Here is a 112,045-nt window from a genome sequence, read left to right on the forward strand (position 1 = left end):
AAATGTCGGCGTCGCGGTCGTAGTAGACGCGCATGATTGTTCTCCTAGGACAAAGAAAGATGCGGCGCCTGCGCAACGGCGCCGCGGTAAAGCCGGGGGTGTGAAGCGGTTTTTTGCTCGTAGGTCAAGGGAAGGCCCACGGTCAGAGGCTCAGGCGCGCCATGCTGATCGAGTCGACATAGGCGCCGTCCCGCCAGGCGTAGGCGCGGTGCAGGCCTTCGCGCTCGAATCCGAAGCGTTCGTAGAGGGCGATGGCGCGCTGGTTGTCGGCATAGACGCTGAGTTCCAGGCGCTTGATGTTCCACCAGCGTTCGGCGAGGTCGACGACGGCGGCCATCAGGGCCGTCCCCACGCCGCGGCCGGCGTAGGCGTCGTGCACCGCCATCCCGAGGCTCGCCGTGTGGATCCGGCGATGCCAGGGCTCGCGGTGCAGGCCGATCGAGCCGACCACGCGGCCATCGGTCTCCGCCACGAGGGCGCGGTTGTTGTGATCGGTCGCGTCGAAGCGCTTCTGGCGCATCTCCACCGAGGTGAGCGGGGTCTGCAGCGTGCCCCAGACGGCGCGCGGCTGGTTCATCACCTCGGTCATCTGCGGGACGTCGCCGGGCTCCATGGCGCGAATGACGATCTCGGGCGGCTGGCTCATGATCCTCTCCAAGGCGGGGAGGACGGGGCCAGAAAAAAGCCCCGTCCGGATCCCGGCGGGGCTGGTGTTCGGTTCTTCCGCGGCTTCGCTCGCTAGCGCACGACATCCCCTACCGGCCCGCCGGAGGCGGTCGGAATAAGGCGTACGTTCATGGCGAAGGCGCCGCGCATGAGAAGGTGAATACCCCCGCCGCGCCCGAATGGCAAAGCCTCAGCCCGTGCGCGCCGGCGCGAACCGTGGCATCTGCAGCGCATGATCCTGCGGACCGCCACTTGCGCCTGCGGGCAGGTGCGCGCCGCCTGCCGGGGCGAGCCCTCGAAGGTCTCGCTCTGCCACTGCCTAGAGTGCCAGCGGCGCACCGGAGGGCCGTTCGGCGTGGCCGCGTTCTTCCCGCGCGCGGCGGTCGAAGTCAGCGGCGAGACGCGCGAGTTCCGCCGGCCGGCCGACAGCGGCTTCGACGTGGTGTTCCGCTTCTGCCCGCACTGCGGAGCCACGGTCTGGTGGGAGGCGCTGCGTAAGGCCGACATGATCGCGGTGGCGGCGGGCGCCTTCGCGGACCCGGACTTCCCGGCCCCGAGCCAGGCGGTCTACGGCGAACATCGCCACGCCTGGGTGCCGGAGGACCTGGTCTGATGCCGATCGAGGTCACCTCGGCCATCACGCTCGCCGACGACGAAGTGCAGGTCCGCGCCGTCCGCGCCTCGGGCCCTGGCGGCCAGCACGTGAACAAGGTCTCCACAGCCATCGAGCTGCGATTCGACGTGGCGGGATCGCCCAGCCTGACCGAGCGGGTGCGGACCAACCTGTCGAAGCTCGCGGGTTCGCGGCTGACCCAGGATGGCGTTCTGGTGCTGGTCTCCCAGGAGCATCGCTCCCAGGAACTGAACCGTCAGGCGGCGCTGGAGCGGCTGTTCGAACTGATTCGGGAGGCGGCCAAGCCGCCGCCCCCGCCACGCAAGAAGACCCGGCCCACCTACGCCTCGAAGCTGAAGCGCCTCGATGGCAAGGCCCGGCGCGGCGCCGTGAAGGCGAAGCGGGGGCGCGTGCGCGGCGACGACTAGCTGTTGTCGACGACCTCGGCCGCCGGGCCGTTCTTCTTGATGCTGTCGATGGCGTTCTGCGCGCTGGCCTTGGACGCGTAGCCCTCGGTCGAGAACATGACTTCGCTGTTGTATTTGAAGCGGACCCGGAACTCGCCCGCCTTGTCCTTGTAGATCTCGAACGTGTGAGCCATGCGCGGCCTCCTCATGATTTGATCGGGAGACGATAGGAGAGCCACGACGACGGGAGTGTGGCAACCACTAGCCGCAATCGCCTATAAGGTCCCCGCCATGGTCCGGATTCCCCTGCTCGGCGTACTCGCCGCCACCGCCCTCGTTTCCGCCTGCGCGCCGACGCTCGGCCCCCCGCCGCCCAGCGCGCCGCCGCCGCCGCCGATCTCGACGACGGCCGAGTTCAACGCTCAGGACTTCGCCTGGTCTCAGAAGGCCGGCGCCAACGTCATCGCCGGCCGGGTGATGTACCGGGAAGGCGCCGTGCGGTTCACCTGCGCCGGCTCCACCGTGGTGCTGACGCCGGAGACCCCCTGGTCGCGGCGGCGGATGGCCGCGCTCTACGGCTCGGGCGACCACGCCGCCCTGCCCGTGGCCGACGTGCGGGCCCGCACCGCCAGCGCCCCGCCCGGCGACGCCAATCCCTATGTGAAGCGCACCACCTGCGACGCGGCCGACCAGTTCGCCTTCGGCGGCCTGCCCGATGGGGCCTGGTACGCGATCACCGTGGCGCGGCCGGCCGGCTCCAGCGGCGGCGACACCCTGGCCCTGATGCGCCGCGTCGTCACGCGCGGCGGCAAGATCGTTCCGCTGACGCTCTGACCGCGCGGGTCAGACGAGGCCCGTGAGCCGGGCCGTCTGGTAGCCCGCCAGGATCAGGACCAGCACGCCGACGGCGATCGTCAGGACCCGCACGGGCGCCAGCTTGACCACATGGCCGGCCAGGGGCGCGGCCGCCAGCCCGCCCAGGATCAGTCCGCCGATCGCGGCGGCATGGGCTCCGACCCCGCCGCCGTCGCGCCAATGGCCGGACAGCAGCGCCGCCAGGAACGTCGCCGAGATGGTGGCCGTCACGAAGAACTCGGCGGTGTTGGTGGTCCCGATGCTCTGGCGCGGATCGGCGCCGGAGCCCACCAGGGCGCTTGTGACGGTGGGCCCCCACCCGCCTCCGCCGATGGCGTCCATCATCCCGCCGACCGCGCCGAGCGGCGCGCTCCACCGCAGGGGGAACGGCCGCGCCTGGGCGCCGCGCCAGGCCCGGTAGAGGATCAGCACGCCCATCAGCGCCAGATAGCCGGTGATGAAGGGCTTCAGCACCGTCCCGTCGATCGAGGTCAGAAGGAAGGCGCCGGCCGCCCCGCCGACGCAGCCCCCCAGCGCCAGGGGCGCGAACAGCTTCCAGTTCACGTTGCGCGCGACAGCGTGAGAGCCGGCCGAGGCCGCCGTCGTGAAAACTTCCGCCGCATGCACGCTGGCCGACGCCGTGGCCGGCGGCACGCCGAACGCCAGCAGCACGGTCGAGGAGATCACCCCATAGGCCATGCCCAGGGCGCCATCGACGATCTGGGCCAGGAAGCCCACGAAGACGAAGATCAGGAAGTCGTGCATCAGGGTCCGTCTCCCGTTCGGGAAACGGACCCTTCGCCTTTAATCCTAGTTAGTCGATAGAAATAATCTGATTACGGCTGCAGATCGGCTCAGTGCACCTGCGCCTTGCCGATCTCCAGGCCGTCGGCGCCGGGCTTCACGCTGATGACCGAGCCGTCCTCGAGCTCCCCGGCCAGCAGCTTGCGGGCGATCGGGTCGATCAGGTCCTTCTGGATCACCCGCTTCAGCGGCCGCGCGCCGTAGACCGGATCGTACCCGCGGTCGCCCAGCCAGTGCAGCGCTGACGGATCGAGCGCCAGCGTCATGCGACGGTCGGCCAGCAGCTTCTCCACCCGCTGGAGCTGGATGCCGACGATGTCGTCCATCTCGGCGCGGCCCAGCCGCTTGAACAGGATGATCTCGTCGATCCGGTTCAGGAATTCGGGCCGGAAGTGATGGCGCACCACCTCCATGACCTGCGGCCGCGCCGTCTCGACGTCGTCGCCGTCGGCGAGCTCGGCCAGGAACTGCGAACCCAGGTTCGAGGTCATGATGATCAGCGTGTTGCGGAAGTCGATCGTACGGCCCTGGCCGTCGGTCAGGCGGCCGTCGTCCAGCACCTGCAGCAGCACGTTGAAGACGTCCGGGTGGGCCTTCTCCACCTCGTCGAACAGCACGACCTGGTAGGGCCGGCGGCGCACCGCCTCGGTCAGCGCCCCGCCTTCATCGTAGCCGACGTAGCCGGGGGGCGCGCCGATCATGCGGCTCACCGAGTGCTTCTCCATGTATTCGCTCATGTCGAGCCGCGTGACCGCCGATTCGTCGGCGAACAGGTACTCGGCCAGCGCCTTGGTGAGCTCGGTCTTGCCCACGCCCGTCGGGCCCAGGAACAGGAACGAGCCGATCGGCCGGTTCGGATCCTTCAGCCCGGCGCGCGCCCGGCGCACGGCGTCGGAGACGGCGACCAGCGCCTCCTCCTGGCCGACGACGCGCTTGCGCAGGCCGTCCTCCATGGAGAGCAGCTTCTCGCGCTCGCCTTCCAGCATCTTCTCGACCGGCACCCCGGTCCAGCGGCTGACGACGGCGGCGATCTGCTCCTCGTCGACCACCTCCGGCGCCATGGCGTCTTCCTGGCCCTCGGCGGCCTCGGCCTCGGCCAGCCGCCTCTCGAGCTGCGGGATTTCGCCGTAGGCGATCTCCGAGGCGCGCTGCAGATCCCCGCGGCGCTGGGCGTTGGTCAGCTCGATCTTGAGCCGGTCCATCGCCTCGCGCGCCTGGGCGGCGGAGCTGACCTTCTCCTTCTCGGCCTTCCAGCGGGCGCTCATCTCGGCCGACTCGGCTTCGAGCTCGGCGAGTTCCTCCTCCAGCTTCTCCAGCCGCGCCTTCGAGGCCGCGTCGGGCTCCTTGGCCAGGGCCTCGCGCTCGATCTTCAGCTGCACGACGCGCCGGTCGATCTCGTCCAGTTCCTCGGGCTTGCTGTCGACCGCCATGCGCACGCGGCTCGCCGCCTCGTCGACGAGGTCGATGGCCTTGTCGGGCAGGAAGCGGTCGGTGATGTAGCGGTTCGAGAGCGTCGCGGCCGCCACGATGGCGCTGTCGGAGATGCGCACGCCGTGGTGCACCTCGTACTTCTCCTTCAGGCCCCGCAGGATCGAGATGGTGTCCTCGACCGTGGGCTCCTCCACCATCACCGGCTGGAAGCGGCGGGCGAGCGCGGCGTCCTTCTCGACGTGCTTGCGATACTCGTCGAGCGTGGTCGCGCCCACGCAGTGCAGCTCGCCGCGCGCCAGCGCCGGCTTCAGCAGGTTGGACGCGTCCATCGCCCCGTCGGTCTTCCCGGCGCCGACCAGGGTGTGCATCTCGTCGATGAACAGGATGATCGAGCCCTCGGCGGCGGTCACCTCGTTGAGCACCGCCTTGAGCCGCTCCTCGAACTCGCCGCGGTACTTCGCCCCGGCGATCAGCGCGCCCATGTCGAGCGACAGCAGCTTCTTGTCCTTCAGGCTCTCGGGCACGTCGCCGTTGACGATGCGCAGCGCCAGGCCCTCGACGATGGCGGTCTTGCCGACGCCGGGCTCGCCGATGAGGACGGGATTGTTCTTGGTGCGGCGGCTCAGCACCTGGATCGTGCGCCGGATCTCCTCGTCGCGGCCGATCACCGGGTCCAGCTTGCCGTCGCGGGCGGCCTGGGTCAGGTCGCGCGCGTAGCGCTTGAGCGCGTCGTAGCCTTCCTCGGCCGAGGCCGAGTCGGCCGTGCGGCCCTTGCGCATCGCCGTGGCGGCCTCTTCCAGGCCCTTGGGCGTCACACCCGCGGCCTTCAGCAGGTTGGCCGCCTCGCCGCCTTCCTTGGCCAGAGCGATCAGCAGCCGTTCCGTGGTCACGAAGGCGTCGCCCGCCTTCTTCGCGCCATCCTCGGCCTCGGCGAACACCCGGGCCGTTTCGGGCTTCATGTAGAGCTGGCCCGAGCCGCCCTCGACCTTGGGCAGCTTGGCCAGCGCCGCCTCGGCGGCGTTGTCCACCTCATCCGGCCGGCCGCCGGCGCTCTGGATCAGGGCGCGCGACAGACCATCGCGCTCCTCAAGGAGGACTTTCAGGATGTGCTCGGGCGCGAGCTGCTGGTGGCGTCGGGCCAGAGCCAAGCTCTGCGCCGACTGGACGGCTTGCTTGGCGCGGTCGGAATAGATGTCGATGTTCATAGGATCCCCAACTCAGGCGGATTGCCGCCGGCCGCCTTGATCAAGCGCAGCCCGCTGACCCTCCCGATGTAGTGTGGCAATTGCGCCACACAAGCCCCCGCGACGCCCCGCGCGCGATGTCTTTTGGAAGAACTTTGAAATGCGAACGCTGCGCGGCGAAATCGCCGCTCCAGCGACCCTATCCGGCCAAACCCGTGACCATGGCGCCACAGCCGCCGCCTCCCGCGTCGGATAACGCGGATTCCCTTTGTGTGTAAGGGAATCCGCTGCTTAGCCGACCGCCCCTTGCAGGTCCGCCCTCCCATAAACCCGGACCGCAGGAGGGGAGAACGAAAATAATGAGAGTAGCAATGCTGTACCGCACGACGGCGCTGGCCGGCGTGCTCGCGGGGCTGTTTGCGCCCGCCGCCTTCGCGCAGGAAGACACCTCGGCCCGGGCGATCCAGGAGATCGTCGTCACCGCCCAGAAGCGCGAGCAGAGCCTGCAGGACGTGCCGATCGTGGTGACCTCGGTCAGCGGCGCCCTGCTGAAGAACGCCGGCGTGCACGACATCCGCGACCTGACCGTCCTGACGCCCGGCCTGACCGTCACCTCGACCTCGAGCGAGGCGAGCGTCACCGCGCGCATCCGCGGCATCGGCACGGTGGGCGACAACCCCGGCCTGGAATCGTCCGTCGGCGTCGTGATCGACGGCGTCTATCGCCCGCGCAACGCCGTCTCGTTCGGCGACCTCGGCCCGGTCAGCCGCATCGAGGTGCTGAAGGGCCCGCAGGGCACCCTGTTCGGCAAGAGCACCTCGGCCGGCGTGATCAATGTCGTCACCGACGCGCCGTCGCAGGACTTCCGCGCCGAGGGCGAGGCCACCTATGGCAACTACAACCAGTACGGCCTGACCGCCTCGGTCAGCGGCCCCATCAACGACCGCGTCGCCGCGAGCCTGTTCGCCGGCACGCGTGCGCGTGATGGCTACCTGCACGTCGTCACCGGTCCCGGCCCGCGCACCAAGACGCGCGACAACGACCAGAACTTCTACACCTTCCGCGGCCAGCTCGCCGGCGAGCTGACCGACGACATCGATTTCCGCATCATCGCCGACTACACCAAGCGCGACGAAAACTGCTGCGCCGCCACCCAGCTCTTCGTGGGCCAGGCCGCCAACAGCCGCGCCAACATCATCAACGGTCTGCATCCCGGGTCGCTCGACGCGACCTCGACGCCGTTTGACCGCGTCGCCTACTCGAACCGCTCGACGAGCCAGGACATCGAGGACAAGGGCGTCTCGGCCGAGCTGAACTGGAATCTCGGCGACGGGATGAAGCTGACCTCGATCACCGCGATCCGCGACTGGCGCGCCGAGACGGGCCAGGACAGCGACTTCACGGCGGCCGACATCGCCTACCGTCCGTCCGACGGCTCCAACTTCGTCGACTTCGCCCAGTTCAGCCAGGAAATCCGCCTGGCGGGCGACGCCGCCGACGGCCGGCTGAACTGGCTCGTGGGCGGCTTCTACGCCAACGAAGACCTGAAGAGCCGCTCGATCCTCCGCTACGGCGCCGACTACTACAACTACCTGGCCGGCAAGGTGCTGGGCGGCGTCCCGGCGCTGATCGGCCTGACTCCCGGCACGGTGCTGCAGCAGGGCGCGGGCTCGGACGACCGCTACAAGCAGAGCGACGAGACCTTCGCGCTGTTCACGAACGACTCGTACAAGATCACCGACGAGCTCGAACTCACCGTCGGCCTGCGCTGGACCCGCGACCAGAAGAAGCTGGACGCGCGCTACGCGACCACCGGCGGATCGTGCACCAAGGCGGAGGCGGCCTACCCGACCCTGGCCGGCCTGCTCGGCCCGGCCACGGCCGGCGCGATCACCGGCGGCCTGTGCATCAACTTCGAGAACCCGGACTTCGACAACCTGGGCCTGCTGACCCAGAAGCGCACCGAGAACGAGTTCTCCGGCACGGCCAAGCTGTCGTACCGCTGGAACCCGGACATCATGACCTACGCGTCGTATTCCCGGGGCTACAAGGCGGGCGGCTTCAACCTCGACCGCGAGCAGAACACCGTGGTCACCGCCGCGGGCCTCGACTTCGCGGCCGACCCGGACACCCACTTCGCGGGCGAGTTCGTCGACAGCTACGAGCTGGGCGCCAAGACCAGCTGGTTCGACCGCAGCCTGCTGCTCAACGTGGCGGCCTTCTACCAGAAGTTCACCAACTTCCAGCTCAACACCTTCATCGGCACCTCCTTCGTGGTGGAAAGCCTGCCGGAGGTGGTGTCGCAGGGCGTGGACCTCGACTTCATCTACCAGCCGCCGATCGACGGGCTGAGCTTCCAGGGCGGCGTCACCTACGCCGACACCGAGATCCAGCCCTTCACGGCCGCCGACCTGAACAACCCGTCGCGCTTCTCGAGCCTGCGCCGCCTGCCCGGCGCGCAGCTGTCGTTCGCGCCGCTCTGGTCGGCCTCGCTGGCCACGAGCTACGAGCGCGAACTGGCCAACGGCCTGAAGTTCAAGGCCAACCTGACGGGCAAGTACACGTCCCGCTACAACACTGGCTCGGACCTGCACCCCTCCAAGGTCCAGGGCGAGATGGTGCTGGTGAACGGCCGCATCGGGCTCGGCGCCGCCGACGACCGCTGGACCGTCGAGCTGTGGGGCAACAACCTGTTCGACAAGGACTACATCCAGGTCGGCTTCAACGGCCCGTTCCAGACCGACGAGAACAACGATGCGGTCAGCGTCTACGACGCCTTCCTGGGCGCCCCGCGCACCTACGGCGTGACCCTGCGCCTGAAGTACTGAGACTTTCGGACCCGTCGAGGTTCGAGGCGGCGGCCCGGCGGAAGCCGGGCCGTTCGCGTTTGGGGGCGCTTCAGTTCGGCGGGTTGTGCTTCTCGAGGAAGCCGACGACGGCGTTGAGCATGTCGCGCCGCGCATCGGCGCGGCTGAACCGCCAGTCGCCGTCCTCCAGCGCCACGAATTCGAAGGGCTTGCCGGCCTTCTTAAGAGCCTCGGCCATCGCCTTGCTGTTGTCGAACGGGTACCGGACGTCGTTCTTTCCGTGGACCAGCAGCACGGGGATATGGGCCTTCGCCGCCTGCTTCAGGGGCGAGTAGCGGGCCAGGCGCGGGTCGTCGGGCCCATCCACGCCGAGCTGCTGCTTCAGTGTCTGCTCGGCCTCGCTGCCGCGTTTGACGCCGGTCTTCGGCCAGCGCAGCTCGAAACCTCCGTCGATCGAAGCGGCGCAGCGATAGGGCTGGTTGTCGAAGGTCGCGCCGCCCATGGCGGCGTAGCCGCCATAGCCCTGACCGACGATGCACACCCGGCTCGGATCGATGAGCCCGCTGGACGCCAGGGCCCCGACGCCGTCGGCCAGGTCGGACTGCATCCCTCGCCCCAGTTGGCCTTCGCCGGCCTTGCGCAGCTCCGCGCCCAGCCCGGCCGTGCCGCGAGTGTTCACCTGAAGGACCGCATATCCCCGTGAGGCCAGCGCCTGCACGAACCAGTTGAAGCCGGGGAGGTCGCGCTCGCTCGGCAGATCATGGGGCACCACGATCAGCGGCAGGTTGCGCGCCTGAGCCCGCCCCGGCGGCCGCGTCAGATAGCCGGAAAGGTCGAGGCCGTCGGCGGCCTTGAACCGGATGCGGCTCTGCGCGCCGACGTCGGCCTCGGAGAGACCGGGGTATTCGCGGCCGATCCAGTGGCCGTGATGCTGGTCCAGGTCGATGTAGGCGAAGCCGGGGCTGCTGCCCGGCGCATCGACCCAGGCGACCAGCTTCCGGCGATCGTCCGACCAGGACCCCACGCTCGCCTCGATCGCCGGATAGGCCTCCGAGACCTTCTTCATCGCCGCATCGTCGGCCGGGTCGAGATAGGTCTGCACGAAGGCGTCCCCGTCCCACCCATAGTGGCCGAGGACCCTTCCGGTCTGCGGGTCCGTGAGAAGCCTGTGCGAACCAGGCAGGACAATGTCCGGCGCGGCCGTCCCGCCATCGACCCGAACCTGCTTCAGCACGCGTCGATCGCCCTCTCGAACGGTGTAGTCGACCGCCCGCCCATCGGCGCCCAGCCCCGCGATCGTCGCCGCCTCGCTGGCTTTGGACGCCGTTAGGATCGCCCGCCAAGCCTTTCCGTCCCGGATCTCCAGCGACCAGGTCCGCGCCTTGTCGTCATACATCTCCCGGGCGATGGCGCGTCCATCAGCGTCCACGAGCCATCGGCGACTGCCTTCGACCGCCGGCTCGGCGACCTTGCTGTGGCCCGTCTCGAGGTCGACTTCGTAGAGCGCCACATAGCCACGGTGGTCGACCCACTGGAGGCCCGACAGGAGAACCACCGTGCGGCCATCGACGGTGCGCACGATCGGCGCGCCCTGGACGTTGTTGAGATCGGTCTCGGTGTCGCCGAGCAGCGGTCGCAGCTTCTGCGTCGCGATGTCCAAGTCATGCACGCGGCGCCAGTCCCACAGGCCGCCCGTCGCGTTCGGCGGATTGAACTGCACCGCCGTCGTGATGAGCACATGTCCCTCGCCGGCCCATCGGACGGCCTGGACCGGAATCTCGCCGAACACCACCTTCGCCTTGAAGGCCCTTGTCGCCACGTCCTGGATCGTCAGCGTGACCTGCTGCCCGTCGGTCACGACGATCGCCAGTTGGTCGCCGCTGGGCGACACAGTGACGACCTGGATGGCGGGCAGTCGCGAGTAGGCCTCCAGCGGGGCCGCGGCGGCGCCTGTCAAGCTCAGGAGCGCCGTGGCCAGACCGGCGAGCGCATTGCGAACAGCCCGCATGGCGGAAGACCTCTTCATCTTGGGGACGCGCGACATGCCTCAGCTCGGCGGGTTGTGCTTTTCGAGGAAGGCCATGGCGGCCTTCAGCATGTCCAGCCGCGTCTCGCCGCGCGAGAGCCAGTGGTCCTCGCCCTTCTCCACGACCAGTTCGTACGGCTTGCCTGCGCGATCCAGCGCGTCGGCCATGATCTGGCTCTGCTCCAGGGGCACCACCGTGTCGTCGCGGCCGTGAATCATCATGACCGGAATTCCGACGCGGTCGGCGTGCAGGGCGGGCGAGATGTCGCCCAGCACACCGTCCGCGGCGTCCTCGGCGCCCATGAACCGGGCCCAGTAGCGCAGCGCCGGCGCGCCGTTGTGGCTCCGCGCCCACTGCACCATGCGCTTCAGGTCGGATGGTCCCGCCACCGAGACCGCGCAGCGATAGACGCCGGTGTCGAGCGTGGCGCCCGCCAGCGCCGCGTAGCCGCCGTAGCTCGCGCCGACGATGCAGACCCGCTTCGGGTCGATGGTCCCCTTGGCGGCAAGGTAGCGCACGCCGTCCGAGAGGTCGGTCTGCATCTTGCGGCCCCACTCGCCATAGCCCGCTTCGAGCAGGGACGCGCCGAAGCCGTCCGATCCCCGGAAGTTGACCTGCAGCACGGCATAGCCGCGCGAGGCCATGGCCTCGGCCCACCAGTCGAAGCCGGGGGTGTCGCGCGCCGCCGGGCCGCCGTGCGGGAAGACCACCAGCGGCAGCTTCTGCGCCGGCCGGCCGCGCGGCAACGTCAGATAGCCCGACAGCGCCATCCCGTCGGCGGCGCGGAACCGGATCGGCTCGCGCGGCGAGATGTCGGCGGGCGTGAGGTCGGCGTACATGCCGCCCAGCCAGTCGGCCGACCGACCGATGAGATCGACGATGGCGAACCGCGGCCCATCCCTCGGGGAGTCGACCAGCACCACGATCTTTCGCCGATCGGTGGACCAGGACTGCAACTCGACGCGGCTTCCCGCGAAGGCTGCGACGATCGCGTTCCAGGCCTTCTCGTCGGCGGGATCGAAAAAGCGGTAGCGGCCTTCGTCGCCGACCAGGGCGTACTCGCCGATCAGCCGGCCGTCGAGAGCCTGGCGCAAGGCGCCCTGGGCATCGTCCACGTCGATCGGTTCGGTCACCGAGCCGCCGTCGACCCCCACCTCGCGCCAGGTCCAGGCGCCGCCGTCGCCGCGGATCGCGTAGGCGACCGAATTCCCGGCGCGCCCCAGGCCCAGCAGGATCGGCCGATCGAGCGGAGCCGTCGCCGAGACGGCCTCGCGCCAACCGTTGTCGACCTTGACCTTGATCGACCACTGGCCTGTCCCGTTCACGTACAGCTCCTGCGCCAACGGCTGGCCCTGGGGGTCGACGACCCAGTCGATGGTGTCGGGCTCGCCCGTGGCGACCAGGCGCGTCGCGCCGTTGTCGAGGTCGATCCGGAACAGCGAGATCAGGCCGCGGCCGCCGCTGAAGATGACGCCCTGGGCGAAGACCATCGGTTCGCCCCGATACATCCGCACGACCGGAATGCTGACGATCGCCGACAGGTCCGCCTCGGCTTTGCCCATCAGCGGCCGCAGCTTCTTCTTCCTGATGTCGATGACGCTACCGAAAAACCACTCGCGGTAGCCGTTCACGACGTCGAAGGCGTTCGAGGTGTTGGACGCCACGACGAGCAGGTGATCATCGCCCGCCCACTGCACGTTGCGGATCTTGTGGTCGCCGACGAAGCCGCGAAGCGTGATCTCGCCGCTGGCCAGTTCCTTGACGACGATGGTGCGTTGTTCGCCGTCCGTCACCACGATCGCGATGGCGTGACCACTTGGCGAGACCGTGGCCGATTCGATGGTCGGCAACTTGCCGTACGCTTCCAGAGGCGCGGCGGCGGCGGCAGTCACCACCAGGAACGCGGCGGCCAGGCCGGCCAGTACAAGACGAACAGGACGCATCGCGAAACCGGCCCCCACCTGACGCAATCCGAGATTGCCGCGCGGGCCGGTTCGCGGCAAGCGCGCCCGCCTATGCCGTCGCCGTTACCAGCCAGCAGGCGGCGGTGAACCGCGCGGTTCCGTGCTCGACAAAGGGCGCGAAGGCGGCGTCCAGCAACTCCGCGGCCTTGCGGCGCGTCGCCTCGTCGGCCTCGCGCAGGGCCAGGCCCACCGGCCCCAGGTTCAGCGCATAAGCCAGCAGTTCGGCCTCGGCGACCGCGCACCTCTCGTCCAGCGGCGCGACCTCCACGCCTCGCCAGCCGCTCGCCTCCAGGATCGCCCGCACCCGCTCGCCGTCGGCGAACGCGAACTGGCCGGGCGCCCCGGGTTCGGGCGCCTTGGGCGGACCCAGGATCGGCGCGACGGCCGCGGCGGCGGCGGTCATGAAGCTGTTCTCCAGCGGGCTTCGCCAGGCGACGAAGGTCAGCCGGCCGCCTTGGCGCACCCCGCGCCGGATGTTGGCGAAGGCGGCCTCCGGATCGGCGAAGAACATCACGCCGAAACGCGAGATGACCGCGTCGAAGCCGGCCCGCTCGAAGGCGTGAGTCTGGGCGTCGGCCTCGACGAAATCGGCGTTGGCGAGGCCTTCAGCCGCCGCCCGGTCCCTGGCGGCGGCCACGAGCGAGCCCGAGATGTCGACGCCTTGGGCGAAGCCCCGCGGCCCCAGCCGCCGCGCCATGGCCAGGGTGGTCGCCCCGGCGCCGCAGCCGATGTCGAGCACGCGCCGCCCTTCGCCGGGAAACGCCTGGGCGGTCAGGCGCGCCTCGAAGGGGGCCAGCATACGGTCGAGCACCCCCTGCATCTCGACCCAGATCGGGCCGCTGGCGGTGTTCCACAGCTCGGCCTGCTGCTGGTTGGGGGCTTGGTCGGCGGTCATCGGGCGGGTCCTTCGGCTTGCGTTCGGGGATCTGTCCCGGCAGTGTGCAAGTTCAAGTGAACTTGAGGTCAAGCCATGGCCGATCTCGATATCGCCGAGGTGGCGCGACGCTCGGGCGCGCCGGCCTCCACGCTGCGCTTCTACGAAGAGAAGGGCCTGATCGCCTCGATCGGCCGCCGGGGCCTGCGCCGCCTGTTCGATCCGTCGGTGCTGGAGCGGTTGGCCCTCGTGGCGCTCGGCCGCGCGGCGGGATTCAGCCTGGACGAGATCGGCGAGATGTTCGCGCCGGACGGCCGCCCGCGGCTTGAGCGCGATCGACTTCTGGCCAAGGCCGACGAGTTGGACGGCCTGATCCAGCGCCTCGGCGCGATGCGCGACGGCCTGCGCCACGCCGCGGCCTGCCCCGCCCCCAGCCCGATGGAATGCCCGACCTTCCGACGGATCGTGCGGTTGGCCGGCGCCGGCAAGCTCGGCCCACCGCAACGCCGGGCCTTCGTGGCGGAACCGATCTAGTTGAGTTCGGTCTTCTTGGCCGGCTCGGGCGGCAGGGGCGCGACGGGCACGCCGTCCTCGACCAGCTCGCGCACCTCCTTGGGCGTCGCCTGGCCATAGATGCCGCGATCCTCGGCCTTGCCCTCGTGGATGGCGCGCGCCTCGCGGGCGAACGCATCGCCCACGTCGTCGAAGTTCTCCTGCACATGGCGACGGATGCGGCCGGCCGCCTCCATCATCATGGCCTGGGTCTGGGCGGGCGGCGCCTCGCGGGCGGTGCGCTTCGTGCCCGCCACGGCCGGCGCCATGATCTGCTTGCGCACGCCCTTCGAGCCGCACATCGGGCATTCGAGCAGGCCGCGGGCCTGCTGGTCGTCGTAGTCGCCCGACGAGCCGAACCAGCCCTCGAACTCGTGCTCGTGATCGCAGGAAAGCGCGTAGCGGATCATGGGGAAGCGATCAGGGCCCTGTGAACGTCCGCGCATTGGCCAGCGCGGGGATGGCGCGGCGGGCCTTGGCGACCGCCGCGGGATCGAGGTCGGCCAGAAGCACGCCGGGTTCGTCATGGTCAAGCTTTGCAACGACTTGTCCCCAGGGCTCCACCACCAGCGAGCGGCCCCAGGTGCCGCGCCGATCCTCGTGGAAGCCGCCCTGGGCCGGGGCCAGCACGTAGGAGCCGGTCTCGATGGCGCGGGCGCGCATCAGCACCTCCCAATGCGCCTCGCCCGTGGGCCGGGTGAACGCCGCCGGGATCGTCATGGCTCCCGCGCCCGCCAGCGCCAGCGCCCGGTAGAGCGCCGGGAAACGCAGGTCGTAACAGATGGTGAGCCCCAGCTTCAGCCCGTCGACGTCGGCCGTCACCGCCCGCTCGCCGGGCTCGTAGGTGGCCGACTCCCGCGCGGTCTCGCCGGTGGGTAGGTCGACGTCGAACATGTGCAGCTTGTCATAGGTCGCCGCGATCGTCCCGTCGGGACGGATGAGCACCTGGCGGTTGGCGGCCTTTCCGTCGTCGCGCTTCACCAGCGCCGAGCCCACGTCGATCCAGACGCCGAGATCCTTCGCGGTCTCGCGCAGGCCGTTCACGACCGGATCGTCGGCCAGCAGGGTCAGCTGCGGCAGCAGCGCCTCGCGGTCCTTCTGCAGGATGTTGGTCCCTTCGGGCGTCACGATCAGCCGCGCCCCACCGGCCGCAGCCTCGCGCACCAGGGGCAGGACATGGGCCAGCGCCGCGGCGTGGCTGGCGGGCGTGCGCGTCTGGACGAGGCCGACCTTCATGGCTCCGCGCTATACATCGGCCAGCCGGAATTGCGTGCGAACTCTACCTATCAGTGCTAGGGAAGCGTGTCGGATGGGGGACGACCGATGCGCACTCTCGCAAGGATCGGCCTGGTGCTGCTCGTCGTGGCCCTGGCGGCGACAGCCGCAGCCGCGGCCGGCTTCCTGGCCTGGCGGGGAAAGCTTGAGCGCAACCTCGCCCGCAACAGTCGCATCGTCGCCACGGCGCGCGGCCCTATCGAGATGGCCGAGCACGGCGAGGGCCGACCGATCCTGGTGTCGCACGGCACGCCGGGCGGCTACGACGCCACCCTCAACTATCTCGAGGCGACCGGCGGCGGCGCGGGCCTTCGCTACATCCTGCCATCGCGACCTGGGTACCTGAAAACGCCCCTCAGCGTTGGGCGCACGCCGGCCGAGCAGGCCGAGGCCTTCGCCGCGCTTCTCGATCGGCTCGGCGTCGAGCGTGTCGCCATTCTCGCGGTCTCGGGCGGAGGACCGGCCGCGCTCGAATTCGCGCTGGCCCATCCGGATCGCTGTTCGGCGCTGATCCTCGAGGAGGCGGTGACGGTCGGCCAGCCGGCGACGTCGTCCCTGCCCGGCGACCTCATCGTCTGGCTGGAGCGGCCGTTGGCGGCGGCTGGCTGGCGTCAACAATCCCCGGACGACCCCGCGGTCCCCGCCCTCTCGGGCGCCGTCATGGACGCGCTCGCGCCACAGGCGCTGCGCGCGGCGGGAACCGCCAACGACCTCGATCAGCTTTCCAGGCTCCGCGCGCTCCCGCTGGACCGGGTGTCCTGCCCGACCCTGATCATCCACGGAACCGCCGACCAGGCCGTCCCGCTCGCTTCGGCGCGTCAGGCGCACGCCATGATCGCGGGCTCCCGGCTCGTCGAACTGCAGGGCGCAGATCACATGATGGTCGTCACACGGCGACGCGAAATCGACGCCGCGATCAACGAGTTCCTATCGCAGCATCCCGGCTGATGGGCGGAGGACCTCAGGCCGCCAACAGCGGGTCGAGCTTGCCCTCGCGCTCCAGCGCCATCATGTCGTCGCAGCCGCCGATGTGCTGCTCGCCGATGAAGATCTGCGGGAAGGTGGCGCGACCCGAGCGCTGGATCATCTCCTGGCGCTTCTCCGGATCGAAGGCCGCCTCGATCTCGGTGAATTTGACGCCCTTCTGCTCCAGCAGACTCAGCGCGCGGATGCAGTATGGGCAGTAGGGCTTGGTGTAGATGGTGACCTGGCTCATGGTCCCTCTAGCTTAGGCGAACGTCGTCGATCCTTCATATGGGCAAATCGGCCGCCGCATGCACCCGTGCGATGACGGCCAAATCGACGCGGGCCGCGCCGGCGGCTTTCAAGGCCCGCGCACAGCCCTCCGCCGTGGCGCCTGTGGTCAGAACGTCGTCGATCAGCAGGATGCGCAGGCCGTCCACCAGCTTGCGCTTGCGCTCGGGCGTTTCGAACGCGCCCGCCACGTTGCGCCGCCGCCCCGATCCCGAACGACCGGCCTGAGTGGCCGTGGCGCGGCGGCGGACCAGGACGTCGGGCAGATAGGGCGTCCCGGTCATGGCGGCCAGAGGGCGGGCCACCTCGGCGGCCTGGTTGTAGCGCCGCGACAGCAGCCGCAGCGGATGCAACGGCACGGGAACGATGGCGTCGGCCTCGTCGATCAGTTCGCGCGCCGTCCGGCTGAGCCAGCGGGCGAACATGGGGGCCAGGTCCAGCCGGTCGGCGTGCTTCAGCTTGAGGATCGGGTCGCGCGAGGTCTCGTCGTAGAGGCACGCCGCCCGCGCGGCGTCGAAGGCGCGCGGCTTGGCCAGGCAGGCCGCGCATCGCACGCCGGAATCGAACTCGAACGGCGCGCCGCACCCGTCGCAGACCGGGCCGTCGAGGAAGCGGATGCGGCTCCAGGCGTCGGCCGCGATCCCGCCCGCCAGCGGTCGCGGCCCGCCGTTCAGCGCCTGCGGCGGAAACAGCATGTCGAGCGCGCCGCGCCAGGCCGCGCGGGCTCGCGGTTTCCAAGCGGCGACGAAATCGCCATCTTCCGCGCCCATGCCGGCCACGCCTCCTCCTGCGCCTCCGAAGTTGTTCGACCGCGGCCTTCACCGCAAGCGCCTCGACCGCGCCGCGCGCGACTATCCGGCCGCCGACTTCCTCCATCGCCGCGCCGTCGAGGACGTGGCCGAACGGCTGGCGCCGATCCGCCGGACCTTCCCGCTGGCCGCCTGCCTCTCCGCGCGCGCCGGCGCCTTCGCCGAGGCCCTGGCCGCGGAGGCGCCCGGGCAGGTGGGGAAGCTGATCGAGGCCGACCTCTCGCACCGCATGCTGGGCGGCCGCGGCGGTCCGCGCCTCGTGGCCGACGAAGAGCGCCTGCCCTTCGCCGAGGCCAGCCTCGACCTGATCGTCTCGATCCTGGGCCTGCACTGGACCAACGACGTCGTGGGGGCGCTGATCCAGGCGCGCCGTGCGCTGAAGCCCGACGGCCTCTTCATCGGCGCCTTCCTGGGCGGCGTCACCCTGACCGAGTTGCGCCAGTCGCTCGTCGCGGCCGAGAGCGAGATCCTGGGCGGGGCGGGCAGCCGCGTCTCGCCCTTCGCCGATGCGGCCGACGCCGCGGGCCTTCTGCAGCGGGCCGGCTTCGTCCAGCCGGTGGCCGACATCGACACGGTGAGCGTCACCTACGCGCACCCCCTGAAGCTGCTCGCCGACCTGCGCCGGATGGGCGAGACCAGCGTGCTGGCCGAGCGGCATCCGAAGCCCCTCACCCGCGCCCTTCTCGCGCGCACCTTCGAACTCTACGCCGAGCGCTTCGGCGGCGCCGACGGGCGTATCCCGGCCACCTTCGAGATCGTGACCCTCACGGGCTGGGCCCCGGCGGGCGGATCGCAAGCTCCGCCATAAGCTTTTGTTTATCAAACCTCTGGGACAGTCGGCCCTACGCCTACGCGGGTCGGGGGACCGTCAGCCTGGGGGAACGCACGTGCGCCCGAACCTGTCCCGCATCCTCGGCGTCGTCGCCGGGGCGATCGCCATGTCGAGCTGCGCGACGCCGCCCGGACCTCCGGCGCCCTCGGCGCGGGGCGGACCGCCCGCGGCGCGCGGGTACATCGACGTCGGCCTCGCCGCCCAGGCCGCCCCGTTCGAAGCCTATACAAGGCGCGCCGCGGCCATCGATCCCAGCTTCTCCGGCCCCGCCGAGATCGCCGCCGACCTGACCACCGCGGCGGGCTACGAGCCGCGCCAGCTCGAGGCTTCGATGATCGCCTACGGGGCCCTGGCCGCCCTCCAGGAGCCAGGCTTCGTGGAGGCGGTGCGCCACGCCGACCGGCGCGACCTCGCCCGCCGGCTCGCCGCCGATCCCGACGCCGCCCTGTCGCTGCCCAGCGCCTCGGCGGCGGCCGGCCGCGCGAACGCCGCCCTCACCCGGCGCGGCGAGGCCCTGGCCGGGGCGGGTCAGCGCGTGAGGAAGGCCGCCTACGCCGTGCAACGCCAGGCCTGGTCCAAGGCGAAGATCCCCAACGCCGCCGCGCGCCTGGCCGCCGTGAAGCGCGCCGCGGCCTATCGCGCCGAACCCGCCGACCGCGCAGAGGTCGCCGCCGCCGTCACCGAGGCGGGCCGCCGAAGCGGAAACAGCCCGGTCGTGGCCCGCAGCCTCGCCGTCGCCGCCCTCACCGTGGCCGGCCAGGACTCGGCGGCGCGCTCGCTGATGAGCGAGCCGCGAAGCGCCCAGTGCCTGCGCTGGGCCAAACTCAACTACCACCAGTGCCTGGCGGCGGCCGGAACCCACTACGAGGACATCTACTGCCTGGGCCTGCACGCCATGGCCGACCCGGGCCAATGCGTGGTCGAGGCGACCCGCGCGACCCGCTCCGTGCGCCGCGCCAGCCTCGACTGAGGCCGCCCCGGCGCGATAGGGTCGCCGCCCCTGGCCCAGGAGCGCCCGCATGACCAAGCCGCTGAAGATCGACTTCGTCTCCGACGTCGTCTGCCCCTGGTGCGTGATCGGACTGGGCGGGCTGCAGCAGGCGCTGGACCGCATGGCCGGCGAGGTCGAGGCCGAGCTCCACTTCCAGCCCTTCGAACTCAACCCGAACATGCCGCCCGAGGGCCAGGACCTGTTCGAGCACGTGAACCAGAAGTACGGCGCCACCCGCGAGCAGTCGGCGGCGAACCGGCGCGCCATCCGCGAGCGCGCCGCCCAGGTGGGCTTCGAGATGGCCGACCGGCCGAACGGGCGCATCTACAACACCTTCGACGCCCACCGCCTGCTGCACTGGGCGGGGATCGTGGGCGGCCAGGCCGCGCTGAAGCGCGCGCTGTTCGAGGCCTATTTCACCCGCGGCGAGAACCCGGGCGACCCGGAGGTGCTGGTCGCGGCGGCGTTGAAGGCCGGCCTGGACGGCGAGGCCGCGCGCGAGGTGATCGCCTCCGGCCGCTACGCCGACGACGTGCGCGCCGCCGAGCGGACCTGGTACGAGGAGGGCGTCTCCGCCGTCCCGACCATCATCATCAACGACCGCTACATGATCTCCGGCGGACAGCCCGCCGAGATCTTCGAAAAGGCGCTCCGCCGCATCGCCGCCGAGGCGGCGTAGGGCGCATCCGGTTCTCCACCGTCCGTCATCCCAGGCCTTGTGCCTGGGATCCCTCCGTCGGTTGCCGTGAGCCGGCCGAGACGTTCTCGGGCGACCGATGAACGCCCTGCTGGCGGATAGAGGGATCCTCGCCACAGGGGCGAGGATGACGGGTTTGGGGCCCCGCCAGCTATTCCCCCATCAGGTGCAGCGCCACCTCGCGCCGGTGGGCCTGTCGGCGATGCTCGAACAGGTAGACCCCCTGCCAGGTCCCCAGCGCCAGACGCCCGTCGATCAGGGGGATCGAAAGCTGCACGCCGGTCAGCGCCGCGCGCAGGTGGGCGGGCATGTCGTCCGGTCCCTCGTCCTGATGGCGGTAGCCCGCGCCTTCCGGCGCGATCCTCGCCACCCAATCCTCCAGGTCGCGGCGGACATCGGGATCGGCGTTCTCCTGGATCAGCAGCGAGGCCGAGGTGTGGCGGCAGAAGGCGGTCAGCAGCCCCGTCGTCATCCCCTGTTCGCGGACCCAGCCTGCGACCTCGGCCGTGATCTCGTGCAGGCCGGCGCCCGGCGTCCGCACCCTCAGGATACCGGCGGCCTGGCGCATCATCCCAAGCGGGCTGCGATCGAGCACACGACCCCGCCGGGATCGAAATCCAGCCGCACCTCGCCGCCGAGTTCCTCGGCCAGGCCCTTGGTCAGCAGCCGGGCGCCGAACCCGCGCTGGACCGGTTCGGATACGGCGGGGCCGCCGGTCTCGCGCCAGCGCAGTTCAAGCACCTTGTCCTTCAGCGTCCAGCCGATGTCGACACGCCCTTCCGACGCCGAGAGCGCGCCGTACTTCACCGCGTTGGTGGCCAGTTCGTGCATCGCCAGCGCCAGCGCCACGGCGGCCTTGGGGTCGAGGTTGACCGTGGGGCCCTTCGCGGCCACCCGCCCGCCGCCAGGGTCGTGCGGCGCCATGGCCCGGGCCACGATCCGGGCGATCGAGCCGCTTTCCCAGTTGGCGTCGGTGAGCACGTCATGCGCCGCGGCCAGCGCCATGAGGCGGCCCTCGAAGGTCGCCTGCGCGGCCGGATCGAACGCACCGGCCCGCAACGACTGCCAGGCGATCGCCTGGACGATGGCGAGCGTGTTCTTCACGCGGTGGTTCAGCTCGTTGATCAGAAGGCGCTGGTGCTCCTCGGCGGCCTTGCGGTCGGTGACGTCGACGTTGATGCCGACGATGCGGACCAGTTCGCCGTTCGCGTCGAACATCAGCCGCGCCGAGGCGTCGACCCAGCGGATGGCCCCGTCCTCGCGGATGATCCGGAACTCGCAGTCGACCAGGTCGCGCCCGGCGGCCAGGGCCGCGTCGGTCGCAGCGTGCAGCCTGGCGAGGTCCTCCGCGATCACGCGGCGTTCAAAGTCTTCCTTGCGGCCGCCGAATCCGTCGGGCGGCAGGCCGAATATGGCCTCCAGCTCGGCCGACCACTTCGTCCGCCCGGTTACGACGTCGCTGTCGAAGATGCCGAGCGCATGGGCGCCCACGGCCAGGTCGAGGCGGTCGCGGCTCTCGCGCAGTTCGGCCTCGGCGAGCATGCGCTCGGTGACATCGACCACGCAGACGGTGATGCCCTCGTCGCCCAGCGGCGCCACCCGGCACTCGTGGAAGTGTCCCGGCTGGAACCGCGACGGGCGGATCATGCTCCCGGCGAAGCCCTCGTCCATCGCGCGCCGCAGGAGCGCCGGAGTCGGCGATTTCTCGAAGTCGGGAAAGATGTCCCAGATCGACATCCCCAGCACCTCGGCCAGCGGGCGCCGGAAGTACGGCTCCGACATCTCGTTCGCCAGCGCGACGCGCCACTCGCGATCCAGGACATAGAAGATATCGCCGATCCCGCTCACCATTGCGGAGAGACGCAGATCGTCCTCGAGACGAGGGGTTGCCTTCTTCCGTGTCATTCCGAGTCGTCGATCGTCGTCGCCATCAAGGCACACGCGGAGCGGGGTGTCACGACGCCCGACGCGCTCTGAGTGTGCGTCAAATCAGGTCGCGAAGCCAGGCCACGAGCGGCGGGTCGGCCGGCGGCATGGGGTAGGCGTCCATGTCCCTGGGCCTCACCCAGGCCAGGGCCTTGTGTTCGCGCGCCACGACCCTGCCCTCCCAGCGCCGGATCAGGTAGAGCGGCATCAGCAGGTGGAAGCCCTCGTACTCGTGGCTGGCGAAGACGAAGGGCGCCAGGCACGCCTTGGTCACCGTGATCCCCAGTTCCTCCTCCAGCTCCCGGATCAGGCAGGCTTCCGGCGTCTCGCCCGGCTCGACCTTGCCGCCGGGGAACTCCCAGAGACCCGCGAGCTGCTTGCCCTCGGGCCGCTGGCAGAGCAGCACCCGGCCGTCCACGTCCACCAGGGCCGCCGCGGCGACCAGGACCATCGGTTTCGTCATGCGGCTCCATCCCCCGGCCGACGCCGGAACGCAAGCCGCCGCGCGGTCACGGCGATCGCCGACTGGCGCCAGGACAGCAGAACAGTTCTGCGAATTCGGGCCATGCGGCCGGGCGCTCGAGCGCCTAACTAGGGAGCGCCCAAGGAGAGACCCCGATGAAGAGCGGCGCAAACCCCATGACGATCGGCCTGGCGCTGATGAGCGCCGGCTTCGCCATCCTGATGGCCATCCCCACCCTCGGCCCAGTGATCGTCAGGGCGCTCTAGCCCCTAGGGCGCCGGGACGTAGGGCGCGCGCCGGGCCGAGCTCGCGTTCGCCGGGTCGGGCTCGCCCCAGCCGTAGGCGGCGGCCACAGCCCGAAGAATATCGTCCGCCACCACCCCACCGCCGTCGCCGTTCGTCATCACGACCAGGCCCTGCCGCGTCCCGTCGAGGAACGCGAAGGCGTTGCACCGGAAGCCCGCATTGCTGCCGCCGTGCTGGATGTACGGATGGCCGCCGCGCCTGCCCAGAGCCAAGCCCAGGCCATAGCCCGCCGAGGCGTCCACCGGCGTCGTCATCGCCCGTATGCTCTCCGGGCTCAGGATCGCGCCCCGACGGCCGGCGAAGGCGTTCTGCAGGGCGATCAGGAAGCGGCCATAGTCCGACGGCGTCGTCCAGAGGCCTGCCGCGGCGTATTCGGGATAGGTGTTGCGCCCGCCCGCGATCGCAACGCCCCGCGGGCCATGACCGCTCGCGGCCTCCGCCAGCCGCGCCCCGGACAGGGGCTGGGCGAAGGTCGACGCCCGCATGCCCGCCGGTCGCAGGACCAGCGTCTCGAGCAGATCGGGATAGGGCGCGCCGCCGGCCTCGACGATCATCAGCTGGGCGACGGTGTAGCCGCCGCCCGAATAGGCATAGGCGCCAGGGGGCTCCCACGACACCACGGGCGGCGTGTTGGCTGGCGGCTCCCCGTTCAGGATCTGCGGCGTGGTCGGGACCGGCTTGCCGGCCGGATAGCCGGGAAAGCCGCTGACGGTGAGCCCGGCGGTGTGGCTCAACAGCTCGCGCAGCGTCACCTTCCGCTCGGCCGTGAGCGGGCTGTCGGGGACCTTCCAGGCCTTGAGCCGCCGGTTCACGTCCTCGTCCAGGGCGAGCTTGCCCTGATCGACCAGCCGCAACGCCGCCGTCGCGGCCAGGGCCTTGCTCATCGAGGCGGCCTGGAACAGCGTGGCGGGCGTCGCGGGTGGGCCGTCCGCCGTGGCCACGCCATAGGCGCGAACCCACTTTACCTTCCCGTCCTCGATGAAGGCGACGCTGACGCCCGGGACGTGAAGGGTCGCCATGCGCTGGGCCAGCGTGGCGGGCGACGGGCCGGTCGACGGCGCCAAGGCGCCTTCCAGCGCCGCGATCGCCGCCTCGTCGCGCGGGGAGAGCGCGGCCCGCGCCGCGCCGGCCGTCAACGTCAGGGCCATGGCGACGATCGACAACAGGAGCCGCATCCCGCCCTCCGAATTCCGTGATGGCTCGATCTTCGCCCCCTGCGGCCGCAATGCAACTGTCGCGGCAATTCCGCGCGTGCGGATTGACTTTAGCCGCCTGCCGGCCGATTTGCAGGGCGCGCCTGTTCCGGGCGCTAGCGACGCTCCAGCCGCGTGGGATTCGAGGAAGACCTCAAATCCAGCCTGTCGAGCGCAGTGAGAACCATCTCATAGATCGCCCATCACGCGGGGCGCTCCCCAAAGACCCGCGCTTCCCGCGCCCCCGGATCGTTCCGAAGTGGGCGCGCACGGCGCATACGCGAAAGACTACCGTTTGACCCAATTTTCCGACCTTGGCCTGGCCAAGCCCCTGCTCAAGGCGCTGGCCGACGAAGGCTACGTCAACCCCACCCCCATCCAGGCCCAGGCCATTCCGGGCGTGATGGGCGGCAAGGACCTGCTGGGCATCGCCCAGACCGGCACCGGCAAGACCGCCGCCTTCGCCCTGCCGATCCTGCACCGCCTGGCCGAGAATCGTAAGCCGGCTCCGCGCCGCAGCGCCCGCGTGCTCGTCCTCGCCCCGACCCGCGAACTCGCCACCCAGATCGGCGAGAGCTTCAAGACCTATGGCAAGCACATGGGCGTCTCCGTCGCCGTCGTCTTCGGCGGCGTGAAGTACGGCGGCCAGATGCGCGCGCTGGCGCCCGGCGTCGACGTCCTCGTCGCCACGCCCGGCCGCTTGCTCGATCACCTGGGCGAGAAGACCATCACCCTCGACGGCGTCGAGATCCTGGTCCTCGACGAGGCCGACCAGATGCTCGACATGGGCTTCATCGTTCCGATCCGGAAGATCGTGAAGTTCCTGCCGAAGACGCCGCGCCAGAACCTCTTCTTCTCGGCCACCATGCCGGCCGAGATCGAGAAGCTTTCCGGCGAGATCCTCAACCCTAACCCGCTGAAGGTCAGCGTCACGCCGCAGGCGACCACGGTGGAGCGCATCAACCAGCGCGTCCTGTTCGTGGAACAGCAGCGCAAGCGCGCCCTGCTGGCCGAGCTGTTCGACGACGCCGGCTTCAAGCGCGTGATCGTCTTCACCCGCACCAAGCGCGGCGCCGACCGCGTGGCGCGCGGGCTGGAGCAGGTGGGCGTCGAGGCCGTCTCGATCCATGGCGACAAGAGCCAGGGCCAACGCGAGCGGGCGCTGGCGGCGTTCAAGGCCGGCGAGGTCCGCGCCCTGGTCGCCACCGATATCGCCGCGCGCGGCATCGACATCGACGCGGTGAGCCACGTCGTCCAGTTCGAGCTGCCGAACGTGCCGGAAGCCTATGTCCACCGGATCGGCCGCACCGCGCGCGCCGGGGCCGACGGCTCGGCCGTGGCCTTCTGCGCCGACGACGAGCGCTCGCTGCTGAAGGACATCGAGAAGGTCACCCGCCAGCGCATCCCCAGCTTCGACCGCCGCAACGACCGCCAGCTCGGCGCGGCGACGGCGGCGATGCCCGAGACGGCCGGCAAGCCCGAGCGGCCCGCCCGGCCGCAGGGCAAGGCCCAGCCGCACCGCGGCGGCCACGCGCCCAAGCGCAACCGCAACCACGCCGAAGCCAAGCCGGCCCACCGGCCGGACGGCCGTTCGGAAACCCGCCCGCAGCGCGACGACGCCAAGCCCGCCTTCAAGGGTCCCCGTCGGCGCCGGCGGGGCGGCGGCGGCGGCGGCGGCAAGCCGCGCGGCGAGGCTTCGGGCGGCGTCTGGTCCAACCGCTAGACGAGCGGGGCGGCGCGCGCCAAAAGGACCGCCGCCCTATCGTCATGCCGTCACTGATCCGCACCGTCTCCCACGAAGCCCTCCAGGCGATCCGCCGGGTCCCCGTCATCCACGGACCTGTGCACGCGCTCGCCAAGCTGATCGAGAAGACGCCGATCGGCGCGCGCTACATCCGTTCGGTGCTGGAGCCGGAGTCGCTGAGCACCGGCGACTACGGCGAGTGGATTCGGCGCTGGGACACCCTGACCCTCGACGACCGCAAGGCCATCGCCGCCCATGTCGGCCGCATGACCTACAGGCCGCTGATCTCGGTTGTGATGCCCGTCTACGGCGTCTCCCCGGCGCTGCTCTCGCAGGCCATCGAATCGGTGCGCCGCCAGCTCTATCCGCACTGGGAGCTCTGCATCGCCGACGACGCCTCGCCGGGCGACGCGGTCTGGAAACGCCTGGAGCGCGAGGCGCGCGACGATCCGCGCATCAAGATCGTCCGCCGGACGGTCAACGGCCATATCTGCGCGGCCACCAACTCGGCCCTGCAGTTGGCCACCGGCGAGTTCGTGGCCCTGATGGACCATGACGACATCCTGCCGGCGCGCGCGCTCTACGAGGTCGCGGCCCTGCTGCAGGATCATCCCGACGCCGACCTCATCTATTCCGACGAGGACAAGATCGACGCGAGCGGCCGTCGCTACGAGCCCTATTTCAAGACCGACTGGAATCCCGAGCTGATCCTGGCCCAGAACATGATCAGCCACCTGGGCGTCTATCGGCGCAGCCTGATCGAGGCGGTCGGCGGCCTGCGCGAGGGCTTCGAGGGCAGCCAGGACTACGACCTCGCCCTGAGGGTGAGCGAACTGACCACTCGCGAGCGCATCCACCACATCCCGTGGGTGCTCTATCACTGGCGCCAGGAGGGCGGCCCCCAGACCTTCTCCCAGGGCTTCATGGACCGCTGCGCCGAGGCCGCGCGGCGCGCGGTCGCCGAGCACCTGGAACGCACCGGCCAGCCCGGGGTCAGCGTCGACCGTCTGGCCGACACCCCCGGCTGGGTCGACGTCCGCCGAGCGCCGCCGGAGCCGCGCCCGCTGGTGTCGATCATCGTGCCCACCCGCGACCGCGCCGAACTGCTGGCCCAGTGCGCCGACGGCGTGCTGAACCACACGGCCTACTCGCCGCTGGAGCTGCTGATCGTCGACAACGGCAGCGTCGAGCCCGAAACGAAGGCGCTCTTCGAGACCCTGTCAGCCGACCCGCGCGTGCGGGTGATCGCCGCGCCGGGCCCCTTCAACTATTCGGCCCTCAACAACCTCGCCGCCGCCCAGGCGAAGGGTGAGATCCTCCTGCTGCTCAACAACGACATCTCGATGATCGAGCCGGGCTGGCTCGACGAGTTGGTCGCCCACGCCGTGCGGCCCAGCGTCGGCGCCGTGGGCGCGCGGCTGCTGTTCCCGGACGGACGCCTGCAGCATGGCGGCGTGGCCGTTGGGCTGGGCGGCGTCGCCGGCCACGTGGGCTACCTGCATCCCGGCGACAACCACGGCTACTACAAGCATCTGGGCACGACGCGGAACGTCTCGGCCGTCACCGCCGCCTGCATGGCGCTGCGCAAGTCGGTGTTCGAGGAGGTCGGCGGCCTGGACGCGGAGCGCCTCAAGGTGGCCTTCAACGACGTCGACCTGTGCCTGAAGATCCGCAGGGCGGGCTACGACATCGTCTGGACGCCGCGCGCCGAACTCTATCACCACGAATCCGCCTCGCGGGGCGACGATCGCGATCCCGCCGACCGGGCCCGCTTCGACGCCGAGGTCGAGGTGATGCGCGAGCGCTGGGGCGAGGCGCTGGAGACCGACCCCTTCTACGGGCCGCTGTTCGACCGTCGGCACAGCGACTTCCGGCTCGCGAGCCCCCCGGCGCGCAAGCCGCCGTGGATCAGCTCCGATAGTCGCCGTTGATCTCGACGTACCGCTTGGTCAGGTCGCAGGTCCAGACGCTCGAGCTGGCACGGCCGACGCCCACGTCGACGCTGACCTCCAGCTCCTTGCCCTTCATGTAGGCGCTCATCTTGGCCTCGTCGTAGGTCTTGGCGATCAGGCCGTCGTGCGCGGCCCAGTGCGGGCCGAACTTCACGCTCATCTTGTCGCGGTCCACCGGCTCGTCGGCCTTGCCCACGGCCATGACGATGCGGCCCCAGTTGGCGTCCTCGCCGGCGAAGGCCGTCTTCACCAGCGGGCTTTCGGCGACCGAGCGGGCGATCTTGCGCGCCGACGCGGCCGTCTCCGCGCCCGTCACGGTGATCTTGATGAACTTGGTCGCGCCCTCCCCGTCCCGCACCAGCTGGTGGGCGAGATCCAGCAGCACCTGCTCCAGCTTGTCACGGAAGTCGGCCAGGCGATGTTCGCCGGCCCGGCTCACCTTCGGCGCGCCCGACTGGCCGGTGGCGAACAGCAGGAGCGTGTCGTTGGTCGAGCGGTCGCCATCCACCGTGACCGCGTTGAAGGTGTTTCGCGTGTAGAGGCTGACAAGGGCCTGCAGCGCGCGCGGCGAGATGGCCGCATCGGTGACGACGAAGGCGAGCATGGTCGCCATGTCGGGCGCGATCATCCCCGAGCCCTTGCAGATGCCCGCGATCCGCACCGTCACCCCGTCGATCTTCGCCTCGGCGTAGGCGCCCTTCGGGAAGGTGTCGGTGGTCATGATGGCCCGCGCCGCCTGGGCCCAGCCGTCGTCGGTCAGCCGGTTCGCCAGATCGGGCAGGCGCGCGGCGATCTTGGCGTCGTCCAGCAGCACGCCGATCACCCCGGTCGAGGCCGCCATCACGTCGCGCTGGCGGCAATCGAAGCGCTTGGAGACCGCCGAGGCCACGCGTCGCGCGGCGTCGGCGCCCGGCCGTCCGGTGAACGAGTTGGCGCAGCCGGCGTTGACGACCAGCGCCTTCACGCCTTCGCCCTTGGTGGCCTCCAGGTGGCGCTTGCACCAGTCGACCGGCGCCGAGCCCACGCCATGGCGCGTGAAGACGCCGGCGCAGCTCGCGCCCTCCGGGAAACTCATCACCAGCAAGTCGTCGCGCTCGTGCTTGTAGAAACCGGCGCGGCCCGTCGCCATCACCACGCCGGCGATCGGCGGGATGTTCGGGAACGACACGGCCAACGGCGAGACCGGCATGGCGGCCTTGACCGTCGCAGCGGCGGGCTTCGCCGTGCGGTCGTCGAACGCCCTCGACGTCTTCTCGGCGCGCTTCAAGGCGGCGCGCTTGAGGGCGCTCGCCAGCGGGTCGAGCGCCCGCTCGATCGTCTGGCCCACGACTTCCACGGGCTTGGCGGCGGCCTTCGCGGGGGCGGCCTTCGCGCCAGCGGCCTTGGTCGGAGCGGATTTGGGCTTGCGGCTCATTTCGCGGCTCCCTTCGTCGCGGGCTTGGCGTCTTCGGCGGGTGGGGTTTTCGGAGCGTCGGCGGGCGGTGTTTCCTTGGGCCCGCCGGGCGGCTTCTGGATCAAGGTTTCGACCTTGGCCCTGGCGCGCAGTTTCTCCAAGAGATCGCGGATGCGGTCGTAGGTGAGGAACCGCACGATCTGCGGGCGCGCGGCGTCCAGCGAGATCGGCTGCTCCTCGCGGACGTCGTCCACCCGGATGATCGCATAGCCGCTCTCCACCGCCGTCGGCCCCACCAGCTGCCCCGACTTGGCGTCCTTCAACGCGCCTTCGTAGGCTTCGGGCATGATGTCCAGCGTGAAGTAGCCCAGGTCGCCGCCGTTGAAGCGCGTGGCCGCATCGCGCGATCGCTCCATGGCCAGCGCCTCGAACGACGCCCCGCTCTGCAGCAGCTTCTTCACCGCCTCGGCCTCGGCCGGCGTGGCCACCACGATCTGGCGGGCGTGGTACTCCAGCGAGCGCCTGGCCAGCTTCTGCTGTTCGTCATAGAGCCCGCGGATATTGTTCTCGTTCACCGCATCGGCGACGGTGGCGTCGATCACGAGGTCGCCCAGCACCCGCTCGCGCGCCGCCGCCAACTTGCGCTCGGCCGCGGGATTCTTGTCCAGCTTGCGGCGCACGGCTTCGGCGGCCAGCAGCTTCTGGTCGACCACCTCGTCCAGCACCTGCCGGAAGGTGTCGGAGCTGGTGTCGAGCGGCTCGCCCTGGCCGATCAGCCCCTGGGCGACGGCCTCGCGCTTCACGTCCGAAACCCACACCGTCTTGCCGTCGACCCGCGCGACAGCCTGATCTCCGCGCTCGGGCGGCGCGTCGCCACCACCGCCCCGATCGCAGCCGGCGAGGCCCACGGCGAGCGCCGCGGCGGCGATGACGGTCAGGGTGGCTTTCGCGGCCGCCATGCGGTCGTCCTTCACGGATGAGGAATGGCCCGGGCGGGCCGCCCGTCCCTAGCTATTTCCATTCGAGGATGCAAAGGTTGCCGCCGACCGTTGGGGGCCGGTTTGCGGCCCAAAACAAACCGGTTCTTCGGGAGGAGATTTCAATGCGCGAAGCCGTCGTCGTTTCCTACGCCCGCACAGGCCTGGCCAAGTCGGGCCGGGGCGGGTTCAACATGACGCCCACCGTTTCCATGGCCGCCCACGCCGTGAAGCACGCCGTCGCCAAGTCGGGCGTCGACCCGGCCGATATCGAGGACGTGGTCATGGGCAACGTGGCCCACGGCGGCGGCAACATCGCCCGCCAGGCCGGCCTGCTCGGCGGCCTCCCGATCACCACCTCGGGCGTCACGGTGAACCGCTTCTGCTCGTCGGGCCTGCAGACCATCGCCATGGCGGCCAACTACATCCGCAACGACGGCGCCAACGCCGTGGTGGCCGGCGGGGTGGAGTCGATCTCCATGCCCAACATGGGCGTCGGCAAGGACAACCACGACCCCGAGCTGCTGAAGATCGCGCCCGCCATCTTCATGGCCATGATCGACACCGCCGACATCGTGGCCGAGCGCTACGGCCTGAGCCGCGAGTACCAGGACGAGTACTCGCTGGAGAGCCAGCGCCGCATGGCCGCCGCTCAGCAGGGCAACAAGTTCGCCGACGAGATCGTCCCGATGAAGACCAAGATGAAGGTGGTCGACAAGGCGACGAAGGCGGAGTCGATCGTCGACTATGTGGTCGACCGCGACGAGTGCAACCGACCCGACACGACCGCGGAAGGGCTCGCCAAGCTCGAGCCGGTGAAGGGTCCGGGCAAGTTCATCACCGCCGGCAACGCCAGCCAGCTCTCCGATGGCGCCGCCGCCGTGGTGCTGATGGAAGCCAAGGAGGCCGAGCGCCGCGGGCTGGAGCCCCTGGGCGTGTTCAAGGGCTGGGCCGTCGCCGGCTGCGAGCCCGACGAGATGGGCATCGGCCCGGTGTTCGCCATCCCGCGGCTGCTGGAGCGCCACGGCCTGAAGGTCGACGACATCGACCTGTGGGAGCTGAACGAGGCCTTCGCCAGCCAGTGCCTCTACAGCCGCGACAAGCTGGGCATCGACCCGGCCAAGTACAACGTCAACGGCGGCTCCATCGCCATCGGCCACCCCTTCGGCATGACCGGCGCGCGCCTGTCCGGCCACGTGCTGCAGGAAGGCAAGCGCCGCGGCGCCAAGAACGTGGTCGTCTCCATGTGCATCGGCGGCGGCATGGGCGGGGCGGGCCTCTTCGAGGTCTTCTGATCTCGGAAAGGTCCGGCCGCGCCGCCCGTCACTCAGGGTGGCCGAAGTCGCTCCCGCGATTTCGGCGGCCGGCGCAGGACTTTTCGAGGTCTTCTAGTCCCAGCGCTTCAATTGAAGATGCGGAAGGGCGGCGCGGAAGCGCCGCCCTTCTTCTTATAAGGTCCTTATGCTTGCCGGGTTCGGCGACGCCCGCGATCAGGGGCGGGATCGTCGGGGCGCCGTCCGCGTCCCGGGACCTGAAGGGCCGTCCGCCGCATGCCGACCACCAAGCTCGCCGTCGCACTCGCCGCGACCCTGGCCGTCTCGCTCGGAGCCTGCGCGCACAAGCCGAAGGCCGTCGCCGTCGCCGCGCCGCCGCGGACCGAGACACCCGCCGAGCGCCCCGCGCCATCCGCTTCGGGGTTCGCCGCGCCGGCGACGCCCTTGCAGGCGGCCTTCGCCGCCGATGCGGGCGAGCGTGTCTATTTCGCCCTCGACAGCCACGCGCTCGACGACGCGGCCCGCTGGACCCTGGCCCAGCAGGCCGCCTGGCTCGCCCGTCACCCCGAAGTGCGCGCCCTGATCGCCGGGAACTGCGACGAGCGCGGGACCCGCGAATACAACCTGGCCCTCGGCGCGCGGCGCGCCCATGCCGCACGGGCCTATCTGGTCGCCCAGGGCGTGGAGGCCACGCGTCTGGAGACCATCTCCTACGGCAAGGAAAAGCCGCTGGATCCGGCCTCCACCGAGGAGGCCTGGACGCGGAACCGCAACGCGGGAACGGTGGTGATGGACCTCGCGGCCCGATGACGCCCGCGGAGTGCCGCCAGCGCCGGGCCGCGCTCGGCGCGTCGACCTACAGCCTGGCCGCCCGCGCCGGGCTGGCCGAACGTACCGTCGTCCGTTTCGAAGCCGGCCTCGCCGCCGCGCGGCCCATCACCCTGGTGGCGCTCCGGCGCGGGTTCCGGGTGCTGGAGACCGAAGTCTCGACCTGACACGGGCTGGTCCCTTGCGCGCGGCTCGCCAGGGCGCTGTCATAGGCCCCGCGAGGAGGCCGCCATGACCCGTGACGAGATGAAAGCCATCGCCCTGTCGTTCCCCGGCGCGGAAGAGGGCGTGAGCTACGGCCGCCCCTCGTTCAAGGTGAACGGCAAGTTCTTCACCCGCCTGCGGGCCGAGGACGACAGCGTGGTGCTGATGGACATTTCGTTCGACGAACGCGAAATGCTCATGGAGGCCGAGCCTCAGACCTTCCACCTCACGCCGCACTACAAGGACTATCCCTGCGTGCTGGCCCGCATCGCCGACCTGCATCCCGGCTCGTTCCGCAATTTCCTCGAACGCCGCTTCCGCAAGGTTGCGAAGAAGAGCGTAGTCAAGGCTTGGGAGGCCGAGCAGGCCGGCGGGTGACGCGGCCGCGGCTCTGGGGGATAGTGGGGCGGCCAGTCCGCCCATCAGAGGCGGCGGCCTGAGGAGGACGCCATGACCTACGCCCCGCCGGGACGGCCCATCTACGACGCCGACAGCCACATCATGGAGCTGCCGGACTTCCTCAAAAAATACGCCGACCCCGGCCTGCGCGATCGCATCCCCGAGGTCAGCTACGCGGCCTCCATCGTCACCGACGAGGAAGTGGCGGTGATCATGGCCCAGGGCGGCCGCCACTCCGACGAGCATCGGGCCGCCCAGATCGCGCTCGGCGACGGACTGATCGCCAAGTCGAAGGAGATACAGGCCCTGGGCGCCTTCGACGCCGCCGACCGCCGCAAGGCCATGGACCTGCTGGGCTTCACCAAGCAGCTCGTGTTCGCCACGCACAGCCTGGCCATGCCGTTCTCCCCCAGTTCGAAGATCGAGCCCGAAGTGCGCTATGGGGCCGCCCGGGCCCACAACCGGCACATGGCCGACTTCTGCAAGGACGACGCCCGCCTGATCGGCGTGGCGGCCATCCCGCTGGACGACCCGGAACGCGCCATCGCCGAGCTGGACTGGGTGCTGGCCCAGGGCCTGGGCGCGGTCTGGGTGCCGCACCGCGCGCCCCTCGACCGCTCGCCGGGCCACGTTGACCTGGAGCCCTTCTGGGCTCGGCTGGCCGAAGCTCGCGTCCCCTTCGTCCTGCACGTCGGCGGCGCGCCGCTCCAGGTGGCCAAGGCCTGGACGAACAACGGCCGCGCGGCGGTGAAGGACTGGCTGGGCGGCGGCGAAAACGTGCGCACCAAGGACGCCGCGCTGCTGCACCAGTATCCCGAGGCCTTCCTCAGCATGATGGTGCTGGATGGCGTGCTCGACCGCCACCCCAACCTGCGGGGCGCGGCGGTGGAACTGGGGGCCGGCTGGGTTCCCGAGATGATCCGCCGCCTCGACTGGGTCGCGCGCACCTGGGGCCGCAACGACGCCAACATCCAGGCCCAGTCCCGCAAGCCCTCGGAACAGATCGTCCAGCAGCTGGCCTTCACGCCGTTCCCGCTGGAGGACCTGGGCGCCATGCTCGACCAGTCGAGCGACGAGCTCTACCTGTTCTCCAGCGACTATCCGCACATCGAGGGCGGGCGCGACCCCATCGGCAAGTTCGAGAGCCAACTCGGCGATCGCGGCGAGCCGGTGCGGGCCCGGTTCTACACCGAGAACTTCCTGCGCATCTTCCCGAACGCCCGCTAGAGCACGCCCCCGGTCGGCTTGGATCAAGCCAACCGGGATCAACCTGCCAGCCTCCCTGAACTCGGAGGCCTTCCTGTCCCGAGAGCCCACGGGCGCCCCCAAACGGGGGAGGTTCCGCCGGCGCGGACGTGCGACGTCCGTGGCGTTGAGCAATCGCCTTGGGGGGCATTTCAGTGAAGTTCCTTATCGGCGCAGCCGCTGCGGCCTGCGCAATCGCGTCGGCTGCGCCGGTCGCCGCCGCCACACTCGTCAACGGCGGCTTCGAGGACGGCCCGGCCCTGAACTACGGGACCTACTACCGCGGTCCCGCCGCCCCCGATGGCTGGAGCCGGGTGGCTGGCTACGAGGCGCCTGACATTCTCGACAACGCCTACACCCAGACGGGCGCCGGCCTCGCCCAGCTTCTCGGCGCGCACGGCGGGAGCCGGTACCTGGACATGAACGGCGCCAGCCCGTCGGGCGGCATCTACCAGGACATCACCGGCCTGACCGTCGGCAGCGTCGTGACCATCACCTACTGGGTGAGCCAGTGGGCGCAGAACAGCGCCGGGACGCTCACCGCATCCCTGATCGGGACCGATGCGACGGCCCAGGTGGTCGACGTTCCCTACTCGCCCGGCGCCCAGTCGGCGGCGTGGACCCAGTACAGCCTGAGCGGCGTCGCCCAGTCCGACACCGTCCGCATCCAGTTCATCGGCTACAGCGGCTCCACCTCGCGCGGCGCGCCGGGCCTCGACGACGTGGCGCTGAACGTGGTGAGCGGCGCGCCGGAACCGGCCGCCTGGGCGCTGATGATCGCGGGCTTCGGGCTTTCCGGCGCCGCGCTGCGCCGCCGCCAGACGCGCCTCGCCTAGAACTCGTCCTCGATCGCGGCGCGGAAGTTCTCGAACACCTCGGCGGCGTGCTGCTCGGGGGCGACGGCTTCTACCGCCGCCGGCGGGGCCTGCGGGGCCCCCGCCGTGAGCCGGCCCATGACCGCGCCGTCGCGCACCAGCACCAGTTCCTCGCCCTCCGGCAGGGCGGCAAGCAGGGCGGCGATCTTCGGCGGCAGGTCGTCGAGGTCGAGTCGAGCCATGGCGCGATCCTAGACCCGTTGGGGCGCGCCTAGTAAACCGCGACCATGGCTTACCGGTCGCTGCGCGAATTCCTGGCGAAACTCGAGGCGGCCGGCGAACTGGTCCGCGTGGCCGAGCCGGTCTCGACCCAGCTCGAGATGACCGAGATCCAGCGCCGCCTGCTGGCCACCGGCGGGCCGGCCGTCCTGTTCGAGAAGCCGATCCGCGCGGACGGCGAGGTCTCGTCGATGCCGGCGCTGGCCAACCTGTTCGGCACGGTCAAGCGCGTCGCCATGGGCGTGACCCTGGAGAACAAGGAACGCACCACCGCCGCCGAGCTGCGCGAGGTGGGCGAACTGCTGGCCTTCCTGCGCCAGCCCGAGCCGCCCCGCGGCCTCAGGGACGCCTGGGACATGCTGCCGCTGGCCCAGACCGTGCTCAGCATGCGCCCCCAGGTGCGCAAGACCGCCCCGGTCCAGCAGGTGGTGCTGAAGGGCTCCGACATCGACCTGACCAAGCTGCCGATCCAGGGCTGTTGGCCGGGTGAGCCGGCGCCGCTCATCACCTGGCCGCTGGTGGTCACCAAGGGGCCGTCGCAGAGCCGCGAGGACGACTACAACCTCGGCATCTACCGCATGCAGGCGCTGGGGCCGGACCGCACGATCATGCGCTGGCTGGCCCACCGCGGCGGCGCCCAGCACCATCGCCGCTGGAAGGCCGAAGGCAAGCGAGAGCCGTTGCCCGCCTGCGCGGTCATCGGCGCCGATCCGGGGACCATCCTGGCGGCCGTGACGCCCGTGCCCGACACGCTGTCGGAGTACCAGTTCGCCGGCCTGCTGCGCGGCGCCAAGCTCGACCTCGTTCCAGCCAAGACCGTGCCGCTGATGGTGCCGGCCCAGGCGGAAATCGTCATCGAGGGCCACGTCCTGCTCGACGAGTACGCCGACGAGGGCCCCTACGGCGACCACACCGGCTACTACAACTCCGTCGAGCAGTTCCCGATCTTCCAGGTCAGCGCGATCACCATGCGCAAGGACCCGATCTATCTGACCACCTTCACCGGCCGTCCGCCGGACGAGCCCTCGATCCTGGGCGAGGCGCTGAACGAGGTGTTCATCCCGCTGCTCCAGCAGCAGTTCCCCGAGATCGTCGACTTCTGGCTCCCGCCTGAGGGCTGCAGCTATCGCATCGCCGTCGTCTCGATGAAGAAGGCCTACGCCGGCCACGCCAAGCGCGTGATGATGGGTGTCTGGAGCTTCCTTCGGCAGTTCATGTACACGAAGTGGGTGATTGTCGTGGACGACGACATCGACGCCCGCGACTGGAAGGACGTCATGTGGGCCATCTCCACCCGCATGGACCCGGCCCGCGACGTCACCCTGATCGAGAACACGCCGATCGACTACCTCGACTTCGCCTCTCCCGAGAGCGGGCTGGGCTCCAAGATCGGCCTGGACGCCACCAACAAGTGGCCTCCCGAGACCAAGCGCGAATGGGGCCAGTTGCTGGCCATGGACCGCGCCACGGTGGAGGCCGTGACCGAGAAGTGGGCCCGGCTGGGATTGCCCGGCGACGGACGCCCTGTGGACTGACAAGGAACCACCATGGACCCGAAATACGCGCCGAACGCGGTCGCCCTCTGGGCTGGGCTCCACCTGGTCCTGCTCCTGGTGCTGGCCGTCCTGGTCACGCGCCAGCGCCGCAAGCACGGCGTGGCCATCGGCGATGGCGGCGTGCCCGCGCTCCACGCCGCGATCCGCGCCTTCGGCAACGCCACCGAATACATCCCGGCCGCCCTGGTCGGGCTGGCGGTCCTGGCCCTGGCCGGCGCTCCGCCCCTCCTGATCCACGGGGTCGGCTTCACCCTCTTCGTGGGCCGCGCGCTGCACGCCTTCGGGCTGTCGCGCAGCACCGACGCCTCCTGGCCCCGGGCCGTAGGCGTGCTGGCCACCTGGATCGCCTACATCGCCGCGGCTGCGGCGCTTTTGATCTACGCCATCCCCTAGGCTTGTCCCCGCCCGCCCTGTCGGCCATATCCCGACCATGGACGAAAACCTGCTGAACGACGTCGTCGCCGCGGCCCTGAAGGCCGGCGCCGACGCGGCCGAAGCCGTGGGCGCCGAACGGCGCAGCCTTTCCATCACCGTGCGCATGGGCGAGCTGGAAGAGGTCGAGCGCGAGGAGGCCCGCGACCTTGGCCTGCGGGTCTTCGTCGGCCGCCGCCAGGCCACGGTCTCCGGCTCCGACATTTCCCCCGACGCGCGCGCCAGGCTGGTCGAGCGGGCCGTGGCCATGGCCCGCCTCGCGCCCGAGGACCCCTACGCCGGCCTCGCCGATCCCGAACGCCTGGCCAAGGGACCACTGCCCGACCTCGACCTCTACGATCCCGCCGAGCCTTCGGCCGAAGCCCTGGAGGACCGCGCCCGCGCCGCCGAGGCCGCCGCGCGCGGCGCGCCCAAGGTCACCAACACCGACGGCGCCAGCGGGTCCTGGTCGGCCTCGCAGTGGACCATGGTGACCAGCGCCGACTTCACCGGCGTGCATCGCGCCTCCGGCTTCTCCATCGGCGCCTCGGCCATCGCCGGCGACGGCGAGGGGATGGAGACCGGCTACGACGGCCGCTCCACGCGCTGGGAAGCCGACCTGCCGGCCCCCGAGACGCTCGGCGCCGAGGCCGGCCGCCGGGCCGCCTCGCGCCTGGGCGCGCGCAAGATCGCCTCCACCACCGCCCCGGTGATCTTCGAGAACCGCCTGGCCGGATCGCTGATGGGTCCGCTGATCGGCGCCATCTCCGGCCCGTCGATCGCCCGCGGCACCTCGTTCCTGAAGGACAAGCTGGGCCAGCAGATCTTCGCCAAGGGCGTTCGCATCTCCGACGATCCGCACCGCCGCCGCGGCCTCGGCTCCTCGCCCTTCGACGACGAGGGCGTGGCCAACGCGCCGCACGACATCATCGCCGACGGGGTGCTCACCACCTGGCTGCTCAACAGCTCCTCGGCCCGGCAGCTCGGGCTGGAAACCACCGGCCATGCCTCGCGCGGCCTCGCTGGCCCGCCCGGCGTCTCGGTTTCCAACCTCACCTTCCAGCCGGGCGAGAAGGATCTCGCCGGCCTGATGGCCGACGCGGGCGAGGGCCTGCTGGTGACCTCCATGTTCGGCCCTTCCCTCAACGGCAACACTGGCGACTGGTCGGTGGGCTGTTCGGGCTTCTGGTTCGAGGGCGGCGAGATCGCCTACCCGGTCAGCGAGATCACCGTGGCCGGCAACCTGCTCGACATCTTCCCGCGCATCACGCCGGGCTCCGACCTCGAGCTGCTGCGGGCCTCCAACGCGCCGTCGCTGCTCGTCGAGGCGCTCGCCATCGCGGGCCGATGACGTCGGGATGGATGGCGACCTCGCGTTGATCCTCGACGCGGCCCGCGAGGCCGGTGAGCTGGCCCGCGACATCCGCCGCCGGGGGCTGGAGGTGGAATACAAGCCCGACGACGGCAGCCCGGTGACCAACGCCGACCTGGCCGCCGACGCCCTGCTCGCCGGGCGCCTGCGCGCCGCGCGGCCCGACTACGGCTGGCTGTCGGAGGAGACCGCCGACGATCCGGACAGGCTGGCCCGACGCCGCCTGTTCGTGGTCGATCCCATCGACGGCACCCGCGCCTTCCTCAAGGGCCGGCCTTGGTGGTCGGTGGCCATCGCCGTGGTCGAAGACGGCCGTCCGACGGCCGGGGTGGTCTTCGCGCCCGAGCTCGACGAGGCCTACGCGGCCGTGGCCGGCGGCGGCGCCACCCGCAACGGCCAGCCGATCCGCACCGGCGCCGCCGGCGTTCTTGAGGACTGCCGCATGGTCGGCGATCCGGTGGTGTTCGGCCATTGGTCGTGGCCCACGCCCTGGCCCGCCATGCGGATCGAGCAGCGCAGCTCCACCGCCTACCGCATGTGCGCCGTGGCCGCCGGCGACTTCGACGCCGCCGTGGCGCCGGTCCGCAAGGCCGACTGGGACGTGGCGGCGGGCGATCTCATCGCGCGCGAGGCCGGCTGCTTCGTGGGCGATCACACCGGCGAAGCCTTCGTCTACAACCGCGCCCGAGCGTCGCAGGCGAGCCTGATCTGCACGACACCTGCGCTCGCCCCATTGATCCTGGACCGTGTCCGGCATATCGGCTCGCGCAAGTGATTTCACCTGCAACGAATGCGCACATGCCCGACAAACAGCTCCTTCATCTCGTGATCGGCGGCGAGCTGAAGTCCCTCGACGGCCCCCCCGAGTTCAAGGACCTCTCCCGGGTCGACCTCGTGGGCGCTTTTCCCACCTATCAGGACGCCCGCCGCGCCTGGCTCTCCAAGGCCCAGCAGACGGTCGACAACGCCCACATGCGCTACTTCATCATCCACGCGCACAAGCTGCTCGACCCCGAGAGCGACCACGACCACGAGCACTGAGCTGCTCCCCCACTGGGGGAGCTGTCAGCGAAGCTGACTGAGGGGGGCTCCACTCAGGACGTCCGGCCGCCGCATCGGCCCCGGACGCGACCGCGCGGCGAGGTTTGAGCGGACCCCCTCCGGCGCTTCGCGCCACCTCCCCCGAAGGGGAGGATTCCGGCTACTCCCGCCGCAGCACGCTCTCCGTCAGTAGGTTGCCCCACATGTTGGTCCGGAACTCGGCCTTCATGGCGTCTGGGTCGTACATCGGGCTCTCGACCCACTGCAGGAAACTCATGCCCTTGGGCTCGCCCTCGGTGAGGTAGCGGGCGAAGGTGTAGTCCAGCACGCCGGTCTTGCCGTGGCGGATATGCAGGTAGCGGAACGAGAGCTGCTCCAGCGCCTCGCGGATCGACTTGCCCTTCCGGAAGTGCATGTAGAGCACGCTCATGATCCCGGCCCGGTCCGCGCCGGACTTGCAGTGCATCAGCGCCGGGTACTCCAGCGTCTCGAACAGCCGCTTGGCGCCCAGCACGCGGTCGCGCGACGGGACCTCGCGCGAGGTGATCGTGAAGTCGACCAGGTTCAGGCCCAGCCGCTCGCAGGCGTCCTTCTCCAGCGCATGGAAGCTGGCGTCGAAGCCGCCGCGCAGGTTGACCACCGTGCGGATGCCGCGGTCGCGCCATTCCGCCAGCTGGTGCGGCCAAGGCTGGTTGGCCCGCACCAGCTCCTCGCTGATCCAATGCGCATTGGAGAAGCCGAGGCGAAGATAGGCGTGGTCGTTCCACATGTAGTCCGCATAGGCCCGCGCCCGCCCCAGCGGGGACGAGAGGTCGAAATCGGGCCGGGCCGGGGCGTCTGCCATGCGGCGTAGGTAGGAGTGTTCGGGCGCCGACGCCAATGCGACGCCTTGGCGCTTCCCGGCCGCGCGGGGGTCAGATGCTGAAGATCCAGTCCCCGGTGAGGGTCGACTGCTGCACGCCCTCCAGCACCATCTTCGACCCGTCGGTGAGCTCGATGACCACGTCGGCGCCCACTTGGCTGACGGTGTACTGGCTTCCCAGCACGAAGACCTGGTCGCCCTCGGCGCGGTTGAAGTCGGTCACGCGATCGAGGCCCGCGCCGGAGAACGTGTGGAAGATGTCGGCGCCCGCGCCGCCCGTCAGGGTGTCCGAACCGCGGTCGCCCGAGAGGAAGTCGTTGCCGGCCCCGCCCATCACGACGTCGTCGTCCTTGCCGCCGCGCACGATGTCGTTGCCGTCGCCGCCCGACAGGGTGTCGTTGCCGGTGTTGCCGTTCATGACGTCGAGGCCGCCGCCGCCATCCATCGAATCGGCGCCCGCGAAGCCCTCGAGCAGGTCATTCAGCGCCGCGCCTGTCAGCACGTCGTCGGTGTTGAGGAAGACGGAGAGGTTCGTGAAGTCCGGCGCGCCCTGCCCATAGGGCAGCGAGAAGTCGGTGAGCTTCATGATCGGCTGGCCGTTGAAATCCACTTCCAGGCTCGTGAACGTCCCGCCGGTGGGGAAGCCGGCCAGCAGGGTGAACTTGCCGCCGAAGATCACGTCGAGCGTGCCGTTGATGAGACCCGAGACCGTGATCTGAGACGCAAAGGTGGTCTCGTTGGTGGTCGTGATCTTGGCCTCGCCGATCGTCAGCGTCGCGATGTCGCCGAAGGTGATCGTGTTCGAGCCGACGCTATAGGAAAGGATCGCCACGGTTTGCCCCCACTCTCTGTCTGCCGACGCGCGCCCCTACGCGGGCCCGGTCGCGCCAGGGGGTTAGATGCGTCGATGGCGCGCCGCCGGCATCCCCCGTTCGGGGGTGGCGCGTCAGCAGCTTGACTTGCAGGCCGCATCGTCCGACGCCTGCCCCATGAGCGAGCCCGCCCCGCCGGAGCTGTCCGCCCGTGCGTTGATCGGGCGCGTCGCGCGCGTCTACATGGCCCCGCGCTGGATGGGCTGGACAGGCGCGATGCTGGCCGCGGTCGTGGTGGCCTTCTGCAGCGCCGAGCTGGTGCGCCTGATCGAACCGGCCACCAACGACCTGATGGTGTTCCACAAGCCCGACGCCATCCTGATCCTGCCGCTCACCATCGCCGCGCTCGCCATCGCCCGCACCCTGGCCCAGGTGGTCCAGGCCACCCTCGTCAACCACATCGGCAACGCCGTCGTCGGCGACGTGCAGGTCCAGCTCTTCGGCAAGCTGGTCCGCGCCGATCTGGCCCACCTGCGCAGCCAGCACTCGGGGGCCTTCGTCTCCTCGGTGCTCTACGACGCGGGCCTGATCCGCGAGGCCGCCACCTCGGGCGTGGTCAACTACACCCAGAACCTGCTCACCTTCATCGGGGCGGCGATCGTCATGATCGCCAACGACTGGCTCCTGTCCTTGGTGCTGCTGGCCGCAGCGCCGATCGCCGCGGCGATCATGCGCCGCTTCTCCAAACGCACGACCAAGGCCGCCAAGGGCGCCATGGCCGAGACCTCCGCGCTCTCCTCGGCGATCATGGAGAGCCTCGACGGCGTGCGGGTGGTCAAGCTGGAGAACCGCGAGGCCTATGAAGAGGCCCGCGTGGCCGAAGTGGTCCGCCGCCGCCAGCGCCACCTGACCAAGGGCGCCAACGCGCGCGCCCGCGCCGCGCCGGCGACCGAGCTGCTGATGACCCTGATCGTGGCCATGGTCTTCGCCTACGCGGGCTGGCGCTCCACCCACGGCGGCATGACGGCCGGCGCCTTCTTCTCGTTCATCGCGGCCCTCACGCTCGCCAGTCAGGCGCTGCGCCAGCTGGCCAACCTCCAGACCGTCTTCGCCGAAGGCATGTCGGCGGCGCGCCGCCTGTTCGCCGCCATGGATGTCGAGCCGGAAGTCCGCGAGCGGTCGGGCGCGCGCGCCCTTGCCCGGGTTCGCGGCGAGGTGCGCGTCGAGGCCGTCGATTTCCATTACGGCGGCGAGGGCCCCGTCGCCTTGTCGGGGATCAGCCTGGAGGCCGCGCCCGGCGAGATGGTCGCCCTGGTCGGCCCCTCCGGCGGCGGCAAGACCACCATCCTCAACCTGATCCCGCGCTTCTACGACGTCACCGCCGGCCGCGTGACCATCGACGGCCAGGACGTGCGCGAGGTGACGCTCGCCTCCCTGCGCGATCAGATCGCCCTGGTCACCCAGGAGCCGTTCCTGTTCGACGACACCATCGCGGCCAACATCGCCTATGCGCGGCCACAGGCGTCGCCGGCCGAGATCGAGGCCGCGGCGCGCGCGGCGGCCGCGCACGAGTTCGTCGCCGCCCTGCCCGAGGGCTACCAGACGCCGGTCGGCGAGGCCGGGATGCGGCTGTCGGGCGGCCAGCGCCAACGGATCGCCATCGCCCGCGCCTTCCTCAAGGACGCGCCGATCCTGCTGCTCGACGAGGCCACCAGCGCGCTGGACGCCGAGAGCGAGGCCCAGGTCCAGGCCGCGCTCAAGCGCCTGATGGCCGGCCGCACCACCATCCTGATCGCCCACCGGCTCGCGACCGTGCGCGGCGCCGACCGCATCTATGTCATCGACCGCGGCCGGGTTGTCGAAGCCGGCGACCATACGGGCCTGGTGAAGAAGAGCGGCCTCTACGCCCGCCTGGCCAAGAGCCAGGACCTGGAGGCGGAGCCCGCCGCTTGAAGGCCTTCCTGCGCTCGGATGGCGTCCAGGCCTTCCTCGGCTGGGTGCTGGGGACCTATCTGCGGATCGTGCTCCGCACCGTGCGCTGGCGGCACGAGAACGCCCAGTGCGTCGAGCCCGTGCTGGCCGACGACTCCAGGGGCGCCATCGCCCTGTTCTGGCATGGCCGCATCCCGCTGTGCCTGGCGACCGCGCCGCAGTGGTGGCGCAAGCGCACCCGCTGCCTCGTCTCGCCATCCGCCGACGGCGAATTCATCGCCCGCGCGCTGGAGATGTCGGGCTTCCCGGCGATCCGCGCCTCCTCGGCCAAACGGGGCGACGCGGCCAAAGCCCGCGCCGCCGTCGCCGCGATCCGCGACGCGGTCGCCTGGGTGAAGGGCGGCGGCGCCCTGGTGGTCACCCCCGACGGCCCGCGCGGCCCGAACGAGATCATCGCCGAGGGCTCGCTGCAGATCGCCCGCCGTTCCGGCCAGCCGATCTACCTCATGGGCATAGCCGCCAGGCCGGCGGCCCAGATGCAGAGCACCTGGGACAAGGTGATGTGGGCCGCCCCGTTCGGCCGCGGGGCCGTGGTCTGGGAGGGTCCGCTCCACGTGCCGGCCGACGCCGACGCCGCCCAGATCGCCGAACTGATCAAGGACTGGTCCGCGCGCCTTTCCGCCGCCACCCGGCGCGCCGAGGCGCTGGTCGGCCATGCCGCACGTTGATCGGCCCGCCCGTCGGTGAGACATAGGCGCTGATGGCTCATCACCACCACCATCACGATCATGCGCACGGGCGCGACCACGGCGATTCGCATGGCCACGGACACGGCGGCCACCACCATCACCATGCGCCGGCCGACATGGGCCGGGCGTTCGCCATCGGGGTCGTCCTCAACACGATCTTCGTCGCCGCGGAGGCCGTCGCCGGCCTCTGGACCGGCTCGCTGTCGCTGCTGGCCGACGCCGGACACAACCTCTCCGACGTGCTCAGCCTGCTACTGGCCTGGGGCGCGGCGGTCCTGGCCAGGCGCGCGCCGGCCGGCCGGCGCACCTACGGCATGGGCAAGGCCACGATCCTGGCGTCGCTGGCCAACGCCGTCCTGCTGCTGGTCGCCATCGGGGCCATCGTCTCCGAAGCCGTGCGGCGCTTCACCGAACCCGCGGCGATCGACACCAATATCGTCATGCTCACCGCCGGCCTGGGCGTCGCGATCAACACCGGTACGGCGCTGCTCTTCATGCGCGGCAGCCATGACGACCTGAACGTCCGCGGCGCCTTCCTGCACATGGCCGCCGACGCCGGGGTCTCCGTCGCCGTCGTGATCGGCGCCTTCGTCATGGCGCGGACCGGAATCCTCTGGCTCGATCCGGCGCTCAGCCTGGCGATCGCCGGCGTCATCGTCCTGGGGACCTGGGGCCTCCTGCGCGATTCCGTCGACCTCGCCATGGACGCCGCGCCGCGCGGCATCGACGTGGATGAAGTGCGCAGCTGGCTCGCCGACCTGCCCGGCGTCGAGGACGTCCACGACCTCCATGTCTGGGCGCTGTCGACCACCGAGACGGCCATGACCGCCCACCTGCTACGGCCGCAGAACGGCGACTGCGACCGCTTCCTGCACATGGCCTGCGACGGGCTGGCCCAGCGGTTCCGGATCCGCCACGCCACGCTTCAGGTCGAGACCGACGCGGCCCACGGCTGCCGCCTCGCGCCCGCCGAGGTGGTGTGACCGCCACCCTGCCGCTGGCCCTCTACGGCGCGGCCACCGGCTTCCTGGAGCCGCTTGCGCCGGCCCTGCTGCGCAGCCGGGCCCGCGAGGGCAAGGAGGACGCCACTCGCCTGCCCGAACGCCTGGGGCGCGCCTCGACGCCGCGCCCCGATGGCCCGGTGGCCTGGCTTCACGGCGTCAGCGTCGGCGAGACCGTCTCGCTGCTGCCCCTGGTCGAAGCGCTGCGCGCCCGCCGACCCGACCTGACGCTCCTCGTCACCTCCGGAACGGTGACCGCGGCTGCCATGATGGCCCGGCGGCTGCCGCTCGGCGTGATCCACCAGTTCGCGCCCGTGGACACGCCCGGCGCCGTGCGGCGCTTCCTCGACCACTGGCGGCCGGGGCTCGCGATCTTCGTCGAGAGCGAGCTGTGGCCGAACCTGATCCTCTCGGCCAAGCGCTCCGGCGTGCGGCTGGCGCTCGCCTCCGCCCGGATCACCGAGGCCAGCGCCGCGCGCTGGCGCCGCTGGCCGGCGACCGCCCGCGCGATCCTGCGGGCCTTCGACCTCGTGCTGCCGCAGGACGCCGCCGCGGCAGGACGCCTGGAGGCGCTCGGCGCGCGGCCCGGCGCAACGCTCAATCTCAAGCTCGTGGGCGAACCCTTGCCGGCCGACCCCGCCGAGCTCGAACGCCTGCGGACGGCGGTGGCCAGTCGCAAGGTGGTGCTGGCGGCCAGCACCCACGCCGGCGAAGAGGCGCTCGTCGTCGAGGCGTTCCGGGCGGCGGTGAGCGATCCGGACGAAGCCCTCCTGATCCTCGCGCCGCGCCATCCCGATCGCGGGCCGGATCTCGCGCGGCTGTTCGCCGCCACCCGCCGCGAGGCGGGGGAGACGCCCGGCGCAGGCGTCCACGTCGCCGACACCCTGGGCGAACTCGGCCTCTTCTTCCGCCTCGCCGACATCGTGGTGATGGGCGGCGCCTTCCTGCCGGGCGTCGGCGGGCATAATCCGCTGGAGCCGGCCCGGATCGGCCGCCCGATCCTCACCGGCCCGCACGCCTACAATGCCGCCGACCTGTACGACGACCTGTTCGCCGAGGCCGCCGCCATCCCGGCCGCGGACGCCGAGGCCCTGGCGCGGCACATCCGCGGCCTGCTCGACAACCCCATGATCGCGCGGCGCATGGGCGAGGCCGCGCTCGCCTACGCCCGCCGGCAGGGCGCCGCCTTCGACGCGGCCATGGCCCTGATCGACCCCCTGCTGCCGGCATGAAGCTCGCCACGCCCCGCTGGTGGTACAGCCGCGACCGCCGCATCGCTCCGGTCAGCCGCGCCCTGCTGACGCCGGTCTCGTGGATCTGGGCGGCGGCGACCGCACGGCGGATCGCGAACGGCCGGCCGTTCGACCCGGGCGTCCCCGTCGTCTGCGTGGGCAACCTCACCGTGGGCGGGGTGGGCAAGACGCCGGTCGCCCGCGAGATCGCCCGCCGGCTCGGCGCCCATGTCCTGTCGCGCGGCTACGGCGGCTCCGAGCCCGGTCCGCTACGTGTCGATCCCGCGATCCACACCGCCAGCCAGGTTGGCGACGAACCCCTGATGCTGGCGCGCGACCTGCCGGTCTGGATCGCCCGGGACCGCGCCGCCGGCGCCCGCGCCGCCGCGGCGTCCGGCGCGAAGGCGATCGTGCTGGACGACGGCCACCAGAACCCGTCGCTTGCCAAGGCCCTGTCGCTGGTGGTGGTGGACGGGGAGACGCGCGAGGGCGAATGGCCGTTCGGGGACGGCCGGGTCTTCCCCGCCGGGCCGATGCGCGAGCCCCTGGCCGTGGGCCTCGCCCGCGCCGACGCCGCGGTGGTGCTGCTGCCGGCCGACCTGCCGTCGCCCGACCCGGAGCTGATGGCGACGCTGTCGGCCGTCCCGACCCTGGTCGCCCGGCTGGTCCCGGCCGCGCCGCCGCCGTCCGGCCCCCAGGTCGGTTTCGCGGGCGTCGGCAAGCCCTGGAAGGTGGAGCGCGCGCTTGCGGCGGCCGGCTGCCGTCTGGCCGACTTCTGGCCCTTCCCGGACCATCACGCCTACGACGAGGCGACTCTTGCGCGCCTGTCCGACCGCGCCGCCCAGTTCGGCGCCGGCCTCGTCACCACCGAGAAGGACTGGGCGCGGCTGCCCGCGGCCTGGCGCGAACGCATCGCGCCCTGGCCGGTCCGGGCGGTCTTCGAGGACGAGGCGGCCCTGGACGCGCTGCTCGGCCGCCTCTAGCTGGCCCCGGCCTTAGCTGGCCCCGGCCTTCTGGGCGAACTTCCAGCTCGCCTCGGCCAGGCCGACGACCCGGTCGGCCTGCTGCGCGGCGTGCGGACTGTTGGCCGTGCCGTCGCGCACGCGGCCCACGATGCCCTGCAGGATGCCGGCCAGGCGGAAGGCGTTGTAGCTGTAGAACCAGTAGAGGTCGTGCAGGCCCGAGCGGCCGGTCAGGCTGCAGTAGTACTCTACCGCCTCTTCCTGTGTGGGAATGCCGTGGGCCTTGAGGTCGGGGATCGTCGAGATCGAGCCGTTGACCCAGTTCATCAGCAGGTAGGTGAAGTCGGCCAGCGGCTCGCCCAGGGTGCCGAGCTCCCAGTCGAGCACCGCCACCACGCGCGGCTCGGTCGGGTGGAAGATCATGTTGTCCAACCGGTAGTCGCCGTGGACGATCGAGGTCCGCTCCTGCTCGGGCACGGTCTTGGGCAGCCACTCGATCAGCCGCTCCATCTCCGGGATGAGCTGGGTCTCGGAGGCCTTGTACTGCTTGGTCCAGCGGTCGACCTGACGGGCCATGTAGTTGCCCGGCCGGCCGTAGTCCTCGAGTCCGATCTTGGCGTAGTCGGTGTTGTGGAGATCGGCGAGGGTCTTGATCTTCGAGAGGAAGATCGCCTTGCGCTCGGCCGGCTCGCAGGCCGGCAAGGACTGGTCCCAGAAGATCCGGCCCTCGACCATGTCCATCACGTAGAACCAGGTGCCGATGACGCCCTCGTCGAGGCACAGGCCGTAGGTCTTGGCCACCGGGAAGCCGGTGGTCCCCAGCGCCGTGATCACCTTGTACTCGCGGTCCACCGCGTGCGCCGAGGGCAGCAGCTTGCCCGGCGGCTTGCGGCGCATGACGTACTTCTTGCCGGGCGTGATGAGCTGATAGGTCGGGTTCGACTGGCCGCCCTTGAACTGGCGCACCTCCAGCGGCCCGGCGTAGCCCTCCACATTGGCCTTCATCCAGGCCTCGAGCGCCGCCTCGTCGAACCTGTGGGTCTCGGCGACGGCCTTGGTGCCGGTGTTGAGCTGTTCGCGTTCCTGTTCCGCGGTGGCCGCTTCCGACATGGGGTTCCCTCGATCCTCGTACGCTTGTTTGAACCCTTTTACCGAGGGGCCGGCGCCGGGAGCAAGGCGAGACCGCAATGCTTGACGACATCGCATGCGGCCCGCACAGGCGGGGCATGGTCGAGGACATCACCTCCATCATCGAGATCGCGGCTCCGCGCGACCGGGTCTGGCGCGCGCTTTCCGAGCCGGCGCTGGTGGTCGAGTGGATGGGCTGCCTGCGGTTCGAGGCCCTGCCGGGCCACATCTTCTACCTCCAGCCCGACCGGGCGCGCCGCGACGCGGGCGACGTGACCGACGCGATCGCCTGCCGGATCGAGGCGCTGGATCCGCCCCGCCGGCTGTCGTTCAGCTGGGGCTTCCCGGACATCCCCGACACCTGGGTCGACATCCGCCTGCGCCGCATACCCGGCGGCACCTATGTGCGCCTCGTCCATTCCGGCTGGAGCCAGTTCGACGACCACGAGACGGAGGACGTGCGGGGCGGCCTGGGCCATGCCTGGCACAGCGTGGCTCTCCCCGCGCTGCGCGCCGTCGCCGAAAGCCTAGCTTAGCGCGCGCCAGCCGATGTCGGTGCGGCAGAAGCCGTCCGGGAAGTCGATCCTGGCGATCGCGGCATAGGCCTTGTCGCGCGCGGCCTTGAGCGTCGCCCCTCGCGCGCAGACGTTCAGCACCCGGCCGCCGGCGGCCCGCAGAGTCCCGTCGGCGTCGCGCCGCGTGCCCGCATGGAAGACCACGACGTCGGGTCCGAAGTCCGAATCGGCCCCGCGGATCTCCCCGCCCGCGGCCGGCTTGTCGGGATAGCCCCTGGCCGCCAGCACCACGCAGATCGCCGCCTCATCGCGCCACGCCGGCTGGGGCATCTCGGCCAGGCGGCCCTTCGCGCAGGCCTCCAGGTAGGGAACGAGGTCGCTCTCCAGGCGCAGCATCAGCACCTGGCACTCGGGATCGCCGAAACGGACGTTGAATTCCACCAGCTTCGGCCCCGCCTTGGTGGCCATCAGCTCCACGAACAGCGCGCCGCGATAGGGCGCGCCCTCCTCCGCGACACCGGCGAAGGTCGGCTCGACGAGCCGCTCGCGCACCTGCTCGACAAGTTGCGGCGTGAAGACGGGCGCGGGCGAGTAGGTTCCCATGCCGCCGGTGTTCGGTCCCTGCTCGCCGTCGAACGCGCGCTTGTGGTCCTGGGCCCAGCCGAACAGCATCGAGTCCCTGCCGTCGCACAGGGCGAACAGCGAGCCGATCTCGCCCTCCAGGAACTCCTCGATCACCACCCGGGCGCCGGCGGCGCCGAACCTCCCGCCGAAGGCGTCGTCGATCGCCGCCTCGGCCTCGGCGCGCTCCGGCGCGATGACCACGCCCTTTCCGGCCGCCAGGCCATCGGCCTTGATCACATAGGGCGGCGAGAACCCGTCGAGCGCGGCCCTTGCCTGTTCGGCGCTGTCGCAGATCGCATATGCCGAGGTGGGCAGGCCGTGGCGGTCGGCGAACGCCTTGGTGAAGGCCTTGGACGATTCCAGCTGTCCCGCCTGCGCCGTCGGCCCGAAACAGGCGATGCCGGCGGCGGCCACCGCGTCGCCCAGGCCTGCGGCGACCGATGATTCCGGACCGATGACGACCAGGTCGGCCGCGATCTCCCGCGCCAGCGCCACCAGACCCTCCACGTCGGTGGCGGACACCGGACGCAGCTCGCACTGGGCCGCCATGCCCGGATTGCCCGGCGCGGCGACGAGCCGCCGTACGCGCGGCGAGGCGGCGATCTTCCAGGCCAGCGCGTGCTCGCGCCCGCCGGAGCCCACAAGCAGGATGTTCATGACGCCGCGCTTTGGCGTGGCCGCCACGTCCGGTCAAGAGACCGTGGCCCCGTCGGCCGCGACGCCGAGCGACCACGGGGTTTCCGCATGGCCACCAATCAGGGTATCGCGTTCGCCGACCGGCGACGTCAGGTCGCAACCCCCTCGGCGCCGTCCTGCGGTACTGTAAGGGGGCAGGCCTGCTTCGGGAGGCGGTATGGCCGACGCAGACGAGAACGATCCGGGCTTGGCGCTCGAGCGCCAGGCCGCACGTCACCGCGAGATCGAGCACAGGGTGAAGAACACCCTGCAACTCATCTCGTCGATAGTCCTGTTGCAGGGACGCCGCGCCGAGGACGAAGCCGCCCGCGGCGCGCTCAAGGCGATCCAGCAGCGCGTGGCCGCGGTCAGCGTCGCTCACCGGCACGTGACCTGGGACGACGACGCCGAACAGGTGGAGCTGGCGTCCCTGATCCGCGAGATCGTGGGTGATCTGGCCACCTCGGCGGGCCGCGAGGGCGTGACGATCGACCTCGACCTCGAGACGTTGAGCATCCCGGGACGCCAGGGCGCGCCGATCGCCCTGCTCGTCTGCGAGCTTGTGAGCAATGCGCTGCGCCACGCCTATCCCGAGGGACGCGATGGCCGCATTCGGGTCGTTTTGCGACGAACGTCTCAGGGCGTGGAATTGGCGGTGTCCGACAAGGGCGTGGGCATGGACCCGGCCGCCGGATCGAAGGGCTTCGGCTTGACCGTCGCCCAGCTCATGGCCCAGCAGTTGCGCGGCAAGCTCGTGACCGAGGCGGATCCGCCCGGCGTGCGCCTCTCCGTGCTGCTCCCAGCCGAGGACGTCTCTTCCAGCTCGCGCTCGGCCATGCCGCCATACTAGCCAGCCAGAGCCCAGAGCCTTAAGTCGTGGTTCCGAAGTCTGGACTCGAAGGACCTGGAATGAGCGATCGGCTTTCCGCTGCACAAGCGGCTCTGAATGCAGGGCGGCGCGACGAGGCGATCGAACAATTGATCGCCGCCGTCACGGAGCAGCCCGCCCGCACAGTGCAGGTCTATCGCGTTCTGATCACTCACCTCCACGGCGCCAAGCGATACGCCGAGGGTGCGGAATTCGCCGCCAAGGGCCTCGAGCTCTACCCTCAGGACTTTGACCTGCTCAACACGTACGGCGTGCACCTGCGCAGGTTGAAGCGCTATCCCGAAGCCGTCGCGACGCTCGAGCGCGCCCTGAAGGTGCGGCCCAACGACCGGGGCGCGGCCAACAATCTTGGAAACGTCCTGCTCGACAAGGGGGATGGCGCGCGCGCCGAGAAGATGTTCGCCAAGCTGGCGCGGCTCGACCCCCGCAATCCCGAGTTCCAGCGCCAGCTCGGGCGGGCGCTGTTGAACCAGGGCAAGCTCGAGCCCGCGCTCGTGCGCTTGCGCAGCGCCGTGGCGCTGAAGCGCGACTTCCAGGACGCCTGGCTCGACATGGCCGGCGCCTTGGTGGAACGCCATCAGCAGGCCGATGCCATCGCGCTCCTGGACAAGGCCCTGGAAGCTTGTCCGGACTCCCCGCGGCTCCTCGAGGCGCGATCTGTCGCCATCCGCCAATCGGGGCAGATCGGTGAGGCCGAAGCCTATCTGCAGAAGCTGCTCGAGACGCACGCCGACCAGGCCTGGCTGCACTATCAGCTCGGCACGACCATCAGCGACCGCGACCGGGTGCGCGGCAACGTGCATATGCGCAAGGCGGTCGAGCTCGCGCCGGACAACCTGGATTACATCATGGCGCTCATCGAGAGCCTCGAGCGCACCCGCACCGGCGTAGAGGGCGACAACATCGAAGAGGCCTATGCGCTTTCGGTGAAGGCCCTGGAGCGCAAGGCGGAGTTCACGCCCGCCCACAGCAAGATCGTGCGCGAGGTTTTCCAACGCGTGCTCGACTACGAGCGGATGGAGGCGGTCGGCGATTTCGTCACGCTGGGACGCATCTGGGCCAGCACCGGACGGCATACGGCGCTCCTCAAGCAATTGGCGGGGGTGCGTAGCGACGCGGACCGCGCCGAATTGCTTGAGCAGCACCGGATCTGGGGGCGGGCGGCGGAGAAGAAGGCGGCGGCGTCGCCCATCGTCCGGTCCCGGCGAACCTCTCCGGAGGGCAAGATCCGACTGGGCTTCATGTCGTCGGACTTGCGGGGGCACCCCGTCGGCTATTTTGCGCTGCCGCTCTTCGATCACATGGACCGGGACCGGTTCGAAGTCTTCGTCTATTCCTATTATCAGGGCTACGAGGACGAGCTTCAGAAGCACATCACCAAGCAGGTGACCGCCTACCGCTGGTGGCGGGATACGACACCGCGCGAAGCCGCCCAGAGGATCGCCGACGACCAGATCGATCTGCTGATCGAACTCGGCGGCTCCACCCACATGAACAAGCTCGATGTCATGGCCTATAGGCCGGCGGCGCGTCAGGCGAGCTGGCTCGGCTATCCGCATTCGGCCGGCCTGGAGACAATCGACTACCTGGTCCTCGATCCATACGTGAAGCCGGAGCGTCCGGAGCTCATGATCGAGACGCCGATGCTGATGCCCTCAAGCTGGATCGCGCTCGGCAAACTCGCGTTTCCCGACAGCCATGTCATTGAAGCTAGCGCGCCGTTCGAGCGGCGCGGCTACATCACCTTCGGGACCGCAAACAACACCTACAAGTACACGGCCGAGGCGCTCGAAAGCTGGGCGCGGGTCGTCGCCGCCGTGCCGGACTCGCGCTTCGCCTTCATTCGACCGGAGGGTCTGTCCGTGACCTTCCGCAACAATGTCGCGCGGTTGTTCGCCAAGGCCGGCGTGAGCCGTGACCGCATCGAATGGGTCGCCGTCCGGGGGGCCCACATGCAGCACTACAACAAGATCGACGTGGCGCTCGACACGTTCCCCCAGACCGGTGGGACCACCACCTGCGAGGCGCTCTGGATGGGCGTTCCAACGGTCAGCCTTGTCGGCCCGACCATATTCGAGCGCCTGAGCTACTCCATCCTGACGAATGCCGGCCTTGGCGATCTGTGCGCCCACAGTGTCGCCGAGTTCGAGGCCAAAGCCGTCGCGCTGGCCCACGACCGAGACCGGATCGCGGCCCTGCGCGGAACGTTGCGCGATCAGCTCAAGGCCAGCCCGCTCGGACGCACCGAGGACTTCGCCCGGGACTTCTACGACATGGTGGCCACCACCCTCGCGGCGCCCGAGAAGCGCGCCGCGGCTGTGCGCGCCTAAAGCGATCGAAGGTAGGCGCGCACCACCTCTCTTGCAGGCCTCGGACTTATGCCGAGTTCGCGAAGCCTTTCGATGCGCACCTTCACGGCCGGCTGCGGCGACGCCGCGCCGGTGAACCGAACGCGCCACCCCTCCTCGCCGAAGACCTCCGCGATCTCGCGATTGGTCGTGCAATCGCCAGACGCCACATTGACGATGGCGTTGAGATCGCTGTCGACAAGGGTTCGCAGGGCTCGCGTCACATCGTCGATGTGCACATAGTCTCGCGCCTCGTCGGGCGTGGAGGCGACCTCGAGGGTCCGCGCCTGGCGCGCGCTCAGGAGCCATTCGGAAAGAAATCCGGTGTCGCCCTCCTGCGAGCCGAACACATACGAAAGGCGCGCGGCGCAGGCGCGCCCATCCGATCGGCAAAGCGCGAGGTTCTCGCCCAGCGCCTTGGACAGCTCGTAGAGTTGCTCTCCATCGCCCGGATTGAGGGACAATGCGGCGTCCTCGCGACCTTCGGCCGCCCCGGTCGTCTGATAGGCGCGGGTGGACGACAGATAGACAAGACGCTCAAAGCGCCCGGCTTCCAGGATTCTCGAAAGCAGCCCGACGTGCGCTTCGACCGCCGCGAAGGGCCGGACCCGATAGTCGCCCGTCAGGCCCGCGCAGTAGATCACGCGCCCCAGATCGACGGGCAGATCATAGTCGTGGCTCCGAACCGGGGCATGCACCTCGGCGCCGGCGGACTTGAGTGCGCGCACAAGGTGGGAGCCCACGAAGCCGCCCGCGCCGATCACCGTGTAGCGCACCATCGCCTCAGCCGCCGCGCTCGCCGATCCGCCGGGCTGGGACGCCGCCGTAGATCGCGTAGGCTTCCACTTCCCCGCGCACGACCGCGCCCGCAGCGATCACGCAGCCGCGGCGCAGCACGGCGCCGTCCAGCAGCACCACGCCCGAGCCCAGCCAACAGTCGTCCTCGATGACGATCCCGCCCTTGGAAGGCTGGAACCCCTGGTCCTTGATCATCCGATCCCGGTCGGCGATCGCATGATTGGTCGGGGCCAGGGTGCAGTTGGCGGCGATCGCCACCCCTTCGCCGATCCGCACGCCGTTGCCCGTATAGATCACGGTTCCCGAGTTGATGGCCGTATCGGCCCCGATCACGACGTCGCCCATGCCGCCGGCCGGCTTGATCTTCACGAAGCTGTCGATCATCACCCGCGGCCCGATATCGATCAGCGTGCCGCGCACCGACTCTTCGATGTCGGCCATCGGCGAGATTCGAGCGGTAGGATCGATCTTGAGCATCTCGCCGCCGGGCTAAACGGTGAAGTCAGGATAGGCGGCGTCGGCGGCGGACATCAACTTGGGCTCGGCCGGCCAGACGACTCCGAAAGCCGGATCGTTCCATCGCACGCCCGTGGCATGCCCGGGCCGATAGGCCGGCGCGATCTGGTAGAGGACGTCGCTGTCGGGTTCGAGCGTCAGGAAGCCGTGCGCCACGCCCTGAGGAATGAACAGGCCCGCCATGTTGTCCGCCGTCAGTTCGGCGCCCGTCCACCGGCGGTATGTGGGGCTGTCCGGCCTCAGGTCCACCGCCACGTCGAACACCCGGCCGCGGACGACGCGCACCAGCTTCGCCTCGGCATGGGGCGCGGCCTGGTAGTGCAGTCCGCGCAAAGTGCCCGCTTTGGGGTTGCGGGAAAGACTGGTCTGGACGGGCGCGAACTCGACGCCGAAGCCGGCGAATTCCTCCGGGCACTGAAGCCGGGCGAAGGCGCCACGTTCATCGACATGAGGCTCGGCCTCGACCCGCAGGACGCCGTGCACCTCGGTCGACAGGAAGCGCATCAGTCCAGAACCCGGGTTGCGGGCGAGGCGATCACGAAACGGCCGCCCCAGTCGGCGATGAAGGCGAGCTGTCGCGTGATCTCGTCCTTCAGGTTCCAGGGCAGGATCAGCACGTAGTCGGGCCGCGTCTCGGCCACCGCCGCCGGCGCGAAGACCGGGATATGGCTGCCCGGCAGATAGCGGCCCTGCTTGGCGGGATTGGCGTCATAGGCGCAGACGATGTCGGCCGCGGTCGTCCCGCAGTAGTTGAGGAAGGTGTTGCCCTTGGCCGCCGCGCCATAGGCCGCGATCGCCTTGCCGTCGTCCTTCGCCGTGGCCAGGAACTCGCGGAAACTGTCGCGGACCGCCTCGCAACGCGCGGCGAAGCCGTCGTAGGTCTCGCCCCGGTTCAGGCCCGCCTCGGCCTCCCGGGCGCGCAGCGCCGCCAGAGCCTCCGTCTCGCCGTAGCCGGCCGCCTGGCGGCAGCAGAACAGCCGCAGCGACCCCCCGTGGGTCGGCAGGAGCTCCACGTCGAACACCCGCAGGCCATGGGCCCCCAGCACCTGCTCGACCGCCAGCAGCGACAGGTACGAGTAGTGCTCATGGTAGATCGTGTCGAACTGCACCTTCTCGATCAGGTTCAGCAGGTGCGGGAATTCGAAGGTCAGCACCCCCTCGGGCTTCAGCACGTGCTGGAAGCCGCCGACGAAGGCGTTCAAGTCGGGCACGTGGGCCAGCACGTTGTTGGCCGCCATCAGGTCGGCGCGGTCGCCCCGCGCGGCCAGCGCCTGGCCGGTCTCGGCGTTGAAGAAGTCGACGTCCGTGCGGACACCCCTGGCGCGCGCCGCCTCGGCCGTGTTGGCGGTGGGCTCGATCCCCAACACGGGGACGTCTCGGGCGAGGAAGTGCTGCAGGAGGTAGCCGTCGTTGCTGGCCACCTCGACGACCAGGGATTCGGGTCCCAGGCCGAACCGCTCGATCATCGCCTCGGCATAGCGCCGCGCATGCTCCACCCAGCCCGGCGAGAACGACGAGAAGTAGGCGTAGCTGTCGTCGAAGATGGCTTCGGCCGGCACGTCGTGGTCGGCCTGGACCAGGAAGCAGGCGTCGCAGACGCGCGTGCACAGCGGGAAGACCGGCTCGTTCCCCGCCGCGAGCTGCTCGGGCGTCAGATAGCTGTTGGCCAGCGGCTGGTCGCCCAGGTCGAGGAAGATGCGCGAAAGCGGCGCGCGGCAGAATCGGCAAAGCGGCTGGCGGGTCATGCGGCGCTCTCGTAACGCTCGATCTGTTCCAGGCACAGGGCAAGCGCGCCTTCGCCCGCGGCCTGGCGCGCATACCAGTCCATGGTGAGCGCCACCGCGTGCGGCGCGTCCAGCTGGCTCTCGAAGCCCAGGATCTCCCGGGCGCGGCTGGCGTCGATGGCCAGGGTCTGGGCCTCCAGCGACACCGGGTCGGGCTCGTAGCGCCAGGGCTGCCCGCCCAGCGCCTCGACACCGAGGGTCGCCAACTCGCCCACGCTCACCTGCGGCCCACCCGGCCGCGGGCCGAAGTTGAGCGCGCGGGGCGCCGCCGGATCGGTGGCCAGCGCTTCCAGGTAGCGGAAGTAGCCCGCGAGGCAGTCCAGCACATGCTGCCAGGGCCGTGTCGCCTCCGGATGGCGCAGGACTACCGCCTCGCCCGCCCCGACGGCCCGCACGATGTCGGCCACCAGCCGGTCGCGCGAGAAGTCGCCCCCGCCGATCACATTGCCGCCCCGCGCCGTCGCCACCGGGACCGCCTGGAAGTAGCTCCGGGCGTAGCTCTGCACCACGATCTCGGCGGCCGCCTTGGAGGCGGAATAGGGATCCTTGCCGCCCAGGTTGTCGCCCTCACGAAAGGCCCGGCCCGCCTCGTTGTTGGCGTAGACCTTGTCGGATGTGATCACGAGCACGGCCTGCAGCGCCGGCTGGTCGCGCAGCGCCTGCAGCAGGTGGGCGGTGCCCATGACGTTGGTCTGGAAGGTGCCGATGGGGTCCTCGATCGAGGCCCGCACGATCGGCTGGGCGGCCATATGCAGCACCACGTCGAAGACGCGGCCCGACAGCGCCGCGCCGACGGCGCCATGGCTGCGCAGGTCCACCAGCCGGGAGTCGACGCGATGCCCCACCTCGGCCAGGTCGAACAGGCTGGGCGTCTGGTCGGGCGGCAGCGCCAGGCCGGTGACCTCGGCGCCCATGCGGGTCAGCCAGATCGCGGCCCAGGCGCCCTTGAAGCCGGTGTGGCCGGTCAGCAGGACGCGCTTGCCGTTCCAGAAGCTGGCGTTCAGCGCCGCCACGGCGCCTCGCCCGAAGCCCAGAGGCTCTCGAGGACGTTCTTGTCGCGCAGGGTGTCCATGGCCGCCCAGTAGCCATCGTGGCGATAGGCCATCAGCTGGCGGTCGGCGGCGAGCCCTTCGAGCGGCTCGCGCTCCCAGATGGTGGCGTCGTCGTCGATGCGCTCGATCACGGCCGGGTTGAGGACGAAGAAGCCGCCGTTGATCAGGCCGTTGTCGCCGGGCGGCTTCTCGATGAACCGCTCGACCCGCCCGCCGTCCAGGTCCAATGCGCCGTAGCGGCCGGGCGGGGCGACGGCGGTCAGCGTGGCGTCCTTGCCGTGCGCCTTGTGGAACGCCGCCAGTTTGGCCAGGTCGAGGTCGGCCACGCCGTCGCCATAGGTGAAGAAGAACGGCTCGCCCGGCGTGAGGTACCGGGCCACGCGCTTCAGGCGGCCGCCGGTCATCGTCTCGGCGCCCGTCTCGACCAGCGTCACCTTCCAAGGCTCGTGGTTGGTCGCGTGATACTCGATCGATCCCTGGGCCAGATCGACGGTCAGGTCGGCGTTGTGGAGCACATAGTTGGCGAAGTACTCCTTGATGACGTAGCCGCGGTAGCCCAGGCACACGACGAAGTCGTTGAATCCATAGTGGGAATACAGCTTCATGATGTGCCAGAGGATCGGCCGTCCGCCGATCTCGATCATGGGCTTGGGCTTGAGGTGGCTCTCTTCCGAGATCCGCGTCCCGAGGCCTCCCGCCAGAATCACCGTCTTCATGCGTCAACCTAACCCACGCGCCTTCACCGCGCGCGCTCGGACGCCCTCTTAGCGGTTCGCAGGCTTCGCCGAAAGCCGTGGGACTTGCCTAGGGTCGCCCGGCGCGGGAAGGGAAAGCCATGACTGAGCCCCCTCGCGTCAACTTCCTGATCGCCGGCGTGCAGAAGGGCGGAACCACGGCGCTGTTCGACTACCTCGCCGACTACGGCGACATCGCGCTGTCTCGGGAGAAGGAAGTCCACTTCTTCGACGACGAGACGCACGACTGGAACCAACCGAACTATGAGGCCTACCACGCCCACTTCGACGATCCGGCGGGAAGGCCCTGCGGGGAAGCGACCCCGATCTACACATATTGGCCGCACAGCCTGGAGCGGGTCGCCGCCTACAATCCCGCGATGAAGCTGATCGTGCTGCTGCGCGATCCCGTCCAGCGCGCTTGGTCGCATTGGCGCATGGAGTATTCGCGCGGCGTCGAGACGCAGCCCTTCGCCTGGTGCATCCGCAAGGGCCGCCAGCGGCTGTTCGCCGCCGAGCCCTGGGGTCACGATCGCGAATTCTCGTACGTCGAACGTGGCTTCTACGGCGAGCAGATGGAGCGCGTGCTGGATATCTTCCCGCGCAGTCAGGTCCTGGTGCTTCTGTCGGAGGCGCTTCGCGCCGATCCCGGCCCCGCCCTGGCCTCGATCCGACGGTTTCTCGGTCTTCCGGCTCGGCCGACCCCACAGAAGCGCGAGGCGCACGTCGGCGGCGAGGCCGACTTCCCCTCCGACCTGACCCGCGAAGACCTCGACTATCTCCGTGACGTCTACGCCGCCGACATGGCGCGCCTGGCTGACCTTTGCGGGATAGGTTTCGAATAGGCCACAGTTTCGACCCGCGCAAAGAACAGGCTCTCGCCATGCGAATCTCGAAACGCGCCGCCGGGACCGTTGCGGGTCTCAGCTTCCTCGCGGGCGTTGCGTTCGCCCCATCCACGAGCGACGCCGAATCCGGCGCGCCGGAGTTGGCATGGCCGATCGCCTGCGAACCCGGCCGCACCTGCGAGATCCAGCACTATGTGGATCGCGACCCCGGCCCCGGCACGCGCGATTATCACTGCGGCCTGCAGACGTACGACGGCCACAAGGGCGTGGACATCCGCGTGCCCGACATGGCCGCCGAGCGCCGCGGCGTGGAGGTGCTGGCGGCGGCGCCCGGGAAGGTGATCGGGACGCGCGACGGCATGGCCGACATCTCGATCCGCACGCCGGGCGGGCCGTCGGTGACGGGCCGGGAGTGCGGCAACGGCGTGGTGATCGACCACGGCGGCGGTTGGCAGACCCAGTACTGTCACATGGCGCAGGGCAGCATCGCCGTGGCGAACGGCCAGGAGGTCGCCGCCGGGACGCCGCTCGGCCACGTCGGCCTCTCGGGCGACACCGAATTCCCGCATCTGCACTTCCAGGTGCGCCACGACGGCCAGATCATCGATCCGTTCGCTCCGGACATGGAAGCGCAGGGCTGCAAGCCGCGAGCCGAACTCTGGCGCGCCGACGCCCGGGCGAAGGCGACCTACCACGCGGGCGTGGTCCTGAACGCCGGCTTCGCCGACGGGCCCGTCGACATGGCCAAGATCGAGCGAGGCGACGTGGCGGCGCCGTCGCGTGACGCGGCGGCCATCGTCGCCTATGTGCGCGCGATCGCACTGTTGCCCGGCGATTCCGTGGAGCTTGAACTCAAGGGACCCGACGGCGCCGTGCTGGCTCGTGGCCGACGTCCGCCCCTGGAGCGGTGGCGGGCGCAGGATCTCATCTATCTGGGAAAGAAGAGGCCGGCGACCGGCTGGCCGGCCGGAGCCTACGTCGCCGAGTATCGTGTGTGGCGCGCCGGCAAGGTCGCGATCTCGCGGCGCTTGTCGCTCAACTACTAGGGCGCGATCCGCGGGGCGGAGGCCGCCCTTGCGATCAAGGCGCGCCCACGGACTTGATCTATGGTCCGATCGTCCCGTTCAAGCGCTTCCCCTTGAGCGGGAAGGGCCCCGGCGTTCGATCGTTTGCGAACGTCCGGGTCAGGCGATCCGGCGGATATAGGCGTCAGGCCAATAGCTGACGCGAGCTTGGGCGACGCCTTCATTGAATGTGGGCATGGGCTCTTCGATGACAAATCGCTTGTCTTCGGCGACGAAATCTAGCGCGGCCTGGCGCGGATTGTTCCACGACCAATCGGGGGCTGTCCGCGGACCGCCGGCGACCTGTTCCATGATCCCGTCGGTGGCGACGATCCAGGAGCCGACGCTGACCAGCTCGCCATAGGCGCGCAGCTCGTTCAAGACATGCTCCTTGGTGTGGTTGGAGTCCAAGATGACGAGGACCTTGTCCTCGGGCTTGAGCTGGGCCCGGACTTGATCCAGCACGGCCGGATCCGTGGACGAGCCCTCCACCAGCTCGATCCGCTTCTTCATCGCATGCGCTTCGATCGCGAGACGGTTGTGAGGCCGGATCTCGATGTCGACGCCGATCACCCGTCCGCGCCCCATGGCTTCAAACAGGGCGGCGTAGAAGACGAGAGATCCGCCGTGGGCCACCCCTGTCTCGATCAGCACGTCGGGCTGGACGGAGTAGATAACCTCCTGCAGCCGGATCATGTCGTCCGGCAGTTGGATGATCGGCCGTCCCATCCAGCTGAAGCTGTAGACGTATTTGGCGTCCCAGGTGGCGCGGAGCCATGCGCGGGCCGCGGCCGCGAAGCCTTCCGGGCTGGCCAGGCTGTGGCGCACCTCGGTGTCGCCGTCGCGAATTACGACTTCGCCGCGTTCGTCGTCGATTGTGGTGATCAAGATTTGCCTCGGTGCGAACGGCTTGGCGGTGCGGGGGCGCCGATTCCCTTGCGCATCTTTTAGCGAAGGCCGTCGCGGCGATGAAGTCGCATTGGTCTTGCGCGGCGGCGAAGCGGCTGGGGTTCGGTCGAAAGGGCCTGGCGGCAGGCCCGCGGAGCGCGGTGGCGGAAGCTCGGCGTCCGGGACGGTGACCAAGAAAATGGGCCGCCCCAGAGGGGCGGCCCACCAATTCTCAGCTCCAAGCTCGAAAGCTTAGATGATGTTGCTGTAGTCGATGTCGTCCAGCGTCTTGCCGATGAGCGCCACCGCGTCCACCGCCGTGCCGGTGCCGTTGTCGGAGAAAACAACCACGCCGTCGCTCAGCTGGACCACGTAATACTCAGTGGCTGCGGAGCCCGTGAAGAAGGCGGTCGCATTGGCGAGCGCCGTCGCGTAGTCCGCCGCCGTCCCGGCTTCGACGTAGTTCGCAGCCGTACCAGCAGTCGCATAGTCGAGGCTGTCGGTGGACTCCCAGTCCATGATCTTGTCGATCGTGGTCAGGGTCGTGCCGGAGTCGCTGGCGTCGAAGTGGAAGGTGTCGGCGCCATTGCCGCCGTAGAGCACGTCCGCGCCCATACCGCCGTCGATGGTGTCGTCGCCGTCGCCGCCCGAGATCGTGTCGGTATAGCCGACTTCCGCACCACCCGAGTCGCTGACACCGCCGGTGGTGAGCTGGTCGTCACCGCCACCGCCTTCAAGGTTGTTCTTGCCGGCGCCGGCGTCGATGGTGTCGTTGCCCTCGCCGCCCGTGATCTGATCGTTGGTCGCGAGCGGATTGCCAGCGGTGTCGGTCGTGCTGTCGTTGGACTGGATGGTGTCGTTGCCCGCACCGCCAGAGATGGTGTCGGAGCCCGTGCCCGTGGCGGTGAAAGCGTCGTCGCCGTCACCAAGCGTGACGTTGTCGGTGCCGTCGGCCACGGTCACCTGGTCATCACCAGCGCCGCTATCGATCGTATCATTGCCGGCCGTGTCGCTGATCGTGTCAGCACCCGCACCCGCCGTGATCTGGTCGTTGCCGGCGCCGCCCGCAACGGTGTTGAGACCGTCGCCGGCGTCGATGACATCGTTCCCGCCGTTGCCGGCCAGGTTGTCGTTGCCGCCTTCACCGAAGATGTGGTCCGCACCGCCGCCGCCGGCCACGGAGTCGTTGCCAGCGTTGCCGTTCAGGTAGTCGGAACCGGAGGCCGCGCCCGAGGCGTCGATGGTGTCGTTGCCTTGGCCGCCGTAGATCGAGTCCGAACCCGTGAAGTTGGACGTCAGCTGGTCGTTGCCGGCATTGCCTTGGAGGACGTTGGTGTTGGCGGCGCTGCCGCCGGCCACCACCGCGATCGTGATCGTGTCGTTGCCGTCGCCGCCCAGCAGGGAGTTCGCCTGATCGTCGGCGTTGATGCTGTCGTTGCCCGCGCCGCCGTCGATCAGGACGACGTCCGAGGCGCTGCCGGCGTCAGACAGTTTGTCGTCGCCGTCTTCGCCGTAGATCTTATCGCTGCCGCCGCCGCCAGTGACGTTGTCGCTGCCGGAGTTGCCGTTCAGGAAGTCCGCACCGCTGCCGCCGGTGATGGTGTCGTTGTCCTTACCACCGAGGAGGGTGTTCGAGGCGGTCGAGCCCGTCGCGTCGATGTTGTCGGCGCCCAGGTTGCCTTGGGCGAAGTTCGAGCCGGACCCGACAGTGATCGTGTCGTTGTCCTTGCCGCCGTAGATGGTGTCATTGCCGGCGCCGCCCGCGAGCGTGTCGTTGCCCGCGTTGCCCTGCAGCAGGTCGTTGCCGCTGCTGGCGTCCAGGTTGTCGGCGCCGTCGCCGCCGTACATGCCGTCGTTGGTCGCGTTGACCAGCGCTTGCGTGTCGGCGCCGCCCGTGCCGACGTACAGAGCGGAGCTGTCGGGGTAGATCTTGGTCGCCGCCGAGATCGCCGCGCCGTCGAAGGTGACCGCGCGCCCGGTGAGGCCCGAAATCAGCGTCACCGACGCCGGCGTCGTCAGCGTAGCGGCGTTGAAAAGAACGGTCGTGATGTTGCCGGACTCGCCCGTCGTCTGGAAGACGAGGGTGTCCGTCGACTTGAACGCGGTAGCCTGCGCGTCCGTGATCGTCTCAAAGAAATAAGTCGCCATAGATCTCTCCAGTCAGTGTCACGCGGACCCCAGAACGCTTGACCCCCATCCATGATGGCGCAGTCCCAGCGGTCCTAGCCCCCACATCGCAGCCATAGCTGACCGCGTCACAGGTTAGACGAGCCCGAGCGCAGACCTATCGGAAGCCCACATAATAGGCAACTGCAAAAAGGGGCTCCGCAACGACAATGGCCAAGTGTTGCAGGGGCGCCGCTACTCCTCGCGGAAGGCGTCCTCCAGGACCGCTGTGAAGGGCGAAATGATGAAGCCCATCACCGAGCGGTCGCCGGTCTTGATCAAGGCCGACGCCGGCATGCCGGGCGTCAGCTCGACGCCCTGCTTGAGCTTCTTCAGCTCGGTCGGCGGAATCCGCAGGTCGACGCGATAGTAGGACCGCCCGGTCTTGTCGTTGGTGATCGCATCCGCCGAAACGACGGTGACGGTGGCCTCCAGAGGACTGTTGAAGCGCTGGTTGAGGCCCGTGAGCTTCACCCTGGCGGGCATGCCCACGTGCACTTCCTGGATGTCCGTCGGCCTGACCATCGCGGTGACCGTCAGCGGCGTGCCGGCCGGCACCACATCCATGAGCAGTTCACCGCCGCCCACGACGCCACCGGTCGTGAACTGGGTGAGATTGAAGACGTAGCCGTCGACGGGCGAGCGAACGACGGTGTTGTCGAAGGTCTGCCGGGCCGCCGTCAGGCGAGGGACCACGTCGGCAAGTCGCGTCTGGCTGTCGCGCAGGCCTTCGGCGGCTTGGCTCTCGCGTTCGTCGCGCAGGGACGCCAGCTGCATGCGGGTCTCGCCCATCTGCTGCTTCAGGCGTGCGATGTCCGCAACGAGTTGACCCTTGCGGCCGCCCAGGTCGGCCAGGCTGCGTTCATAGCGGAGGATCAGCGTCTTCGGCGCGAAGCCCTGCTCGTTCAGCTTGCGATAGCCATCCAGCTCTTCGTTGGTCAGCCGCGCCTGCTCGACGATCGAATCGACCTGGGCCTGCTGCCCCTCGATCTGAGTCTTCTGCTGTTCGATTCGCTGGTCCAAGACCGCCGATTGACTCTGGAAGAGTTCACGCCGCGTGGCGAACAGGAACTCCTGGTCGTGGATAAGCGCGGCCACACGGGGATCCGAGGCCCGCCGGGTGAGCTCCTCAGGCATTTTCAGCAACGCCTGTCCGGTGGCTTCGGCGGCGAAGCGGGCGTTCTGCGCGATCAGGGTGTCGTACTGATTCTGCAGCACGTCGACCGCTGCGCGGGCTTCAACGTCGTCGAACAGCAGCAGCGGCTGCCCGGCGCGGACGAACTGGCCTTCCTTGACCAGGATCTTCTTGACGGTTCCCGGCTCGCGGTGGCGCAGCGTCTGGCGCTGGATGTCGGCGCGCACCTGCGCCTGCGCCGTGATTCCGCTGGCGATCTGGCTCATCGACGCCCACAGCCCCAGGCCGAAGACGAACACACCGATCACCAGCCCGCCGACCACCATGGGACGGCGCAGCCGTCGCCGCAGCTCGGGCGCCATCGGCTCGTCGTCGCCGCCGAAGGTCGGCGTGATGTAGCCCCTGTTTATCGGTTCCAGATCGAGCTTCACCGGCCAGCCTCCACAGCTCGCACCTCAGCCCCCGGCGCCGGCTTCATGAGCCGGCTCATCACCTGATCGCGCGGACCGAACAGCTCGACGCGGCCGTCACGCAGCACGAGCATCTTGTCGGCGGCACGGAAGACGCCGACCTTGTGGGAGATGATGATGACGGTGCCGCCATTGGCCTTGATCGCCTCGATGGCCCGCATCAGCGCCTCCTCCCCCTCGGCGTCGAGGTTGGCGTTCGGCTCGTCCAGGACGACGTAGGCGGGATTGCACAGGACCGCGCGCGCAAGACCGACCCGCTGGCGCTGGCCCGCCGACAGGACGACGCCCCCCTCGCCGACCTCGGTGTCATAGCCCTTGGGCATGCGCAGGATCAGCTCGTGCGCGCCGGCCATCTGGGCGGCGGCCACGACGTCCGCGTCAGCGACGTCGGCGCGAAAACGGGCGATATTGTCTCGGACGGAACCGGCGAACAGTTCGGTGTCCTGCGGCAGGTAGCCCGCGTAGCGCCCGAAATCTGCGCGGTCCCAGCTGAACACGTCGGCCCCATCGAGGCGCACCACCCCGTTCAGCGGCCGCCATATTCCGACCAGTAGCCGCGCCAGGGTCGATTTGCCGGCGCCCGAGGGACCGATCAGCCCCAGGACCTCGCCCGGTTCGAGCGAAAGGTTGATGTTCGCCAGCACGAGTCGCTGGACCCCGGGCGGCGCAAAATTGACGCCTTCCACCGAGAGCTTGCCGGTCGGGCGCGGCAGCGCGGTCGCCGTCGCCGGCGGCTCGGTTTTCGCGAGCAGTCCGTTCAGCCTCATGTAGGCGCGGTACATTCCGTTGAGCGGCTCCCATGCCGCGACGATCTTCTCGATCGGCTGCAGCGCCCGGCTCGCGAGGATCATGTTCGCGAAGAGCAGGCCAGTGTGGATCTTGCCCTCGACCACCAGATAAGCGCCCACGCCGATGATCAGGATCTGGATCCCCATCCGGGTCGCCTTGATCATGTCGGTGTACATATTCGAGGCTTCGGCCGCGATCGCGCCGCGCTGGATCGTGATGGCGCGATACGCCGCCCAGGCTTGGCCTAGCGTTGGCAGCATGCCCATCGCGCGCACGACTTCGCTGTTGCGGAGCGCCGCGTCGGTGAAGCCGTAGCTCTTGAGCGCCGCGTCATTGGCCTCCTTCAGCGCGGACTGCGTCGCCTGCGCCTGGGCCAGGGCCAGAAGGAAGAGGATGCCCGCCCCCGCGACGGTGATGATTCCCACCAGCGGGTCGATCATGAACAGCACGACGATGAAGACCGGAATCCACGGCACGTCGAAGAAGGCCGCCGCCGCGACGCCGGTGAGGGTCTGACGAAACTGGTCCAGGTCGCGCAAGGCCTGGGCGCGCGCGCCGGGCTCGCCACGGACCGCCGCGTCGAACAGGCTCGAGAAGATTCGCCCGGAAACCCTATGGTCCAGCGCTACGCCGAAGTTGATCAGGATGCGCGCGCGGAAGTCGTCCACGACACTGGAGATCGCGAACACGAAGAGCATGACGAGGGTCAGCGCCCACAAGGTGGCCTGACTCTGGCTCACCATCACCCGCCCGTAGATCTGGTAGGTGTAGAGCGGCAGCGCCATGTACAACAGGTTCGAGACCAGGCTGAACGAGAACGCGACCGCGAACGGCTTGTAGCTGTCTCGCAACGCGCGTCCGAGCACGTTGTCGGGAAGATTCGCGAGGAACGTCAGGAATTTCATCTGTCTCGTCGCCCTTCAGACGCAGGCGCCTGATAATCTAAACTTCATCATAAGGCATGAACGCGAAGGGCGATCGCCTCAGAATCCGAGTATCGTATTTTACGGGCTCGCCCGAGAAGCGCGCGTACATGGTGGGACGCCGCCGCGCTGTCAATGCCGCGAATCATATGCGCACGCATGCTAGAAATGAATGATCCGAAGGCTGCGCGCCAGGAGCCCCAATGACGCGGATCGCCATTGTCGGCAGCTGCATAACCCGTGATCTGTGGCCAATCCGTGGCGGCGGCGCCGAGCATCTGACCTACATTTCGCGGACCAGTCTGCCGAGCCTGCTGGCCGAGCCGGCGGCCGGGTTTCGCCCTGCGCGGCAGCCGCCCGCGGACATGAGGAAGCACGAGCACAACGCGCTCGTCGCGGACCTGCGCAAGACCGCCCTCACCCGCCTGATCGCGGCGCGGCCCACCCACATCATCTTCGATTTCATCGACGAGCGGTTCGACCTGCTCGCGACCGGGGACGCGGTGTCCACGCACAGCGCCGAACTGATCCGCAGCGGCTATCTGGCGCAGGCGCCTTTCAAGCATGCGCGCCCGATCCCCCGATTGTCGGCGGCCGCCGAGCGGCTCTGGCTGGAAGCGGCCGAAGAGTTCGCCGCCCTGGTGCGCGCCACGCCGCTGGCGGGCGCCAAGCTGATCCTGCACTCGGCGCGCTGGGCGACCGAGCAGCGGATGGCGGACGGGACCACGCGGCCGATCCGGAACGTGGAGCTAACCGCCGGCCGGCCGGTCGAGATCGGGCCCTACAACGAGCTGCTGGCGCGGCAGGAGGCGGCGTTCGAGGCGCTGATGCCGCCGATGGCGCGGGTCGAGGCGGCGGGACTGCGGCTGGCCGATCCGGGCCACGCCTGGGGGCTGAGTCCGTTTCACTATATATCTGAATATTATAATGAAATCCGCGACCAGCTGGCCGAGCTGGGCGTCAGCGCGCCTGCTTCCGCGCCCAGTGTTCCAGCGGCGTGAGGCCCTGGCGGGCCAGCTCGGGCTCGGACGCGAGGTAGGCGGCGGTCGGAAAGCCGGGCTTCGGCTCGGCCACGACCCAGGCGCCGCCGCGCAGGTAGTCGACCAGTGGATTGGTCCCCGGCGTCCGCCCGGCGCCGCGCTGGGCGACGTAGGCCGGAAGGTCGAACCAGGGGCCGGGGCTCAGGCCGTGGTCCGCGCCGACCGTCAGGAAATGGGTCAGGGGCTCGACCCCCGCCTGGGCGAGGTCGGCGTAGGTCTCCAGGTACCAGGCCGGGTCGAACAGCGGATGCGGCGACAGCCCGCGCCGCCAGCCCTCGGTCAGGTAGTGGACGAGGCCGCCCGCGCCCTCGGCCTTGCCCGCCTGGCGCGCGTACCAGGCCGGATCGAACAGCGGATGCGGCGACAGCCCGGCCGCGGCGCCCGCCCGGACGTAGTGGCTGGCCGGGTCCTCGCCGAGCGCGAGGTCGGGCGCCTGGGCCAGATAGTGGGCCACGTCGAAGGCCGGGTGCGGCGCGTCTCCCCGCCCCGCGCCGAGGCCGGCGTAGTGCTCCAGGGGCGTCACGCTGGTGGCGGCGATCTCGCCGGCGTGGCGGGCGCGGTACCAGGCCGAATGGAACAGGGGATGGGGATCGCGGTCCTCGCGGCCGCCCGACAGCAGGTACTGGACCAGGGGCGAGGCGCCGGCCGCGGCGACGTCGGGATTGGCCGCCAGGTACCAGGCCTGATCGAGGAAGGCCGACGGCGCCACGCCCGGATTGGCCCGGCGGCGCGCGTAGGCGGCCATGTGGCGCAGGTCGTGAAGGCCCCGGCCGGTTCCGCGCCAGACCCCGCCGCGGGCGATCACCGCCGCCCGGCCCAGCGACCCCAGCCGGGCCAGCACGCGGTCGAGCGCCTGGCTGGGCCGGCCATGGCGGCGCAGGCGCCCGGCGAAGCCCTTGCGGTAGGCGGCGAGCGCCTCGTCGCGCAGGCGCGCCTCCAGCTCGGCCCGGACCGCGAGCGCGGCGTGCAGCGCCAGGGTCAGCTCGCTGCGGGTCAGGGCCTCGCGCACCTGGGCCTGTTGGGCCAGCTTATAGGCGCCGTCGATGCCGCTGCTGAGCGCCTTGGTCCGCGCGGCGACGGCGCGGGCCTTCTCCAGGATCGCGGGCAGGCCCACGCCCTCGGACGGCGGCGCTTCGGCCGGTTTCAGACGCCTTCGTGTTCGAGCCATTCCTGGAAACTGCCTTGCCCGGAGGCGAACGGATTGGGGAACGCCTGCTGCAGGTCGATGCGCTCGCGATAGAGCACGCGCTCGTCCTTGGCGATAGGCCGGCCGTCCGCGTAGGTCGCGAAGGCCCACCAGCGCTCGGGGATGGCCGGATCGGTGGCCTTGGCCACCTCGCGGCGGTACCAGGCCCAGATCTCGTAGACGGGGAAGTTCCGGCCCGCATAGCGGCGGGTCATGGTGTCGCCCAGCGGCCCCAGCTTGGTGAAGTGCCAGAAGCGCAGCGGCGCGCCATTGACGGTGATGCGGCCGTCCTTGCCGACATCGACGGTGCGGGTCGAGAGGTTCCAGCTGGCGACGTTGTAGCCGGGGTCGCGGATGATCTTCACCCGGTCGAACAGGGCCGGGACGTGGTCGCACCAGCGCTGGTCGACGAAGAGGCCGTTCGGCATGTCGTCGTAGCAGTATTCGAGCAGGCGGTCGTTCCACCACTTGGCGAAGCGCGCGCCCTCTCCCGTCGTGCGGATGGCGACGAAGCCCAGGTTGAAGATGCCCGTGCGCGAGGCCGACAGGTCGTTGTCGAGGATCGCGGCGCGATCGTCGTTCGGGTCGATCAGGTGCGGGGTCAGCAGGATGTCGTGCTCGCCCAGCCATTCGACCAGGGGATCGAGGCTGCCCAGCAGGGCGGTGTCGGGATCGAGGTAGATCACCGCGTCGAAGCCCCAGCCGCAGGCCTGGTGGATGAACGGGCCCTTCACCGCCGTGCAGACCTCGACCACGTCGTGCTTGAAGAGCCAGCCGTCGAAGTCGGGAACGCCCAGGTCGCTGGCCCAGACCAGCCGGTCGAACGGCTCGTTCGCGGGGTCGAAATCGAACCCCTCCGGAGGCCGGTCGGTGATCAGCGCCGCCAGCTCCCAGTCGGGGTGGAAACGCCGCAGCGTCTGGAACAGCACCCGCGCCCGGTTGAGGTACGAGAAGGTGAAGCTGGAATAGCAGAGGACTTTCATGCGGCGGGCCGTGTGGGCAGGTCGAGGCTGAGCGCGCTGAACGCGAGGTCGTAGAGCATGGGGCGGCGGGCCGCGCGGGCGAGGTCGAGGATGTCGCCGCCGAGGAAGGCCTGGGCCAGGGCGTCCTCGTCCTCGAGGACGCGGCCGTGGCCGCCCTCGCGCACGAAGGCCTGGACGTTGCCGCTGTCGGGGCCGGTGATCACCGCGCAGCCCGCGGCGACCGCCTCGTAGGCGACGAACGAGAAGGTCTCGCGGCAGAGCGGCCAGACGAGCACGGCGTCGGCGGCCTCCTCGGCCAGGGCGTCGCGCATGGCCAGCGGCCGCGACGGGCCGGCCGCCACCTCGCGGAAGCGCACGGGCAGGTCGGGGTCGCGGCGCACGCCCAGGTGAACCAGCTCGTAGCGCGGATCGCGCGCCAGCCTGGCCGCCAGGGCGGTGAAGACCGGCCATCCCTTATGGGCGACGGGCAGGCCCGCATAGGCCAGCCGGAACGGCCGCCGGCCGCGCGGGACCGGCGCCGGGCCCTTCGGCACCAGCGTGGCGTGCGGCAGGACGGCCTCGGCCGCCGCCGGCAGGCCCGTGCGGCTGCGCCAAAGCTCCAGGGTGGCCTTCGACGGGGCCGCCACGGTGAGCGCCAGCCGTTCGAAGAGGCGCGCGTGCTGTTCCAGGTGGCGGGCGCGCCAGGCGCCGTAGACGCAGATGCCGCAGGCCGCGCTGCCGGGCGGCGGGGCGGCGCAGTCGGCCACGTCGTTGCGCAGCAGGTGAAAGCCGGCGCAGAGGCTGGCGAAGTCATGCAGCCAGAAGACGCCCTCCGCCAGGCCGAGCGCGGCGGCGATGTCGGCGATCTCGTCGGCCGCGTGGCCCAGCAGGCTGTGGACCGCGAGGCTGCGCCGCCCGGCGGGCCCGGAGGCCGCGCGGGCCAGGGCGTCGGCCACGGTGGCGGCGGCGTGGAAGCCGAGGCCGCGGCCGTTCAAGACGACCCCCAGGGCGCCGGGATCGCCGGGCTCGCGCACCACCGGCCAGGCCTCGGCCGGATAGAGGTGCAGGTGGTCGCGGCCGTCCCGGGCGAGCCGCTCGGCCTCGCGCCGCACGGCGGTCTGGAGCCCGCCCACATGGGCGGTGAAGTCGTCATGGCTGACGGTGACATGGACGTCGCGCAGGCCGCCGCGGGCCTGGCCGAGCGCCGGGGCGAGATCGCCGGGCGGGGCGAGCGGGATCGCGGCCCCGGTCGCCGCGGCGATGCGGTCTTCCACCGAGGTGAGGCGGGCGAGCAGTTCGGCGCGGAAGCCCTCGGGCGGCTCGGGAACGAACACGCCGGGCCGGCCGCTGGTCAGCCAGTGGACGAAGGGATTGACCCCGGAGTCGGCCGCCTCCGGGAAGGCCAGCAGATAGTCGCGGGGCGAGAAGTCGGGGATCGGCCGCCGCCCCTCCTGCCAGCCGAAGGCCAGGAAGTGTTCCAGCGGGTCGTCGCCCGCCGCGGCCACGTCGGTGTTGACCTCGAGGTAGTAGGCCGCGTCGAAGGCGCGCTCGGCGATCTCGCGCTCGGTGCGCACACGCGGCAGCGGCGCGACGAGGCCGAATCGGCGGGCCAGGGCGGCGAAGGGGCTCACGGGCGCGTCTCCGCCACGAGGTCGGCGCTCATGCCGCTGTGCTCCAGGCCGCAGAGCCGGGCGCGGCGCAGGTTGCGGCCCAGGGCCAGGATCTCGCCCGACTCGAAGGCCGCCCGCAGCGCCGCCTCGTCGGCCAGCACCCGGCCATGCCCCTCGGCGGCGAAGGCGGCGACATTGCCGCTGTCGGGCCCGGTTAGCACCGCCGCGCCGGCCGCGGCGGCCTCGTAGGCGGTGAAGGAGAAGGTCTCGCGGCACAGGGGCCAGATCAGCGCCGCGTCGGCCTCGACCGCTTCGAGCGCGGCCTGCATGGCGTCGGGCGTCTCGTCGGTGACCGACACGGGATGGAACACGGCCGGCGCGGCGGGATCGGACCGCCCGCCGAGGTGATGGAATTCGTAGCGGGGATCGTCGGCGAACCGCTGGGCGAGCTCGCGGAAGACCGGCCAGCCCTTGAGCGCGACCGGCATGCCCAGGAACGCCAGCCGGAAGGGCCGCTCCGCCGGGACCTTCGGCGCCGGGCCGCGATCGACGAGGCGGGCGTGCGGCAGCACCGCGGCGCGGGCGGCGGGCAGGCCCGTGTGCGCGCGCCAGAAGTCGAGGGTGGTCTGCGAGGGCGCCACGACGGTGAGCGAGAGCCGGTCGAACAGGCGTCCATGGACCTCCAGGTGGCGGGCGCGGGCCGAGCCATGGACGCAGACGGCGCAGGCGGGGCTGTCGGCAGGCGGGGCGGCGCAGTCCTGGACCTCGTTGCGCAGCAGGTGGAAGCCCGCGCAGAGGCTGGCGAAGTCGTGCAGCCAGAAGAAGCCCTCGCGAAGCCCGGCCGCCGCCAGGATGTCGGCCGTGTCGTCGGCGCCGTGGCCCAGCAGGCTGTGGATCGCGAAGCTGCGGCGCGCGCCGGGCGCCGGATGGGCCGCCAGGACGTCGCGCACGGTTGCGGGCTCGAAGGCGCCGATGCGCCGGCCGTTCAGCAGCACGCCCAGGGGGCCGCGCTCGCCGCTGGCCCGGACGCCGGGCCAGGGCGTGGCGGGAAAGAGGTGGAGGTGGTCGATCCCCATGGCGCCGAATCGCGCCGCCTCCCGGCGGACGCAGAACTGGAGGCCGCCGCCGTGCTCCAGGTAGTGGTCGTGGCTGAGGGTGACGTGCAGGTCGCCCAGGCCCGCCAGCGCCTCGGCGAGGATCTCCGGCGCCTGGGTCACGGCCACGGCGGCCCGCGCGGCCGCCTCGGCGATCCGCTCGGCGGTGGGCCGCAGGCCCGCGATCACGTCGTAGCGGAAGCCCAGGTCGTGGCGCGGCGCCCGGCCCTCGTCACGGCCGGCGAGCAGATAGTGGGCGAAGGGATTCATCGCCGCGGCGGCGACGTCGGGGTTGGCCTCCAGATAGTGGCTGACGCTGAACCAGGGGGCCGGATCGCGGCCCTCGCGCCAGCCCGCCGACAGGAAATGCTCCAGCGGATCGGTCCCAGCGGCCCTCACGTCCGGGTTCACCGCGAGGTAGTAGGCGGCGTCGAACGCCTCGGCCACGGCGGCGCGGGCGCCTTCGTCGAGCACGGCGGGCTCCCGCCGCGCCGCGCGGCGGGCCAGCGCCTCGTGGCCCAGCGCGAACCCCTCGACGCTCCAGGCCCGCGGCCGCCAGCCGACGCTGTCGAAATAGAGCAGCGCGTGCCGCGAGGGCCGCACCTCGCGTCCCTGCCCCCGGCCCTTGGTCAGGAAATGGAAGAACGGCTCGATCCGCGCCTTGCGGACGTCCGGGTTCTCCTCGAGGTAGGCGTCGACCGAGAACCAGGGGGCCGGATCACGGCCCTCGCGCCAGCCGTGGACGCGGTAGTGCAGGATCGCGCCCTCGTGGGCCGGGAGATCGGTGTAGACCGCGCGATAGAAGTCCGGGTCGAAGGCCGCTGAGATCACCCGGTGGAGATGCTCGTCGTCGGGTGCTGTAGGGGCTTTGGCCCTGGCGGCCATGTCGTTCGGCTTCCTCACGGGTGGGCCCGGGCTGTGTGCACCACCCGCCACGGGCGATCAACCGCTTGCGGCGCCGGTCGGCGGACCGTACCACCGGACCCAGCATGAACGCCAAGACCGCGCCAAAGACCGCGCCGAAGGCCGCGCGGGGCCCGAAGGCCGCGGCCGCCCCGCGGACCGCCTACCTCGTGCTGGGGATGCACCGCTCGGGGACCTCGGCGGTCACCCAGCTGCTGGCGCTGGCCGGGGCCGACCTGCCGACCAATGTGATGCCGGGCGACGAGCACAACGCCAAGGGCTACTTCGAGCCCTGGAAGATCGCGCGCTTCAACGACGAGCGGCTGCGCGCGGCCGGCTCGGCCTGGGACGACCCCTTCGCCTTCCCGTTCAAGGCGCTGGCGCCCGAGGCCGAGGCCGACTGGCGCGACAAGGCCGCCGCGCTCTTCGGCGAGGAATACGGGACGGCCGCCTGGCCGCTGATGAAGGACCCGCGCGCCACCGTGCTGCTGCCCATGTGGCGGGCGGTGCTGGAGCGGCTGGAGGTGGGCGCGCGCTGCGTGATCCCGGTGCGCCACCCGCTGGCGGTGGCCGGCTCGCTGCGCCGCCGCGACGGCTTCACCGACGAGAAGTCGGTCCTGGTCTGGAGCGCCTATATGCTGGCGGCCGAGGCCTATACCCGCGACCTGCCGCGCGCGTTCGTGGGCTACGACGCGCTGCTGGCCGACTGGCGCGCCGAGGCCGGGCGGATCGAGGCGGCGCATGGCGCGGCGCTGCCGAAGCTGACCGCGGCGGCGGGCCGGGAGATCGACCGGTTCCTGACCGCCGACCTGCGCCACAACGCCGGCGACCACAGCCTGGCCGGCCTGGGCTGGGCCGGCGAGATCGCCGCGGCGGTGTTCGACTGGTTCGCCGCCCGCGCGGCGGGCGGGACGCCCGATGCGGGCGCGCTGGACGACGCGGCGGCGGAACTGGCCCGGCGCCAGGTGGAGATCGGCGCCCTGGTCTCGGCGCCCACCCACGACCTGGCGGTGGCGCGCGAGGAGCTGTTCGAGGCGCGGGAGAAGCTGGCCGCCGCCGAGGCCCTGGAAGCGGAGCTGCGCGCCGAGATGGACCGCCAGCGCGAGGTGCTGGAGACCGGCTGGCGGCAGGACGTGCGGCGGCTGGAGAAGATCGCGGCCGACCAGGCCTATGTGCTGGGCGAGGTCAACGCCCAGCTCGACGCCGCGCTTTCGGACGACTAAGGCGCGGGTCGAGGGCGAGGTAGATCACGCCGGTCACCGCCGCCATGTCGAGGAAGTAGAGGTAGCGGTAGTCGCAGGCGATCGAGATGACGAAAAAGCTGGCCGTGAAGCCCAGCGCGCCCGCCATCAGCCCCGCCATCGCCAGGTCGGCCGGCTCGCGCCGCCACAGCAGGACCAGCCCCACCGCCAGCGCCACGGCGGCGTAGGCGACGTGGGAGTAGGCCGGCGTGTCCAGGAACCAGGTGACGTAGTTGTAGAGCCGGATGTCGTCGCGGGAGCGCCGGGGCTGCATCTTCAGGTCGGCGAGCGCGGCGGGCGGCCCGGCGATCCCGACGTGGACCGGCAGGCAGCGGTCGATCACCGGCGTGGCGAAGACCCAGCGGAACACCTCGGCCCGCACCGCGAGATAGGTCTCCGGATGATGCAGGACGAGATCGAGCCACTCGGCGCGCATCACCTCGCCCGGCACCTTGCCGAGCGCGCGGTCGAGCCTGGGGTCGCCGCCGAGGGTGTCGACCCGCTCGGGCGAATAGTCGGCCGGCGCGGCCGCGCGGATCTGGTCGTCCAGCTCCGGGCTGACGCGGTCGATGCGGGCCAGCGGCAAGCCGCCATGGGCGGCGGCGCCCACCACGTCGTAGGTCTCGAGGATGCGCAGGCCCTTGGCGCCGGCCGGATCGGGCGGGCCCATGCCCTGTGGCTTGGCCGCCACCGAAAGCGCCAGGGTCAGGGCGGCCACGGCGGCCAGCCACACGGCGGCGAGGGCCAGGGCGCGGCGGCCGCCCCGCGGCCAGGCGGCCCAGGCGATGGCGAGCGCCGCCGCCGGGGCCAGGATCAGGCCGTTCTGCCGCAGCAGGCCCGCCGCGGCGAGCAGCAGCGCCGCCAGCGCCAGCCCGGCCCAGCGCGCGGCGGGGACCGCGCTCCCGAGCGACAGCGCCAGCACGACGAACCCGGCGATGGCCGACTCGGCGAACCAGACGTCCTTCCAGACGATCCCCGGATAGATCGCCACCTGCGGCAGGGCGATCGCGCCCACGGCCAGGATCGGCGCGAGCCACGAGGTGCGCGGCCGCAGGAACGCCATCGCCGCCCAGGCGCCGAACAGCAGGAGGCCGCTGGCCACGACCGCCAGGGCGGTCCCCGGCCGCAGGCCGTCGAACACGCCCAGCAGCCAGCTGTAGATGGCCGGGTTCCACGTGTCGCGCACGTGCAGGCGGCCCTCGCGCAGGGCCAGGACCGAATCGACCGAGAGATGGCCCGGCAGGTTCAGCCGCAGCATCAGGGCCAGGCCCGCCAGCAGGACCGCCCAGTAGGCCCACCGCGCGAGGCCGGCCGCGCCGGTCACGCCGGGCGCACGATGAGGAACAGGCCGGCGACCATCAGGATGTAGCCGGCGCCCATGCTCCAGGACGCCTGTTCCTTGAACACCAGCCAGCCGGCCAGCGGCACGAGGCACGAGCCGACCAGCGAGAAGGCGTAGGCCGTCGACAGCGGCACGCGGGTCAGCACGTAGAACCACAGCAGCGCGGTCAGGCCGTACCAGGCGAAGGCGCCGATCAGCGGCAGGTTCTGCATCACCCGCAGCAGGAAGGGGCCCGACAGGCGCGCGTCGTAGACCGCCCCCCACTTGAACAGCATCTGGCCCAGCGGCAGGGCCACGGCGAAAACGCTGCAGAGGGCCGCGTCCTTGAGGATCACCGGGCCGTCTCCTGCGGTTCGAGGCGGGTCAGCACGTCGAGATAGGGGTGGATCGGGCGGTTGGGCACGTTGAGCACGTCGTAGTTCATGGCCTGGAGCAGGAACTGGACGCCCAGGATCACCGGCAGCGCCGCCAGCATCACCACCCCGGCCGAGGCCGCCTGGCCGGGCACGCGGTTGGCCAGGTAGCTCAGGGTGTAGCCCGCGCCGAACAGCAGGAAGACCAGGCCGAACACCAGTTCGAGGCTGGCGGCGTTGAAGTCGCGCACGAAGTACTGGCCGACGACGCGCTGGAGGAAGTTGCGCAGGTGCTTGAGCGCGAAGGGGCCGATGATCCGGCCAATGCGGATGTTGCTCACCTCGTCGGCGTAGCGGGCCGGCATGGGCACGTCGCGGACCACGGCGCGGAGGGTGCCCAGGTGGTAGAGCAGGTCGGTCTCGAAGAAGAAGCGCCGCGAGACGCGCTTCTCCATGACCAGGCGGGCGACGTGGGCCTCGATGGCCGTGTAACCGTTGGTGGGGTCGAAGAGGTTCCAGTAGCCGGTGGAGACCTTGGCGGCGAAGCTCAGCACGGCGTTGCCCAGCACCCGGACGGTCGGCATCGTCGTCAGGTGGCTGATCGAGGTGAAGCGGTTGCCCTTGGCGTAGTCGGCCTCGCCCAGCAGGATCGGCGCGACGAGATGGGCGGCGTAGCCGAGGTCCATCTGGTCGTCGCCGTCGACCTTGACCAGCACCTTGCCGCCCCGGCGCGCGGCCTCGGCGTAGCCGGTGAGCGTGGCGCCGCCCACGCCCTGGTTCTTGGCGTGGCGCACGACGACCACGCGCGGATCGGTGTTCTCGGCCTCGATGAAGTCGCCTGAGCCGTCAGGGCAGGCGTCGTCGACGCAGACGATCCCCTCGAACCAGGCCGGCGTCTTCTCGATCACCCGCAGGATGTGGCCGCGCACCTTGTAGCAGGGCACCACCAGCCACACGCCGGACTCCTCCAGGCGCAGGGCCGGCGGCGGCTCCGCGGGACGGCGCGCGCGCGGGGCGTTCCGGGTGGTTCTCTCGGCGGACGTCATGCTCTCGGATCAGCCCCTTGCGCGGGGGCTAGCATGGAAGCCCGCGGTGTTGCAAAGCAGGTCGTCCGGGGGCCGTCCTTGCGCCGAAGGGGGACGGCTGGTACCTGCGGCGCCTTCCGTCGAGAGAGGCCATGGACTCCTCCACACACCTGCTGCGGATCGGCCAGCGCGGCGCGCGCTTCCAGCTCATGATGGCGCTGCGGGACCTGCGGGGCTCGTTCCAGCGCATCGGGCTGGCCTGGTCGCTGGCCTGGCACGACATCGGCTCGCGCTACCGCGGCTCGATCCTGGGTCCGTTCTGGATCACGCTCTCCATGGGCCTGATGGTGCTGGGCATCGGCTTCCTCTACGCCGGGCTCTTCCACATCCCGATCGAGACCTACCTGCCCTATGTGGCGCTGGGCATCGTGTTCTTCGGCGTGCTGACCGGCACGATCAACGAGGGCTGCGAGACCTTCGTCCAGGCCTCCGGGATGCTGTCGCAGACCAGCCTGCCGATGTTCACCTTCGTGTGGCGGGTGATGTTCCGCAACCTGATCAACCTAGCCCACCACATGGTGATCGTGGTCGCCGTGCTGGTGATCTTCGGCTTCTGGCGCAAGGCCAATGTGCCGGCGGCGGCGATCGGGATCGTGCTGATGCTCGTCAACGCCGCCTGGCTGTCGATGCTGGCCGGCATCGCCTCGGCCCGCTTCCGCGACATCCCCCAGATCGTCCAGTCGATCATGCAGTTCGCCATCTTCATGACGCCGGTCTTCTGGCTGCCCGACCTGCGCCTGGGCGCCCACCGGGCGGTGCTGGAGGCCAACCCGTTCTACCACCTGCTGACCGCCGTCCGCTCGCCGCTGCTGGGCCAGACGGTGCCCGAGCACACCTACGGGGTGCTGGCGCTGATGGCCTTGCTCGGCTGGCTCTTCACCTTCTCCCTGTTCGCGCGGACGCGCCGCCGGATCGTGCATTACCTGTGAACCCCGTCACCGCCTCCATCACCTGCACCAACCTGACGCTCAGGTTCCCGGTCTACGGCGTCGACGCCAAGTCGCTGAAGAAGGCGCTGGCCCGCGTCACCGTCGGCGGCGTGCTGGGCCGCCACGCCGGCGTCACCGACGTCACCGCCCTGTCGGGCGTGAACCTGGAGCTGAAGGCCGGCGACCGGCTGGGCCTGATCGGCCACAACGGCTCGGGCAAGACGACGCTGCTGCGAGCCCTCTCCGGCGCCTACGAGCCCGACGAGGGCACCATCGACGTCCACGGCCGCATCGCGCCGCTGCTGGACCTGAGCCTTGGGATCGACGCCTCGGCCACCGGCTACGAGAACATCCGCCTGCGCGGCCGCATCGCCGGGCTCTCCTCGCGCGAGATCGAGGCGAAGATGGACGAGATCGCCGACTTCACCGGCCTGGGCCCGTTCCTGGCGATGCCGGTGAAGACCTACTCCGCGGGCATGAAGGGCCGCCTGGCCTTCGCCGCGGCCACGGCGGTCGAGACCGACGTCCTCCTGATGGACGAGTGGATCGCGGTCGGCGACTCGGAGTTCCAGCAGGTGGCCCACAAGCGGCTGCTCAGCCTCGTGGAGCGCGCGGGCATCCTGGTGCTGGCCACGCACGAGGTCTCGCTGCTCAAGCTCTACTGCAACAAGGTCATGCGGCTGGACGGCGGCGTCGCCTCGGAGGTGGTCGACATCCGCCGGCTCGACGAACTGCTGGCCCGGTAGGGTGAAGACCTCGTCAGCGACCTGAAGACGTTGAATGACGTCATCGCCCGGCTTGTCCGGGCGATCCATGAACACAGGCATCGGACAGGCTGACGGTGGCCTCGCCGCGGCCTGGTTTGCGCACGCGTTGTTCATGGGTGGCCCGGACAAGCCGGGCCATGACGGTGAATATTGGCCGATCGCGTGAACGACCAGCCCGGCTCAGTCGAAGTCGACGACGCCCAGGATCGCGGAGATGCGCCCGTCGCCCCAGAACGGGAGCAGGAGCCGCGTGTAGGGCTTCTGCGCCCCGGCCTTGGCCATCCGCATGCAGGTCGGCCGGGCCGATTCGACCGTGGCGCTGCACTGGGCGCGCAGGAACTCCAGCGGATAGGCGAGTTCGGTCTCGTCGAGGAACAGGCCTTCCATCTCGACCCCGCCCACCGCGCCGCCCGCCTCGGCGAAGCGGAATCGCTCCGGGCCCTGGAACACCTCGACCAGCAGCAGGCGCCCGACGAGGTCGGGCAGGTCGGTGAGCCGGAGATCGTCGGCGAAGGGCATCTCGGCCGCGCCGCGCAACAGGCCGCGCCAATAGGCCTGCACCCGCGCGAGGTCCGGCGACAGGCTGGCGGGAACGGCGAATGGGTGTGTCATGCAGGAAGCCCGTCTGGTCCGCGCCGCGGCGCACGGTTGCGCCGTCTTCTTCCGGCGTTCGAGTGTCAGGCGCCATGATGAAGGTCAAGTCCGCCGACGTTGACCTGCCTCAACGACGTGTCCGACCCGGGCGGCCAGGATGGGCCTGGGAGTTTTCGATGGCGCTGATCCTGACCCTGACGCCGAACCCGGCGATCGACGTCTCGACCTCGGTCGACCACGTGGAGCCCGTGCGCAAGCTGCGTTGCCGCGCGGGCGGGCGCGACCCCGGCGGCGGCGGGATCAATGTGGCGCGCGTGGCGGGCCGCCTGGGCGCCGAAGCGGTGGCCATCTATCCCAGCGGCGGCTTCTCCGGCCGCCAGCTGGAAGAGCTGGTGGCTCGCGAGGGCGTCGAGAGCCTCGTCGTGCCGGTCCGGGGCGAGACGCGGGAGGACTTCACCGTCCTCGACGAGACCACCCGCGAGGAATTCCGATTCGTCCTGCCCGGGCCGCACCTCGCCGACGCGGAGTGGATGGCCTGCCTCAAGGCGCTGTCGGCGTTCGACCGCAAGCCGGCGTTCCTCTGCGCCAGCGGGAGCCTGCCGCCCGGCGCGCCCGACGACTTCTATGCGCGCGCCGCCCAGATCGCCGAGATGCACGGCGTGAAGTTCGCGCTCGACACCTCCGGGCCGGCCCTGAAGGCCGCGCTGGGCGAACGCCTCCATCTCATCAAACCCAACCTGGCCGAACTGCGCGGCCTCACCGGCGAGCCGCTGGAGGACGAGGCCGCACGGATCGCCGCCTGCCGCGGCCTGATGGCCCGCCACCGGATCGAAGCGATCGCCCTGACGCTCAGCGCCGAAGGCGCGCTGCTGGTGACCGCCGAGGCGGCCTGGCGGGCCCGGCCGCTCGACATCCGTCCGGTCAGCACCGTCGGCGCCGGCGACAGCTTCCTGGGCGCGCTGATCTGGGCGCTGGCCGACAAGCTGGGCTTCGAGGCCGCGTTCCGGCACGCCGCGGCCGCGGGCGCGGCGGCCCTGCAGGCCCACGGCACCGAGCTCTGCCGCGCCGCCGACGTGCGCCGCCTGCTGCCGGACGTCATCGTCGAACCCGTGCCCTGACGCGTCCGGCGCCGCGCGACGGTCCAGCCCGATTCCCGGGGCGCCCGCAAACGCCGATCGGGCGAGCCGGGCGAGATCCGACGCCCGGAGCCTCCCCGCAGCCCCGGCCGACCGCGCCTCCAGGCTTGTCCCACGCGCCGTATGGGGTACAGCCAAGTCCGATGGCCAGCCTTCACAAGACCACTATCCAGTCTGGAAGCGGCGTCCGCACGGCCGCCTTTTCGCTGCGGCCCATCGACCGCGCCAGTCCGCGCCCCGTGGTCCTGTTCCTGCACGGCTCGCTGCGCAATTCGGCGGTGCTGCAGGCCTGGGCCGACCCCATCGATCCCGTGGCCGACGCGGTGTTCTTCGACCTGCCCGGGCATGGCCAGAGCGACGCCATCGCCGACATGTCCGTCCGCGGGATCGCGACCCATGTCGCGGCCACCCTCCGGGCCGCCCTCGGTCCGCGCCGCGTCGTCCTCGTCGGCGAGTCCCTGGGCGGCACGGTCGCGTTCGCCGTCGCGGGCATGCCGGCGGCGGACTCCGTCGCCGCGGTCCTCGCGGCCGATCCGCCCCTCACGACCGCCAAGCTCTGGAGCGTGGCGCAGGCCCACCTTCGCAGACTGCATCAGCTTCCGGCCGACCACTATCTCCACGGCTACGCCGACAAGGTGTTCGGCCTGACGCGCCGGGGCCTCGAGGAGCGGATCTACTATCCCCTGCTCGGCGACCTCCGAATCCCCACCGTCATCGCCGCCGGCGACACCCCGCTCTTTCCGCCCCGCAACATGGATGGCTCGACCACCATCTTCGACGCCGTCGACGAGTTCGTGACGCGAAACCTCTATCCCGGCCGCATCGAGATCGAGCGGATCGCCAACTGCGGCCACCTGGTGCTCGTCGAGGCCGCGCAGGCGTCGCTGGCGATCATCATGCGGCTGCTCGCCGCCCATGCGCCGCCGGCGCCGGCCGCGACATGACCCGGGATCCCCAGCGTGTCTTCACGATGGCCGACCAGCACGCCTTCGCCGAGGCGTCCGGGGACCGCAACCCGATCCATCTCGATCCCGAGGCCGCGCGGCGAACCCTGGCCGGCGCGCCGGTGGCGCACGGCGTCCATGTCCTGCTCTGGGCGCTGGAGACCGCGCTCGCCGACGGCCTGCTCGACACTCCGATCGAGGCCCTGCGCGTCTCGTTCCAGAAGTTCGTCCACCTCGACCAGCCGGTGACGCTCCATCGCGCGCCCGACGCCGCGGGCGGCGGGCTCGAGGTGCGCGCCGCGGGCCAGGTCGCGGTCACGGCGCGGACCGTGGCGAACGCGCCGGGCGAGGCCGAGGCGCTCGCCCAGGCCGCCCTGACCGATACGCCGCTGGGGGCCGAACCACGCGTCCTCTCCGCGGCGGAGATCGACGGCGCGCAAGGCTGGCTGGCGCCGGTCTCGGCCGCCGCGACCCTGCCGGGCTCCTTCCCTCGGCTCGCCGCGGCGCTGGGAGCCGAGCGCCTCGGCGCAATCGCCCTCCTGTCGACCCTGGTCGGCATGGTGTGCCCCGGCCGCGACTCGATCTTCTCGAACCTCGACCTGCGGATCACGCCGGCCGCCGGCCCCCGCGCCGGGGTGGGCTGGCGGGCGCGGCGGGCGGACCCTCGCTATCCCCGCGTGGACCTCGCCGCCGCCGGCTCCGGAATCGCTGCGGACCTCCGCGCCCTGATCCGCCCCGGTCCGGTGCCGCCGCCCACGCCGGAGACGGTCGCCGAGCTGGTGCGACCCGGCGAATTCGCGGGGCGGCGGGCCCTGATCATCGGCGGCTCGCGCGGCCTGGGGGCCGCCACCGCGCTGCTGCTCGCCGCCGGGGGCGGCGAGGCGACCCTCACCTACGCCTCGGGCCGCGAGGACGCCGAGGCCCTGGTCGCGGCGATCGAGGCCCGCGGAGGGCCGGGCGGCGCCCGCGCGCTGCGCTGCGACGTGCGCGAGCCGTTCGACGCGGCGCTGCTCGCCGCGCTGGCCCGCGCCACCCACGTCTATTATTTCGCGACGCCGCACATCCATCGGCAGAGCGCCGGCGTCTTCAGCCGCGAGGCCTTCGACGCCTTCGTCGACATCTATGTGGTGCGCTTCGAGGCCCTCTGTCGCCAAGCGCTGGCGGCGACGGCCGGACGCCCGCTCGACATCCTGTATCCGTCGACCGTCGCCATCTCGGAGCGACCGCGGGGGATGACCGAGTACGCCATGGCCAAGAGCGCCGGCGAGATCCTCTGTCAGGACCTCGCGCGCGCCGCGCCGGGCCTGTCCGTCACCACGCCGCGGCTTCCTCGGGTGCTCACCGACCAGACCGCCATCGCGATCCCGGTCCGCTCCGAGCGCGCCGAAGCCGTCATGCTGCCGCTGCTCCGGGCCGAACGGACCCCGGGCTGAACGCTCAGGCGTAGATCGCCATCGCGTAGTTGCGCCATTTCTCCGGAATGTGACGGTTGGATATCCGCGCGATGTGCGGCGTCCGCGCGCCGAGCCGCAGGCCCCCCAGCTGTTCGGGTCGGGGCGTCCCGACCACCACCGGCGCGCCCGCCGGAAGCCGCTCGAGCACCGCGTTCGCGCGGCGTTCGTCGTCTTCGTAGCTGTCCGGGTGGATCATCACCAGGGTCTGGGTGAAGGTCTGGCCGTCGAGGAGGGACAGGGCGTCGTCCAGTTCCAGCCGCACGTCGGAGCGGCCGTAGAAGTCCAGCACCATGCGGCCCGCCTCGAGGTTGCGGACGCTGTCGGTGAACGCCAGGCAGCCGCTGTGGATCTGCGGCGGCACGGCGACCGGCATGAAGCCGTCCCGCACATTGACCATCAGATAGGTCTGGTCCGCCCGCTGCGCCCCGAAGGCGGTCAGGAGGTCGGCGACCAGTCCGCCCAGATGCGCGGCCGCCACCTTGTTCGACTCGAAGGCGTTGCGCGGCAGCACCTTCGGCTCGGTCCAGATCCGGGAGCGCTCGGACGCGTCGACCTGGACCTCGAACACATGGCTCCAGTCGTGATTGGGCGCCGGCGTCACGGTGGGCGGCAGGAGGCCTTCCTGCTGCAGGCGCGCGATGAGCAGGGTCGCCGCCTCGGTGGAGAAGTGGATGTCGCCCACATAGGCCTGAGCCGCGCAGTCCTCGCGCAGGCGTCCCGTGGCCGGATCCAGCAGGTCGTCCCAGCAGTCAAGGAATCCGACTCCGACCTCCTCGCAGAGGGCGCGAAGGCGCACGTTCAGCCGCCGGCAGAGGTCGTTCATCTTGTCGTCGAACGTCGGCGTCAGGCCCAGGAGCGTGACCTGCCCGGCGAGGCGGGCCTTGGCGTCCATCAGGATCGGCCGATGGCGCTCGGCCACCGCCTCCATCTTGGCGATGTCTTCCGCCGTCGTCTCGCGGGGCCAGGCCGGGTCGTCGCGCCGCGCGTAGGTGACGTAGTAGTAGGGGTCGCTGCCGGCGATCAGCAGCGTGTTCCGGCTCGCGTCGATCCGCTTCAGGTTCTCGGCGAACTTGCGCCGGGTGACGGCGGCCAGCGCCTCGTCGAGCAGCAGCATGGCCGGGCCCATGCCGATGAACAGCGGGAACAGCGCCGTGTTGGCGCCGAAGCTGCGCACGTAGCTGCTGCCCACCACATTGACGTAGTCATGGCGGGCCGCTCGCCGTTCCGGCGCAAGGGCGGGCCCGAGGGGGCTGAGGTTGGATCGCAGCAGCGCGCCGAGCTTCAGCACCATGTCGCGGCTGAGGGGCCGCGCGCCGCGCAGCACCAGGTCGCGCCGCAGACGCTCGAGCACCCATTCCGCCGACCGGACCTGGAGACACGCCTTCAGGCTGGCGATCGTCTCGGCGATGGCGCCCGCGCGCAGGTGGATCAGGGCGCAGGTCATGTGCGCGTCGACCGAGAAGGGATCGGCGGCCAGCCGCTCGGCGGCGGCCGCCAGCGCGACCTCCGTACGTCCCTCGCGATAGGCGACGAGCATTGGATAGGCGGACGCGTAGGGCATGCGGGACTAGGCCTGGCTCTCGAGGTCGCCGGCCGAGGTCCGGATCCAGGCCGGCGTCCGCGGGCCTCCGGCCGACAGATCGATCGACCACAGCTCGGCGGCGCCGTCCTTCCGGACCATCGACAGGCCGGCGTCCTCGTAGATCGCCCGCGCCGGCGGGTTCTTGGCCGTCGGCAGGTACCAGCCGCGCAGCTCCGCAAGGCCGGCGGCGCGCGCCCGCTCCGCCAGGTCCGCCAGGAACGCGGTCTCGATGCGCCGGCCGATCACGCGGCAGCTCAGGAGGAAGGTGTCGATCTCGCAGGCCCCCGCCTCGGCCTGGGTCAGGGCGACGCCGACGATGCCGTTGTCGCCGAAGCGGTCGCGAGCACGCAGCACGTAGCCCGCCCACCCCGGCCGCGACAGCAGCTCCGACAACTGGGCCTCGCTGTAGCGGCGGGTGGTCATGTTCAGCTGGTTGGTCTTCTGGGTGAGCTGGGCCGCCCGCGCCAGCGACATGGCGTCGATCGGCGAGACCGCCACGGCGATGTCGAGCGAGGCGAGGAAGTCCTCGAGGCTCTCCGCGCCGGACCGCAGGTCGCGCCGCTGCCGCTCCTCCGCATAGTAGCGCGTCCGCTCGGCGTCCTCGGCGGAGGTCTTCAACCGTTCGAGCATCGGCAGGCCGCGCACCACGTCGGCGTAGGTGGACGGGTCGGGGCCCAGGTCGGGGACGATGACCTGCGGCAGGCTCCGCCTCACCGCCTCGCGCTCCGCGGGATTGTCGTCGAGGAAGACGAAGGACTCCAGGCCGAGGTTCAGTTCCGCGGCCAGGTCGACGAGGTTGCCGGCCTTGGGCTCCCAGTTGATCCGCCACGCCGCCAGATGGTCGCGGCGCAGCAGCATGGCGGGATGTTCGTCGAAGACCTGCATCGCGTCGTCGAGATTGTTCTTGCTCACCAGGGCGATCAGCACCCCGCGCCTGGCGACGTCGAGGATCGCCTTCTGCAGGGTCCGGAAATAGACGCCCGGATGCTCGTCGCCGAGCGCGATGCCCGTGAGGCCGTCCTCGCCGACGACGCCGCCCCAGAGCGTGTTGTCGAGGTCCAGCGCCAGGACCTTCGCCTGGGGAGCCGCGAACAGGCTCAGGTGCCGCCACCAGTCCGCCGCCAGCCAGGCCAGCGCCTCGATCGACAACGGCAGCTTGGCCGTCGCCCACTTCTTCTCCGCCCGGAATCGGGCCCGGCCGTGGCGCGCCTGCAGGGCGTCGATGTCCACCAGAACCGCGTCGCCCAGGGTCGCCACCTGCTGGCGCAGCCTGCGGTTCACGGCGGCGATCGCCTCGGCCTGGGTGAGGCTGCGCTGCTGGCCGAGCAGCCCCTCGTCGGGGTCGAGCGGCGGCTCCAGGCCGTGCACGAGGAGATTGGCGGTCGTCCTGGCGCGCAGCGCCGACAGCAGGTCGCCGAGGCGGGCGGCGGCGGCCTCGATCTCTTCGGCGACGTCCGCCTCGGTCAGGCTCGCGAAGCCGGCCCACAGATCCGGCGAGATGTCGCGCGTCTGCACCGCCACGATGATGCTGTCCGGCCGGTGCGCATAGAGGCCGCTGCCGGGATCCAGGATCTCCTGGCCGTAGGCGTTGAACTCGCCCACCCACGGCGCGATCCGGATGCCGGCCAGCGCCGCCTCGGCCTGCAGCAGCGGGACCACCGGCTCCACGGTGAAGGAGCGCAGGATCGCCACCCGGTGCTCGCGCACCGCCCCGGCCGGCCAGAGGCTGTCGAGGCGGCCCAGCAGATATCGCGCCGCCGAGGCGTTGACATGATCGCGCCAATACGCGGCCGCCAGCCGCCGCGCGGCGGCGAGATCGCCCGCCGCGATCGCCGCGTCGATGGCGGCGCGAGGATCGGCGCCCGGCTCCGTCACCGCGCCACCATCAGGCAGGTGATGGTCGCGACTTCCCGTTCGGCCCGCTCGAGGCTGTACCCGGTCAGCGGCTCCGCCCGCAGGCTGACCACCTCCAGGCCCGCGGATTCGACCAGCGCTCGGGCCTCGGCGACGCTCGGGAGAAGGTAGATGTGGTCCGGCGCGGGACTGTTGACCGGCACATTGACGAACATCCGCCCGCCCGGCGCCAGATGCGCCCGCAGCCCCGCCAGCGCTTCCCGCGGACGCTCCAGGTGCTCAAGGACCTCGCTGATCACGATGGCGTCGAACCCGGCGCCGGACCCCGGTGGCGGCGGGGCCAGGACGTCGCGGCGGGCCAGGCTCGCCGGACGCCGCGCGCCGAGCCGCGCCAGCGCCTCGGCGGTCTGGCGAAGGCTTTCGTCGCTGACATCCCACGCCTCGGCGTGGGCGCAGGCCGCCGACTCCACCGCCAGCGACAGGAACAGGCCATGCCCGGGCCCGACCTCCAGATAGCGGTATCCGTCCGGCAGGCCCGGCAGGAAATCCTGGCGGAAATGAAGGAAGGCGGCGCTGTGGTTGCGCCAGAACAGTTGCGAGAGCAGCAGGCCTTCCACGTAGCGCCGCATGAAGGGCGGATTGGCGTAGACCTCGGCCTCCGCCTGCGCGAACGACGCCAGCCGATAGCGCCCGTGCTTCTTGAAGAACAGGGTCTCCTTCGCCAGCTCGGCGCACACCCAGCGATAGCTCGCGACATAGTCGGCCAGGGCCTCGCCCGCGAGGATCCCGATCCGACGGGCCAGGTCCTCGACGGCGGCCATCTCGGCGGGCCCGTAGCCTTCGAAGCTGCCGCGCAGGAACCGGGCGTGCTGCGGCCAGGCCGAGATCAGGGCGTCGCACAGCCGCGCAAGCTCGCCGTAGCTGCGCGGAACCAGGTCGTCCACGGCGACGGACGAAGGGACTCCGGCCGGCATCAGGCGGTTTCGGCCTCGCGGATGATCTCCAGGATGGCCGGCACGCTCATCATCTCCTCCAGCCGGTCCGGCGAGATCTCGACGTGAGCCTCCTGTTCGATCGCCAGGACGAGGTCCAACAGTCGCAGCGAATCCCAGGCCTCGAGCGTGTCCGGCGTGGAGTCCGGCGTGATCAGGGAAGGGTCGCATTCAAACACGTCGGCCATCAGCTGGCGCAGTTGGGCGAAGTCCACGGAAAGCCCTCACGGCGGAAGAATTCGAACAGGCCGCCCGTATGGCCGAAAACGCCGGGATGGTCGAGGTCTCTCGCGCGGCTGCGCGGCCCGCTTCAGGCGGCGAGCGCGCGCGCGCCGCGCCGGGCGGCGCGTCGGGCGGCGGTGACCAGATGAACGACGTCGACCACCCGGGCGGGCTTGGGCACGACGACGTCGTAGGCCTGGGCGGCGCGGCCGCTCGGCGGATTCGACGAATGGGAGACCAGGCGGCTGAGGCGCGAGGCGCCCGCCTCCCGGATGCTCGCCGCCGCCGCGTCCCCGTCGCAGACCGGCATGTGCCGGTCGAGCACGACGATCTCGAACGTCAGGGCGCGGGCCAGGCGCACCGCCTCGGCCCCGTTCTCGGCGGTCCACACGTGGCAGCCCAGGGATTCGAAGAGGCAGCGGCCGAACTGGCGGTGGGCCGGATTGTCGTCGACCACCAGCACGCGCACCGAGGCCGAAGGGCCGTTCGCGGGGCCGGGGGCGTTCAGGAACTGGCTGTTCATTGCTCGTCCTCCGTATGTTGGGAAGGTGACGCAGGCCCGGGGACGGCGAAATTGCGGGCCGCTACCACCGTAGAATCACGGGGCCGGCCCTCGCGCGGGGCGGCTACCGTATTGATCCCAGGGTGAAAATCGCACCGAACACCGCAATATCGCCCGGCTCCCGCAGGCCTCTTCCGATCGGAGTGATCTTGGCCGACCCCGCCGGGCCCGACGTGGCCCTCGTCCACATCGTCGAGGACGACGCCGACGTGCGCGATGCGCTCGCGGTGCTGCTCGAGATTCGCGGGATCGACGTCCGCGAGCACGCCTCGGCGCGCGCCTTCCTCGACGCCCTGCCGGGTCTCGCGCGCGGCTGCGTGGTGACCGACGTGGAGATGCCGGGCATGAGCGGCCTCGACATGCTGGCCAGCCTGCGGGACCTGAGCCTGGACTGGCCGGCGGTGGTGATCACCGGGCGAAAGGCCGCCCACACCGCCGAGGCGGCCGCCCGCCTGGGCGCGGACTTCCTGGAGAAGCCGTTCCCGCCCGAGGCCCTGGTCGAGGCCATAACGCGCGGGCTGGCGGCCGGCGGCTAGATCCGAGCCGGCGCCAGCAGGCTCATCCGCACCAGCTCCGAGAGGCTCTCGGCCTGCATCTTGATCATCAGGCTGGCGCGATAGGCCTCGACGGTGCGGGGACTGATGCCCAGATCGCGAGCGATCTCCTTGTTGGCCTGGCCCGCGACGAGACCGGCGAGCACGTCGCGCTCCCGCGGCGAGAGCGAGTCCACCCGGCGCTGCACCTCGGCGCGCTCTGCCGCCTGCTGGGCGCCGTCGGCGGAGCGGGCCAGGGCCGCCAGGACGGCGGCGCACAGCGCGTCGCCGTCGACCGGCTTCTCCAGGAAGTCCGACGCGCCGCCCTTCAGCGCCTCGACCGCCATCGGCACGTCGGCCTGCCCCGTCAGGACGATGACCGGGAAGGCCAGGAGGCGGTCCTCCAGGGCGCGCAGGAGGTCCAGCCCGCTGATCCCGGGCATCTGGACATCGGTCACCACGCACCCGGGGATCGCCGGCTCCAGCCGGTCGAGGAAGGCCTGGGCCGACACATAGGCCTGCACAGCCAGGCCGCGCACGCTGAGCGTGGCGGTCAGGGCGTCACGCACATCGGGGTCGTCGTCGATCACATGCACGAACGCGGTCATGGCGCGGCCCCGCCTTGCTGCGACCTGAGCGTGAAGCGGAAGACCGCCCCGCCCCCCGGATTGGGCTCGGCCCAGATGCGCCCGCCGTGGCCCTCGACGATGGTGCGCGAGACGGCCAGGCCCACGCCCATGCCCTCGGCCTTGTCGGTGGCGAACGGCTCGAAGAGCCTCGCGCTGATCTCCGGCGAGACGCCGGGGCCCCGGTCGGCCACGAAGCACTCCACGAAGCCGTCGCCGGCCGGCGTGCTGCCGATCCTCAACTCCCGCGCCCGGGTCTCGGCCATGGCCTCGGCGGCGTTGCGCAGCAGGTTGACCATCACCTGCTCGATCTGGATGCGGTCGGCCAGCACCTGGTCGGCGCCGCGATCCAGTTCGACCTGCAGGTCGAGGTGTTGGCGATCCCGCGCCAGGCCGATCTCGGCGGCCTCGTCGAACATGGCCCGCAGCGATTGCGGTCTCAGGTCGAGGTCCCCGCCCGCCACCTGGCCGCGCACGCGCGAGATGATCCCCCGCGAACGCTCGACCTGGCGCAGGACCTTCTCCAGCATCTGCGTCGCCTGCTCGACGCCCGGCGGGTCGCGTCGCAGGAGGACGCGGGCGGTGTCGGCGTAGCCGGCGATCGCGGTCAGGGGCTGGTTGAGTTCGTGCGCGAGCGTGCCGGCCAGTTCGCCCATGGCGTTGAGCCGGGCCATCCGATGCATGCGCTGGCTCATGTCGGCGAGCAGCCGCTGGTCGGCGCGCCGCCGGCTCGCGATGCGGTGATAGAGGTCGGCGGGAACCGCCAGCACCAGGGTGAAGGCGACGTAGAAGGCGACCCCGCCGGCGCCCAGCGGCGGCTTGCCTCCGCTGGTCAGGACGTGATTGCCCACGGCAAGCCCGACGAGGCTCACGACGATGGCCGGCCACAGCCCGCCCAGCCAGGCGGCGACCAGCACGCCGATCCAGGTGAGCGCGAACGGCAGGGCGCCGGGTTCGAGGCCGTAGAGTCCCAGGCGCGCCAGGGCGAACGGAAGCCCGAGTCCCACCGCCGCGAGATGGCGCGGCTCCCAACGAACAACACGCGACCAGGAGCCCAACGCGCCCCCCCAAAGCCGCACCCGCCTTGCAACGCAGGGTGAGTCGCCACGATTTCACATCCTTTCCGATGGGGAAAGGAGGTTCTCTTCTCACGCTTGTTGAGGGTTCCCCTACGGCGCCTTCCGCGAATCCGCCCCGCCGCGGGCCGTGGGACGTCCGGGCCGGGACCAGGGAAGCTCCACAGGGCCGCGGCCGAGATCCGCGCGCGCCATCCTCGATCGGATGGTCGTGGAGGCCGGACGGCCGCCGGCAGGAACGCCCTGTCGAAGAAGGTCGACGCCATAGACCGGGAGGTCCTGCGGACGCTTCACGAAGAGCCCCGGATCACCAACAGGCGGCCGGCGGGTCTCATCGGGGTCTCGGCGCCCACTATCCGCCGTCGGTGGGCCGACGCGGCGTCCGCGACGCCGTCTAGACGAGGCTGTACCCGACCCCTGGGGTCGAGACCAATCGTTCGGCGCCGAGCCTCTGCCGGAGCTGGCCGATGTAGACCCTCAGATACTGGATATCGGCGCGCTCGCTGCCCCAGACGGCTCGCAACAGGTCGGCGTGCGACGTCACGCGCCCCAGGTTGAGGGCCAGTTCGCAGAGCAGGTCATATTCCTTGGGAGACAACTTCACGACCTCGCCCGCGCGCGTCACCATGCGCCGCCCCATGTCGATGACGAGATCCCCCGTGCGCACGACCGGCGCCGAGCCGCGAGCCTGTACGCCGTGCCTCAGGCCCGCACGCAACCGCGCCAGCAGCTCGTCCACGCCAAATGGCTTCTGGACATAATCGTCGGCCCCGGCGTCGAGCGCCTCCACCTTCATCGATTCGGCGTCCCGGGCGGAGAGCACGACGACCGGGGTCTCGCCCCGGCCCCGAATCTCCCGGAGCACCGCCAGCCCGTCCCGATCCGGCAGCCCGAGGTCCAGCAACACGAGATCGGGCCGGTAGTGCGCGAACCATCGCAAGCCCTCGGCCGCGGTCGACGCCGGCACCGGGCGGTAGCCCGCGGCCTTCAGCGTCGCGGCCAGCGCGCCGCGAAGGCTCGGGTCGTCCTCCACCACCAGGATCGTGGCGGCGTCCGCGTCGGCGGCGTTCATGCCTGTTCCGCCAGCGGCGCGAGCAGGCGAACGCGAGCCCCCTTTCGGTTGCCCCGATTGCTCGCCTCCAGTCGGCCGCGCTGGGCCTCCAGGAAGCTTCGAGCGATCGCCAGGCCGAGCCCCGTGCCCGGCGGTCGACCATCGCCGGTCTGACCGCGGGCGAACTTCTCGATCATGCGCTCCGGCGCGCCCGGGAAGCCGGGGCCCTCGTCGAGAACCTCGACCCACCCCTGGCCGCCGTCGCAGCCGGACCGGATCACCACCTGGGAGCCTTCCGGCGAGTACTTTCCGGCGTTTTCAAGCAGGTTGGCCAGGGCGCTTTCGAACAGCGCCTCGTCCACCATCATGGGCTTGCCCGCCTTGACCTGATTGACCACCCGATGGCCCATCAGGGCCGGCCGCGCGCGCTCGATGGCCGCCGCCACGAGGGCGGCCGGATCGGCCGCCGCCGGGCGGACCGGCAGGGCGCCCGCCTCGATGCGGTTCATGTCGAGCAGGTTCTCGACCATTCTGGACAGCCGGGCGGTCTCCACCTCGGCCGCGGCGAGGAGCTCGGCGCGTGTCTCGGGGTCGTGGGCCGCCTCGAACTTCCGAAGGCTCTGCAGCGTGAACAGGATGGTCGAGAGCGGCGTCTTCAAGTCATGCGACACCGCCGCGAGCAGGTCGGCCTTGAGGCGTTCGCTGGCGATCTGCACACGGTTCTCCAGGACCTGCCGCGCGTACATCTCGCGGTCGAGCGCGACCGACAGATGCCCCGCGACGATCTCCACCAGGCGCTCGGGCGTCTCGGGCCGTCCATCCTCGAGATTGGAGATCCGAAGTCCGATGGCCGCCTGCTGCCGCTGGGGCGTGCTGACCGGCCAGAAGTCGAAGGCGGCGTCGCCCACGGGATATGCGCCGCCACGCGTGGCGCACCCGGAGGCCAACGACCATCCGGCCGCTTCGATATCCGCCTCGGAGAGATCAGCTCCGCCCGCCGTTCCCAACGGTCGCAGCGCGCCGTCTTCGTGGAGAAGCACCACCGCCGGCGCGTGGAACAGGTGCGAGAGCGCCTCGGCGCAGTGCGCCGCCACGCCCGAACGGGCGGTTTCGCCGACCAGCGCACGGGCCAGGGCCTGCAAGGCGGAAGCCTGGTCGGCCGCTTCCCACGCCTGGAGCGCCCGCCGCCGCGCATCGGCGGCGACCGCGCTCACCACCGCCGCCGTCGTGAGCAGGAGGACCAGCGCCCAGACGTTGGACGGGTCGGCGACCCGGAAGGTGTGGCGAGGCTCGATCAGGAAGAAGTTGTACGCCACGACGCCGACGACCGCCGCGGCCAGCGCCGGCCCGAACCCGAAGCTCACGGCGGCGATGACGACCGGGAGCACGAAGACCAGCGACAGGTTCGGGATGTCGATGGCCTGGTCGACGACGACCGCCACGACCGTGGCGGCCGCGACCATCCCCGACGACAGGGCGTAGGCCAGCCAGGCGCGGCGCGGCGAATCGGGACGGACGTCTGGTCGCACGGATGCGCCTCCTTCCCGGCGCTCAGGTCTGGGCCGCAAAGAAATGGCGCGGCCCGCGTCGCCGCAAGAGCCCTGACGCCGCAACAGCCCACAACCACATGGGATTCTTATGTCCTTCGCGGCGAGAAGGCGGCCCTCATCGGCGGGCGACCGGAATCACGATGCAAGACGTTCAGGTCGCGGAGGCCGCGGCCTCCGCAGTCTCTCCTCAACCGCGCAGGGAGAGCTTCTGGGCCTTGGCCCTCGGCTCCGTCGGCGTCGTGTTCGGCGACATCGGCACCAGTCCCCTCTACGCCGTCCGCGAGGCGCTGTCCCACGCCCGCGGCGGCGCGACGCCAAGCGCGGTGTTCGGCGTGGTCTCGCTGGTGTTCTGGGCGCTGATCCTGGTGGTCACGGTCAAGTACGTGATCTTCATCATGCGGGCGGACAACAAGGGCGAAGGCGGCACGCTCGCCCTGATGGCCCTGGCCCAGCGCGCGCTCGGCGACCGCTTCGGCCGCCACGCCGGCTTCATCCGCCGCTCCAATTTCGTCTTCGTCCTCGGGATCTGTGGCGCGGCGCTCTTCTACGGCGACGGCCTGATCACACCGGCGATCTCCGTGCTCTCGGCCGCGGAAGGCCTGAAGGACGCGCCGACCATCGGTCATCTCTTCGAGCCGTTCGTCCTGCCGATCGCCGCGGCGATCCTGGTGGCGCTTTTCATGGTGCAGTCGCGCGGGACGGCCAGCGTCGGCCGCTACTTCGGACCGATCACGCTGGTCTGGTTCGCGACCCTGGCCGGACTCGGCGTCGTCTACATCGCCCAGAAGCCCGAGATCCTCCTGGGGCTCAGCCCCTGGTACGGAGTCCGCCTGCTGGTCGACGACGGCCTGCTGGGCTTCGCCATCCTGGGCAGCGTGTTTCTCGTCGTGACCGGCGCCGAGGCGCTCTACGCCGACATGGGCCACTTCGGCAAAGGGCCGATCCGCGCCGCCTGGCTGGGCGTCGCCTTCCCCTGCCTGATGCTGAACTACCTGGGCCAGGGCGCCCTGGTGCTTCTGAAGCCCGCCACCCAGGCGAATCCCTTCTATCTGATGATCCCGCAGGCGATCTATTGGCCGGTCCTGGGCCTGACCATCGTCGCCACCGTGATCGCCAGCCAGGCCGTGATCTCGGGCGCCTATTCGATGACCCAGCAGGCCGTCCAGCTGGGTCTCCTGCCGCGGATCGATATCCGTCGCACCAGCGAGACGGTGGCCGGCCAGATCTTCGTCCCGCAGATCAACACGCTGCTGATGATCGGCGTGCTGGCCCTGCTCTTCGTCTTCCGCAACTCCTCGAACCTCGCCTCGGCCTACGGCATCGCCGTCACCGGCACGATGGTGATCACCATGCTGCTGGCCTATGTGGTCGCCCGCCATCACTGGAAGTGGCGCCGGTGGGCGACGATGCTGTTCGTCGTTCCGCTGATATCGATCGACCTCGTCTTCCTCTCGGCCAACGCCATGAAGATTCCACAGGGCGGCTGGTTTCCGCTGGCCTTCGGCGGCGGGCTGCTCGTGGTCTTCTGGACCTGGATCCGTGGCGCCGAAATCCTGTCCGAAAAGGCCCGGCGCGACGCGATCCTGATCGGCGACGTCGCGGAGATGCTGCGCACGCGCGACGTCAGCCGCGCCGCGGGCACGGCCGTCTTCCTGACCTCCGACCCGGACGTCGCTCCGGTGGCGCTGATGCACAACCTCAAGCACAACAAGGTGCTGCACGACCAGAACGTGATCCTGACCGTCCGCACCGCCGAGACGCCGCGGGTGGCCGACGCCGAACGCGTGCGGATCGAGCCGATCAACGACCGCTTCAGGAAGGTGTTCGTCACCTATGGCTTCATGGAGACGCCGAACATCCCCAGGGCCCTCGCCCTTTGCCGCAAGAAGGGGCTCAAGTTCGACATCATGGCCACGAGCTTCTTCCTCGGCCGCCGTTCGGTGGTGCCCTCCGCCCACGCCGGGATGCCGCTCTGGCAGGACAAGATCTTCATCTACCTGATGAAGAACGCCGCCAATCCCACCGACTTCTACAAGATCCCTCCGGGACGGGTCGTCGAAATGGGCGCCCAGGTCACGGTCTGACCGGCGCACGCCGCGCACGGCCCCGAATGCGCCGGCGACCGGGATTGGGCCGTACGGCGTAGCCGCCTCGGATGTCGCAAGCGCCCCCGGCGCGCTCACCGCCCGATCGTGCTGCTTTTCCTTGAAAGAAATGGCGCGCCCGGAACGATTCGAACGCCCGACCCTCAGATTCGTAGTCATTGTTGGCCACTCCGAAGCACGCCGCCGACCGCACGCGAATTCACGCTAAATACATTGTTCTTGCTCATCTTTTTCGAAGATGGTAGGGTTTCTGCGTGGTCCCGCCTGGAGACTTGGTAGGGCCCAAACCCCAACCTAAACCCCAACCTAATTTCGTCGATGAGCGATCTGAAGGCCACTCTCAGTGACAAGGTGATCAGCCGTCTGCCGCTAAGCGACAAGGGGCAGTACGAGGTTCGGGACACCGAGCTCCGGGGCTTCTTCGTGCGCGTCGGAACCCGGACGAAGGCCTTCGCCGTCCTCGGCGAGCACTGGAAGGATGGCAAGCGCCACGCCAAGAAGGTCACGCTTGGCACCACAGACGAGCTGACCACGCGCGACGCGCGGGCAAGGGCCAAGGACGTCCTCGCGAAGATCGCCAAGGGCGAATACGCCGAGGCAGCGGCGAAGTCAGCTGACGCGCCGCCATCGGCCGACATCACGCTGCGCCAAGCATGGACGCGCTACAAGGTGGCCCATCTGGAGCGGAAGGGCCGCAGCGCAGGTACGATCGCCGGCTACCAGGACCACGTCGAACGGATGTTAGCCGACTGGCTCGACAAGCCGCTGAAGGAGCTCGGGGAGAATCCGGGCCTCGTGTCCCAGCGGCATGATGAACTGACGAAGAGCGCCGGGCCCTACGCGGCCAACGGCTGCATGCGGACCTTGCGAGCCGTCTACAACCACGCTCGCCGGGGAGTGAGGGGGCTGCCGCCGGAGAACCCGGTGATGGCGGTCGACTGGAATGAGGAGAAACGGCGCGACGTTGCCATGGGCGCAATCGATATGCCCGCCTGGATGAGCGAGGCAGGGCGCCTGCGGAACCCGGTGCGTCGCGAGTTCCACCTGTTCACCCTGCTGAGCGGGAGTCGGCCGACGGCGCTGAAGCTGGCCAAAGTCCAGCATCTGAACTTCGCCGATCGGATCCTGCACATCCCTTCGCCGAAGGGCGGATCCAAGAAGGCGTTCGACATCCCGCTCTCTCGGCCGATGATCCGCTGCCTCGTCCGGGCGATGCGGGCGGGCCGGATGCTCTATCCCGAAGCCGCGGAGACCTGGGTCTTCGCAGCCGATAGCGAAGAGGGCCACATCGTCGAGCAGAAGGAGGACCGTGCGACGTTGTCTAAGTGGGGCAACGACCTGCGGCACACCTACCGCACACTCGGCCAAGCCGCGGGGCTGTCGCCCGTCGACATGCACCTGCTGATGAACCACAGCGTCCGCGGCGCGAACGTCAACGAGGGCTACATCACCCGGTCGAAGCTGCTGAACGACCACCTGCGTGCGTCGCAGCAAACGCTGTCCGACTACATCATCGCGGCCGGAACGCCGGCGCCGAAGGATGGCGGCAAGCGCGAGCGGTTCTGGCCGAGACTCCCATCTCGCCGGATCGGCGACGATGTGCTCGATCCCACGCCGCCCGACCCGCGTCTTGGCGTACCGATCGGTCCCCGCCGGAAGAAGGGCGCCACCGAGCCGGACGCTGAAGCTGCCTGAAAGGTCCACGTGCGAACGCGTCCACGTGTGAACAGCCCGCCGATTTCTAGCCGAACCTACGATGCTCTACGACGACCGCCCGCCGCCCCTGGCGCGGGTCGGCCCACCTGTTCACATGCCCCGGTGTGTGGAGGTGAACATGCGCACGATCGCGGTGGTAAGCCAAAAGGGCGGTGCAGGGAAAACGACGCTCGCCGTCCATCTGGCGACTGAGGCGGCGAGGTCTCACGTCGCGCTGATCGTAGACACCGACCCCCAGGCGACGGCAAGCCGCTGGGGAGAATGGCGCCGCGGCGCTGAGCCTGAGGTGATCGATTGCGGCGCACCGAGCCTGCTCGCCGGCAAGCTGGCGAAGGCCGCGGATCTCGGCGCCGAGTTGGCGGTGATCGACACGCCGCCGCATGCCGATGCGATGGCGCGGCAAGCTTCGCGGCTCGCCGACCTCATCCTCATACCCTGCCGACCTCGCGCGTTCGACCTCGCGGCCATAGAGGCGACGGCCGAGCTGGTCCGGTCCAGCGGCAAGCCGGCGTTCGTCGTCTTCAACGCCGGGCCACCGCGCGCGCCACTCATCTACAGGGAGGCGACCAGTCTGATTGGTGACGCGTTCCGACTGCCCATTGCACCTGTTGTCCTACCAGAGCGGGCAGCATTTCATCACAGCGCAGCCGCCGGCCGAACCGCGCCGGAGCATCAAGTCGAGGGCAAGGCGGCCGGGGAGATCCGCGCCCTATGGGCGTGGACATGTGCACAGCTCGACGTGCCGCCACCTAGGCGCACTGCACTCGTCGGGGCGGCTGCATGAGCCGCTTCGAAGCAATCCGCTCGGCGCGATCACGGCCAGAAGCTCAGCCTGTAGCTGACCCTGTTTCCGCGCCCTCGGCGGCGGCAAGGACGCCGGCCAGGGTCGGCAAGAAGGCGGTCAGCGGCTACTTCACGCCAGAGCTCAGCCGCGCGATCCACTTGTTGGCGCTTGAGCAGAACACGTCGCTGCAGGCGTTGCTCGGGGAGGCGCTGGACGACCTTCTGAGGAAGTACGGAAAGCACCCATTCGGTGAGCGTTGACGTGTTCACAGGTGGGCCTGCGAACACGTGCTCACGCGAACTGAGCGTGCTCTTCGGTCTGATGGGGTCGAGCCGGACGAACACGGCCCGCGCCGGGGTCGGTGGTGGAGACTTGCGCGCCCTGATCCGCCCACGCCTCCAGGTCGCTCAAGGCGTAGATGACGCGGCCGCCGATCTTCCGATAGCGAGGTCCGGTGCCGTAGGTCCGGTGCTTTTCCAGGGTCCGCCCTGAGAGGCCGAGATAACGTCCAGCCTCGGCAGTCCGCAGATAGCGATTGGGCACGCGAGACGCTTCCAACATAGCGCTGACCTCCTACCGGGAGCCCGTCGGGGAGGCGGCGGAAGTCCACGGTCGACTCAGCGTAGGCAAGCGCAGCGATGAGGGGAAAGGCGTAAGTCTACCCAGATCCCCTGGCTGATGCTCACCCTTCTCTGCTTACAGTGGGTTCCTAGCGCAAAGGTTGCTGCATGCCCTACTTCATCCGTGTCGTGAGCCCGCAGCATCACGACGAGGTCTGGTACATCGACGACAAGGTGGCCCACGACGCGCTGAACCGTGAGGGACTCGCTAGGGAATTCCGCGCCGGACCAAGCGGAACGGCGCTCGACGTGATGCGTGCGCAAACGCCCTGGTTCGAAAACGGTGACCCTTTCCATAAGACATGCCTGGATCAAGGCCAATATTACCGCCGGATCGCTCGACCGCTGTTCGGGGGCCAGGACGATCACCGCCTGTGGTGCCCCAGCGTGCATTTGGAACCGGCCGTGGTGGCGGCCTCAAAAGGCCAAGCGCTTTCGCTGCTTCGGCTGCTGCAGAGGATCTGCCAGACAGTGCAGCCAGGGCCAAAGACCTTCGCCGCCTTCGGCCACGACATCCGCAACCTCCTCATCCTCGCCTGCACCGAGGCCGAGGCGCACTGGCGCGGCGTCCTGGTGGCAAATGGGGCAAGGAGGAAGGCCTTTAAGACGACGGACTACGTGACGCTTGTCGACATCATGAGGCTGCGAGACTTCGCCGTCAGTTTCCCGGCGTTCCCCGACCTGGACCCGATCCGGCCCTTCGAGGGCTGGGGTCTGGGCGAAAACCCCACCGTCGATCTGCCCTGGTACGCGGACTACAACGCTGTGAAACACAATCGGGAGGAAGAGTTCGAGCGCGCCAATCTACTCTGCGCCTTCCAGGCCCTGAGCGCCGTAGCAGTAATGCTGGTCGCCCAGTACGGCCCCTGGGGCTTGGGCTATCGCTCCGAGCTCTCGAGCTTCTTCACGATGCAGGAGATGCCTCAGTGGCCCCAGACCGAAGCTTATATCCGCGACCCGAAGCTCTCGAGCAGCAACCAAACCCATACCCAGTTCGCGCCCATCAACCATCCGGTCCTGTCAAAATTGAGGGACAAGGCGAAGGCGGGCAGAAAGACCTAGCCGGGCTTGGCGAGCGCCGCTTTTACGGCCCCGTACCGATCTTGAAACTCGCGGCGCCGATCAAGCCCCAGCGCCGAGACGGCCTGGCGGACCGCGGTTGGTATCCGCACCAGAGGCCTCAGTACGCCGTCCCGATCGACCGTGGCCACCAGCCAGCGGGAAGGAAACGCCGAGTCCCCGGACCTCTTGGGCAAGTAGCGCCGCGCCTGCACCACTAAAATAAGCGTCTGGTTGCGTTGCCGACAGAGGTCCTGGATCCAAGCGAGGTCGGCCGTCAGACGCCGTCCTTCGAAGACTTTTTCGTGATCCCCCTTCCCACGACGCATGCCCCAGGCGATGCCCTCGGCAAGTACGCGTCCCTCGCGAGTCCGCCAGCGTCGTGCGAACGGCGGGTCCGGCTTCAGGTTTGCAGCGCGAACGATCTTGTCCGTGGGCCGGGCGTTGTAGCGGGCGGCCTTCGACGCATAGGGATCGTGCGTGTCCAAGCCGCTCTCCCGCCGCGTCTCGTCGAGCTGGAGCCATCCACGCCAAGGCGATCCCTTGTCCCAGTGGCGATCGAGTTCGTCGGCGCGCGGCACCCAGACATCATGATGGTACGCCAGCGCGGTCGTCAGCGCCGCGGTGGCGGCCCGGGCACGCGGCACGAAGGCGGAGCTGATCGTCATGTCCGCCCCGTCGGTTGTGTCCCACGAACCCTCGACCACAATCGAGTCGGCCTGGGCGCCCAGCGTGAAGTAGGGCGCCAGCTCTCGGGCCAGTCTCGGAACCGGCAGGTCATCCGTGGTCAACGGCGCCCGCATGTCGAGGGGCGTCAGATCCGTGTCGTCGGCCATCCAGCGACCGTCGCCGCGAGCCAGAAGACCGTCCGCCAGCCACTCCGCCCAAGGGGCATCGGACGTCCAGCTCCGACCGGAGATCGGGTGAGTGCGCAGCAGCGACCCAGCGGCGAGGAATACGCCATGCCACGTCAGGTTTCCGATATAGCCTTCCTTGCTGTCCCGGCGCGATCCGCCCCATGGGTCGCCTTTGTAGTCGTCCCACATGCTCTCGGCATGCGGCACCCAGGTGTGGACCCAATCGGCGATGCGGTCGCCGGCCTCGTACTTGTGCGTACCGAACAACGAGGCCAAGCCAGTCACCTGGTACTTCTCGAAGTCATACTCGAACGAAAACGGCGGACGTCGCTCGGGATATCCCTCCGGGCGCCCGGCGTAGAAGTTCCCCGTGCCGCCGCGCCGCTGCACCTCGGGCTTCGGGAACGGCGACGCGTTCACGGCGTCGCAACGGGACCGTAGGGCGGCAGCTTCCGCCTCGGATAGCACGTCGGCGACACATCGCAGAGCACGGCCGGCCATCTCGCGGATCAGAACGTGCGGCAGCTCTTCAGAATGGGCAATGCGCTCAAGCTGCGATTGGAAGGGGATGATCACCGAGGGGGCGTCGACGGCGATCCGTGCGATGGCAATCACCAGCCACAGCTTGGCATTCAGGAAGAAGAACGGCGTGTCGGGATCCTGGAAGACCCCGCCATCGGTGCTGTCGATTAGCGCGATGAGCTCTTCGAGGACATCGAGGCGGCCGAGGCTTACCAATCGACGCAGCGCGTGGGCGGCGCGCCAGCGGGTCGACGCCTCCGGCGCGCCCAGAAGGAACCACAACAAGCCCGCTGTGGCCGCTGACTGCGTCCGAGGCGGAGTGTCGGAGGGACGCCACGGCCCGCCCGCGACCGCATCCGGCAGGCCAGCCTCCGACTTGGCTACGTAGCGCGCTAGGCAGTCGGCGATGGTCGCGGGCTGGGCGGAGCTGGCCAGGACCTCGGCGAAATCGAGCCAGACCGATGCTGGAACCATGGCGATAAGCCCACCCAGCCGCTGCAGGATCTCATTGACCAATGTCGCGTCTGGCACCACGCCCTTGGCCAGTTCACGCAGCCGCCGGCGCTCGAAGCCGCCGTCCCAGCGGCCGCGGATGAGGTCAGGCGCATGCCGTCGGGCCAACTCCACCACCACGCGGGGCAGCGCGTCACGAACCGCGACCGACGTCTCGGCCCAGGCTTTCACCAGGTCCTGGAGCGCGAAAAGCTTGTCGGTGAGCGGGATCATCCTCGCCTCAACGACCGCGTCGAGAAAAACCATGCGATCGTCCGGCAGCGCCTGCCGATCCGCCGCCGCCAAGAGGAGTTGCACGAGCGGCCGGCCGTTGCCCCGCCCCGGCAGTCGTTGCACAACCGCGTCCAGGTCGTCGCCGGAGAAGTGCTTTGCGTCGCCGAGCAAAGCCACAATGGCGGGATCGCGCGCCTGGTCGATGAATGACACCCGCGACGAGGCGATCTCCTCTTCCTCTCGGTCCGCAGTAGTCGCGACCGTCATATCTTCCAAACGCCGACGCGACGGCGCGTCCGGAGGGAGGTGTTCCCGCGCCAGGACCACAAGATCACGGACCAAGTCCCTGGGCGGACCCGCGCCGTAGACCCGGTCAACCTCGACCTCGCCAAAGGCGAACAGCGGTAAGACATGGGCTGGAGCCAAGCTGGGCAGCAGGTGCTTGTACGCCACCGGCAGCCGAAATCGATACAGGTCGGCGTACTCGAAGAGTCCGATCAGTCCTGCGGCCAGGTCGGCGTCGAGATGACCGGCCCCCACCAGCTTCGAGAGGGCTTCAAGGTGGGCCTCTTCAATTCCACCCTGCCCACGCGCCTGCAGTCGCGTGAGTAGCGGCAAGACCTGTAACCCCCCGAGGCGCGCGAAGGCCTCGGCATAACCCGGCCAGTCGTATCGATCGGAGTCCCCCGTCATCTGCGTCTCGCAGATCCGGCTGAAGCCATGAACCGTCCGCGGATCGATGGGCGGTCCGCGGTAGCGCTGCGCCACTTCAATTAAGCCGAGCGTCTCCTCCATATCATCGGCGCTGAAGCTGTCGGCCAGGGCCAGTCCGGCCGCAAACCCCGCCTTGGCCTCCACCGGGGATACGCGGCCGACGGCACGGGCCAGGGACGCCGTGCGACTGATCCGCGTATCGGTGCTGGTCTCATCCTGAAGCGCGACCGAGACGGCTTGCGCGAACTCCGCTGCCAAGGGCCCCGTCGCCGGGTGCCGCCCCAGGATCGCGACGAGATCAACGCGGCTCGCCACCGGCTGGTACGGCGTGTTCGCCGCAAACGCGATAGCGCGCCGACCCGTATCCTCCGCAAGAGTCGGCGCGGACGCCAGCAGCGCGTCTGCCAGGCCGCCAGCGTGGTCGCTCGCGGACCGCTTCGCGTGCGCGTGGGGATAATTCTCCGTCTTCGCCACGAACGCATCAGCCCGGTCGTAGAGAGTGCGGATAGCCAACTCCACTTGGCCTCCCGCGACCAACGCCGGGATCCCGTCCATCAGCGCTACCCAAGCCGGGAGCACCTTGCTCAACAGGTCCGAAGAGCGGTCGTCCGATCGCCCACTCCGCTCCCATTCGTCGGACCGCTTCCGCTTACGCTGCGCGGCACGGGCTGCCCGAGCCGCACGCGCCTTGAGTTTTTCCAGCCCCGAACTGACGGCGGCGGCATAGTCCTCGTCAGACTTTCGATCCCGCTTCAACCGCACGAGCACATCGAACTCGTGGGGCGCAATGTCGGCGAGCCGCACATCCCGGCCCTTGGCGGCAGCCGCCACGAGGGCAGAAAGGAGCCAATTGACCAAAATGCCTGGGTTTAGCGTCGGCGGTTCGAAATCGTGCGAGCTGGCGCGGCCCACGGGCGCCCGCGCCAAGATCGGCTCCACGAGGTCAACACGCCCGGCCGCTGCGGCAGTCGCCGCGGCCCGCGTTACTGCCGCGATCAAGGCCCCCTGGCTGTCCTGCTGGCGATAGTCGCGCGATTTCTCAAAGACCGCCTCGGCGGCAGCCAGCTTTTCCAAGAGTGCGATCCGCAGTTCGGGGGCCTCGATGCGGCCCTGGCTCAGCACCGCGAGCACGAAGACCGGCGGCGGATCGTCCAAGCGCACCAGCACACGGTACAGGCGGTCACGCGCCACGAGGGCCCGGGCGGAAAGGCGGGCGTGCGTCTCGAGGAACCCGACCACGTCGCATGAGGCCGCAAACGCGAAGCCCGGAGACCACTTCAGGAACCAGCGGCCAATTCGCCCGAGTCGCCCGTGACGGACCGCAACCCAGGCGGGGCCGGAGATGTCGAACGGCAAGAACGGCGGGAAGTCGTAGTCGTTGTCCTGTGGTAACCGGGCGCGCCAGTTGTTCCACTCGAACGAGCGGCTCGCCTGACGCATCGCCTCAGCCGAGTTGCCGCGCAGCATCTCGATCACGGCCAAGGCGGCGTGACGACTCCCACCCCAGCTCCCCCGGTCTTCATACATGCGCCGCAAGGCCTCGGGGTCGTCAGCGATCGCGACGAGGTCCGGATTGCGCCGGAGGTAACCATCGGACCGCCCATGACCCGCGGCGAGGCGCGCAAGGTCCAGGCTGAACCGCAGCGAATGGTCGGCGTCGCCGGCCACGGCCGCCACATGCAGCGCCGCCTCGAGGCGCGCAAGCCGGATCGCCCTCTGGGCCACGCCGCTGGTCGCTGTCGCCGGAAGCCTGTCATCGGATGCCAGCGCATAGAGCGCCTCGGTTCGGCCAAGGTCGCGCAAAACCCCGGGCAAGACGCGCGCCGCGTAGTTGCTCACCGTCTGGCGCGCGTCCAGCCGGGCGAGAACCTTCGCCTGCGCCACCGCATCCAGCGCGGCGGCCCGGCGCACGAAGGTCTCGGTAGGCTCGTCCCGGAACATCAAGCCCTGCGCCGTCGGCTCGATCAGCGGGAAGAGGTCGGCGGCGAAGCTCTTCACGGCGTCCTCGGTGAGACCCTGGGCCGCCGCTAGCTCCTCCACCGGCACCGGGGGCGGCAGGAACGCGATCCCCGCCAACAGCGCATTCAAGTCCGCCGCCGTGGCCCCGCGCGCCATGGCGTTGTTCCTGGCCTCCGCCACCTGCTTGGCCAGCAGGCGGTCGAGGGCCTCGTCAGAGCCTTCCTGTTCATCGCCAGGCGCAGGCTCGAACGGCCGTCCTTGGGCCAGCAGTGTGCTCAAGAGGCGCGGGTTTCCGCCTGACCGCACGTAGGCGATGGTCTTCTCCACCCCGGTCGCGTCAGGCATTCGCGCGGCCACCAGCGCATCCGCTTCGCCACGAGTGAAGGGCGGAACCTCAAACAACTCGACCTGTGCAGTCCCGACCGCGGCGTCGCGACGGTGCGATCGGCAGGATGCAATAACGCGAACGCCCGGCTCGGGTTGGATGGATAGGCTCTCGACCAGGAGTTTCGGAAAGGAGTCCGTCTGGGTGTCCCGAGCGCGCTCGCCAGAGTGGTCGATGGCGTCGAGCAGCAGCAGAATGCCGCCCTCCCGCCCCCGTTGCTTCAACGTCTCCAGCGCCTGCACGAGCCGACGCCGAAAGGCAGTGAGCAGGCTCGCGCTGTCGGACATCCCAGGCAGCAGCGGGTCGCAGAGACCATCGGCAGCCAGCTTGTTCGCCAGATGCACCAGACCGCGATCGGGGCGATGGCGGGGGGCGCTGGGGTCGCGCCAACCGCCGGCGGCAAATCCGTCGAAGATGAGGGTGTGTGTGTCGGCGCCCACCGCAGCAGCGACCGACTGTAGCAGGACCGTCTTGCCCATCCCCCCGACGGCATGGGCCAGGACTGGCGCGGTCGAAGACACCGAGAGCGCCAGGAGGTCTCGGGTCGCCTGTCGGACGATCGGAGCCACGACATCGGGGAACAGCGCCGGCGTCGGGAACAGGTCGTCCTCCGACCCGATACCGAGCGCACCTAAGACATCGACGGCCACGATCAGGTTGGCGTTCTGTCCAGCGACACCCGCCTTGTCACGCACCAGGCGCTGCAGTTCGAGCAGCCGCAGCCGCGCCACCGAGTCGTGGGCAGGGCCCCAAGCTGCCAAACGCCCCTCGAGCACCGCTTCGACCCCGCGAACAGATCCGCTCGAACCTTCGAAGGAGAGCCGAGCCGCGAAGGCGACCAGGTCGTCACCCTTCAAACCCGTGGCCAGCCGAAGCGCGTCTGCCTGGCTGCCGGTCGCAGGGGACACCCCCGCCTGGAGTTCAACTAGCGCCGCGGCCAGGACGTCGGAGATCGGGCGGTTGGTGACGTAGCTGAAGCGCATCTTCGCGAGCGCCGGATCACGTCCCAACGCGCCGACCAGATCGCGGAAAGCTTCAGCGAACTTGCCGACCGTCTTGGCGACGTCCGCAGCCCGGACGGGCGTCTCGGCCCTCGCGGCCGAATATTTGAACTGCTTCACATGGACCTGGGTGGCGGAGAGCGATCCGCGCCCACCGCGGTAGGCCGTCAGGTCGGCGATCTCCGTGCTCTCTTGCGAGAGCTCCAGACCCTCGTCCTCCGTGGAGAACCCCTCGATCGCCAAGGCCACAAGGTCACTGGCAGGATCGACGAGCTCAAGCGCGGTCCGCGCCGCCCAGGTATGGTGGAAGGCGTGACCATCGATACTAGCGCGGACGGGCTCGACAGGCCGTCTCAAGGTCAGCTCCCGAACAGCGAATCGCCTCGTGGGACATGATCATAGTCGAGCCGCTGCGCCGTGCGGGCTGGCGGGCTGGCGGGCTGGCGGGCGAAGGCCCGCTTCGCCTTGCGTCCTGGCGCAACGGTCCTTGTAGCGTTGCGGTAGCGTCACCATGTCGTTTTCAACGCCGGATTGGAGAGCGCATGGCGAGCGGACCCCAAGAGATCGACCTCCTTGAAGAAGTCGCACTCGCCGCAACCGGACTTCTCGCCGCGTACGGCTTGAACCGGCTACTGGACCAGTTGTGGCAGGCTCCGCCAGTGCGGCTTATGCCCGTGGTGATGGTGCGCCAGTACGCCACTTGGCACGTGGTCGCGCCGCCTTGCGAACTGGCGCATCGGAAGCGTCCATCATTGACAGCCGCTGAGCGTCGGGCGCGCCGCGCGAGGCGAAAGGCTGTCCCGCGCACGTCTCACCAGTAACGGGGGAGGCCTTGCGCCTCGCCGGACGCGATCTTCGATCAGGATAGGCTCCCGAGTTAGGCTAATAGCAGAAGACCGTCGTCGCTCGCCTGGCGACTGGGCAGCAGGTTTTTGCACAATAGGGCCGACCAAGATCGCGCCGGCCCTTTACGTGCCGCCGCAGGCGTCACCGCCGTCGCTCCTTGCCGCCGTCGTCCCGGGCTGGGCCAAAGTCGCGGCTTGCGGCCCGCAGTTGCCGCGCCAGCGCCAAGCGTTCGGTGTCGGGGCCTGGCATCGTCCTGACGAACGCCTCGACCTTCAATCCGAGAGCCCGGTCTGCCGGGTCGCATGAGCGCTGCAAGAGCGCTGCCTGCGCGAGGTAGAGTTTGCGCACGCTCTGCTGTCGCTCCAGCAGGCGCAATTCCCATGGCCGCGGCGCTGCGTCATGCCGGAAGGCGGCCTTCGCGGCGTCCTGATAGGCTGCGCGCTGGACTCGCGAAGGCTCCCCGCGCCCAGCCTCGTGGCGGACGCGCATCCGACGGATGGGCCCGCGTTCGGCCTTGCGCGTGATCCCACGGCTACGACGCGGGGTCGCCTCCGCCTCGACGCCGCGATCGCGCAGCGCTTGGGCGAAGGCCTGGCGCCACAATTCGAGGTCCGCTTTCTTCGGATTCAGGCGCTCGCCGGCGTGGCCACGTGCACAAATGGACAGGTGGACGTGGGGACGCGGCGTGTCGGTGTGCAGCGTGAACACGTAGTCATGGCGACCTGCGAACATGTCGCTCGCAAATGCCCGGGCGGCGTCGCGAAGCCCGATCTCGTTCGTGCCCGCAGGCATCGACAGCACCACGGAGAGACTGGTCGGCGAGTCCGCTCGACGCCGGCGGTCGGCCAAGACAATTGCCGCCCAGCCATCGGCCAATTCGGCGACCTCAGGTCGACCGACCACCAGAGCCCCGTCCGATCCCTCAAGGTCGAGCCCGCCGTTGCGGGAGATGTAGTCGAGATGGGCGCGCAGGTGGCCCGCATCGCGCGTGCGGCCAGTGACCTTCACCATCACCTCGGGCGCATGCGACACGATCCGCTGCAGACGAGCGCGGACCTCGCCGCCGGTTGGTGCGGGCGGCCGTATGACCGCGTGGGGCCGAACGATCCGTTGGCGCACCGGCGGACGCCAAACGTCCTCGAAGCCAGGCACCGTGCGGAACTCGGTCATAGATCGACCTGCCAGTAAGCCAGGTTGCCCTCGAACGCCTCGCGAAGCGCACGGATGTGCGCGCGCAGCTCCGTCCTGAGGTCGGCGAGGGCGGCGACTTCCAGGTCGAGCACCTTGCCGTCCATGACCGCCGTGTTCAGGGCGCGGGCGATCTGGTTCACGTTGATGCCGATCCGATGGACCTCGGACTGGATTGCCAGCAGGGCGAGCTCCTCCGACCGGCGAAAGGTGGGCCGCCCTACAAGCCGTCGCCGGATGACTGCGGCCGCCCAGCCATTGCGGCTCAACCCCATCGAGCTCGCGGCGACGTCGAGGCCACGGGCGTCGGCCGCGGCCAGCCGCACCGTGAGTTTTGTCGGCCGAGGCCCGGATGGACTCGCGGGCGGCGGCGGGTCGCCCATGGAGGCCTCAGCGATGAGCCGCCGGAGGCTCGCGGACCGACCGCCGTGCGTGCCCGCCCAAGCGTCGAAGCGAAGCGCCAGTTCGTCCGGCAGACGCACGTTGAACAGGGCCACGACCACGCCTCGCGTAAGACACCGCCGCCGCGAAGGCTATCCTGCCCCTAGATCGCGACCTCCTCAGACTGGTCCCTCCCCTCGGCGCGCGCGACGGGTAAACCTACCCGTCGCGCGCGCTCGCCCCCCCTGCGGGCGCCCCAGCCGGGCCAGTCTCGAAGCACCGGACCCGATAGCGAAGAGGATAGGCTGACGCGTGACCTCAGCGGCCTTGCGCCGCCGTTGGCTCCGCATCAGCTTTCCGCAGCTCCGCCACCATGCCCCGGGAACGACCTCAGTTGACGAGCTCCGCCCTGAAAGACCCGTCTGCCTCAAGCGGTGAGCGCCTAATGATCTTCACCGAACTAGAGCAAGCCGATGGGACGCCCGGCCGGAGGATCGCCTTCGCCGGGGTTGAGGTGCGGCCGCTGGACTATGCAGCGCTCGCGACAGCCAAACTGCACGCGCCGCTCACCATTCCGCTCGGATGGGACAACGCCAGGATCGTCGACACCAATATCCCCGATCTCGATCTGGACCAGCTCTACAGTGCAAACGCGACGCTGGAGACCCCCTTCACCTCCCACGCCGTCTGCCTGGTGAGGGGCGGCTGGCTTCCATCGTCGCTGGCCGCGACGATCGACGACAGCACCATGCTGCTGGACCGCAACCTGGTCCCGCAACTCGTCGGGCGGATGCGTCGAAGGGCGAACGGCGGCGTCAACCAGGACTTCCTCGACCTGCTTGCAGATCAGCCCGTGCGGCTCCATCCGCTTCTCTACGCGATGGAGGGCAATGCCCGAGCGATCCCGACGCCCGACCAGCTCCGCGCGCAACTCGACGAGGCCGTGCGCAAGCTGCAGGCCGCGATGCCTCTGGCCCGCGTCGTGGCGGATCCAAACGTCGTTCGCGGCGCCCTCGGCCTTATCGAGGACGCCAGGGAGGGCTTCATCCGCAAGCAGGACTTCCTGCTGCGGGTGGCCCCCGCACTTGCTGCGCCGGTGGCTCAAGCGAAACTCCAGGAGACATGGGACAAGATCCTGGCGGCGGCTGACGCTTGTGGCGTCGCGCGGACCTCCCTGGTTGTCCTGGCGGCCCTGAGCACCGCCGCGGTTCCGAACGGGGCCAGTCCCGCAAAGGCGCTGCTGAAGCCGAAGCGCGGTTATAGCCAAGCGGACGCCTATAATGCGCTGGCCGATCTTCGAGCGCTGGAACTGCTACTCGGCCTCTTTGCCCTTTATCCCGCGGCGCGCATTCAGCTCTGCACCGCCGACCGGCCGTTGGCGCTCTTCTGGGCCGGTTTGTGCGCGTCCGGATTCGAACGTCGCGGCCAGGGTTTCGCGTTCGATCTGTCGCCGGTCGAGGCCCTTCTGCCTGGCCCGACGCTCGACGCATGGCGTGCGGCCGCTCAGCCACCATGAGCCGCTCCTGCTTCGGGCGTGGGCCGGCGCGAGGACCAGCATCGCCCGCCTGAGCGCGCGTTCACCTCGATCGAGGCGTCGCCTATCGGGACCGCGCAATCCAGGAACGCGCCAGGTGCTGCGCCCACAGCCACGCCTCCCGATCTTCGAAGCGATCGGCCTCCTGGGCGAGCAGGGCGAGACGTTCGCGTGCCGGCCCCGCCACAAGGGGGTTGGGATTGTTGGCGTTCTCAGCCAGCCGCTGCACCTCGGCCATGCTCAGCTTGTCGGTCATCGGAACGCCTCCCCGTTCAGCAAAGCCGGCTGGCTTCCGCTAAGCAAGCACAGCCGGCGCCCGCCTTAGGGGGCGAGCGCCGGTTCGGCTCAGGCCGCGCGTCGCGAATTCGCCTGCCGCTGGTGCAGGAAATCCGCCGCCCGCTGTGCATGCGCCGCCGCAGTGAAGATGAACCGCCGGTCGTCCTTCAGCACCTCCAACCAGCTCGCAATGTAGCTGGCATGGTCGGACCGCGGCGTGAGCTCAAGCCCCAGGTCGGCGCAAAGGAACGCCGCACCGAGCTCAGCGACGAGTTCCTCGCGGGCGTAGCCCTCGTCGCCCCAGTGCTTCCGGCCGAAGTCGCGGTCGAGGCGGGCTGGATGCTTGGTCCAGTGCGTGCACTCGTGCGCTAGGGTGGCGTAGTAGGACTCCGGGCCCTCGAAGCACTCGAACGGCGGCATCTGCACATAGTCCGGCTGCAGCGCATAGTAGGCCTGCGCGCCGCCGTGCCGCACCTCGGCGCCCGTGGCGACGAAGAACGCTTCGGCGTGCGCAATCCGCTGGGCGGCGTCCAGCCTCGGTTCGGTCGAGGCATGGAAGTGAGCCGGCAGGCCGTCGACCTGTTCGACGTTGAAGACCGTGTACGCTTTGAGGAACGGGATCGAGCGCTCGACGTCCTCGCCGCTGTCGCCGGTCTCCGTGCGGGTGATGCGGTTGGCGTAGACCACGGTCGAGCCGTGCTCGCCCTTGCGGACATGGCCGCCCAGGGCGAGCGCCTGGCGAAAGGTGATCCAGATCGGCGCCGTGTAGCCGCGGGCCACCGCTTCGGCCCAGAGCAGGATCACGTTGATCCCGCTGTAGGCCTCGCCGGTCGAGCGAAGTGGCCGGCTGATCCGGCCGGCCAGATGCTCGGCGGACCAGGGCTTGGTCCAGGGCCGCACGCCCTGTTCGAGATCGGCGACGATGGCTTGAGTGACCCGGCTATAGAGGTCCGGGCGAGAGGTCTCGTTGAGGCGCGTCATCGCGGCCTCCTGTGAGCTTGAGGTTTTCGGGAAAGCGGCGCCCCGCCGCTGTCGGCGGGGCGCTCTGCGGGAGATCAGTTCGAGCCGTTCGGGCGCGACCAGATCAGGTTGTAGCCCTCGTCGGCGTCGACCAGGCTGGCGTAGATCGGAGCCGGGAAGCTCGGGTCGTCCAGCTTGACCGAGAGGTAGTCCCGGTTCTCGCGGGAGGTCTTCTTCCAGGCGGCGCCGAATTCGGTCTGGCCGGAGAAGATGCGGAAGTCGGGGGCCTTGTCGTTGTCCTTCTCGACCTTGCGGAAGGTGGCCTTCTTGACGTCGAGCGTCAGGGTCTTGATCGCGCCGTTGTAGTTGCCGGTGTCGTCCATGCTGAAGGTGCCGATGGTCGCCATGGTGGTCTCCTGAGGTTCCTCGGACCGCGCCCATCGCGGCCTCGATGGCGATCCCCAGGACGAGGGGCGGCGGCCGCCGCAGCCGCCAGGCCCGAAGCGGAGCGGAGGACGCCGCCGGCGACTTGTTTGCCTCGCGAGGAATTCGGCGCAGCCGAAGGGGAAAGAAGTCGCTGGCGGGGTTGCAGCGGACGGCGGGGCCGCGAAGCGGCCCGCACCCCTCGGCCAGATCAGGCCATCGAGGCCACGATGGGCGCGGTCCCAACCTCGGGGACACGTTCTGGCGGCCGACCGCCACCGTCGTCCACGTCGCCGGCCAGCACGCACGAAAAAAGGGCCGCGCGCCTCACCGGCACGCGGCCCCAGGTCGTCACCGGTCAACGCCGCCGAGGCGGCTCCGGCTTCAAGCGGCTTCCTCGGTAAGGTTCGATGCGTCCGCCTGGCTTCTCTCGCGCTCAACCGGCTCCGGCTTTCGCAGAAGGCTGGGCAGCCAGCCCGTCCCGGCCAGCAACGCTTCGGCCTCGCTCGCCATATCCGGCTTCTTCAAGCCGCCGATCCGCTCGGCCGCCTCCTCCGACGCGGCCTCCCGCACCGCCTCGGCGATCCGGCCCTTGGTGACGCGGCCCAGGTAGCTCGTCACGGTAGGCGTCCAGTAGCCAGTCATGTCGAGGTCCACCGCCTCGGCCAGCCGGTCCGCGTGCGCCCAGGCGCCCGGCTTGCGGTCGAAAGGCGCCCGGACGGCGTTGACCGTCAGGCTCGCGCAATGCGCCAGGAGGTCCAGCAAGTCCGTGACCGAGAGGTCCTGCACAAAAGCCCAGAGCGCGTCGGCCTCCTTCGGGACCCGGCTCGCCCAGGCCGCATGCCGCTCAGCGACGCTGCGTCCGGCGCGGGTGTCGCCGATGCCCGGCGCGTGGCCGTCGAGGTAGGCCGACACGCCCTTGATCTCCAGGCAGGTGGGCCGCTCGTACGCTGGGTAGAAGGCGGATAGCGCAAGGGCGTGGACC

At 70.2% G+C, this 112,045-nt stretch carries 104 protein-coding genes and 1 pseudogene (1 of these 105 cut by a window edge); 48 read left to right on the top strand and 57 right to left on the bottom strand.

Annotated features, from left to right (window positions below; all coding sequences use genetic code 11):
- Positions 1 to 142: 142 nt before the first annotated feature.
- On the bottom strand, positions 143 to 646 hold the full coding sequence (locus GC203_RS10255; protein ID WP_293453923.1) for a GNAT family N-acetyltransferase: 504 nt from the start codon (positions 644 to 646) through the stop codon (positions 143 to 145).
- A gap of 252 nt (positions 647 to 898) precedes the next feature.
- Here GC203_RS10255 and GC203_RS10260 point away from each other — a divergent pair, with 252 nt between their 5' ends.
- Both GC203_RS10260 and arfB read left to right on the top strand, forming a co-directional pair.
- Positions 899 to 1,279 (top strand): GFA family protein, encoded by a 381-nt coding sequence (locus GC203_RS10260; protein WP_293453925.1) that lies wholly within the window; start codon positions 899 to 901, stop codon positions 1,277 to 1,279.
- Positions 1,279 to 1,707 carry an alternative ribosome rescue aminoacyl-tRNA hydrolase ArfB gene (gene arfB / locus GC203_RS10265; protein ID WP_293453927.1) on the top strand — a complete coding sequence of 143 codons (429 nt, stop codon included), beginning with the start codon at positions 1,279 to 1,281 and terminating at the stop codon, positions 1,705 to 1,707. Before GC203_RS10260 ends, arfB begins: the two co-directional genes overlap by 1 nt.
- Here the strand turns inward: arfB and GC203_RS10270 are convergent.
- Positions 1,704 to 1,880 (bottom strand): YegP family protein, encoded by a 177-nt coding sequence (locus GC203_RS10270; protein ID WP_293453929.1) that lies wholly within the window; start codon positions 1,878 to 1,880, stop codon positions 1,704 to 1,706. The genes arfB and GC203_RS10270 overlap by 4 nt on opposite strands.
- Before the next feature lie 97 nt (positions 1,881 to 1,977).
- On the opposite strand from GC203_RS10270, the gene GC203_RS10275 reads away from it, so the two are divergent.
- Positions 1,978 to 2,520: a hypothetical protein gene (locus tag GC203_RS10275; protein ID WP_293453931.1), complete on the top strand. Its 543-nt coding sequence runs from the start codon at positions 1,978 to 1,980 to the stop codon at positions 2,518 to 2,520.
- A gap of 9 nt (positions 2,521 to 2,529) precedes the next feature.
- On the opposite strand, the gene GC203_RS10280 is transcribed toward GC203_RS10275, so the two are convergent.
- Together GC203_RS10280 and clpB are read right to left on the bottom strand one after the other, a co-directional pair.
- Complete coding sequence (locus GC203_RS10280; RefSeq protein ID WP_293453933.1) at positions 2,530 to 3,306, bottom strand: sulfite exporter TauE/SafE family protein; 777 nt, start codon at positions 3,304 to 3,306, stop codon at positions 2,530 to 2,532.
- An 89-nt stretch (positions 3,307 to 3,395) separates the two neighbouring features.
- Complete coding sequence (clpB, locus tag GC203_RS10285) at positions 3,396 to 5,981, bottom strand: ATP-dependent chaperone ClpB (RefSeq protein ID WP_293453935.1); 2,586 nt, start codon at positions 5,979 to 5,981, stop codon at positions 3,396 to 3,398.
- Between the two features lie 350 nt (positions 5,982 to 6,331).
- Here clpB and GC203_RS10290 point away from each other — a divergent pair, with 350 nt between their 5' ends.
- On the top strand, positions 6,332 to 8,788 hold the full coding sequence (locus tag GC203_RS10290; protein ID WP_293453937.1) for a TonB-dependent receptor: 2,457 nt from the start codon (positions 6,332 to 6,334) through the stop codon (positions 8,786 to 8,788).
- Between the two features lie 70 nt (positions 8,789 to 8,858).
- Here the strand turns inward: GC203_RS10290 and GC203_RS10295 are convergent, their stop codons facing one another.
- The 3 genes from GC203_RS10295 to GC203_RS10305 all read right to left on the bottom strand — a co-directional run bounded on the left by GC203_RS10295 (position 8,859) and on the right by GC203_RS10305 (position 13,653).
- Entirely contained in the window at positions 8,859 to 10,775 is a 1,917-nt protein-coding gene (locus GC203_RS10295; protein WP_293453939.1) for a prolyl oligopeptidase family serine peptidase, read from the bottom strand.
- Positions 10,776 to 10,814: 39 nt separating this feature from the next.
- Positions 10,815 to 12,737, bottom strand: coding sequence for a S9 family peptidase (locus GC203_RS10300; protein ID WP_293453941.1), 1,923 nt, complete (start codon positions 12,735 to 12,737; stop codon positions 10,815 to 10,817).
- A 70-nt stretch (positions 12,738 to 12,807) separates the two neighbouring features.
- Positions 12,808 to 13,653 carry a class I SAM-dependent methyltransferase gene (locus tag GC203_RS10305; protein ID WP_293453943.1) on the bottom strand — a complete coding sequence of 282 codons (846 nt, stop codon included), beginning with the start codon at positions 13,651 to 13,653 and terminating at the stop codon, positions 12,808 to 12,810.
- 75 nt (positions 13,654 to 13,728) lie between these two features.
- Between GC203_RS10305 and GC203_RS10310 the strand changes: the two genes are divergently transcribed.
- Positions 13,729 to 14,166 carry a helix-turn-helix domain-containing protein gene (locus GC203_RS10310; RefSeq protein ID WP_293453945.1) on the top strand — a complete coding sequence of 146 codons (438 nt, stop codon included), beginning with the start codon at positions 13,729 to 13,731 and terminating at the stop codon, positions 14,164 to 14,166.
- Here GC203_RS10310 and GC203_RS10315 read toward each other — a convergent pair.
- Together GC203_RS10315 and GC203_RS10320 are read right to left on the bottom strand one after the other, a co-directional pair.
- Positions 14,163 to 14,594 (bottom strand): DUF1178 family protein, encoded by a 432-nt coding sequence (locus GC203_RS10315; RefSeq protein ID WP_293453947.1) that lies wholly within the window; start codon positions 14,592 to 14,594, stop codon positions 14,163 to 14,165. The two genes, GC203_RS10310 and GC203_RS10315, sit on opposite strands and share 4 nt — an antisense overlap.
- Positions 14,595 to 14,604: 10 nt before the next feature.
- Entirely contained in the window at positions 14,605 to 15,420 is an 816-nt protein-coding gene (locus GC203_RS10320; protein WP_293453949.1) for a carbon-nitrogen hydrolase family protein, read from the bottom strand.
- Between the two features lie 87 nt (positions 15,421 to 15,507).
- Between GC203_RS10320 and GC203_RS10325 the strand changes: the two genes are divergently transcribed.
- The gene (locus tag GC203_RS10325) at positions 15,508 to 16,407 is read left to right on the top strand and encodes an alpha/beta hydrolase (protein WP_293453950.1); all 900 of its coding nucleotides are present in this window, start codon (positions 15,508 to 15,510) and stop codon (positions 16,405 to 16,407) included.
- A gap of 13 nt (positions 16,408 to 16,420) precedes the next feature.
- On the opposite strand, the gene grxC is transcribed toward GC203_RS10325, so the two are convergent.
- Positions 16,421 to 16,675: a glutaredoxin 3 gene (grxC, locus tag GC203_RS10330; protein ID WP_293453951.1), complete on the bottom strand. Its 255-nt coding sequence runs from the start codon at positions 16,673 to 16,675 to the stop codon at positions 16,421 to 16,423.
- Between the two features lie 34 nt (positions 16,676 to 16,709).
- A complete protein-coding gene (locus GC203_RS10335; protein ID WP_293453953.1) occupies positions 16,710 to 17,483 on the bottom strand; it encodes a ComF family protein in 774 nt (257 codons plus the stop codon).
- Between GC203_RS10335 and GC203_RS10340 the strand changes: the two genes are divergently transcribed.
- From GC203_RS10340 to GC203_RS10350, 3 genes are all read left to right on the top strand, one after another.
- Positions 17,482 to 18,330, top strand: a complete 849-nt coding sequence (locus GC203_RS10340; RefSeq protein ID WP_293453955.1) for a methyltransferase domain-containing protein — start codon at positions 17,482 to 17,484, stop codon at positions 18,328 to 18,330. The genes GC203_RS10335 and GC203_RS10340 overlap by 2 nt on opposite strands.
- Positions 18,331 to 18,409: 79 nt before the next feature.
- Entirely contained in the window at positions 18,410 to 19,324 is a 915-nt protein-coding gene (locus GC203_RS10345; RefSeq protein WP_293453957.1) for a hypothetical protein, read from the top strand.
- 49 nt (positions 19,325 to 19,373) lie between these two features.
- On the top strand, positions 19,374 to 20,024 hold the full coding sequence (locus GC203_RS10350) for a DsbA family oxidoreductase (protein WP_293453959.1): 651 nt from the start codon (positions 19,374 to 19,376) through the stop codon (positions 20,022 to 20,024).
- A 169-nt stretch (positions 20,025 to 20,193) separates the two neighbouring features.
- On the opposite strand, the gene GC203_RS10355 is transcribed toward GC203_RS10350, so the two are convergent.
- The 4 genes from GC203_RS10355 to GC203_RS10370 form a co-directional block, all read right to left on the bottom strand.
- Positions 20,194 to 20,610 (bottom strand): secondary thiamine-phosphate synthase enzyme YjbQ, encoded by a 417-nt coding sequence (locus GC203_RS10355; protein ID WP_293453961.1) that lies wholly within the window; start codon positions 20,608 to 20,610, stop codon positions 20,194 to 20,196.
- Positions 20,610 to 21,890: an HWE histidine kinase domain-containing protein gene (locus GC203_RS10360; RefSeq protein ID WP_293453962.1), complete on the bottom strand. Its 1,281-nt coding sequence runs from the start codon at positions 21,888 to 21,890 to the stop codon at positions 20,610 to 20,612. The genes GC203_RS10355 and GC203_RS10360 overlap by 1 nt, the downstream gene beginning before the upstream one ends.
- Positions 21,891 to 22,026: 136 nt before the next feature.
- A complete protein-coding gene (gene mutT, locus GC203_RS10365; protein ID WP_293453963.1) occupies positions 22,027 to 22,431 on the bottom strand; it encodes an 8-oxo-dGTP diphosphatase MutT in 405 nt (134 codons plus the stop codon).
- A gap of 269 nt (positions 22,432 to 22,700) precedes the next feature.
- Positions 22,701 to 23,912 (bottom strand): serine hydrolase domain-containing protein, encoded by a 1,212-nt coding sequence (locus GC203_RS10370; protein ID WP_293453964.1) that lies wholly within the window; start codon positions 23,910 to 23,912, stop codon positions 22,701 to 22,703.
- A 313-nt stretch (positions 23,913 to 24,225) separates the two neighbouring features.
- On the opposite strand from GC203_RS10370, the gene GC203_RS10375 reads away from it, so the two are divergent.
- Both GC203_RS10375 and GC203_RS10380 read left to right on the top strand, forming a co-directional pair.
- The gene (locus GC203_RS10375; RefSeq protein WP_293453965.1) at positions 24,226 to 25,653 is read left to right on the top strand and encodes a DEAD/DEAH box helicase; all 1,428 of its coding nucleotides are present in this window, start codon (positions 24,226 to 24,228) and stop codon (positions 25,651 to 25,653) included.
- Between the two features lie 44 nt (positions 25,654 to 25,697).
- Entirely contained in the window at positions 25,698 to 27,605 is a 1,908-nt protein-coding gene (locus GC203_RS10380) for a glycosyltransferase family 2 protein (protein ID WP_293453966.1), read from the top strand.
- Here the strand turns inward: GC203_RS10380 and argJ are convergent.
- Both argJ and GC203_RS10390 read right to left on the bottom strand, forming a co-directional pair.
- Positions 27,583 to 29,040, bottom strand: coding sequence for a bifunctional glutamate N-acetyltransferase/amino-acid acetyltransferase ArgJ (gene argJ / locus GC203_RS10385; protein ID WP_293453967.1), 1,458 nt, complete (start codon positions 29,038 to 29,040; stop codon positions 27,583 to 27,585). The two genes, GC203_RS10380 and argJ, sit on opposite strands and share 23 nt — an antisense overlap.
- Complete coding sequence (locus GC203_RS10390) at positions 29,037 to 29,978, bottom strand: peptidylprolyl isomerase (RefSeq protein WP_293453969.1); 942 nt, start codon at positions 29,976 to 29,978, stop codon at positions 29,037 to 29,039. The genes argJ and GC203_RS10390 overlap by 4 nt, the downstream gene beginning before the upstream one ends.
- A gap of 143 nt (positions 29,979 to 30,121) precedes the next feature.
- On the opposite strand from GC203_RS10390, the gene GC203_RS10395 reads away from it, so the two are divergent.
- From GC203_RS10395 to GC203_RS10420, 6 genes are all read left to right on the top strand, one after another.
- Positions 30,122 to 31,291: an acetyl-CoA C-acyltransferase gene (locus tag GC203_RS10395; protein ID WP_293453971.1), complete on the top strand. Its 1,170-nt coding sequence runs from the start codon at positions 30,122 to 30,124 to the stop codon at positions 31,289 to 31,291.
- 255 nt (positions 31,292 to 31,546) lie between these two features.
- On the top strand, positions 31,547 to 32,080 hold the full coding sequence (gene pal, locus GC203_RS10400; protein ID WP_293453973.1) for a peptidoglycan-associated lipoprotein Pal: 534 nt from the start codon (positions 31,547 to 31,549) through the stop codon (positions 32,078 to 32,080).
- Complete coding sequence (locus tag GC203_RS10405; protein WP_293453975.1) at positions 32,077 to 32,265, top strand: hypothetical protein; 189 nt, start codon at positions 32,077 to 32,079, stop codon at positions 32,263 to 32,265. Before pal ends, GC203_RS10405 begins: the two co-directional genes overlap by 4 nt.
- Before the next feature lie 64 nt (positions 32,266 to 32,329).
- Positions 32,330 to 32,680: an MmcQ/YjbR family DNA-binding protein gene (locus GC203_RS10410; protein ID WP_293453976.1), complete on the top strand. Its 351-nt coding sequence runs from the start codon at positions 32,330 to 32,332 to the stop codon at positions 32,678 to 32,680.
- Between the two features lie 72 nt (positions 32,681 to 32,752).
- On the top strand, positions 32,753 to 33,928 hold the full coding sequence (locus GC203_RS10415) for an amidohydrolase family protein (RefSeq protein ID WP_293453978.1): 1,176 nt from the start codon (positions 32,753 to 32,755) through the stop codon (positions 33,926 to 33,928).
- Positions 33,929 to 34,101: 173 nt separating this feature from the next.
- Positions 34,102 to 34,782, top strand: a complete 681-nt coding sequence (locus GC203_RS10420; RefSeq protein WP_293453980.1) for a PEPxxWA-CTERM sorting domain-containing protein — start codon at positions 34,102 to 34,104, stop codon at positions 34,780 to 34,782.
- Here the strand turns inward: GC203_RS10420 and GC203_RS10425 are convergent.
- A complete protein-coding gene (locus GC203_RS10425) occupies positions 34,779 to 35,003 on the bottom strand; it encodes a hypothetical protein (protein WP_293453982.1) in 225 nt (74 codons plus the stop codon). The two genes, GC203_RS10420 and GC203_RS10425, sit on opposite strands and share 4 nt — an antisense overlap.
- A gap of 45 nt (positions 35,004 to 35,048) precedes the next feature.
- On the opposite strand from GC203_RS10425, the gene GC203_RS10430 reads away from it, so the two are divergent.
- The 5 genes from GC203_RS10430 to GC203_RS10450 are packed head-to-tail and all read left to right on the top strand — an operon-like array spanning position 35,049 to position 39,420.
- A complete protein-coding gene (locus GC203_RS10430; RefSeq protein ID WP_293453984.1) occupies positions 35,049 to 36,575 on the top strand; it encodes a UbiD family decarboxylase in 1,527 nt (508 codons plus the stop codon).
- 12 nt (positions 36,576 to 36,587) lie between these two features.
- Complete coding sequence (locus tag GC203_RS10435; protein WP_293453986.1) at positions 36,588 to 36,989, top strand: MAPEG family protein; 402 nt, start codon at positions 36,588 to 36,590, stop codon at positions 36,987 to 36,989.
- Positions 36,990 to 37,026: 37 nt separating this feature from the next.
- Positions 37,027 to 38,358, top strand: coding sequence for a TldD/PmbA family protein (locus GC203_RS10440; RefSeq protein WP_293453988.1), 1,332 nt, complete (start codon positions 37,027 to 37,029; stop codon positions 38,356 to 38,358).
- Between the two features lie 7 nt (positions 38,359 to 38,365).
- Positions 38,366 to 39,154: a 3'(2'),5'-bisphosphate nucleotidase CysQ gene (locus GC203_RS10445; protein WP_293453990.1), complete on the top strand. Its 789-nt coding sequence runs from the start codon at positions 38,366 to 38,368 to the stop codon at positions 39,152 to 39,154.
- Between the two features lie 23 nt (positions 39,155 to 39,177).
- Positions 39,178 to 39,420: a DUF4170 domain-containing protein gene (locus GC203_RS10450; protein WP_293453991.1), complete on the top strand. Its 243-nt coding sequence runs from the start codon at positions 39,178 to 39,180 to the stop codon at positions 39,418 to 39,420.
- Between the two features lie 160 nt (positions 39,421 to 39,580).
- Here the strand turns inward: GC203_RS10450 and GC203_RS10455 are convergent, their stop codons facing one another.
- Positions 39,581 to 40,264, bottom strand: coding sequence for a sulfur transferase domain-containing protein (locus GC203_RS10455; RefSeq protein WP_293453992.1), 684 nt, complete (start codon positions 40,262 to 40,264; stop codon positions 39,581 to 39,583).
- Positions 40,265 to 40,334: 70 nt separating this feature from the next.
- Positions 40,335 to 41,114 carry a hypothetical protein gene (locus GC203_RS10460; RefSeq protein WP_293453994.1) on the bottom strand — a complete coding sequence of 260 codons (780 nt, stop codon included), beginning with the start codon at positions 41,112 to 41,114 and terminating at the stop codon, positions 40,335 to 40,337.
- Positions 41,115 to 41,271: 157 nt separating this feature from the next.
- Here GC203_RS10460 and GC203_RS10465 point away from each other — a divergent pair, with 157 nt between their 5' ends.
- From GC203_RS10465 to lpxK, 5 genes are read left to right on the top strand one after another with little or no spacing between them, the layout of a single operon-like run.
- A complete protein-coding gene (locus tag GC203_RS10465; protein WP_293453996.1) occupies positions 41,272 to 43,047 on the top strand; it encodes an ABC transporter transmembrane domain-containing protein in 1,776 nt (591 codons plus the stop codon).
- Entirely contained in the window at positions 43,044 to 43,754 is a 711-nt protein-coding gene (locus GC203_RS10470; RefSeq protein WP_293453998.1) for a lysophospholipid acyltransferase family protein, read from the top strand. Before GC203_RS10465 ends, GC203_RS10470 begins: the two co-directional genes overlap by 4 nt.
- A 32-nt stretch (positions 43,755 to 43,786) precedes the next feature.
- Positions 43,787 to 44,758: a cation diffusion facilitator family transporter gene (locus GC203_RS10475; protein ID WP_293454000.1), complete on the top strand. Its 972-nt coding sequence runs from the start codon at positions 43,787 to 43,789 to the stop codon at positions 44,756 to 44,758.
- Positions 44,755 to 46,008 (top strand): 3-deoxy-D-manno-octulosonic acid transferase, encoded by a 1,254-nt coding sequence (locus tag GC203_RS10480; protein WP_293454002.1) that lies wholly within the window; start codon positions 44,755 to 44,757, stop codon positions 46,006 to 46,008. The genes GC203_RS10475 and GC203_RS10480 overlap by 4 nt, the downstream gene beginning before the upstream one ends.
- A complete protein-coding gene (gene lpxK / locus GC203_RS10485; protein WP_293454004.1) occupies positions 46,005 to 46,991 on the top strand; it encodes a tetraacyldisaccharide 4'-kinase in 987 nt (328 codons plus the stop codon). Before GC203_RS10480 ends, lpxK begins: the two co-directional genes overlap by 4 nt.
- 12 nt (positions 46,992 to 47,003) lie before the next feature.
- On the opposite strand, the gene GC203_RS10490 is transcribed toward lpxK, so the two are convergent.
- The gene (locus GC203_RS10490; RefSeq protein ID WP_293454006.1) at positions 47,004 to 48,080 is read right to left on the bottom strand and encodes a phosphotransferase family protein; all 1,077 of its coding nucleotides are present in this window, start codon (positions 48,078 to 48,080) and stop codon (positions 47,004 to 47,006) included.
- Positions 48,081 to 48,157: 77 nt separating this feature from the next.
- On the opposite strand from GC203_RS10490, the gene GC203_RS10495 reads away from it, so the two are divergent.
- On the top strand, positions 48,158 to 48,634 hold the full coding sequence (locus GC203_RS10495; protein ID WP_293454008.1) for an SRPBCC domain-containing protein: 477 nt from the start codon (positions 48,158 to 48,160) through the stop codon (positions 48,632 to 48,634).
- On the opposite strand, the gene purD is transcribed toward GC203_RS10495, so the two are convergent.
- Positions 48,626 to 49,894, bottom strand: coding sequence for a phosphoribosylamine--glycine ligase (purD, locus tag GC203_RS10500; RefSeq protein WP_293454010.1), 1,269 nt, complete (start codon positions 49,892 to 49,894; stop codon positions 48,626 to 48,628). The genes GC203_RS10495 and purD overlap by 9 nt on opposite strands.
- Before the next feature lie 196 nt (positions 49,895 to 50,090).
- Between purD and GC203_RS10505 the strand changes: the two genes are divergently transcribed.
- A complete protein-coding gene (locus tag GC203_RS10505; RefSeq protein WP_293454012.1) occupies positions 50,091 to 50,762 on the top strand; it encodes a sensor histidine kinase in 672 nt (223 codons plus the stop codon).
- Positions 50,763 to 50,821: 59 nt separating this feature from the next.
- The gene (locus GC203_RS10510) at positions 50,822 to 53,131 is read left to right on the top strand and encodes a tetratricopeptide repeat protein (RefSeq protein ID WP_293454014.1); all 2,310 of its coding nucleotides are present in this window, start codon (positions 50,822 to 50,824) and stop codon (positions 53,129 to 53,131) included.
- Here GC203_RS10510 and GC203_RS10515 read toward each other — a convergent pair.
- From GC203_RS10515 to rfbF, 6 genes are read right to left on the bottom strand one after another with little or no spacing between them, the layout of a single operon-like run.
- On the bottom strand, positions 53,128 to 53,928 hold the full coding sequence (locus GC203_RS10515) for an SDR family oxidoreductase (protein WP_293454016.1): 801 nt from the start codon (positions 53,926 to 53,928) through the stop codon (positions 53,128 to 53,130). The genes GC203_RS10510 and GC203_RS10515 overlap by 4 nt on opposite strands.
- Before the next feature lie 4 nt (positions 53,929 to 53,932).
- A complete protein-coding gene (locus tag GC203_RS10520) occupies positions 53,933 to 54,388 on the bottom strand; it encodes an acyltransferase (RefSeq protein WP_293454018.1) in 456 nt (151 codons plus the stop codon).
- A gap of 48 nt (positions 54,389 to 54,436) precedes the next feature.
- Complete coding sequence (gene rfbC, locus GC203_RS10525) at positions 54,437 to 54,967, bottom strand: dTDP-4-dehydrorhamnose 3,5-epimerase (protein ID WP_293454020.1); 531 nt, start codon at positions 54,965 to 54,967, stop codon at positions 54,437 to 54,439.
- Positions 54,967 to 56,208, bottom strand: coding sequence for a class I SAM-dependent methyltransferase (locus GC203_RS10530; protein ID WP_293454022.1), 1,242 nt, complete (start codon positions 56,206 to 56,208; stop codon positions 54,967 to 54,969). Before GC203_RS10530 ends, rfbC begins: the two co-directional genes overlap by 1 nt.
- Positions 56,205 to 57,260: a CDP-glucose 4,6-dehydratase gene (gene rfbG / locus GC203_RS10535; protein WP_293454024.1), complete on the bottom strand. Its 1,056-nt coding sequence runs from the start codon at positions 57,258 to 57,260 to the stop codon at positions 56,205 to 56,207. Before rfbG ends, GC203_RS10530 begins: the two co-directional genes overlap by 4 nt.
- The gene (gene rfbF, locus GC203_RS10540) at positions 57,248 to 58,015 is read right to left on the bottom strand and encodes a glucose-1-phosphate cytidylyltransferase (RefSeq protein ID WP_293454025.1); all 768 of its coding nucleotides are present in this window, start codon (positions 58,013 to 58,015) and stop codon (positions 57,248 to 57,250) included. Before rfbF ends, rfbG begins: the two co-directional genes overlap by 13 nt.
- Positions 58,016 to 58,134: 119 nt before the next feature.
- Between rfbF and GC203_RS10545 the strand changes: the two genes are divergently transcribed.
- Both GC203_RS10545 and GC203_RS10550 read left to right on the top strand, forming a co-directional pair.
- A complete protein-coding gene (locus GC203_RS10545; protein ID WP_293454027.1) occupies positions 58,135 to 58,878 on the top strand; it encodes a sulfotransferase domain-containing protein in 744 nt (247 codons plus the stop codon).
- Between the two features lie 38 nt (positions 58,879 to 58,916).
- The gene (locus GC203_RS10550) at positions 58,917 to 59,927 is read left to right on the top strand and encodes a M23 family metallopeptidase (protein ID WP_293454029.1); all 1,011 of its coding nucleotides are present in this window, start codon (positions 58,917 to 58,919) and stop codon (positions 59,925 to 59,927) included.
- Between the two features lie 138 nt (positions 59,928 to 60,065).
- Here the strand turns inward: GC203_RS10550 and GC203_RS10555 are convergent, their stop codons facing one another.
- The 4 genes from GC203_RS10555 to GC203_RS10570 all read right to left on the bottom strand — a co-directional run bounded on the left by GC203_RS10555 (position 60,066) and on the right by GC203_RS10570 (position 66,298).
- Complete coding sequence (locus tag GC203_RS10555) at positions 60,066 to 61,028, bottom strand: CmcI family methyltransferase (protein ID WP_293454030.1); 963 nt, start codon at positions 61,026 to 61,028, stop codon at positions 60,066 to 60,068.
- Positions 61,029 to 61,085: 57 nt separating this feature from the next.
- Positions 61,086 to 62,981, bottom strand: coding sequence for a calcium-binding protein (locus GC203_RS10560; protein ID WP_293454031.1), 1,896 nt, complete (start codon positions 62,979 to 62,981; stop codon positions 61,086 to 61,088).
- Positions 62,982 to 63,194: 213 nt separating this feature from the next.
- A complete protein-coding gene (locus tag GC203_RS10565) occupies positions 63,195 to 64,565 on the bottom strand; it encodes an HlyD family type I secretion periplasmic adaptor subunit (RefSeq protein WP_293454033.1) in 1,371 nt (456 codons plus the stop codon).
- Positions 64,562 to 66,298 (bottom strand): type I secretion system permease/ATPase, encoded by a 1,737-nt coding sequence (locus tag GC203_RS10570; protein ID WP_293454035.1) that lies wholly within the window; start codon positions 66,296 to 66,298, stop codon positions 64,562 to 64,564. The genes GC203_RS10565 and GC203_RS10570 overlap by 4 nt, the downstream gene beginning before the upstream one ends.
- Positions 66,299 to 66,519: 221 nt before the next feature.
- On the opposite strand from GC203_RS10570, the gene GC203_RS10575 reads away from it, so the two are divergent.
- Positions 66,520 to 67,317 carry a DUF6270 domain-containing protein gene (locus GC203_RS10575; protein WP_293454037.1) on the top strand — a complete coding sequence of 266 codons (798 nt, stop codon included), beginning with the start codon at positions 66,520 to 66,522 and terminating at the stop codon, positions 67,315 to 67,317.
- Here the strand turns inward: GC203_RS10575 and GC203_RS10580 are convergent.
- The 4 genes from GC203_RS10580 to GC203_RS10595 are packed head-to-tail and all read right to left on the bottom strand — an operon-like array spanning position 67,277 to position 73,093.
- Positions 67,277 to 68,524, bottom strand: coding sequence for a hypothetical protein (locus GC203_RS10580; RefSeq protein ID WP_293454038.1), 1,248 nt, complete (start codon positions 68,522 to 68,524; stop codon positions 67,277 to 67,279). The genes GC203_RS10575 and GC203_RS10580 overlap by 41 nt on opposite strands.
- Positions 68,500 to 69,525 (bottom strand): hypothetical protein, encoded by a 1,026-nt coding sequence (locus GC203_RS10585; protein ID WP_293454040.1) that lies wholly within the window; start codon positions 69,523 to 69,525, stop codon positions 68,500 to 68,502. Before GC203_RS10585 ends, GC203_RS10580 begins: the two co-directional genes overlap by 25 nt.
- Positions 69,522 to 71,135 carry a hypothetical protein gene (locus GC203_RS10590; RefSeq protein WP_293454042.1) on the bottom strand — a complete coding sequence of 538 codons (1,614 nt, stop codon included), beginning with the start codon at positions 71,133 to 71,135 and terminating at the stop codon, positions 69,522 to 69,524. The genes GC203_RS10585 and GC203_RS10590 overlap by 4 nt, the downstream gene beginning before the upstream one ends.
- Positions 71,132 to 73,093 carry a hypothetical protein gene (locus tag GC203_RS10595; RefSeq protein ID WP_293454044.1) on the bottom strand — a complete coding sequence of 654 codons (1,962 nt, stop codon included), beginning with the start codon at positions 73,091 to 73,093 and terminating at the stop codon, positions 71,132 to 71,134. Before GC203_RS10595 ends, GC203_RS10590 begins: the two co-directional genes overlap by 4 nt.
- Before the next feature lie 104 nt (positions 73,094 to 73,197).
- On the opposite strand from GC203_RS10595, the gene GC203_RS10600 reads away from it, so the two are divergent.
- A complete protein-coding gene (locus tag GC203_RS10600) occupies positions 73,198 to 74,334 on the top strand; it encodes a hypothetical protein (RefSeq protein WP_293454046.1) in 1,137 nt (378 codons plus the stop codon).
- On the opposite strand, the gene GC203_RS10605 is transcribed toward GC203_RS10600, so the two are convergent.
- From GC203_RS10605 to GC203_RS10615, 3 genes are read right to left on the bottom strand one after another with little or no spacing between them, the layout of a single operon-like run.
- On the bottom strand, positions 74,297 to 75,676 hold the full coding sequence (locus tag GC203_RS10605) for a hypothetical protein (RefSeq protein ID WP_293454048.1): 1,380 nt from the start codon (positions 75,674 to 75,676) through the stop codon (positions 74,297 to 74,299). The genes GC203_RS10600 and GC203_RS10605 overlap by 38 nt on opposite strands.
- Positions 75,673 to 76,029 carry an EamA family transporter gene (locus GC203_RS10610; RefSeq protein WP_293454051.1) on the bottom strand — a complete coding sequence of 119 codons (357 nt, stop codon included), beginning with the start codon at positions 76,027 to 76,029 and terminating at the stop codon, positions 75,673 to 75,675. The genes GC203_RS10605 and GC203_RS10610 overlap by 4 nt, the downstream gene beginning before the upstream one ends.
- Entirely contained in the window at positions 76,026 to 77,093 is a 1,068-nt protein-coding gene (locus tag GC203_RS10615) for a glycosyltransferase family 2 protein (protein WP_293454054.1), read from the bottom strand. The genes GC203_RS10610 and GC203_RS10615 overlap by 4 nt, the downstream gene beginning before the upstream one ends.
- 131 nt (positions 77,094 to 77,224) lie before the next feature.
- Here GC203_RS10615 and GC203_RS10620 point away from each other — a divergent pair, with 131 nt between their 5' ends.
- From GC203_RS10620 to GC203_RS10630, 3 genes are read left to right on the top strand one after another with little or no spacing between them, the layout of a single operon-like run.
- A complete protein-coding gene (locus GC203_RS10620) occupies positions 77,225 to 78,061 on the top strand; it encodes an ABC transporter permease (protein WP_293454056.1) in 837 nt (278 codons plus the stop codon).
- A complete protein-coding gene (locus tag GC203_RS10625) occupies positions 78,058 to 78,807 on the top strand; it encodes an ABC transporter ATP-binding protein (protein ID WP_293454058.1) in 750 nt (249 codons plus the stop codon). Before GC203_RS10620 ends, GC203_RS10625 begins: the two co-directional genes overlap by 4 nt.
- Positions 78,808 to 78,841: 34 nt before the next feature.
- Positions 78,842 to 78,994 (top strand): hypothetical protein, encoded by a 153-nt coding sequence (locus tag GC203_RS10630; RefSeq protein ID WP_293454060.1) that lies wholly within the window; start codon positions 78,842 to 78,844, stop codon positions 78,992 to 78,994.
- Positions 78,995 to 79,008: 14 nt separating this feature from the next.
- Here GC203_RS10630 and GC203_RS10635 read toward each other — a convergent pair whose 3' ends face one another.
- Positions 79,009 to 79,440 carry a hypothetical protein gene (locus tag GC203_RS10635; RefSeq protein WP_293454063.1) on the bottom strand — a complete coding sequence of 144 codons (432 nt, stop codon included), beginning with the start codon at positions 79,438 to 79,440 and terminating at the stop codon, positions 79,009 to 79,011.
- Positions 79,441 to 79,598: 158 nt separating this feature from the next.
- On the opposite strand from GC203_RS10635, the gene GC203_RS10640 reads away from it, so the two are divergent.
- From GC203_RS10640 to GC203_RS10650, 3 genes are all read left to right on the top strand, one after another.
- Positions 79,599 to 80,540, top strand: coding sequence for a 1-phosphofructokinase family hexose kinase (locus GC203_RS10640; RefSeq protein WP_293454065.1), 942 nt, complete (start codon positions 79,599 to 79,601; stop codon positions 80,538 to 80,540).
- A 161-nt stretch (positions 80,541 to 80,701) separates the two neighbouring features.
- Positions 80,702 to 81,502, top strand: coding sequence for an alpha/beta fold hydrolase (locus GC203_RS10645; protein WP_293454067.1), 801 nt, complete (start codon positions 80,702 to 80,704; stop codon positions 81,500 to 81,502).
- Positions 81,499 to 82,935: an SDR family NAD(P)-dependent oxidoreductase gene (locus GC203_RS10650; RefSeq protein ID WP_293454070.1), complete on the top strand. Its 1,437-nt coding sequence runs from the start codon at positions 81,499 to 81,501 to the stop codon at positions 82,933 to 82,935. Before GC203_RS10645 ends, GC203_RS10650 begins: the two co-directional genes overlap by 4 nt.
- A gap of 4 nt (positions 82,936 to 82,939) precedes the next feature.
- Here GC203_RS10650 and GC203_RS10655 read toward each other — a convergent pair whose 3' ends face one another.
- The 5 genes from GC203_RS10655 to GC203_RS10675 form a co-directional block, all read right to left on the bottom strand.
- Positions 82,940 to 84,517, bottom strand: a complete 1,578-nt coding sequence (locus tag GC203_RS10655; RefSeq protein WP_293454072.1) for a hypothetical protein — start codon at positions 84,515 to 84,517, stop codon at positions 82,940 to 82,942.
- Between the two features lie 6 nt (positions 84,518 to 84,523).
- A complete protein-coding gene (locus GC203_RS10660) occupies positions 84,524 to 86,413 on the bottom strand; it encodes an HAD family hydrolase (protein WP_293454075.1) in 1,890 nt (629 codons plus the stop codon).
- The gene (locus tag GC203_RS10665) at positions 86,410 to 87,336 is read right to left on the bottom strand and encodes a class I SAM-dependent methyltransferase (protein WP_293454077.1); all 927 of its coding nucleotides are present in this window, start codon (positions 87,334 to 87,336) and stop codon (positions 86,410 to 86,412) included. The genes GC203_RS10660 and GC203_RS10665 overlap by 4 nt, the downstream gene beginning before the upstream one ends.
- A 29-nt stretch (positions 87,337 to 87,365) precedes the next feature.
- The gene (locus GC203_RS10670) at positions 87,366 to 87,599 is read right to left on the bottom strand and encodes an acyl carrier protein (protein WP_293454079.1); all 234 of its coding nucleotides are present in this window, start codon (positions 87,597 to 87,599) and stop codon (positions 87,366 to 87,368) included.
- 95 nt (positions 87,600 to 87,694) lie between these two features.
- Complete coding sequence (locus GC203_RS10675) at positions 87,695 to 88,129, bottom strand: response regulator (protein ID WP_293454081.1); 435 nt, start codon at positions 88,127 to 88,129, stop codon at positions 87,695 to 87,697.
- A 188-nt stretch (positions 88,130 to 88,317) separates the two neighbouring features.
- Here GC203_RS10675 and GC203_RS10680 point away from each other — a divergent pair, with 188 nt between their 5' ends.
- Positions 88,318 to 88,704, top strand: coding sequence for a response regulator (locus tag GC203_RS10680; RefSeq protein ID WP_293454083.1), 387 nt, complete (start codon positions 88,318 to 88,320; stop codon positions 88,702 to 88,704).
- On the opposite strand, the gene fixJ is transcribed toward GC203_RS10680, so the two are convergent.
- Together fixJ and GC203_RS10690 are read right to left on the bottom strand one after the other, a co-directional pair.
- Complete coding sequence (gene fixJ / locus GC203_RS10685) at positions 88,701 to 89,309, bottom strand: response regulator FixJ (protein ID WP_293454085.1); 609 nt, start codon at positions 89,307 to 89,309, stop codon at positions 88,701 to 88,703. The genes GC203_RS10680 and fixJ overlap by 4 nt on opposite strands.
- Positions 89,306 to 90,334 (bottom strand): ATP-binding protein, encoded by a 1,029-nt coding sequence (locus tag GC203_RS10690; RefSeq protein ID WP_293454087.1) that lies wholly within the window; start codon positions 90,332 to 90,334, stop codon positions 89,306 to 89,308. Before GC203_RS10690 ends, fixJ begins: the two co-directional genes overlap by 4 nt.
- 150 nt (positions 90,335 to 90,484) lie before the next feature.
- On the opposite strand from GC203_RS10690, the pseudogene GC203_RS23935 reads away from it, so the two are divergent.
- Positions 90,485 to 90,763: pseudogene (locus GC203_RS23935) on the top strand (Lrp/AsnC family transcriptional regulator); the annotation flags it as partial.
- 34 nt (positions 90,764 to 90,797) lie between these two features.
- Here the strand turns inward: GC203_RS23935 and GC203_RS10695 are convergent.
- Complete coding sequence (locus GC203_RS10695) at positions 90,798 to 91,475, bottom strand: response regulator transcription factor (protein WP_293454089.1); 678 nt, start codon at positions 91,473 to 91,475, stop codon at positions 90,798 to 90,800.
- Positions 91,472 to 92,983: a DUF4118 domain-containing protein gene (locus GC203_RS10700; RefSeq protein ID WP_293454091.1), complete on the bottom strand. Its 1,512-nt coding sequence runs from the start codon at positions 92,981 to 92,983 to the stop codon at positions 91,472 to 91,474. The genes GC203_RS10695 and GC203_RS10700 overlap by 4 nt, the downstream gene beginning before the upstream one ends.
- Before the next feature lie 161 nt (positions 92,984 to 93,144).
- Here GC203_RS10700 and GC203_RS10705 point away from each other — a divergent pair, with 161 nt between their 5' ends.
- The 4 genes from GC203_RS10705 (at position 93,145) to GC203_RS10720 (ending at position 97,869) form a co-directional block, all read left to right on the top strand.
- Positions 93,145 to 95,088, top strand: coding sequence for a potassium transporter Kup (locus tag GC203_RS10705; protein ID WP_293454093.1), 1,944 nt, complete (start codon positions 93,145 to 93,147; stop codon positions 95,086 to 95,088).
- Between the two features lie 339 nt (positions 95,089 to 95,427).
- The gene (locus tag GC203_RS10710; protein ID WP_293454095.1) at positions 95,428 to 96,804 is read left to right on the top strand and encodes an integrase arm-type DNA-binding domain-containing protein; all 1,377 of its coding nucleotides are present in this window, start codon (positions 95,428 to 95,430) and stop codon (positions 96,802 to 96,804) included.
- 139 nt (positions 96,805 to 96,943) lie between these two features.
- The gene (locus GC203_RS10715; RefSeq protein WP_293454097.1) at positions 96,944 to 97,609 is read left to right on the top strand and encodes an AAA family ATPase; all 666 of its coding nucleotides are present in this window, start codon (positions 96,944 to 96,946) and stop codon (positions 97,607 to 97,609) included.
- Complete coding sequence (locus tag GC203_RS10720) at positions 97,606 to 97,869, top strand: ribbon-helix-helix domain-containing protein (RefSeq protein WP_293454099.1); 264 nt, start codon at positions 97,606 to 97,608, stop codon at positions 97,867 to 97,869. Before GC203_RS10715 ends, GC203_RS10720 begins: the two co-directional genes overlap by 4 nt.
- A gap of 31 nt (positions 97,870 to 97,900) precedes the next feature.
- Here GC203_RS10720 and GC203_RS10725 read toward each other — a convergent pair whose 3' ends face one another.
- Positions 97,901 to 98,170: a helix-turn-helix domain-containing protein gene (locus tag GC203_RS10725; protein ID WP_293454100.1), complete on the bottom strand. Its 270-nt coding sequence runs from the start codon at positions 98,168 to 98,170 to the stop codon at positions 97,901 to 97,903.
- Positions 98,171 to 98,337: 167 nt separating this feature from the next.
- Between GC203_RS10725 and GC203_RS10730 the strand changes: the two genes are divergently transcribed.
- Positions 98,338 to 99,291, top strand: coding sequence for a hypothetical protein (locus tag GC203_RS10730; RefSeq protein ID WP_293454102.1), 954 nt, complete (start codon positions 98,338 to 98,340; stop codon positions 99,289 to 99,291).
- Here the strand turns inward: GC203_RS10730 and GC203_RS10735 are convergent.
- The 3 genes from GC203_RS10735 to mobC form a co-directional block, all read right to left on the bottom strand.
- Positions 99,288 to 105,809 carry a hypothetical protein gene (locus tag GC203_RS10735; protein ID WP_293454104.1) on the bottom strand — a complete coding sequence of 2,174 codons (6,522 nt, stop codon included), beginning with the start codon at positions 105,807 to 105,809 and terminating at the stop codon, positions 99,288 to 99,290. The two genes, GC203_RS10730 and GC203_RS10735, sit on opposite strands and share 4 nt — an antisense overlap.
- 630 nt (positions 105,810 to 106,439) lie before the next feature.
- Positions 106,440 to 107,468, bottom strand: a complete 1,029-nt coding sequence (locus GC203_RS10740) for a relaxase/mobilization nuclease domain-containing protein (RefSeq protein ID WP_293454106.1) — start codon at positions 107,466 to 107,468, stop codon at positions 106,440 to 106,442.
- Positions 107,465 to 107,989 (bottom strand): plasmid mobilization relaxosome protein MobC, encoded by a 525-nt coding sequence (gene mobC, locus GC203_RS10745; protein ID WP_293454109.1) that lies wholly within the window; start codon positions 107,987 to 107,989, stop codon positions 107,465 to 107,467. The genes GC203_RS10740 and mobC overlap by 4 nt, the downstream gene beginning before the upstream one ends.
- Positions 107,990 to 108,312: 323 nt before the next feature.
- Here mobC and GC203_RS10750 point away from each other — a divergent pair, with 323 nt between their 5' ends.
- A complete protein-coding gene (locus GC203_RS10750; RefSeq protein ID WP_293454111.1) occupies positions 108,313 to 109,383 on the top strand; it encodes a hypothetical protein in 1,071 nt (356 codons plus the stop codon).
- Positions 109,384 to 109,465: 82 nt separating this feature from the next.
- On the opposite strand, the gene GC203_RS10755 is transcribed toward GC203_RS10750, so the two are convergent.
- The 4 genes from GC203_RS10755 to GC203_RS10770 form a co-directional block, all read right to left on the bottom strand.
- Positions 109,466 to 109,657 (bottom strand): hypothetical protein, encoded by a 192-nt coding sequence (locus GC203_RS10755; protein WP_293454114.1) that lies wholly within the window; start codon positions 109,655 to 109,657, stop codon positions 109,466 to 109,468.
- Between the two features lie 89 nt (positions 109,658 to 109,746).
- A complete protein-coding gene (locus GC203_RS10760) occupies positions 109,747 to 110,658 on the bottom strand; it encodes a zincin-like metallopeptidase domain-containing protein (protein WP_293454117.1) in 912 nt (303 codons plus the stop codon).
- Positions 110,659 to 110,732: 74 nt separating this feature from the next.
- Complete coding sequence (locus tag GC203_RS10765; protein WP_293454120.1) at positions 110,733 to 111,044, bottom strand: DUF736 domain-containing protein; 312 nt, start codon at positions 111,042 to 111,044, stop codon at positions 110,733 to 110,735.
- A 400-nt stretch (positions 111,045 to 111,444) separates the two neighbouring features.
- A protein-coding gene (locus GC203_RS10770; protein WP_293454122.1) for a ParB/RepB/Spo0J family partition protein crosses the window boundary here: on the bottom strand, positions 111,445 to 112,045 show its 3' portion. Its footprint extends 1,385 nt past the window's final position; only the last 601 of its 1,986 coding nucleotides appear in the window; the start codon falls outside the window, past its right edge; the stop codon is at positions 111,445 to 111,447.

The sequence above is a fragment of the Phenylobacterium sp. genome (assembly GCF_016124325.1).
Taxonomy (GTDB): Bacteria; Pseudomonadota; Alphaproteobacteria; order Caulobacterales; family Caulobacteraceae; genus Phenylobacterium.

Coding starts and splice junctions, on each gene's coding strand:
- GC203_RS10580 (WP_293454038.1), bottom strand. CDS start 68,524: ATGGCTCGAACACGAAGGCGTCTGAAACCGGCCGAAGCGCCGCCGTCC.
- GC203_RS10765 (WP_293454120.1), bottom strand. CDS start 111,044: ATGGCGACCATCGGCACCTTCAGCATGGACGACACCGGCAACTACAAC.
- GC203_RS10450 (WP_293453991.1), top strand. CDS start 39,178: ATGCCCGACAAACAGCTCCTTCATCTCGTGATCGGCGGCGAGCTGAAG.
- GC203_RS10750 (WP_293454111.1), top strand. CDS start 108,313: ATGATCTTCACCGAACTAGAGCAAGCCGATGGGACGCCCGGCCGGAGG.
- GC203_RS10710 (WP_293454095.1), top strand. CDS start 95,428: ATGAGCGATCTGAAGGCCACTCTCAGTGACAAGGTGATCAGCCGTCTG.
- GC203_RS10495 (WP_293454008.1), top strand. CDS start 48,158: ATGCTTGACGACATCGCATGCGGCCCGCACAGGCGGGGCATGGTCGAG.
- GC203_RS10425 (WP_293453982.1), bottom strand. CDS start 35,003: ATGGCTCGACTCGACCTCGACGACCTGCCGCCGAAGATCGCCGCCCTG.
- GC203_RS10260 (WP_293453925.1), top strand. CDS start 899: ATGATCCTGCGGACCGCCACTTGCGCCTGCGGGCAGGTGCGCGCCGCC.
- GC203_RS10440 (WP_293453988.1), top strand. CDS start 37,027: ATGGACGAAAACCTGCTGAACGACGTCGTCGCCGCGGCCCTGAAGGCC.
- GC203_RS10355 (WP_293453961.1), bottom strand. CDS start 20,610: ATGCGCCAGGCCGCCGGTATCCTGAGGGTGCGGACGCCGGGCGCCGGC.
- GC203_RS10560 (WP_293454031.1), bottom strand. CDS start 62,981: ATGGCGACTTATTTCTTTGAGACGATCACGGACGCGCAGGCTACCGCG.
- GC203_RS10755 (WP_293454114.1), bottom strand. CDS start 109,657: ATGACCGACAAGCTGAGCATGGCCGAGGTGCAGCGGCTGGCTGAGAAC.
- mutT (WP_293453963.1), bottom strand. CDS start 22,431: ATGACGAAACCGATGGTCCTGGTCGCCGCGGCGGCCCTGGTGGACGTG.
- GC203_RS10725 (WP_293454100.1), bottom strand. CDS start 98,170: ATGTTGGAAGCGTCTCGCGTGCCCAATCGCTATCTGCGGACTGCCGAG.
- GC203_RS10620 (WP_293454056.1), top strand. CDS start 77,225: ATGGACTCCTCCACACACCTGCTGCGGATCGGCCAGCGCGGCGCGCGC.
- GC203_RS10695 (WP_293454089.1), bottom strand. CDS start 91,475: ATGAACGCCGCCGACGCGGACGCCGCCACGATCCTGGTGGTGGAGGAC.
- GC203_RS10290 (WP_293453937.1), top strand. CDS start 6,332: ATGCTGTACCGCACGACGGCGCTGGCCGGCGTGCTCGCGGGGCTGTTT.
- GC203_RS10390 (WP_293453969.1), bottom strand. CDS start 29,978: ATGGCGGCCGCGAAAGCCACCCTGACCGTCATCGCCGCCGCGGCGCTC.
- GC203_RS10530 (WP_293454022.1), bottom strand. CDS start 56,208: ATGACCCGCCAGCCGCTTTGCCGATTCTGCCGCGCGCCGCTTTCGCGC.
- GC203_RS10295 (WP_293453939.1), bottom strand. CDS start 10,775: ATGCGGGCTGTTCGCAATGCGCTCGCCGGTCTGGCCACGGCGCTCCTG.
- GC203_RS10350 (WP_293453959.1), top strand. CDS start 19,374: ATGACCAAGCCGCTGAAGATCGACTTCGTCTCCGACGTCGTCTGCCCC.
- GC203_RS10305 (WP_293453943.1), bottom strand. CDS start 13,653: ATGACCGCCGACCAAGCCCCCAACCAGCAGCAGGCCGAGCTGTGGAAC.
- fixJ (WP_293454085.1), bottom strand. CDS start 89,309: ATGACCGCGTTCGTGCATGTGATCGACGACGACCCCGATGTGCGTGAC.
- GC203_RS10340 (WP_293453955.1), top strand. CDS start 17,482: ATGCCGGCCACGCCTCCTCCTGCGCCTCCGAAGTTGTTCGACCGCGGC.
- GC203_RS10705 (WP_293454093.1), top strand. CDS start 93,145: ATGCAAGACGTTCAGGTCGCGGAGGCCGCGGCCTCCGCAGTCTCTCCT.
- GC203_RS10515 (WP_293454016.1), bottom strand. CDS start 53,928: ATGGTGCGCTACACGGTGATCGGCGCGGGCGGCTTCGTGGGCTCCCAC.
- GC203_RS10370 (WP_293453964.1), bottom strand. CDS start 23,912: ATGCGGCTCCTGTTGTCGATCGTCGCCATGGCCCTGACGTTGACGGCC.
- rfbC (WP_293454020.1), bottom strand. CDS start 54,967: ATGCGCTTCCTGTCGACCGAGGTGCACGGCGTCCTGCGGGTCGAGGCC.
- GC203_RS10655 (WP_293454072.1), bottom strand. CDS start 84,517: ATGCCCTACGCGTCCGCCTATCCAATGCTCGTCGCCTATCGCGAGGGA.
- GC203_RS10300 (WP_293453941.1), bottom strand. CDS start 12,737: ATGCGTCCTGTTCGTCTTGTACTGGCCGGCCTGGCCGCCGCGTTCCTG.
- GC203_RS10310 (WP_293453945.1), top strand. CDS start 13,729: ATGGCCGATCTCGATATCGCCGAGGTGGCGCGACGCTCGGGCGCGCCG.
- GC203_RS10280 (WP_293453933.1), bottom strand. CDS start 3,306: ATGCACGACTTCCTGATCTTCGTCTTCGTGGGCTTCCTGGCCCAGATC.
- argJ (WP_293453967.1), bottom strand. CDS start 29,040: ATGAGCCGCAAGCCCAAATCCGCTCCGACCAAGGCCGCTGGCGCGAAG.
- GC203_RS10405 (WP_293453975.1), top strand. CDS start 32,077: ATGACGCCCGCGGAGTGCCGCCAGCGCCGGGCCGCGCTCGGCGCGTCG.
- GC203_RS10430 (WP_293453984.1), top strand. CDS start 35,049: ATGGCTTACCGGTCGCTGCGCGAATTCCTGGCGAAACTCGAGGCGGCC.
- GC203_RS10415 (WP_293453978.1), top strand. CDS start 32,753: ATGACCTACGCCCCGCCGGGACGGCCCATCTACGACGCCGACAGCCAC.
- GC203_RS10490 (WP_293454006.1), bottom strand. CDS start 48,080: ATGTCGGAAGCGGCCACCGCGGAACAGGAACGCGAACAGCTCAACACC.
- GC203_RS10600 (WP_293454046.1), top strand. CDS start 73,198: ATGAACGCCAAGACCGCGCCAAAGACCGCGCCGAAGGCCGCGCGGGGC.
- GC203_RS10615 (WP_293454054.1), bottom strand. CDS start 77,093: ATGACGTCCGCCGAGAGAACCACCCGGAACGCCCCGCGCGCGCGCCGT.
- rfbF (WP_293454025.1), bottom strand. CDS start 58,015: ATGAAGACGGTGATTCTGGCGGGAGGCCTCGGGACGCGGATCTCGGAA.
- purD (WP_293454010.1), bottom strand. CDS start 49,894: ATGAACATCCTGCTTGTGGGCTCCGGCGGGCGCGAGCACGCGCTGGCC.
- lpxK (WP_293454004.1), top strand. CDS start 46,005: ATGAAGCTCGCCACGCCCCGCTGGTGGTACAGCCGCGACCGCCGCATC.
- GC203_RS10445 (WP_293453990.1), top strand. CDS start 38,366: ATGGATGGCGACCTCGCGTTGATCCTCGACGCGGCCCGCGAGGCCGGT.
- GC203_RS10595 (WP_293454044.1), bottom strand. CDS start 73,093: ATGGCCGCCAGGGCCAAAGCCCCTACAGCACCCGACGACGAGCATCTC.
- GC203_RS10255 (WP_293453923.1), bottom strand. CDS start 646: ATGAGCCAGCCGCCCGAGATCGTCATTCGCGCCATGGAGCCCGGCGAC.
- GC203_RS10505 (WP_293454012.1), top strand. CDS start 50,091: ATGGCCGACGCAGACGAGAACGATCCGGGCTTGGCGCTCGAGCGCCAG.
- GC203_RS10320 (WP_293453949.1), bottom strand. CDS start 15,420: ATGAAGGTCGGCCTCGTCCAGACGCGCACGCCCGCCAGCCACGCCGCG.
- GC203_RS10575 (WP_293454037.1), top strand. CDS start 66,520: ATGACGCGGATCGCCATTGTCGGCAGCTGCATAACCCGTGATCTGTGG.
- GC203_RS10325 (WP_293453950.1), top strand. CDS start 15,508: ATGCGCACTCTCGCAAGGATCGGCCTGGTGCTGCTCGTCGTGGCCCTG.
- GC203_RS10730 (WP_293454102.1), top strand. CDS start 98,338: ATGCCCTACTTCATCCGTGTCGTGAGCCCGCAGCATCACGACGAGGTC.
- GC203_RS10380 (WP_293453966.1), top strand. CDS start 25,698: ATGCCGTCACTGATCCGCACCGTCTCCCACGAAGCCCTCCAGGCGATC.
- GC203_RS10475 (WP_293454000.1), top strand. CDS start 43,787: ATGGCTCATCACCACCACCATCACGATCATGCGCACGGGCGCGACCAC.
- GC203_RS10715 (WP_293454097.1), top strand. CDS start 96,944: ATGCGCACGATCGCGGTGGTAAGCCAAAAGGGCGGTGCAGGGAAAACG.
- GC203_RS10720 (WP_293454099.1), top strand. CDS start 97,606: ATGAGCCGCTTCGAAGCAATCCGCTCGGCGCGATCACGGCCAGAAGCT.
- GC203_RS10675 (WP_293454081.1), bottom strand. CDS start 88,129: ATGAACAGCCAGTTCCTGAACGCCCCCGGCCCCGCGAACGGCCCTTCG.
- GC203_RS10740 (WP_293454106.1), bottom strand. CDS start 107,468: ATGACCGAGTTCCGCACGGTGCCTGGCTTCGAGGACGTTTGGCGTCCG.
- GC203_RS10640 (WP_293454065.1), top strand. CDS start 79,599: ATGGCGCTGATCCTGACCCTGACGCCGAACCCGGCGATCGACGTCTCG.
- GC203_RS10635 (WP_293454063.1), bottom strand. CDS start 79,440: ATGACACACCCATTCGCCGTTCCCGCCAGCCTGTCGCCGGACCTCGCG.
- GC203_RS10275 (WP_293453931.1), top strand. CDS start 1,978: ATGGTCCGGATTCCCCTGCTCGGCGTACTCGCCGCCACCGCCCTCGTT.
- arfB (WP_293453927.1), top strand. CDS start 1,279: ATGCCGATCGAGGTCACCTCGGCCATCACGCTCGCCGACGACGAAGTG.
- GC203_RS10335 (WP_293453953.1), bottom strand. CDS start 17,483: ATGGGCGCGGAAGATGGCGATTTCGTCGCCGCTTGGAAACCGCGAGCC.
- GC203_RS10510 (WP_293454014.1), top strand. CDS start 50,822: ATGAGCGATCGGCTTTCCGCTGCACAAGCGGCTCTGAATGCAGGGCGG.
- GC203_RS10630 (WP_293454060.1), top strand. CDS start 78,842: ATGACGTCATCGCCCGGCTTGTCCGGGCGATCCATGAACACAGGCATC.
- GC203_RS10520 (WP_293454018.1), bottom strand. CDS start 54,388: ATGGCCGACATCGAAGAGTCGGTGCGCGGCACGCTGATCGATATCGGG.
- GC203_RS10585 (WP_293454040.1), bottom strand. CDS start 69,525: ATGAAAGTCCTCTGCTATTCCAGCTTCACCTTCTCGTACCTCAACCGG.
- GC203_RS10435 (WP_293453986.1), top strand. CDS start 36,588: ATGGACCCGAAATACGCGCCGAACGCGGTCGCCCTCTGGGCTGGGCTC.
- GC203_RS10270 (WP_293453929.1), bottom strand. CDS start 1,880: ATGGCTCACACGTTCGAGATCTACAAGGACAAGGCGGGCGAGTTCCGG.
- GC203_RS10410 (WP_293453976.1), top strand. CDS start 32,330: ATGACCCGTGACGAGATGAAAGCCATCGCCCTGTCGTTCCCCGGCGCG.
- GC203_RS10545 (WP_293454027.1), top strand. CDS start 58,135: ATGACTGAGCCCCCTCGCGTCAACTTCCTGATCGCCGGCGTGCAGAAG.
- GC203_RS10570 (WP_293454035.1), bottom strand. CDS start 66,298: ATGAAATTCCTGACGTTCCTCGCGAATCTTCCCGACAACGTGCTCGGA.
- GC203_RS10760 (WP_293454117.1), bottom strand. CDS start 110,658: ATGACGCGCCTCAACGAGACCTCTCGCCCGGACCTCTATAGCCGGGTC.
- GC203_RS10455 (WP_293453992.1), bottom strand. CDS start 40,264: ATGGCAGACGCCCCGGCCCGGCCCGATTTCGACCTCTCGTCCCCGCTG.
- GC203_RS10395 (WP_293453971.1), top strand. CDS start 30,122: ATGCGCGAAGCCGTCGTCGTTTCCTACGCCCGCACAGGCCTGGCCAAG.
- clpB (WP_293453935.1), bottom strand. CDS start 5,981: ATGAACATCGACATCTATTCCGACCGCGCCAAGCAAGCCGTCCAGTCG.
- GC203_RS10315 (WP_293453947.1), bottom strand. CDS start 14,594: ATGATCCGCTACGCGCTTTCCTGCGATCACGAGCACGAGTTCGAGGGC.
- grxC (WP_293453951.1), bottom strand. CDS start 16,675: ATGAGCCAGGTCACCATCTACACCAAGCCCTACTGCCCATACTGCATC.
- GC203_RS10645 (WP_293454067.1), top strand. CDS start 80,702: ATGGCCAGCCTTCACAAGACCACTATCCAGTCTGGAAGCGGCGTCCGC.
- GC203_RS10650 (WP_293454070.1), top strand. CDS start 81,499: ATGACCCGGGATCCCCAGCGTGTCTTCACGATGGCCGACCAGCACGCC.
- GC203_RS10550 (WP_293454029.1), top strand. CDS start 58,917: ATGCGAATCTCGAAACGCGCCGCCGGGACCGTTGCGGGTCTCAGCTTC.
- pal (WP_293453973.1), top strand. CDS start 31,547: ATGCCGACCACCAAGCTCGCCGTCGCACTCGCCGCGACCCTGGCCGTC.
- GC203_RS10465 (WP_293453996.1), top strand. CDS start 41,272: ATGAGCGAGCCCGCCCCGCCGGAGCTGTCCGCCCGTGCGTTGATCGGG.